This window comes from Sinomonas atrocyanea, assembly GCF_030812675.1.
Classification (GTDB): Bacteria; Actinomycetota; Actinomycetes; order Actinomycetales; family Micrococcaceae; genus Sinomonas; species Sinomonas atrocyanea_B.
On sequence record NZ_JAUSTE010000002.1, the window covers coordinates 337,180 to 449,640 of the forward strand.

General features: G+C 72.3%; 99 protein-coding genes, 1 tRNA gene, 1 rRNA gene and 2 pseudogenes (1 of these 103 only partly in view). 46 read left to right on the plus strand and 57 right to left on the minus strand.

All coding sequences use genetic code 11. From position 1 onward, the window contains the following. On the plus strand, positions 1 to 20 hold the 3' portion of the coding sequence (locus J2W20_RS05350; RefSeq protein ID WP_307005253.1) for a hypothetical protein. The gene continues 283 nt to the left of window position 1, outside the view; the window shows 20 of its 303 coding nt (coding positions 284-303); its start codon lies off the left edge, out of view; the stop codon is at positions 18 to 20. Between the two features lie 18 nt (positions 21 to 38). Here the strand turns inward: J2W20_RS05350 and J2W20_RS05355 are convergent, their stop codons facing one another. After that, positions 39 to 818 carry an isocitrate lyase/PEP mutase family protein gene (locus tag J2W20_RS05355; protein ID WP_307005255.1) on the minus strand — a complete coding sequence of 260 codons (780 nt, stop codon included), beginning with the start codon at positions 816 to 818 and terminating at the stop codon, positions 39 to 41. Between the two features lie 120 nt (positions 819 to 938). Between J2W20_RS05355 and J2W20_RS05360 the strand changes: the two genes are divergently transcribed. The 3 genes from J2W20_RS05360 to J2W20_RS05370 all read left to right on the plus strand — a co-directional run bounded on the left by J2W20_RS05360 (position 939) and on the right by J2W20_RS05370 (position 3,588). Next, positions 939 to 1,268, plus strand: a complete 330-nt coding sequence (locus tag J2W20_RS05360; protein ID WP_307005257.1) for a hypothetical protein — start codon at positions 939 to 941, stop codon at positions 1,266 to 1,268. 63 nt (positions 1,269 to 1,331) lie between these two features. Continuing rightward, positions 1,332 to 2,909: a succinic semialdehyde dehydrogenase gene (locus J2W20_RS05365; RefSeq protein WP_307005259.1), complete on the plus strand. Its 1,578-nt coding sequence runs from the start codon at positions 1,332 to 1,334 to the stop codon at positions 2,907 to 2,909. 31 nt (positions 2,910 to 2,940) lie between these two features. Next, a complete protein-coding gene (locus J2W20_RS05370; RefSeq protein ID WP_307005261.1) occupies positions 2,941 to 3,588 on the plus strand; it encodes a GntR family transcriptional regulator in 648 nt (215 codons plus the stop codon). 84 nt (positions 3,589 to 3,672) lie between these two features. On the opposite strand, the gene J2W20_RS05375 is transcribed toward J2W20_RS05370, so the two are convergent. The 5 genes and pseudogenes from J2W20_RS05375 to hxlB form a co-directional block, all read right to left on the minus strand. After that, positions 3,673 to 6,192, minus strand: a complete 2,520-nt coding sequence (locus tag J2W20_RS05375) for a GcvT family protein (RefSeq protein WP_307005263.1) — start codon at positions 6,190 to 6,192, stop codon at positions 3,673 to 3,675. A gap of 35 nt (positions 6,193 to 6,227) precedes the next feature. Beyond that, a pseudogene (gene purU, locus J2W20_RS05380) lies at positions 6,228 to 7,138 on the minus strand (formyltetrahydrofolate deformylase). A 150-nt stretch (positions 7,139 to 7,288) separates the two neighbouring features. Continuing rightward, positions 7,289 to 9,586: an FdhF/YdeP family oxidoreductase gene (locus J2W20_RS05385; protein ID WP_307005265.1), complete on the minus strand. Its 2,298-nt coding sequence runs from the start codon at positions 9,584 to 9,586 to the stop codon at positions 7,289 to 7,291. A gap of 65 nt (positions 9,587 to 9,651) precedes the next feature. Then, positions 9,652 to 10,275, minus strand: a complete 624-nt coding sequence (hxlA, locus tag J2W20_RS05390) for a 3-hexulose-6-phosphate synthase (protein ID WP_307005266.1) — start codon at positions 10,273 to 10,275, stop codon at positions 9,652 to 9,654. Between the two features lie 40 nt (positions 10,276 to 10,315). Next, positions 10,316 to 10,906: a 6-phospho-3-hexuloisomerase gene (hxlB, locus tag J2W20_RS05395; RefSeq protein WP_373457966.1), complete on the minus strand. Its 591-nt coding sequence runs from the start codon at positions 10,904 to 10,906 to the stop codon at positions 10,316 to 10,318. A gap of 144 nt (positions 10,907 to 11,050) precedes the next feature. On the opposite strand from hxlB, the gene J2W20_RS05400 reads away from it, so the two are divergent. The 4 genes from J2W20_RS05400 (at position 11,051) to J2W20_RS05415 (ending at position 15,109) form a co-directional block, all read left to right on the plus strand. Continuing rightward, positions 11,051 to 12,379, plus strand: coding sequence for a LuxR C-terminal-related transcriptional regulator (locus J2W20_RS05400; RefSeq protein WP_307005268.1), 1,329 nt, complete (start codon positions 11,051 to 11,053; stop codon positions 12,377 to 12,379). A gap of 88 nt (positions 12,380 to 12,467) precedes the next feature. Beyond that, a complete protein-coding gene (locus J2W20_RS05405) occupies positions 12,468 to 13,577 on the plus strand; it encodes an S-(hydroxymethyl)mycothiol dehydrogenase (protein WP_307005270.1) in 1,110 nt (369 codons plus the stop codon). Next, on the plus strand, positions 13,577 to 14,206 hold the full coding sequence (locus J2W20_RS05410) for an MBL fold metallo-hydrolase (protein ID WP_307005272.1): 630 nt from the start codon (positions 13,577 to 13,579) through the stop codon (positions 14,204 to 14,206). Before J2W20_RS05405 ends, J2W20_RS05410 begins: the two co-directional genes overlap by 1 nt. Before the next feature lie 75 nt (positions 14,207 to 14,281). Next, positions 14,282 to 15,109, plus strand: a complete 828-nt coding sequence (locus J2W20_RS05415) for an IclR family transcriptional regulator (protein WP_307005274.1) — start codon at positions 14,282 to 14,284, stop codon at positions 15,107 to 15,109. Positions 15,110 to 15,116: 7 nt separating this feature from the next. On the opposite strand, the gene J2W20_RS05420 is transcribed toward J2W20_RS05415, so the two are convergent. Genes J2W20_RS05420 through betA form a run of 5 tightly spaced genes read right to left on the minus strand, consistent with a single transcriptional unit; the run spans position 15,117 to position 22,479 of the window. Next, positions 15,117 to 16,646, minus strand: a complete 1,530-nt coding sequence (locus J2W20_RS05420; RefSeq protein WP_307005276.1) for an aldehyde dehydrogenase family protein — start codon at positions 16,644 to 16,646, stop codon at positions 15,117 to 15,119. After that, entirely contained in the window at positions 16,634 to 17,611 is a 978-nt protein-coding gene (locus J2W20_RS05425; RefSeq protein ID WP_307005278.1) for an ABC transporter substrate-binding protein, read from the minus strand. The genes J2W20_RS05420 and J2W20_RS05425 overlap by 13 nt, the downstream gene beginning before the upstream one ends. Before the next feature lie 13 nt (positions 17,612 to 17,624). Further along, the gene (locus J2W20_RS05430; protein WP_307005280.1) at positions 17,625 to 19,694 is read right to left on the minus strand and encodes an ABC transporter permease; all 2,070 of its coding nucleotides are present in this window, start codon (positions 19,692 to 19,694) and stop codon (positions 17,625 to 17,627) included. Further along, positions 19,691 to 20,803: a quaternary amine ABC transporter ATP-binding protein gene (locus tag J2W20_RS05435; RefSeq protein WP_307005282.1), complete on the minus strand. Its 1,113-nt coding sequence runs from the start codon at positions 20,801 to 20,803 to the stop codon at positions 19,691 to 19,693. The genes J2W20_RS05430 and J2W20_RS05435 overlap by 4 nt, the downstream gene beginning before the upstream one ends. After that, a complete protein-coding gene (betA, locus tag J2W20_RS05440; protein WP_307005284.1) occupies positions 20,800 to 22,479 on the minus strand; it encodes a choline dehydrogenase in 1,680 nt (559 codons plus the stop codon). Before betA ends, J2W20_RS05435 begins: the two co-directional genes overlap by 4 nt. Positions 22,480 to 23,003: 524 nt before the next feature. On the opposite strand from betA, the gene J2W20_RS05445 reads away from it, so the two are divergent. Together J2W20_RS05445 and J2W20_RS05450 are read left to right on the plus strand one after the other, a co-directional pair. After that, positions 23,004 to 23,339, plus strand: coding sequence for a hypothetical protein (locus J2W20_RS05445; RefSeq protein ID WP_307005286.1), 336 nt, complete (start codon positions 23,004 to 23,006; stop codon positions 23,337 to 23,339). 54 nt (positions 23,340 to 23,393) lie between these two features. Next, a complete protein-coding gene (locus J2W20_RS05450) occupies positions 23,394 to 24,215 on the plus strand; it encodes an SDR family oxidoreductase (RefSeq protein WP_307005288.1) in 822 nt (273 codons plus the stop codon). A gap of 52 nt (positions 24,216 to 24,267) precedes the next feature. Here the strand turns inward: J2W20_RS05450 and J2W20_RS05455 are convergent, their stop codons facing one another. The 8 genes from J2W20_RS05455 to J2W20_RS05490 form a co-directional block, all read right to left on the minus strand. Then, complete coding sequence (locus J2W20_RS05455) at positions 24,268 to 26,427, minus strand: Ig-like domain-containing protein (protein ID WP_307005290.1); 2,160 nt, start codon at positions 26,425 to 26,427, stop codon at positions 24,268 to 24,270. Then, positions 26,424 to 26,924, minus strand: coding sequence for a hypothetical protein (locus tag J2W20_RS05460; RefSeq protein ID WP_307005292.1), 501 nt, complete (start codon positions 26,922 to 26,924; stop codon positions 26,424 to 26,426). Before J2W20_RS05460 ends, J2W20_RS05455 begins: the two co-directional genes overlap by 4 nt. 1 nt (position 26,925) lies before the next feature. After that, positions 26,926 to 27,984: a hypothetical protein gene (locus J2W20_RS05465; protein WP_307005294.1), complete on the minus strand. Its 1,059-nt coding sequence runs from the start codon at positions 27,982 to 27,984 to the stop codon at positions 26,926 to 26,928. Positions 27,985 to 28,168: 184 nt separating this feature from the next. Next, on the minus strand, positions 28,169 to 28,618 hold the full coding sequence (locus tag J2W20_RS05470) for a hypothetical protein (protein WP_307005296.1): 450 nt from the start codon (positions 28,616 to 28,618) through the stop codon (positions 28,169 to 28,171). A gap of 352 nt (positions 28,619 to 28,970) precedes the next feature. Continuing rightward, positions 28,971 to 29,645, minus strand: coding sequence for a GntR family transcriptional regulator (locus J2W20_RS05475; RefSeq protein ID WP_307005298.1), 675 nt, complete (start codon positions 29,643 to 29,645; stop codon positions 28,971 to 28,973). 116 nt (positions 29,646 to 29,761) lie between these two features. Beyond that, positions 29,762 to 30,769 (minus strand): transketolase family protein, encoded by a 1,008-nt coding sequence (locus tag J2W20_RS05480; RefSeq protein ID WP_307005301.1) that lies wholly within the window; start codon positions 30,767 to 30,769, stop codon positions 29,762 to 29,764. Next, the gene (locus tag J2W20_RS05485; protein WP_307005303.1) at positions 30,766 to 31,716 is read right to left on the minus strand and encodes a transketolase; all 951 of its coding nucleotides are present in this window, start codon (positions 31,714 to 31,716) and stop codon (positions 30,766 to 30,768) included. Before J2W20_RS05485 ends, J2W20_RS05480 begins: the two co-directional genes overlap by 4 nt. A gap of 23 nt (positions 31,717 to 31,739) precedes the next feature. Beyond that, positions 31,740 to 33,080, minus strand: a complete 1,341-nt coding sequence (locus J2W20_RS05490) for an MFS transporter (protein ID WP_307005304.1) — start codon at positions 33,078 to 33,080, stop codon at positions 31,740 to 31,742. Between the two features lie 183 nt (positions 33,081 to 33,263). Between J2W20_RS05490 and J2W20_RS05495 the strand changes: the two genes are divergently transcribed. From J2W20_RS05495 to J2W20_RS05510, 4 genes are read left to right on the plus strand one after another with little or no spacing between them, the layout of a single operon-like run. After that, complete coding sequence (locus tag J2W20_RS05495) at positions 33,264 to 34,103, plus strand: sugar phosphate isomerase/epimerase family protein (protein WP_307005306.1); 840 nt, start codon at positions 33,264 to 33,266, stop codon at positions 34,101 to 34,103. 45 nt (positions 34,104 to 34,148) lie between these two features. Further along, entirely contained in the window at positions 34,149 to 34,922 is a 774-nt protein-coding gene (locus tag J2W20_RS05500) for an SDR family NAD(P)-dependent oxidoreductase (RefSeq protein WP_307005308.1), read from the plus strand. A gap of 34 nt (positions 34,923 to 34,956) precedes the next feature. After that, positions 34,957 to 36,720 carry a dihydroxyacetone kinase family protein gene (locus J2W20_RS05505; protein WP_307005311.1) on the plus strand — a complete coding sequence of 588 codons (1,764 nt, stop codon included), beginning with the start codon at positions 34,957 to 34,959 and terminating at the stop codon, positions 36,718 to 36,720. Further along, positions 36,717 to 37,211, plus strand: coding sequence for a ribose-5-phosphate isomerase (locus J2W20_RS05510; protein ID WP_307005313.1), 495 nt, complete (start codon positions 36,717 to 36,719; stop codon positions 37,209 to 37,211). Before J2W20_RS05505 ends, J2W20_RS05510 begins: the two co-directional genes overlap by 4 nt. 195 nt (positions 37,212 to 37,406) lie before the next feature. Here the strand turns inward: J2W20_RS05510 and J2W20_RS05515 are convergent, their stop codons facing one another. From J2W20_RS05515 to J2W20_RS05525, 3 genes are read right to left on the minus strand one after another with little or no spacing between them, the layout of a single operon-like run. Beyond that, entirely contained in the window at positions 37,407 to 38,462 is a 1,056-nt protein-coding gene (locus J2W20_RS05515) for an ABC transporter substrate-binding protein (RefSeq protein WP_307005315.1), read from the minus strand. A gap of 3 nt (positions 38,463 to 38,465) precedes the next feature. Beyond that, positions 38,466 to 39,359 carry an ABC transporter permease gene (locus J2W20_RS05520; RefSeq protein WP_307005456.1) on the minus strand — a complete coding sequence of 298 codons (894 nt, stop codon included), beginning with the start codon at positions 39,357 to 39,359 and terminating at the stop codon, positions 38,466 to 38,468. 5 nt (positions 39,360 to 39,364) lie between these two features. Next, on the minus strand, positions 39,365 to 40,195 hold the full coding sequence (locus J2W20_RS05525) for an ABC transporter ATP-binding protein (protein WP_307005317.1): 831 nt from the start codon (positions 40,193 to 40,195) through the stop codon (positions 39,365 to 39,367). 199 nt (positions 40,196 to 40,394) lie between these two features. Between J2W20_RS05525 and J2W20_RS05530 the strand changes: the two genes are divergently transcribed. The 3 genes from J2W20_RS05530 to J2W20_RS05540 are packed head-to-tail and all read left to right on the plus strand — an operon-like array spanning position 40,395 to position 42,795. Further along, positions 40,395 to 42,137, plus strand: a complete 1,743-nt coding sequence (locus J2W20_RS05530) for a sensor histidine kinase (protein WP_307005319.1) — start codon at positions 40,395 to 40,397, stop codon at positions 42,135 to 42,137. Then, positions 42,134 to 42,595, plus strand: coding sequence for a response regulator (locus J2W20_RS05535; protein ID WP_307005321.1), 462 nt, complete (start codon positions 42,134 to 42,136; stop codon positions 42,593 to 42,595). The genes J2W20_RS05530 and J2W20_RS05535 overlap by 4 nt, the downstream gene beginning before the upstream one ends. Beyond that, positions 42,592 to 42,795, plus strand: a complete 204-nt coding sequence (locus tag J2W20_RS05540; RefSeq protein WP_307005323.1) for a helix-turn-helix domain-containing protein — start codon at positions 42,592 to 42,594, stop codon at positions 42,793 to 42,795. The genes J2W20_RS05535 and J2W20_RS05540 overlap by 4 nt, the downstream gene beginning before the upstream one ends. A 6-nt stretch (positions 42,796 to 42,801) precedes the next feature. Here the strand turns inward: J2W20_RS05540 and J2W20_RS05545 are convergent, their stop codons facing one another. Next, positions 42,802 to 43,092, minus strand: a complete 291-nt coding sequence (locus J2W20_RS05545; RefSeq protein WP_307005325.1) for a hypothetical protein — start codon at positions 43,090 to 43,092, stop codon at positions 42,802 to 42,804. A 105-nt stretch (positions 43,093 to 43,197) separates the two neighbouring features. Here J2W20_RS05545 and J2W20_RS05550 point away from each other — a divergent pair, with 105 nt between their 5' ends. Then, entirely contained in the window at positions 43,198 to 44,067 is an 870-nt protein-coding gene (locus J2W20_RS05550; RefSeq protein WP_307005327.1) for a Rieske 2Fe-2S domain-containing protein, read from the plus strand. A gap of 13 nt (positions 44,068 to 44,080) precedes the next feature. Here the strand turns inward: J2W20_RS05550 and ku are convergent, their stop codons facing one another. Further along, complete coding sequence (gene ku, locus J2W20_RS05555; protein ID WP_307005329.1) at positions 44,081 to 45,010, minus strand: non-homologous end joining protein Ku; 930 nt, start codon at positions 45,008 to 45,010, stop codon at positions 44,081 to 44,083. Positions 45,011 to 45,161: 151 nt separating this feature from the next. Here ku and J2W20_RS05560 point away from each other — a divergent pair, with 151 nt between their 5' ends. The 10 genes from J2W20_RS05560 (at position 45,162) to J2W20_RS05605 (ending at position 57,300) form a co-directional block, all read left to right on the plus strand. Further along, complete coding sequence (locus J2W20_RS05560; protein WP_307005331.1) at positions 45,162 to 45,698, plus strand: flavodoxin domain-containing protein; 537 nt, start codon at positions 45,162 to 45,164, stop codon at positions 45,696 to 45,698. A gap of 150 nt (positions 45,699 to 45,848) precedes the next feature. Beyond that, a complete protein-coding gene (locus tag J2W20_RS05565; protein WP_307005333.1) occupies positions 45,849 to 48,488 on the plus strand; it encodes an ATP-dependent DNA ligase in 2,640 nt (879 codons plus the stop codon). 105 nt (positions 48,489 to 48,593) lie between these two features. Beyond that, positions 48,594 to 49,349 (plus strand): LamB/YcsF family protein, encoded by a 756-nt coding sequence (locus tag J2W20_RS05570; protein ID WP_307005335.1) that lies wholly within the window; start codon positions 48,594 to 48,596, stop codon positions 49,347 to 49,349. Further along, positions 49,346 to 51,064, plus strand: coding sequence for a 5-oxoprolinase subunit B/C family protein (locus tag J2W20_RS05575; protein WP_307005337.1), 1,719 nt, complete (start codon positions 49,346 to 49,348; stop codon positions 51,062 to 51,064). Before J2W20_RS05570 ends, J2W20_RS05575 begins: the two co-directional genes overlap by 4 nt. Then, positions 51,057 to 52,820, plus strand: a complete 1,764-nt coding sequence (locus J2W20_RS05580; protein WP_307005339.1) for an acetyl/propionyl/methylcrotonyl-CoA carboxylase subunit alpha — start codon at positions 51,057 to 51,059, stop codon at positions 52,818 to 52,820. The genes J2W20_RS05575 and J2W20_RS05580 overlap by 8 nt, the downstream gene beginning before the upstream one ends. 64 nt (positions 52,821 to 52,884) lie before the next feature. Beyond that, entirely contained in the window at positions 52,885 to 53,562 is a 678-nt protein-coding gene (locus J2W20_RS05585) for a GntR family transcriptional regulator (protein WP_307005341.1), read from the plus strand. Positions 53,563 to 53,862: 300 nt separating this feature from the next. Next, positions 53,863 to 54,600 carry a DUF969 domain-containing protein gene (locus J2W20_RS05590; RefSeq protein WP_307005343.1) on the plus strand — a complete coding sequence of 246 codons (738 nt, stop codon included), beginning with the start codon at positions 53,863 to 53,865 and terminating at the stop codon, positions 54,598 to 54,600. Then, positions 54,597 to 55,565 (plus strand): DUF979 domain-containing protein, encoded by a 969-nt coding sequence (locus J2W20_RS05595; protein ID WP_307005345.1) that lies wholly within the window; start codon positions 54,597 to 54,599, stop codon positions 55,563 to 55,565. The genes J2W20_RS05590 and J2W20_RS05595 overlap by 4 nt, the downstream gene beginning before the upstream one ends. 20 nt (positions 55,566 to 55,585) lie before the next feature. Further along, positions 55,586 to 56,650, plus strand: a complete 1,065-nt coding sequence (locus J2W20_RS05600; protein WP_307005347.1) for a DUF2891 family protein — start codon at positions 55,586 to 55,588, stop codon at positions 56,648 to 56,650. Between the two features lie 158 nt (positions 56,651 to 56,808). Beyond that, on the plus strand, positions 56,809 to 57,300 hold the full coding sequence (locus tag J2W20_RS05605) for a glutathione peroxidase (RefSeq protein ID WP_307005348.1): 492 nt from the start codon (positions 56,809 to 56,811) through the stop codon (positions 57,298 to 57,300). Positions 57,301 to 57,308: 8 nt separating this feature from the next. On the opposite strand, the gene J2W20_RS05610 is transcribed toward J2W20_RS05605, so the two are convergent. From J2W20_RS05610 to J2W20_RS05640, 7 genes are all read right to left on the minus strand, one after another. Then, a complete protein-coding gene (locus tag J2W20_RS05610) occupies positions 57,309 to 58,433 on the minus strand; it encodes a hypothetical protein (RefSeq protein WP_307005350.1) in 1,125 nt (374 codons plus the stop codon). A gap of 8 nt (positions 58,434 to 58,441) precedes the next feature. Next, positions 58,442 to 59,485 carry an NADPH:quinone reductase gene (locus J2W20_RS05615; protein WP_307005352.1) on the minus strand — a complete coding sequence of 348 codons (1,044 nt, stop codon included), beginning with the start codon at positions 59,483 to 59,485 and terminating at the stop codon, positions 58,442 to 58,444. 112 nt (positions 59,486 to 59,597) lie between these two features. Beyond that, entirely contained in the window at positions 59,598 to 61,139 is a 1,542-nt protein-coding gene (locus J2W20_RS05620; protein ID WP_307005354.1) for a UDP-N-acetylglucosamine 1-carboxyvinyltransferase, read from the minus strand. A gap of 117 nt (positions 61,140 to 61,256) precedes the next feature. Further along, complete coding sequence (locus J2W20_RS05625) at positions 61,257 to 61,664, minus strand: VOC family protein (protein ID WP_307005356.1); 408 nt, start codon at positions 61,662 to 61,664, stop codon at positions 61,257 to 61,259. 144 nt (positions 61,665 to 61,808) lie between these two features. Next, on the minus strand, positions 61,809 to 62,624 hold the full coding sequence (locus J2W20_RS05630) for an energy-coupling factor transporter transmembrane component T family protein (RefSeq protein WP_307005357.1): 816 nt from the start codon (positions 62,622 to 62,624) through the stop codon (positions 61,809 to 61,811). Further along, positions 62,621 to 64,153, minus strand: coding sequence for an ABC transporter ATP-binding protein (locus tag J2W20_RS05635; protein ID WP_307005359.1), 1,533 nt, complete (start codon positions 64,151 to 64,153; stop codon positions 62,621 to 62,623). The genes J2W20_RS05630 and J2W20_RS05635 overlap by 4 nt, the downstream gene beginning before the upstream one ends. Before the next feature lie 2 nt (positions 64,154 to 64,155). Further along, on the minus strand, positions 64,156 to 64,761 hold the full coding sequence (locus J2W20_RS05640; protein ID WP_307005360.1) for an ECF transporter S component: 606 nt from the start codon (positions 64,759 to 64,761) through the stop codon (positions 64,156 to 64,158). Positions 64,762 to 65,031: 270 nt separating this feature from the next. Here J2W20_RS05640 and J2W20_RS05645 point away from each other — a divergent pair, with 270 nt between their 5' ends. Further along, positions 65,032 to 65,292, plus strand: a complete 261-nt coding sequence (locus J2W20_RS05645; protein WP_307005362.1) for a DUF4235 domain-containing protein — start codon at positions 65,032 to 65,034, stop codon at positions 65,290 to 65,292. 404 nt (positions 65,293 to 65,696) lie between these two features. On the opposite strand, the gene mnhG is transcribed toward J2W20_RS05645, so the two are convergent. From mnhG to J2W20_RS05675, 6 genes are read right to left on the minus strand one after another with little or no spacing between them, the layout of a single operon-like run. Beyond that, positions 65,697 to 66,086 carry a monovalent cation/H(+) antiporter subunit G gene (gene mnhG / locus J2W20_RS05650; protein WP_307005364.1) on the minus strand — a complete coding sequence of 130 codons (390 nt, stop codon included), beginning with the start codon at positions 66,084 to 66,086 and terminating at the stop codon, positions 65,697 to 65,699. Next, complete coding sequence (locus tag J2W20_RS05655; RefSeq protein ID WP_307005458.1) at positions 66,083 to 66,349, minus strand: monovalent cation/H+ antiporter complex subunit F; 267 nt, start codon at positions 66,347 to 66,349, stop codon at positions 66,083 to 66,085. The genes mnhG and J2W20_RS05655 overlap by 4 nt, the downstream gene beginning before the upstream one ends. 17 nt (positions 66,350 to 66,366) lie before the next feature. After that, on the minus strand, positions 66,367 to 66,954 hold the full coding sequence (locus tag J2W20_RS05660; RefSeq protein ID WP_307005366.1) for a Na+/H+ antiporter subunit E: 588 nt from the start codon (positions 66,952 to 66,954) through the stop codon (positions 66,367 to 66,369). Then, positions 66,951 to 68,525: a Na+/H+ antiporter subunit D gene (locus tag J2W20_RS05665; RefSeq protein WP_307005368.1), complete on the minus strand. Its 1,575-nt coding sequence runs from the start codon at positions 68,523 to 68,525 to the stop codon at positions 66,951 to 66,953. Before J2W20_RS05665 ends, J2W20_RS05660 begins: the two co-directional genes overlap by 4 nt. After that, entirely contained in the window at positions 68,522 to 69,028 is a 507-nt protein-coding gene (locus tag J2W20_RS05670) for a Na(+)/H(+) antiporter subunit C (RefSeq protein WP_307005370.1), read from the minus strand. The genes J2W20_RS05665 and J2W20_RS05670 overlap by 4 nt, the downstream gene beginning before the upstream one ends. Next, positions 69,025 to 72,075, minus strand: a complete 3,051-nt coding sequence (locus J2W20_RS05675) for a Na+/H+ antiporter subunit A (protein WP_307005372.1) — start codon at positions 72,073 to 72,075, stop codon at positions 69,025 to 69,027. The genes J2W20_RS05670 and J2W20_RS05675 overlap by 4 nt, the downstream gene beginning before the upstream one ends. 116 nt (positions 72,076 to 72,191) lie before the next feature. Here J2W20_RS05675 and J2W20_RS05680 point away from each other — a divergent pair, with 116 nt between their 5' ends. From J2W20_RS05680 to J2W20_RS05695, 4 genes are all read left to right on the plus strand, one after another. Next, positions 72,192 to 73,571 carry an MFS transporter gene (locus J2W20_RS05680; protein WP_307005375.1) on the plus strand — a complete coding sequence of 460 codons (1,380 nt, stop codon included), beginning with the start codon at positions 72,192 to 72,194 and terminating at the stop codon, positions 73,569 to 73,571. Positions 73,572 to 73,891: 320 nt separating this feature from the next. After that, positions 73,892 to 74,374: a cation:proton antiporter regulatory subunit gene (locus J2W20_RS05685; protein WP_307005377.1), complete on the plus strand. Its 483-nt coding sequence runs from the start codon at positions 73,892 to 73,894 to the stop codon at positions 74,372 to 74,374. Between the two features lie 6 nt (positions 74,375 to 74,380). Beyond that, on the plus strand, positions 74,381 to 75,574 hold the full coding sequence (locus J2W20_RS05690; RefSeq protein ID WP_307005380.1) for a cation:proton antiporter: 1,194 nt from the start codon (positions 74,381 to 74,383) through the stop codon (positions 75,572 to 75,574). A 132-nt stretch (positions 75,575 to 75,706) separates the two neighbouring features. After that, positions 75,707 to 76,540, plus strand: coding sequence for an amino acid-binding protein (locus J2W20_RS05695; protein WP_307005382.1), 834 nt, complete (start codon positions 75,707 to 75,709; stop codon positions 76,538 to 76,540). Positions 76,541 to 76,595: 55 nt separating this feature from the next. On the opposite strand, the gene J2W20_RS05700 is transcribed toward J2W20_RS05695, so the two are convergent. The 4 genes from J2W20_RS05700 to J2W20_RS05715 form a co-directional block, all read right to left on the minus strand. Next, positions 76,596 to 77,258 carry a LutC/YkgG family protein gene (locus J2W20_RS05700; RefSeq protein ID WP_307005384.1) on the minus strand — a complete coding sequence of 221 codons (663 nt, stop codon included), beginning with the start codon at positions 77,256 to 77,258 and terminating at the stop codon, positions 76,596 to 76,598. Further along, the gene (locus J2W20_RS05705) at positions 77,255 to 78,781 is read right to left on the minus strand and encodes a lactate utilization protein B (protein WP_307005385.1); all 1,527 of its coding nucleotides are present in this window, start codon (positions 78,779 to 78,781) and stop codon (positions 77,255 to 77,257) included. The genes J2W20_RS05700 and J2W20_RS05705 overlap by 4 nt, the downstream gene beginning before the upstream one ends. Next, entirely contained in the window at positions 78,778 to 79,635 is an 858-nt protein-coding gene (locus J2W20_RS05710) for a (Fe-S)-binding protein (protein WP_307005387.1), read from the minus strand. The genes J2W20_RS05705 and J2W20_RS05710 overlap by 4 nt, the downstream gene beginning before the upstream one ends. Before the next feature lie 123 nt (positions 79,636 to 79,758). Further along, entirely contained in the window at positions 79,759 to 82,695 is a 2,937-nt protein-coding gene (locus tag J2W20_RS05715; protein WP_307005389.1) for an FAD-binding and (Fe-S)-binding domain-containing protein, read from the minus strand. A 160-nt stretch (positions 82,696 to 82,855) separates the two neighbouring features. Here J2W20_RS05715 and J2W20_RS05720 point away from each other — a divergent pair, with 160 nt between their 5' ends. Together J2W20_RS05720 and J2W20_RS05725 are read left to right on the plus strand one after the other, a co-directional pair. Then, a complete protein-coding gene (locus tag J2W20_RS05720) occupies positions 82,856 to 84,538 on the plus strand; it encodes an L-lactate permease (protein WP_307005391.1) in 1,683 nt (560 codons plus the stop codon). 102 nt (positions 84,539 to 84,640) lie between these two features. Next, positions 84,641 to 85,345: a FadR/GntR family transcriptional regulator gene (locus J2W20_RS05725; protein WP_307005392.1), complete on the plus strand. Its 705-nt coding sequence runs from the start codon at positions 84,641 to 84,643 to the stop codon at positions 85,343 to 85,345. A gap of 273 nt (positions 85,346 to 85,618) precedes the next feature. Here J2W20_RS05725 and dcd read toward each other — a convergent pair whose 3' ends face one another. After that, positions 85,619 to 86,194 (minus strand): dCTP deaminase, encoded by a 576-nt coding sequence (gene dcd / locus J2W20_RS05730; protein WP_307005394.1) that lies wholly within the window; start codon positions 86,192 to 86,194, stop codon positions 85,619 to 85,621. A 127-nt stretch (positions 86,195 to 86,321) separates the two neighbouring features. Here dcd and J2W20_RS05735 point away from each other — a divergent pair, with 127 nt between their 5' ends. Beyond that, entirely contained in the window at positions 86,322 to 87,992 is a 1,671-nt protein-coding gene (locus J2W20_RS05735) for a CAP domain-containing protein (protein WP_307005396.1), read from the plus strand. A 66-nt stretch (positions 87,993 to 88,058) separates the two neighbouring features. Here the strand turns inward: J2W20_RS05735 and J2W20_RS05740 are convergent, their stop codons facing one another. From J2W20_RS05740 to J2W20_RS05750, 3 genes are all read right to left on the minus strand, one after another. Then, complete coding sequence (locus J2W20_RS05740; RefSeq protein ID WP_307005398.1) at positions 88,059 to 88,490, minus strand: SRPBCC family protein; 432 nt, start codon at positions 88,488 to 88,490, stop codon at positions 88,059 to 88,061. A gap of 18 nt (positions 88,491 to 88,508) precedes the next feature. Continuing rightward, on the minus strand, positions 88,509 to 89,069 hold the full coding sequence (locus J2W20_RS05745) for a hypothetical protein (protein WP_307005399.1): 561 nt from the start codon (positions 89,067 to 89,069) through the stop codon (positions 88,509 to 88,511). A 94-nt stretch (positions 89,070 to 89,163) separates the two neighbouring features. Then, positions 89,164 to 90,417, minus strand: a complete 1,254-nt coding sequence (locus J2W20_RS05750; RefSeq protein ID WP_307005401.1) for an APC family permease — start codon at positions 90,415 to 90,417, stop codon at positions 89,164 to 89,166. Between the two features lie 71 nt (positions 90,418 to 90,488). Here J2W20_RS05750 and J2W20_RS05755 point away from each other — a divergent pair, with 71 nt between their 5' ends. Both J2W20_RS05755 and J2W20_RS05760 read left to right on the plus strand, forming a co-directional pair. Then, positions 90,489 to 91,478 (plus strand): GlxA family transcriptional regulator, encoded by a 990-nt coding sequence (locus J2W20_RS05755; protein ID WP_307005403.1) that lies wholly within the window; start codon positions 90,489 to 90,491, stop codon positions 91,476 to 91,478. A gap of 114 nt (positions 91,479 to 91,592) precedes the next feature. Continuing rightward, positions 91,593 to 91,663, plus strand: a tRNA-Gly gene (locus J2W20_RS05760). A gap of 81 nt (positions 91,664 to 91,744) precedes the next feature. On the opposite strand, the gene J2W20_RS05765 is transcribed toward J2W20_RS05760, so the two are convergent. Beyond that, positions 91,745 to 93,052 (minus strand): MFS transporter, encoded by a 1,308-nt coding sequence (locus J2W20_RS05765; protein WP_373457959.1) that lies wholly within the window; start codon positions 93,050 to 93,052, stop codon positions 91,745 to 91,747. Between the two features lie 138 nt (positions 93,053 to 93,190). On the opposite strand from J2W20_RS05765, the gene J2W20_RS05770 reads away from it, so the two are divergent. The 7 genes from J2W20_RS05770 to J2W20_RS05800 all read left to right on the plus strand — a co-directional run bounded on the left by J2W20_RS05770 (position 93,191) and on the right by J2W20_RS05800 (position 100,281). Continuing rightward, positions 93,191 to 94,054, plus strand: coding sequence for a LysR family transcriptional regulator (locus J2W20_RS05770; protein ID WP_307005405.1), 864 nt, complete (start codon positions 93,191 to 93,193; stop codon positions 94,052 to 94,054). Positions 94,055 to 94,111: 57 nt separating this feature from the next. Then, complete coding sequence (locus tag J2W20_RS05775; RefSeq protein ID WP_307005407.1) at positions 94,112 to 95,425, plus strand: MFS transporter; 1,314 nt, start codon at positions 94,112 to 94,114, stop codon at positions 95,423 to 95,425. Then, entirely contained in the window at positions 95,422 to 96,099 is a 678-nt protein-coding gene (locus J2W20_RS05780) for a FadR/GntR family transcriptional regulator (protein WP_307005409.1), read from the plus strand. Before J2W20_RS05775 ends, J2W20_RS05780 begins: the two co-directional genes overlap by 4 nt. Positions 96,100 to 96,160: 61 nt before the next feature. Then, positions 96,161 to 96,586: an aspartate 1-decarboxylase gene (panD, locus tag J2W20_RS05785; RefSeq protein ID WP_307005411.1), complete on the plus strand. Its 426-nt coding sequence runs from the start codon at positions 96,161 to 96,163 to the stop codon at positions 96,584 to 96,586. 86 nt (positions 96,587 to 96,672) lie between these two features. After that, a complete protein-coding gene (locus J2W20_RS05790) occupies positions 96,673 to 97,608 on the plus strand; it encodes an AEC family transporter (protein WP_307005412.1) in 936 nt (311 codons plus the stop codon). A gap of 24 nt (positions 97,609 to 97,632) precedes the next feature. Next, positions 97,633 to 99,258 (plus strand): helicase HerA-like domain-containing protein, encoded by a 1,626-nt coding sequence (locus tag J2W20_RS05795; protein WP_307005414.1) that lies wholly within the window; start codon positions 97,633 to 97,635, stop codon positions 99,256 to 99,258. A 33-nt stretch (positions 99,259 to 99,291) separates the two neighbouring features. Beyond that, positions 99,292 to 100,281 (plus strand): hypothetical protein, encoded by a 990-nt coding sequence (locus J2W20_RS05800; RefSeq protein ID WP_307005415.1) that lies wholly within the window; start codon positions 99,292 to 99,294, stop codon positions 100,279 to 100,281. A 113-nt stretch (positions 100,282 to 100,394) separates the two neighbouring features. Here J2W20_RS05800 and J2W20_RS05805 read toward each other — a convergent pair whose 3' ends face one another. The 3 genes from J2W20_RS05805 to J2W20_RS05815 form a co-directional block, all read right to left on the minus strand. Next, positions 100,395 to 102,473 (minus strand): NHL domain-containing thioredoxin family protein, encoded by a 2,079-nt coding sequence (locus J2W20_RS05805; protein WP_307005417.1) that lies wholly within the window; start codon positions 102,471 to 102,473, stop codon positions 100,395 to 100,397. A 122-nt stretch (positions 102,474 to 102,595) separates the two neighbouring features. Further along, on the minus strand, positions 102,596 to 104,782 hold the full coding sequence (locus J2W20_RS05810) for a cytochrome c oxidase assembly protein (protein ID WP_373457960.1): 2,187 nt from the start codon (positions 104,780 to 104,782) through the stop codon (positions 102,596 to 102,598). Between the two features lie 111 nt (positions 104,783 to 104,893). Beyond that, positions 104,894 to 105,178 (minus strand): HU family DNA-binding protein, encoded by a 285-nt coding sequence (locus tag J2W20_RS05815; RefSeq protein WP_066500613.1) that lies wholly within the window; start codon positions 105,176 to 105,178, stop codon positions 104,894 to 104,896. A gap of 290 nt (positions 105,179 to 105,468) precedes the next feature. On the opposite strand from J2W20_RS05815, the gene J2W20_RS05820 reads away from it, so the two are divergent. Beyond that, positions 105,469 to 106,386 (plus strand): phosphotransferase family protein, encoded by a 918-nt coding sequence (locus tag J2W20_RS05820; protein ID WP_307005419.1) that lies wholly within the window; start codon positions 105,469 to 105,471, stop codon positions 106,384 to 106,386. An 8-nt stretch (positions 106,387 to 106,394) separates the two neighbouring features. On the opposite strand, the gene J2W20_RS05825 is transcribed toward J2W20_RS05820, so the two are convergent. From J2W20_RS05825 to rrf, 8 genes and pseudogenes are all read right to left on the minus strand, one after another. Further along, positions 106,395 to 107,240, minus strand: coding sequence for an ABC transporter ATP-binding protein (locus J2W20_RS05825; protein WP_307005421.1), 846 nt, complete (start codon positions 107,238 to 107,240; stop codon positions 106,395 to 106,397). Further along, a complete protein-coding gene (locus tag J2W20_RS05830; RefSeq protein ID WP_307005423.1) occupies positions 107,230 to 108,003 on the minus strand; it encodes an ABC transporter permease in 774 nt (257 codons plus the stop codon). The genes J2W20_RS05825 and J2W20_RS05830 overlap by 11 nt, the downstream gene beginning before the upstream one ends. Beyond that, on the minus strand, positions 108,000 to 108,860 hold the full coding sequence (locus J2W20_RS05835) for an ABC transporter permease (protein ID WP_307005425.1): 861 nt from the start codon (positions 108,858 to 108,860) through the stop codon (positions 108,000 to 108,002). The genes J2W20_RS05830 and J2W20_RS05835 overlap by 4 nt, the downstream gene beginning before the upstream one ends. Beyond that, on the minus strand, positions 108,857 to 109,837 hold the full coding sequence (locus J2W20_RS05840) for an ABC transporter substrate-binding protein (RefSeq protein ID WP_307005427.1): 981 nt from the start codon (positions 109,835 to 109,837) through the stop codon (positions 108,857 to 108,859). Before J2W20_RS05840 ends, J2W20_RS05835 begins: the two co-directional genes overlap by 4 nt. Before the next feature lie 34 nt (positions 109,838 to 109,871). Then, the gene (locus tag J2W20_RS05845) at positions 109,872 to 110,858 is read right to left on the minus strand and encodes an ABC transporter substrate-binding protein (RefSeq protein WP_307005429.1); all 987 of its coding nucleotides are present in this window, start codon (positions 110,856 to 110,858) and stop codon (positions 109,872 to 109,874) included. Between the two features lie 97 nt (positions 110,859 to 110,955). Next, complete coding sequence (locus tag J2W20_RS05850) at positions 110,956 to 111,414, minus strand: hypothetical protein (protein WP_307005463.1); 459 nt, start codon at positions 111,412 to 111,414, stop codon at positions 110,956 to 110,958. Positions 111,415 to 111,802: 388 nt separating this feature from the next. Then, a pseudogene (locus J2W20_RS05855) lies at positions 111,803 to 112,075 on the minus strand (ATP-binding cassette domain-containing protein); the annotation flags it as partial. A gap of 82 nt (positions 112,076 to 112,157) precedes the next feature. Continuing rightward, positions 112,158 to 112,274 (minus strand): 5S ribosomal RNA (gene rrf / locus J2W20_RS05860). Positions 112,275 to 112,461 lie beyond the last annotated feature (187 nt).

Here is a 112,461-nt window from a genome sequence, read left to right on the forward strand (position 1 = left end):
ACGAGTGCCTCGAGGTCTGAGACCCGGCGGCCGCCGGGTCAGTTCAGGGCCGGCGTGTCCTCGGGGATGACGCCGGCGCCGTAGAGGTCGGCGGCAAGGTCACGGAGCGCCCGGAGTGCCACGCGCTGGGTGAAGGGCCCGTAGGAGATGCGCGCGACTCCGAGTTCCTGCATCTGGGCTGCGGGCAGCGCGCCGGGGGCGCCGATCACGGACAGCTTCCCTGCCCCCAGCCCCTCCACGAGCGGCTCGACGACGTCGCGGGTGAGGGCGCCCGGGACGAACACCAGGGCGGCACCGGCGTCGAGGAAGGCCCGTCCGCGCCGGACGGCGTCCTGGATGCTCTCCTCGACAGGACGGCCGCCGCCGCGCACGATCGCGTCCGTGCGGGCGTTCAGCTGGAACTCGATCCCCTCGTCCCGGGCCGCCGCGGTGATCGCCTGCACCCGGGCCACAGCCTCCTCGAACGGCCGGAGCCGGTCCTCGACGTTCGCGCCGACGACGCCGAGGCCGATCGCCCGGCGGATCGTCTCGGCCGGGTCCTCGTACCCATCGTCGAGGTCCGCCGTCACGGGAAGGTCCACGGCGTCGACGACCGCCTTGATGCCCGCAAGCGCCGTCTCCAGCGGCATCCCACCGTCGGGGTAGCCGTAGGAGGCCGCGATCGAGTGGCCGGCCGTCGCGATGGCCTTCGTCTCGGGGAGTGCGGCGACCGTGGCTGCACTGACGGCGTCCCAGACGTTGACGACGCGGAGGATCTCCGGCGCCTCGTGCAGCGCCTTGAGGGTCTGCGCGCGCTCTGCGGTGGTGTTCCCAGCCATGCTTCTTCTCCTTCTCGGGACCGATCTGCACCACCAGCCTCCGGCATGGACGGGGCCGGGCGCCAGCGGCGTCCCGCGGCGGGGGCGATACGCTCTAGGGAACGAAGGAGGCCCGAGACAGTGACCCGGCGATTCCACGGCTGGCGCCCCACGACGCGCCGCGGCCGGAACGCCCTGTTCTCCCTCGGCCTGATCGCGGTCTCCCCCGTCCTCGGCTTCGTGGCCGCCGAGGCCGCCGTCAGCGTGCTGGGCGTCCCCGGCCAGGACGCCGGCAGCTACCTCCTGTTCGGGATCGCGCTCACCACCGCCTTCGTCGCCGGCGCCCACTGGGTGGCCGTCCTCCTCGGCGAGCGCTCGGAGCTGGTCCTGATGCTCGCGGTGGCGCTGACGGCGGCGGCCATCGCCGCCTTCGTCTACATCCCGATCGCCGACTGGGGACCGCTCCTCTGACCGCCCGCGCAATAGTTACTGACCAGTAGCTATCGCGGGGGGCGCGGCGCTACCCTCGTATGCATGACCTCCCGGACGACGACGCCCGCCCCCTCCGCGCACCCCTCGCCTTCCGCCGGGGGCGCCCCGGCCTTCGCAGGCCTGGCCGCCCTCGCGACCGGCACCGGCCCCGCGCTCCAGGTGACCGCCCCGGCCGACGGCCGGCCGCTCGGCGCCGTGCGCCAGGCCTCCGGGGCCGAGATCGATGTGGCCGTGGCCCGCGCGCGCGCCGCGCAGAAGGCCTGGGCGAGGACGCCCGCGAAGGCGCGGGCCGCCGTCGTCCGCCGCTTCGCCTCGCTCGTGCTCGACCGGCGCGACGAGATCCTCGACGTCATCGAGGCCGAGACCGGGAAGGCCCGGCTCGCCGCGCTCGAGGAGGCCATGGACGCGTCCCGCACCGCGGCGTACTACGCGCACACGGCGCCGGGCCTGCTGCGCCCGCGCCGGCGCGGCGGCGCGTTCCCCGTGCTCACGCAGACCACCGAGCGCCGCCACCCCAAGGGCGTTGTCGGCGTCATCACCCCGTGGAACTACCCCTTCACGCTCCCGGCGAGCGACTCCGTTCCCGCCCTCCTCGCCGGCAACGCCGTGGTGATCAAGCCCGACGAGAAGACGCCGTTCAGCGCGCTGCTCGCCCTCTCGCTCCTGCGCGAGGCGGGGCTGCCGGAGGGTGTGGCCCAGGTGGTGGTGGGCGCGCGGGACGAGGCCGGGCCCGCGCTGGTCGAGGCCGCGGACTACATCATGTTCACCGGCTCCAGCGCGACCGGGCGGAAGGTCGCGGCGCGCTGCGGCGAGCGGCTCATCGGCTTCTCCGCCGAGCTGGGCGGGAAGAACCCCCTCATCGTCCTCGCCGACGCCGACGTCCCCGCGGCAGCCGCCGGCGCCGCCCGGGCGTGCTTCGCCAACGCGGGGCAGCTGTGCATCGGCCCCGAGCGGATCTACGTGCACGAGGCCGTCCGCGCACGGTTCACCGAGGCGTTCCTGGGCGAGGTCGGGCGGATGCGCGTGGCGGGCGGAGCCGGCTGGGACGCGGAGATGGGCTCGCTGATTTCGGATGCCCAGCTCGCGAAGGTGCGGGCGCACGTCGAGGACGCTGTGGCCCAGGGCGCCCGCATCCTGGCCGGCGGCGGCCCCCGGCCCGAGCTGGGGCCCTACTTCTTCGCCCCCACCGTGCTCGCCGACGTCCCGGAGACGGCCGCCCTGTGCCGGGAGGAGACCTTCGGCCCGGTCGTGGCGATCTACCCGGTGGCCTCGGAGGAGGAGGCGATCGCCCGGGCCAACAACAGCGAGTTGGGGCTCAACGCGAGCCTGTGGACCCGGGCGGCCCGGGGTGCGGAGCTCGGCGCGCGGCTCGAGGCCGGCACGGTCAACGTCAACGAGGGCTACGCCGCCTCGTGGGGCTCCCTCTCCGCACCGATGGGCGGGTGGAAGGCCTCGGGGGTGGGGAGGCGGCACGGGGCCGAGGGCCTGCTGAAGTACACCGAGGCGCAGACCGTCTCCGTGCAGCGGCTCCTGCGCTTCGCTCCCCTGCCCGGGATGGCCAACGAGCGGTACGCGGACCTGCTCACGGGCGCCGTGCGCGTGCTGAACCGCTTCCGCTGACCTGCTGGCCACAGTCTGATATATCTGGTACGTGGGAACTGCCAATGGCGCCGGCCGTACGCTGGCCGAGCACGCGTACGTGGAACTCCGGGAGCGCATCATCGACATGCGTCTCCCCCCGGGGTCCGCGCTGGACGAGGACGCACTCATGCGGGAGCTCGGCGTGGGCCGCACCCCCATGCGCGAGGCGGTCAAGCGGCTGGAGTCCGATCGCATGCTCACGGTCTATCCCCGACGCGGGACCATCATCTCCGAGGTGAACATCAAGGACCTGCGCGCCATCTCCGACGCGCGGCGGGTGCTCGAGGCCTTCGCCGCGCGCAAGGCCGCCGAGCACGTGACCGATGACGACCGCGCCCTTCTGGGGGCGTGCCTGGCCGAGCTCGCCCAGGAGGGCAGCGGTTCGAATCAGGAGGCGATGACGCTCGACGAGCGCATCCACCGGGCCATCTACGCGACCATGCGCAATTCGTACGTCGAGGCGACACTCATCCAGTACTTCAGCCTGTCCCAGAGGATGTGGAACTTCGTCCTGGCCGGCCTCGCGCCGATCGCGGGCAACGTCCACGAGCATGCCGAGCTCGTCCAGGCCATCATCGACGGCGACCCCGAGCGGGCGGCCAAGCTCGCCGAGGAGCACGTGACGCACTTCGAGGACCTGGTCCGCGCCGCGCTCTGAGCCGATTCAGCGGACGACGGCGGGACCCGCCTCGCCGGGGATGGTTCCGGTGAGGCGGGTCCCGCCTGTCGGTGCTGGGGGGGGTCAGGCGCGGATCTTGGCCATCTCCGGGTCGACGAGCGGCTCGGCCTGGACCGTGGCGGCGATCCGGGTGCCGAAGTAGTCGATCTCGACCGAGTCGCCGACCTCGACCTCGCCGGGCAGCCACGCGTAGGCCACGGGCTTGCGCACAGTGTGGCCGAACGCCGCACTCGTGATGTAGCCCGCGGCCGTGCCGCCCACATAGACGGGTTCCTTGCCCAGCACGAGGGAGGTGCCGTCGTCGACCGTGAGGCAGCGCAGGCGGCGCGCGGGCGCCGCGCCCGCGGCGGCCTCGAAGGCGGCCTTGCCCACGAACTCGCCCTTGGCGGGGCGGACGGCGAAGTCGAGGCCGGACTGCACGGGGTCATGCTCGGTGGTCATGTCCGTGCCCCACGAGCGGTAGCCCTTCTCCAGGCGCAGGCTGTTGAAGGCGCTGCGGCCGGCGGCGATCACGCCGAGCTGCCTGCCCGCGCCCCAGAGGGCGTCCCACAGCTTCTGGCCGTACTCGGCGGAGGTGTAGATCTCCCAGCCGAGCTCGCCGACGTAGGACAGGCGCATCATGCGCACGGGGATGCCCGCGATGGTGGTGGAGACGGCCCGGAAGTACTTGAGCCCCTCGTTGGTCAGGTCGGCCGGAGTGAGCGGCTGGACGAGGTCCCGGGCGCGCGGGCCCCACACGCCGACGCAGCACGTGCCGCCGGTGGTGTCGCGGACCTGGACCCACTCGGACGGGGATGCGGCGGTCTGGTCCGCGGCCTCGCGGGTGAGGTAGTCGAGGTCCTGGCCGCCGTTGGCGCCGACCTGGAAGAGGTCCTCGCTGATGCGGGCCACGGTGAGGTCGCTGCGGATCCCGCCGGCCTCGGTGAGCATGAGCGTGTAGGTGACGGAGCCGACGCTCTTGTTGATCTGCCCGGTCGTGAGGCGCTGGAGGAGGGCGAGCGCGCCGGGGCCGGAGACCTCGAGGCGCTTCAGTGCCGTCATGTCGTACATCGCGACGTTGGTCCGGGTGGCGTGCGCCTCGGCGGCGGCGATGGGCGAGTCGAACTGTGCGGACCAGTCGTCGCGGGCCGGGGCCTGCCACTCGGCCGGAAGAGTATCGAGGAGGCCGCGGTTGGCCTCGTACCACTGGGGGCGCTCCCAGCCGCCGGCCTCGAGGAAGAAGCCGCCGAGCTCACGCTGGCGCGCGTGGAACGGCGAGACGCGCAGCCCGCGCGGGGACTGGCGGGGCTCGAGCGGGTGCTTGATGTCGTAGACCTCGACGAAGCTCTGCTTGGAGGTCTCCAGCACGTACTCGTCCGTCAGCTGGATCTCCTCGAACCGGGCGACGTCGAGCTCGTGCAGGTCGGTGGCAGACTGGCCGTCGACGAGGAGTTCGGCGACCGCCTTGGCGACTCCGGCGGAGTGGGTGACCCAGACGGCCTCGGCGATGAAGAAGCCCCGCACCTCGGGGGACTCGCCCACGAGCGAGCCGCCGTCCGGGGTGAAGGAGAAGATCCCGTTGAAGGCGTCGGCGATGCCCACCCCCTCGAGGCCCGGGAGCAGCTGCTTGGTGGCCTTGAAGGCCCGCTCGAAGTCCTCCGGGGTGAACTCCAGGCGCGAGGGCATCGAGTGCTCGCCCATCTCCTTGCCCTCCACCGCCGGCAGCTCGTCGTAGCCGACGGCGATGGGGCGGTGGTCGTAGGAGCCGATGCCGAGGGACTCGCCGTGCTGGCGGAAGTACAGGCCCGCGTCCTGGTGGCGCAGGATCGGCAGCATGGCGCTGTTGCCGGTGCCGAGGACGTGGCTGCCGCCGAGGGCGACGCCGTCGGCCTGCTCGGCGAGCTCCCGCACGGGGGCGGTCCTGACGTACTGGTGCGCCATCGGCACGAGCGGGACGCGCATGCCGACGAGCTCGCCGAGGGCGGGGCCCCAGAACCCGGCGGCGGAGATGACGATGTCCGCGGGCACCACGTCGTCGCCCGCGCGGACGCGGGTGACGCGCCCGCCCGCGCGCTCGATGCCGGTGACCTGCACGCCGCCGACGAACTTCGCCCCGCGCTCCTGGGCCCGCTCGCGCAGGAGCTCGACGGCGAGCACCGACGAGGCCAGCCCGTCGCCGGGCAGGTGCAGGCCGCCCAGGACCACGTCCTCGTCGATGAGCGGGTGGAGGACCTTGGCCTCGGCCGGGTCCACGAGGCGTGCCTCGACTCCCCACGCGGTGGCCCAGCCGTGGCGGCGCTTGAGCTCGGCGAGCCGGCGCTCGCTCGTGGCGATCTCGAGGCCGCCGACGCGGTTGAAGGCCGCGAAGCCGGGACGCTTCAGGGCCGCGAGCTTGCGCCCCGTGTACGCCGCGAACTCGGTCATGGTCTTGGAGGAGTTGGTCTGGAAGACCAGGCCCGGGGCGTGGGAGGTCGACCCTCCGGTGAGGGGGATCGGGCCCTTGTCGAGGACGGTGACGTCAGTCCAGCCCCTGGCGGTGAGCTCGTCGGCGAGGTTGGCGCCGACGATCCCGGCTCCGATGATGACAACGCGTGGTGAAGGCATGGGAGGCTCCCTTGGAGTTCGTGGAAGGTCGGGGGTCAGGGGAAGACGATGGTGCGGTGGCCGCTGAGGAGGACCCTGTTCTCGGCGTGCCAGCGCACGGCGCGGGCCAGGGCGAGGGTCTCGGCGTCGCGGCCGACCGTGGCGAGCTCCTGCGGAGACAGGCGGTGGTCCACGCGGATGACCTCCTGCTCGATGATCGGGCCCTCGTCCAGGTCGGCGGTGACGTAGTGGGCGGTGGCACCGATGTGCTTGACGCCGCGCGCGTGGGCCTGATGGTAGGGCTTGGCGCCCTTGAAGCCGGGGAGGAAGGAGTGGTGGATGTTGATGGCGCGCCCCGTGAGCTGCCGGCAGAGGTCGTCGGAGAGGATCTGCATGTACCGGGCCAGCACCACGAGGTCCGCCGCGTACTCCTCGACGGCGCCGAGCAGCTCGGCCTCGGCCTGCTGCTTGGTCTCGGTGGTGACGGGGATGTGGACGAACGGCAGCCCCGCGGCCTCGGCCATCGGGCGCAGGTCGGGGTGGTTGGAGACGACGGCGACGAGCTCGGCCGCGAGGTTCCCGGCCTTCCACCGGTAGATGAGGTCGTGGAGGCAGTGGTCCAGCTTCGAGACCATCACGAGGACGCGCGGGGGTGCTGCCGGGTGGAAGGTGAAGTCCATCGCGAAGTGGGCCGCGGTGTCGGCGAATTCCTCGGCGAGGGCGTCGGCGTCGACTGCGCCCTCCGAGCTGAAGGCCGTGCGCAGGTAGAGGGAGCCGTCCTCGCCGTCGTCGAACTGCTGGTGCTCGGTGATTCGAAGCCCCGCTCCACCAGGAACCGGGAGACGGCGTGGACGATCCCGCTGCGCTGCGGGCACGAGAGCGTGAGGACGGCGGCGTGGCCACCGGCGCCCGGGGTGCGCGCGCCTGCGCCGGACTCGCTCGGACGGAGGAGGGATTCTGCAGTCATGGGTTTCCTTCCGGGGGGCCCGGGCGGCCGTTGGAGGCCTGCCGGGGTGGCGGCTGGGACGCCACCCCTGTTCATACAACTGATATATAACAAGCTAGTGGGGTTGCTCACACGAGGTCAAGAAGTTTTCGGCCCTGTCCGGAGCAAGACCTACCGGCGCCGCTCGAAGCGGACGGTGAGGGCCTTGTAGCCAGGGGTGTTGGACTCGCGGGCCACGAGGTCCTTGTGCACGAGGACGTTCGCCTCGGGGTAGTAGGCGGCCGCGCAGCCCCTGGCCGTCGGGTACCCGACGAGGCGGAAGGCCTCGGCATGGCGCTCGTCGCCGTTGAACACCGAGATGACGTCGACGAGCTCGCGGTCGGCCAAGCCGAGGGCCGCGAGGTCCTCAGGGTTCACGAGCACCACTTTGCGGGCGTTGGAGATGCCGCGGTAGCGGTCGTCGAGGCCGTAGATCGTGGTGTTGTACTGGTCGTGGGAGCGCAGGGTCTGGAGGATCAGGTGGCCGGCCGGAGGCGTGAGGTACTCCAGCGGGGACACCGTGAAGCGGGCCTTCCCGATGTCGGTCGCGAAGGTGCGGGTGTCCCGGGGCGGGGAGGGCAGCACGAAGCCGTCCCTCGTGCGCACGCGCCGGTTGTAGTCCTCGAACCCGGGGATGACGCGGGCGATGTGGTCGCGGATCAGGTCGTAGTCCTCGGCCATCGCGCGCCAGTCGACCGGGTGGTCCTCCCCGAGGGCCGCCTCCGCCATCCGGGCGACGATCACGGGCTCGGCGAGGAGGTGCTCGGAGACGGGCCGCAGCCGGCCCTGGCTGCGGTGCACGACCGACATGGAGTCCTCGATGGTGACGAACTGCCGGCCGCCCGCGTGCTTGTCGTCGACGTCCGTCCGGCCCAGCGTGGGCAGGATGAGGGAGGTGCGGCCGTGCGCGACGTGCGAGAGGTTCGGCTTCGTGGACACGTGGACGGTCAGCCCCGTGCGCTTCAGCCCGGCCTTCGTGTGCTCGGTGTCCGAGGCCGCGGAGAGGAAGTTCCCGCCCATCGAGACGAACACGTCCACCTCCCCGGCCTCCAGGGCGTGCTGGGTCTCCACCGACTCGTAGCCGTGCTTTCGGGGGAAGGGGATGCCGAACTCGGCCTCGAGGGCGGCGATGAAGGCCTCGGTGGGCTTCTCCCAGATCCCCATGGTCCGGTCGCCCTGGACGTTGGAGTGCCCGCGCACCGGGCAGGCGCCGGCCCCCGGTCTGCCGAAGTTCCCCTGGACCAGGAGCAGGTTGACGATCTCCTTGAGCGTGTCCACGGAGTGCCGCTGCTGTGTCAGCCCCAGCGCCCAGCACACGATCGTGGCCTTGGAGGCGATCATCATCTCCGCGACCGTCTCGATCTGGGCGCGGGAGAGCCCCGTGGCGCGCTCCGTCTCGGCCCAGTCGAGGGCGCGGCGCGCCTCGCGGTAGTCCGCGAACCCGGCCGTCTGCGCCTCGACGAAGAGGCGGTCGACGACGGAGCCCGGCTCGCGCTCCTCCCTCGCCAGCAGCAGGTGGCCCAGAGCCTGGAAGAGGGCCAGGTCTCCTCCGACCTTGATCTGGAGGAACTCGTCCGCGACCTTCTCGCCCCCGCCCACGATGCCCCCGAGCGCCTGCGGGTCCTTGAAGGCCATGAGGCCTGCCTCGGGCAGGGGGTTGACCGCGACGACCTTGCCGCCGTTCTTCCGGCATTCCACCAGGGCCGAGAGCATCCGCGGATGGTTCGTTCCCGGGTTCTGGCCCACCACGAGCACGAGCTCCGAGCGATGGATGTCCTCCAGGGAGACCGTGCCCTTCCCCACCCCGATCGTGGGGTTCAGGGCGAACCCCGAGGACTCGTGGCACATGTTCGAGCAGTCGGGCAGGTTGTTCGTCCCCAGGGACCTGGCGAAGAGCTGGTACAGGAACGCAGTCTCGTTCGCCGTGCGCCCCGAGGTGTAGAACACACAGCGCTCCGGCGTCGTCGCGCGCAGGTGCTCCCCGATCAGCTCGAACGCCTCCCCCCAGGAGATCGGCGAGTAGTGCGTCTCCCCGGGCCGGATCACCACGGGCTCGGTGATCCGGCCCCGGGACCCGAGCCAGAACTCGCTCCTGCCCTCGAGCTGGGCAATAGGGTGCGCGGCCCAGAAAGCCGGCGTGACTGTCCGCACGGTGGACTCCTCGGCGATGGCCTTCGCGCCGTTCTCGCAGAACTCCGCCGGCTTCCGCTTCCCGGTGATCGATTCCGGCCACGCACACCCCGGGCAGTCGAACCCGTCCCGCTGGTTGATCCGCAGCATCCCCCGCACCGTCCGCCCGACCCCGGCCTGCGCCAGGCCCCGCTCGAGCGCCACGGCGACCGCCTTCACCCCCGCCGCGGCCGTCTTCGGCGCATGCACCTCGAGGGCACCTTCGTCGATGTCGTGCGGGTCAGGAGTGGTGGTGAACAAGGAAACGGCCTTTCGGAGATGGCGGTCGTGCCGTCTGTGACGGCCCGGGGCGGGGCTGGGCCGCCTCAGATGATGGCGGCCTTGAGCTCGCGTGCTGCCTCGGCGGGGTCCGCCGCGCCGTAGATCGAGCCGCCGGCCACCGCCACGTCGGCACCCGCGCGCTGGACCGAGGCGATGGTTGCCGCGTTGACCCCGCCAGCCACCGAGAACGGCACGCGGGCCCTCTCCCCTGCGGTCAGGAGCACGCTGAGGTCGTAGCCGGGCTTGGCCTGCTCATCGAGGCCGGCGTGGAACTCGACATACTTCGCCCCGAGCTGGCGCGCCTCCTGCGCGCGGGCGACCTTGTCCTGGACGCCGATGAGGTCCACGACCACGCCCTTGTTGTGGGCGCGGGCCGCCTTGACGGCACCGGCGATCGTCGAGTCGTCAGCGCTGCCGAGCACGGACACAAGGTCCGCTCCGGCCCTGAAGGCGAGCTCAGCCTCGAGCTCGCCGGCGTCCATCGTCTTGAGGTCGGCGAAGACCACCTTCGTCGGGTGGGCCTCCTTGACCGCCGTGACGGCCGAGAGCCCGGCGTTCTTCACCAGTGGCGTGCCGAGCTCGATGATGTCCACGTGCTCCGCAACCTGCGCGGCCAGCTCGAGGGCCTCGTCGACGGTGAGTACGTCCATGGCGACCTGCAGCTTCATGATGTGTTCCTTTCGTGGTGGATTGTTCTGCTCGTGGGGGCTATTCGATGTTCGCGTGGCGGAGCCACAGTTCCTCGGCCGGGGTCCCGTCCACTTCCCAGAGGCTCTGGAAGAGGGCCTCGGTGGCCACGAGCAGCACCTGCTCGAAGAGGCTTCCCGAGTACTGGCGCGAGGCTTTGCCGCCGTGGTCGGCCTTGCGCGCGGCCGGGATGATCACGACGGCCTCGGCCCGGGCGGCGAGCGGCGATGCGCCGTCGGTCGTGAACGCCGCGATCCGGGCACCCACAGCCGCCGCCGTGCTCGCGGCCTTCACCACCCCGGACGTTGTGCCCGACCCCGAGGCCGCGATGAGCAGGTCGCCCGAGCGGATGGCCGGCGTCGTCGTGTCTCCAGCGACGTGGACGTCCAGGCCGAGGTGCATGAGGCGCATGGCGGCCATGCGGAGCACGAGGCCGCTCCGGCCCGCGCCGGCGAGGAAGATCCGGGGCGCGTCCGAGATCAGCTCGGCGACGGCGGCCAGCTCTCCGCGGTGCAGTTCGCCCACCGCCATGATGACCTCCCCGTGGATGAGGCCAAGGCTGCGGTGGACGCCGTCCGAGGTGACCCGGCGCTGCTGTGGAAGGGTCTCGATGCTCACAGATGCTCCTTTGCTGTCGGTGCCGCGCGGGTTGGGGAGGGGCTGCCTCAAGCATCTCCGCCGTCCGGAGGGGCGGGAACTGCCTTCTCGGGCGGTCGTGCCCACCCGTTCGGGTAGGGCAGCCTTTAGACTGCTGCGATGTCCACCACCATCGCGGCCGCGGTCGCGCGCGATCCTGCGCAGGAGGCCCTGGCACTCCTGGACTCCGCTGCTGCTCTCGCCGAGGCGCCCCTGCTGCGCATCGCCGAGATTCTCCGTGCTGCCCTCGCCCCGTATGTGCGGTGCTCTGCGCTCGTGATCTTCACGGAGGACTGCACCGGACGGCCGCAGAAGAAGGCCGGGGCCGAAGCCATCATCAGCCGCGTCACGCTCGACGAACTGGACGTGATCCGGTCCTCCCTGCCCAACCTCGCTCCGCGGTGGAGCGAGGAGAGGATCGCCGGCGCGGCCCGCCCTGTCCTCGCCGCGCGGTCGGCAACGAACGCGCTCCTTGTCCTGACCGATCCCCTCGCCGTGGCGGACTCACCGAAGGCCAGCGGTCGCCTGGACCCCGATACCGGGGCGGTGCTCGGCCGCCTCTGGCACCTCGCGGCGGTGCGCATCCGGGACAAAGTGGCCGAGGCGACGCCGTCCTACCTGAGGGAGTCCCGCGCGGTGTCCGCCGAGCGTTCGCGCCTCACGGCAGAGCTCACCGACGCGCACTCGACCACGCTCGAGACTGTCCTCGCCGCCCTGCGGTCCGCGCACCAGTCCGATGCGGCGGCACGACGAGCGGCCATCGACATCGCAGCGGCCGCGCTGGTGCGCCTCAGGGCGTCCGCTGACAGGACCGCGTCGCTCCTGGAGGAACCCGTGGTCACGGCGTTCGAACGCCTGCGGGCTGATCTGCGCCCTCTCGAACGGTTCAGTGGGATCTCCCTCCAGTTCGTCGAGCCGCCCGTCGACGGCCGGGCCCTCCCGGGGGAAGTCGCCCACGCCGCGCGCGCGATCGTGCGCGCGCTCGTGCTGGCCATGGTCGAGCAGGACGAGGTGCACCGCATCCGCATCCAGTGGGGCTGCGACGGCACGAACCTGCTCGTGGACATCCGGGACGACGGCCGGGGCGGCCTCTCAGTCGCAGAGGACGGCCTCCGGCGCATCGAGCAGCGGGTCCAGGCCCTCGACGGCCGACTGCGCCTCGAGGTGATGGAGGGCTGGGGGGCCGATGTATTCGTCTCGCTGCCCTTGGATCCGCCGTCATCTCGGGCGCCCAAGGGGCCGGGCGCGGAGTGTGAGCTGGGCGAGCGCGAGGAGGAGGTGCTCCGGCTCCTCGCCGGTGGCCTTCGCAACCGCGCCATCGCTGCCGAGCTGGGCCTGAGCGAGAACACCGTCAAGTTCCACCTGCGGAACCTGTTCCGCAAGCTGGGCGTCTCGTCGCGCGCGGAGGCCGTAGCCCGCGCCGCGCAGCCGCACGTCGGCCAAAGGTGATCTACGTCACAAATGTTGGCGGCACCCCGCGCCTGTATGGCCATCATGGCAGCAGCCTCACCCCCGACCCACTCCTTGGAGGTTCCCCATGACCAGTGCAGCCCACCGCCCCGACGTCCACGAGGTGAGGGGGGTCGTGGTGCGCTCGAAGGGTGCCGCGGCGGTGGTGGAGACGATCTTGGTCCCGGATCCGGGGCCGGGCGAGGCGCTCGTGGACGTGCTCACGTGCGGGGTGTGCCACACGGACCTGCACTACAAGCAGGGCGGGATCGGGGAGGACTACCCGTACCTGCTCGGGCACGAGTCCACCGCCGTGGTCTCCGCGGTCGGCCCGGACGTGACGGACCTCAAGCCCGGGGACCGGGTGATCCTGAACTGGCGGGCCGTGTGCGGGCAGTGCCGGGCCTGCGCCAAGGGCCAGCCGCAGTACTGCTTCGCGACCCACAACGCGACCCAGAAGATGACCCTGGCCGACGGGACCCCGCTCTCCCCGGCCCTGGGCATCGGCTCCTTCGCGGAGAAGACCCTCGTCGCCGCCGGGCAGTGCACGAAGATCGACGACGACGTCGACCCCGCCGCGGTCGGCCTGCTCGGCTGCGGCATCATGGCCGGCATCGGCGCCGCGATCAACACCGGCGAAGTCGCCCGCGGGGAGTCCGTGGCCGTGATCGGCTGCGGCGGGGTCGGCATCGCCGCGATCGCCGGGGCCAGCCTCGCCGGGGCGACGACGATCATCGCCGTCGACCTCGACCCGGCCAAGGTCGAGCTCGCCCAGACCCTCGGCGCCACCCACGGGGTCGTCTCGCGCGAGACCGACCCGGTCGAGGCCATCCGGGCCCTCACCGGCGGGCACGGTGCGGACGTGGTGATCGACGCCGTCGGCCGCCCCGAGACCTACAGGCAGGCCTTCTACGCCCGCGACCTCGCCGGCCGCGTGGTCCTCGTCGGCGTCCCCACCCCCGAGATGGCCCTCGAGCTGCCCCTGCTGGACGTCTTCGGCCGCGGCGGGTCGCTGAAGTCCTCCTGGTACGGCGACTGCCTGCCCTCCCGCGACTTCCCCATGCTCGTGGACCAGTTCAGGCTCGGCCGCCTGCCCCTGGACGCCTTCGTCACCGAGCGGATCGGCCTGGGCGACGTCGAGGCCGCGTTCGAGAAGATGCACCGCGGCGAGGTCCTCCGCTCGGTGGTCGAGCTCTGATGCCCGCCCGCATCGACCGCCTCGTCACCGCGGGCACGTTCAGCCTCGACGGGGGAACCTGGGAGGTGGAGAACAACGTCTGGATCGTCGGCGACGACACCGAGGCCATCGTCATCGATCCCGCCCACGACGCCGGCGCCGTCGCCGCCGCCGTAGGAGACCGCACCGTGACCGCGGTGCTGCTCACCCACGGCCACGACGACCACATCCGCCACGCCCGCGAGTTCGCCGACACGGTCGGGGCCCCCGTGCTCCTGCACCCGGCCGACCTCATGCTCTGGGACGCCCTCTACCCCGGCACCGTCCCCGACGCCGAGATCGCCCACGGGGAGGTCTTCACCGTGGCCGCGACCGAGCTGACCGCCCTGCACACCCCCGGCCACACCCCCGGCTCCGTGTGCTTCCACGCCCCCGCCCTGGCCACCGTGTTCACCGGGGACACCCTCTTCGCCGGCGGACCCGGCGCCACCGGCCGCTCGTACTCGGACTTCCCCACCATCATCGACTCCATCCGCACCCGCCTGCTGACCCTCCCGCCCGAGACCACCGTGGACACCGGCCACGGCGATTCCACCACCATCGCCGCCGAAGCCCCCCACCTCCAGGAATGGATCGACCGCGGCCACTGACCGCACACCTGCCCCAGGCCACGCTGGCCCGTGGGGCGCCCCATTCCGGAGCACAGGGTCTGGCACAATCAGCCCATGGGGAACCCATTGGTGTCCGACGACCCAGACGAGGCGCGTTCCGGCAACGGCGTGCAGGCCGTCGAACGGGTCGTCAGGGCCCTCGAGATCCTCGCCCAGGAGGGCAGCGCCGCGGTCGGCGACATGGCCGAGCGCATGGGCGTGCACAAGTCCACCGCCTCCCGCATCCTCGGTGCCCTCGAGACCCATGGCTTTGTGCAGCAGAGCAGCCGGCGCGGGAAGTACCAGCTCGGCGTCGGCCTCCTGCGCATCGCGAGCTCCATCCCGCGCCGCCTGAGCCTGGTCCACGCCGCGCGGCCCGTGCTCGAAGACCTCGCGCAGCAGTACGGCGAGACCGTGAACCTGGCCGTGCGCCGCGACATCTATGCGGTCAACGTGGACCAGGCGATGGGCTCGGCCAACCTTGCGAGCTTCGACTGGATCGGCAGCCTCACGCCCCTGCATTCGACCTCGAGCGGCAAGGTCTTCCTCGCGTACCTCCACGCGAGTGATCGGGAAGAACTGCTCCGGCGGGCCGAGCTGACGTCCTTCACGCCGCACACGCTCAGTCGGGCGGAGCTCATGAAGGAGCTTCCGGACATCGTGCGGCGGGGCTATGCCTCCACACGCGGGGAGCTGGAGGAAGGGCTCAACGCGATCGCGGCGCCCGTGTTCGGGCACATGGGGGATGTGATCGGGGCCGTGAGCCTCTCCGGGCCGGCCTTCCGCTTCGATCCCGCCACGGATCCGGGGATCGTGAAGGCGGTCATCAGGGCAGGCGAGGAGATCACCGAGCTCATGGGTGGTCCGGCCTCCCGGGATCGCTCCCAGGAGGCCGGACGCTGAGCTGTGCCTAGCGGCTCCCGCCGAACCATCCGCTGGGGGCGGGGCTGAGGTTCTGCCAGATATGCTTCGCCTCGCGGTACTCGTCCAGGCCGGCGCGACCGAGCTCCCGGCCGATGCCCGATTTGCCGAAGCCGCCCCACTCGGCCTGCGGGACATAGGGGTGGTAGTCGTTGATCCACACCGTCCCGTGCCTGAGGGCGCCCGCCACGCGCTGGGCCTTGGAGGCGTCGGAGGTCCAGACCGCTCCTGCCAGGCCGTACTCGGTGTCGTTGGCGATCGCGATGGCCTCGGCCTCGTCGCGGAACGTCTCCACCGTGAGCACGGGCCCGAAGGACTCCTCCCGGACCACGCTCATGCCCGCCCGGCAGCCGCCGAGCACCGTGGGCGGGTAGAAGAAGCCGTCCGCGAGGGGGCCCTCAGCCGGGATGTAGCCGCCGCACAGGAGCTCGGCGCCCTCGGCGATGCCCGCCTGGACGTAGGCGTGCACCTGTTCCCGGTGCTTGGCCGAGATGAGCGGCCCCGTCTCGGCATCCGGATCGAAGGGGCCCCCCATTCGGATCGTCCGCGCCCGCTCGACGACCTCGGCCACGAAGCGCTCCGCAATCGACTCCTCGACCACGAGCCGGGTCCCTGCCGAGCAGACCTGGCCGGAGTGCAGGAAGACGGCCGTCAGGGCATTGTCGACCGCGGAGGCCCAGTCCGCATCGGCGAAGACCACGTTCGGGTTCTTCCCGCCGAGCTCGAAGGCCACGCGCTTGACCGTCTGGGCGGCGGCCGCCATGATCGTCTGCCCGGTGGAGAGCCCCCCGGTGAGCGAGACGAGGTCCACCCTCGGGTCAGCGCTCAGTGGGCCTCCAACCGTGGACCCCCTGCCGGTGACGAGGTTCGCGACGCCTGCCGGCACACCGGCCTCGGCCAGCGTCTCCATGAGCAGGATCGACGTCGAGGGTGTCAGCTCGCTCGGCTTGAGGACGAATGAGTTGCCGGCGACGAGCGCGGGGGCCACCTTCCACGCGGCCTGCAGGAGCGGGTAGTTCCACGGCGCGATCAGGGCGCACACGCCGAGGGGCTCGTAGACCACGCGGCTGATCGCGTCGGGTCGCCCGGTGTCGATGACCCGGCCTACGTCGAGGCCCGCGACCTTGCCGTAGTAGCGGAAGCACGCCGCGATGTCGTCAATGTCGTACTCGGCCTCGACGAGGCGCTTGCCCGTGTCCAGCGCCTCGGCACGGGCGTAGCCGGCCTTGTCCCGCTCGAGGAGGTCCGCGACGCGGAGCATCACGGCCCCCCGCTCGATCTCCGTCATGCGCCTCCAGGGACCGGCATCGAACGCCGCCCGGGCGCTGGCAATCGCCCGCTCGGCGTCCTGCGCAGTCGAGGAGACGACGACCGCCACCTCCCGCCCGTCCGCAGGGCAGCACACGGTGGAGGTCGCGCCGTCGGCCGCCTGCTCCCAGGCGCCGTCGATATAGAGCCCCTTCACCGGTCCGGTGTCGGCCTGCTCCGTGGCCCCGGACAGGGTTGCTACTTGAGCCATGCCGCCACCTTGTCGGGGTTTGCGTCGATCCACTTCTGGGCGGCCGCGTCGGGGCTCATGTTGTCCTTCGCGATGTACCCGGCGACCGTGTTCTGGTCCTGGTTGGTCCAGTGGAAGTTCTTGACGAGGTTGTACGCCGGGCTGCCGGAGTTGGCGAACTTGGTGGAGACCACCTTGTTGAGGTCGTACTTGGGGTAGTCGCACGCCACCTTCGCCGCGTCGGCATCGCACCCGGGGGTGTAGGCCGGGAGGTTGACCTTCACGAGCGGCACCTCTGCCATGAACCACTGCGGCTCGTAGAAGTAGCCGATGAGCGGCGTGTGGTTCTGCTCGGCCTGGCGGAACGCCTGGATGAGCGCCGGCTCGGAGCCGGCGTAGACCACCTTGAAGTTCAGGCCGAGGTTCTTCACGAGCGCCTCGTCGTTGGTGACGTAGGAGGGGTCGCCGTCGAGCAGCTGGCCCTGGCCTCCCGACTCGGACGTCTTGAAGAGGTCGGCGTACTTGTTGAGGTTCTTGGAGTCGGTGATGTCCGGGTACTGCTTGGCCATCCATGGCGGCACGTACCAGCCGATCACCCCGGTGTTGCCGGTGGAGCCGGCATCGACAGCGGTCTTCTGCTGCTTGATGTACTTGTCGGTCAGATCCGGGTGGCCCCAGTTCTCGAGGACGGCGTCCACCTCACCGCTGCCGAAGCCCTGCCACGCGACCTCTTCCTTGAGGGTCTTGTAGTTGACGGTGCAGCCGAGCTTCTCCTTGGCGAGGGTGCCGACCACGTAGGCGTCCGCCTCGTAGCCGACCCAGGGGTTGACCGCGACGTTGAAGGCGCCGCACTTGGCACTCCCGCTCGCAGTGGACGAGGCGGCGGAGATGTCCCCGCCGCAGGCGGTGAGCCCGAGGAGGGCGGTGAGAAGGACGGCGCCGCTGGCTTTCTTCTTCAGCGCCGGGGAAATTCGGGTTTTCTTCATGGCACTTCCTTGATCAGGCGCGGCCCAGGCGGGCAGCGGCGTGCTGGGTGATGCGGTCGAGCATGACTCCGAGTGCGGTGATGGCGATGCCGGCTGCGAGGCCCTTGCCGAAGAGCTGGCTCTGGGAGAAGCCGGAGACGACGAGGTAGCCGAGCCCCCCGCCGCCGACGAGTCCGCCGACCACGACCATGGACAGGACGTAGAGCAGGCCCTGGTTGGCGGCGAGGACGACGGCGGCCCTGGACATGGGCAGCTGGACCTTGGCGACCATCTGCCATGGCGTGGTGCCCATCGACTCCGAGGCCTCGACGGTGACCGGCGACACGCCGCGGATGCCGTCCGCGACGAGCTTGGTGGCGATGGGCACGCCGTAGGCGACGGCGGCGACGATCGCGGTGAACCGGGTGGGGCCGAACAGGGCCAGGGCGGGAACGAGGTACACGAACGAGGGGATGGTCTGGAACGCGTCCAGCACCGGGCGCACGATCGAGTCGACGAGCCTGCTGCGTCCCATCAGGACGCCCACGATGACGGCGGCGATCACCACGAGGAAGGTCGCCACGAGCGTGGTCGCGAGGGTCTTCATGCTCTCGTTCCAGAGCCCGGTGCCGAGGATGACCGCCTCGCACACGAGGGTGGCGGCGCCTGCGCGCCGGCCGCCCAGGGCCAAGGCGATGCCGAGCAGCACGAGGGCCATGGCCCACCAGGGCGACTGTGCCAGGAGCGACTCGAGCGGGTTGACCAGGAGGGCCGTGACGGCCTCCTTGAGCCACTCGGTGAAGCCGGAGAACGTGTGGACGGTCCAGTCGGTGGCGGCCGAGATGGCCTGGGCGAGCGGGGCGCCGAGGTCCGGTGAGGCGGGGAACTTCGCCAGGGCGAGGTAGTTGTGCGAGAGCCAGATGGCGACCGCGGTGACGGCGGCGCCGATGATGACCACGGCGCGCCGGCCCTTGGGCCCGCGCAGGCCGGCGCTGCGGGAGCCGCGCTGGACGCGGGCTTCGATCCCCGAGCGCTCGGACGCTGCCGTCGTCGTGCGGTCGAGCATGATCGCCATGAGGACGATCGCGAGGCCCGAGACGAACGCGGAGCCGACGTCGAGGGACTGCAGCGACTGCAGGACCGGTTGGCCGAGCCCGGGACCGTTGATGAGCGCGGCGATGGTCGCCATGGACAGGGCAGCCATCGTGCACTGGTTGATGCCGACGACGATCGTGCGCCGCGCCATGGGCAGCTGCACCTTGGTCAGCGTCTGCCACGCGGTCCCGCCCATCGACGTGACCGCCTCGAGCGTGGTGGGCGAGACGTTCCGGATACCGTGCTCGGTGATGCGCACCAGCGGCGGGAGCGAATAGATGATCGTGGTGACGATCGCCGACGCGGGGCCGATCCCGAAGACGAGGGCCAGCGGCGCGAGGTAGGCGAACGAGGGTAGCGTCTGCGCGAGGTCAAGCAGCGGAGAGAGGACCGCCGAGACGCGGTGGCTGCGCGCCATCCAGATCCCCAGCGGGGGCCCCACCACCGCGCAGAGGCCGACGGCGACGAAGGTCACGATGAGCGTGTCGACGCTCTGCTGCCAGTAGCCGAAGAAACCGAACAGCAGCACGCACGCCGCCACGAGGATCATCGAGCGGACGCCCGCGAGCACGAACGCCAGCCAGGCCAGCAGGACCACGACCCCTAGCCACCCGACCTCGGGCACGGGCCGCAGCGCCGAGGGCTGGCTCAGGAGGTGCTGCAGGAACGCCACGGCGCCGTTGAGTCCGTCGGTGATGGGCTGCACCACCGAGGTGAAGAAGGGGGACTGGGTGCGCGCAGTGTCGAAGCTGTCGCGCAGCCCGTTGAGCCAGAGGTGGACGTCGGTCTTGTCCGCTCCCCCGAGTTCGAGGGTCTGGGTTCCCCGGAAGAGGCCCCACAGCACCAGCCACGCGACGGCCACGCCGGCCAGCAGCACCGGGCGCCAGCGGCGCCGGACGAAGGCGGCGGGTGATGTCGGCGGCCGGGTCGCCGGCTCCGAGCCGCGCTCGCGGGCTCCAGCGGGAGGTACGGCGGCGGTCTCCGCGCGGTCCGTCGCCACCGTGCTCATGCGGGGCCGCCCTTCTCGGCCGTCGCGGAGTCCTCCTCGGCCACGACCACGCGCAGGATGTCGTCGTCGTCGACCACGCCGAGGAAGCGCTCCCCGTCGTAGACCCGCACGGGCAGTGAGGACTGCAGGACCTGCCGGGCGGCGTCGCGCACCACGCAGTCCGACTGCATCACGGGCCCCTCGAGCGACTCGTCGGGCCGCGGGGGACGGACGACGTAGCGCAGCGTGAGCACGTGCGAGCGGGGCACGTCGGAGACGAAGTCCCGCACGTAGTCGTCCGCCGGGTGGGCCACGACCTCGGCCGGAGTGCCGATCTGGACGATCTCGCCGTCACGCATGATGAGGATGCGGTCGCCGAGCTTGAGCGCCTCCTGGAGGTCGTGGGTGATGAAGACCATCGTCTTCCCCACCTCCTCGTGCAGCCGGCACACCTCGTTCTGCATGTCCCGGCGGATCAGCGGATCCAGGGCAGAGAACGGCTCGTCGAACAGCAGCACCTGCGGGTCCACCGCCAGGGCCCGGGCCAGGCCGACACGCTGCTGCATGCCGCCCGAGAGCTGGTCGGGGAACGAGTTCTCGTAGCCGGAGAGGCCCACGAGGTCGACCATCTCCTGGGCCCGGGCAAGCCTCGCCGACTTGCCCTCGCCGCGGACCTCGAGGCCGTACGCCACGTTGTCGATCACCTTCCGGTGCGGGAGGAGGCCGAACTGCTGGAACACCATGGCCATGTGGTTGCGCCGCATGGAGCGCAGCTTGGCCTTGCTCGCGCAGGTGACGTCCTCGCCGTCGATGCTGACCCGTCCTGCGGTCGGCTCGATGAGCCGCGTCAGCAGCCGCACGAGGGTCGACTTGCCCGAGCCCGAGAGCCCCATGACCACGAAGACCTCGCCCGGCGCGACCTCGAAGGAGACGTCCTTGACGGCCGCGAGGCAGCCGGTCTTGCTCTGCAGCTCCTTCCGGCTCAGGTGCTCGTCGGGCGTGCCGATGATCTTGTCGGCCTTCGCGCCGAAGATCTTCCACAGGCCCTCGACCTTCAGGGCCGGCTCGTTGGAGTCCGCGAGGCGCGCCGCGCGGCGTGTAGTTTCGGGGTCCAGAGTCGGGGCGCTCATGATGCCTCCTCGAGTTGGCTGAGCGGGGTGTGGCGGTAGAAGGGTTCGGGTTGGGCGGCGAGCTCTCGGCCGAGGACGAGGTCTGCGGCCTTCTCGGCGAGCATCATCACGGGGGCGAAGATGTTGCCGTTGGTCACGTAGGGCATGGCGGAGGCGTCGGCGACGCGCAGCCCTTCGGTGCCGTGGACCTTCATGGTGTGGGGGTCGACGACGGCCATCGGGTCCGAGGCCGGGCCCATCTTCGCCGTGCACGAGGGGTGCAGGGCGGTCTCGGCGTCCCGGGCGACCCAGTCGAGGATCTCCTTCTCGGTCGTGACGGACGGCCCGGGAGAGATCTCCCCGCCGTTGAATGGCGCCATGGCCGGCTGGCGGAGGATCTCCCGGGAGACGTTGATGGCCTCGATCCATTCGCGGCGGTCGTTCTCGGTCGAGAGGTAGTTGAACAGGATCGAGGGGCGCGTCGACGGATCCGCGGAGCGGATCTTCAGGTGCCCGCGCACATCGGAGTACATGGGTCCGACGTGCACCTGGAAGCCGTGCTCGACCTCGGCCTTCTTCCCGTCGTAGCGCACTGCTACGGGGAGGAAGTGGTACATGAGATTCGGGTAGGCGACGTCGTCGTTCGAGCGCACGAACCCGCCGCCCTCGAAGTGGTTGGTCGCCGCCGGTCCCTTGCGCCCCAGCAGCCATTCCAGGCCGATGAAGGGCATGCGCCAGAGATCCAGCGAAGGCTGCTGGGAGACGGGCTGCAGGCACGCGTGCTGGATGTAGACCTCAAGGTGGTCCTGGAGGTTCTCCCCGACACCGGGGAGAGCGACGCGCGGCGCCACACCGACCGACCTGAGGTGCTGCGGATCGCCGATGCCGGCGAGCTGGAGCAGCTGCGGGGTGTTGAAGGCACCGCCGCAGAGGATGACCTCTCCTGCGCTCACCGTGTGGCTCTGGCCGCCGCGGCGGTAGCTGACCCCCGTGGCCCGCGTTCCCTGGAACTCGATGCCGGTCACGGTGGCCAGCGTCTTCACGGTGACGTTGGGCCTCCGCCGGGCGGGACGCAGATAGCCGCGGGATGCCGAATAGCGCTCACCCTTGTGCACGTTGCGGTCGAACGGTCCGAAGCCTTCCTGGCGGTACCCGTTCACGTCATCCGTACGCGGGTAGCCGGCCTGGACGGCGGCGTCGAAGAATGCCTGGAACAGTGGGTTGGTGGCAGGTCCCCGCTCGAGGATGAGGGGGCCCTCGTGGCCCCGGAAGGGGTCCTCGGGGGAAGCTGCGAGGGCGTTCTCCATGCGCTTGAAGTAGGGGAGGCAGTGGGCGAAGTCCCAGCTCTCCATGCCGGGGTCCGCGCCCCAGCGCTCGTAGTCCATCGGGTTCCCGCGCTGGAAGATCATCCCATTGATCGAGCTCGAGCCGCCCAGGACCTTGCCGCGGGCGTGCGCGACCCTGCGCCCGCCCATGAACGGCTCCGGGTCTGACTCGTAGCGCCAGTCGTAGAGCGGGTTCCCGCTGGGGAAGGTGAGGGCGGCGGGCATCTGGATGAAGAGGTCCCAAGGGTAGTCGCTGCGGCCGGCCTCGAGCACCAGCACCGTGCGGTCGCCGCCCGCGCTCAGCCGGTCGGCGAGGACGGACCCGGCGCTTCCGCCGCCGACGATCACGTAGTCATAGGTCGTGGCGGTCACGATGCGGGCCGTTCTGTGACCCCGGCCTTCACGGCTTCGGCTTTCTCCAGTGCAGTCGTCATGTCTTCTCCTGGGCGGTAGGCGGTGCAAAGACGGGGAAGTTCAGAGGCCGAGGCGAACCGGCCTCGCGGTAATTGCATAAGGTGCAACAGGCTTCGGCTGGCACAACAGTGGGGCACCCGCAAAGGGAGTGTCAAGCATTTTTCGAAGGGGTCAGAAGAATGTCACCGCGACGAAACATGGAGCCCCATTGGCCCATTGACCCCCGCCGGAGACGACCCGTAAGCTGAGCTGGTATATCAGTCGTATTTGGAAGCATCTACTTCATATGCTCGAGGGATCGCAGTTCAGACGTGGCCGTCAACCGTGAGCCCCGGCGGAAGGTTGGGCACGGCGATGGAGCGGACCCGTGCACCCAAGACGAAGAGCGGACGCGGCCAACGGGAGGACTGGCCCCGACGGGGCGGCAGCCCCCTCGGCGCCGGCCTTTGCGCAAGGGCCGCGCAGCAGTAACGTCACCGATCATGGGGCAGACGTCTCCCGGGTATCGCCGCGGTCCGACGCCGGGCCCGCGGCCGGGCTTCTCCGGCAGCGGCTTCGGCGCCGGGATCGTCGCGGGCGCCGCCGGCCTCTTCATCGTCTACGGAGCAATCCTCGCCGCCGCCGGCCCGCAGGGCGGCATCGGCAGCCTCGCGTTCCTGCCGGGGTTCCTCTACCTCGCCGGGGCGCTCGTCCTCGCCATCCGCAGGGGCCCGTACCGCAACCTCGGCGCCGGCCTCCTCGTGGGCCTGGGCGTGTGGCTGCTCCTCGGCGGGGAGGTCTGGCTCTCCATGCTCGCGCAGACCGGCGGGATCGCCTAAGATCCCCGCACGGACGGGGTTCCCAGAAAGCTACTCGTTGGTAACATAGATCACATGTACCGAGGAACCCGCCTGCGCGGCGCACGCATCCTGATCACTGGAGGAGCCTCCGGAATCGGCCGGCTCATGGCCCTTGAAGCGGCCCGGCGGGGCGCCGAGGTGGTGGTCTGGGACCTCTCGGACGACGGCGGCGCGGCGGTCGCCGCGGAGATCGTCGCCGCCGGGGGCCTCGCCAGTTCGTACGCCGTGGACGTCACGGACGCCGGGCGTGTGGCCGCCGCGGCCCGCGAGGCCGGGGACGTAGACGTCCTCGTCAACAACGCCGGCGTGGTGGCCGGCAAGCCCCTGCTCGAGGCGACCGAGGAATCCATCCGGCGTACGTTCGAGGTCAACACCCTCGCGCTCTACTGGGTCACCCGCGCGTTCCTGCCGGGCATGGTCGCCCGCCGGGGCGGCACCGTGGCGACCATCGCGAGCGCGGCCGGGCTGATCGGCGTCGCCCGCCAGACGGACTACTCCGCCTCCAAGTTCGCAGCCCTGGGCTTCACCGAGTCGCTGCGCGCCGAGCTGCGCGCCGAAGGGCACGGGGTCGGGACGCTCGTGGTCTGCCCGTACTACATCAACACCGGCATGTTCGCCGGCGTCGAGACCCGCTTCCCGCTGCTGCTGCCGATCCTCGAGGAGCAGGAGGTGGCACTGAAGGTCATCGACGGGATCGAGTCCGGCCGCGAACAGATCGTCCTGCCGCCGTTCGCCCGGCTCGTGCCGCTCATGCGGGCCCTTCCGACGCGGGCGTTCGACCGGATGGCCGACTTCTTCGGGATCAACCGGGGCATGGACCACTTCGTGGGGCGGCCCGCGCAGAAGGTGCGCTGAGCGCAACATGCCAGGGGCGCCGGGATGACATCCCGGCGCGCCAGCGCGCCTCTCAGAAGCCGGAGGACGACGAGTCCGTGAAAGGTTGGCTCGGCAACTGCACCGGGAACGTATCTGTTGCTGATTGAGCCTGATACGCGGGGGAGCCCGACGTGACGGATGTGCTCTGGGTACCGGCCTTGTAGGCTCCGAGTGTGATCGTCAGTGTCTTCTTGTCCGCTCCGAGTTGAACGCTCGAAGCACTGACACCGCTGCCCTTGAACTGGAGCGTGCCGGACGGCGTGTAGTGCGCCCCGAGGTACACGGTGCCGAAGTTGGCGGTGGTACAGCCGGTCGAGGCGAGGGTAAGGGTGTCCCCGGCGACGGCGGAGTTGGCGGCGATGTTCACGGCGAGGCCACCGCTGGTCAGCACCCACGGGCCGGTCACGCCGGTCCAGGAACTGCAGAACGAACTGGGGCTCATCGGCCCGTCGAACTTTATGACGACGGTGTCGCCGGCGTCCGCCGTCGCATTTGGCGTGGAGGAGCCTGGCTGAGGATCCAACGCCACGGAGACCACCTTCGGACCGAGGTGGGTGTTCGCGGAAGCCGAGGCAGTGTTGCCGTAGGCGTCGGTCGCGGTCGCCTTGAACGTTATGGTCCCGGAAGCGAGCCCGACCAGACTGGGCGACGCGGACCAACTGCCGGAGCCCGTTGCCGTTGCAGTCGTCGTGCGCGTCCCGTCGGTCGCTGTCACGATGACCGACGCGCCTGTCTCAGCAGTGCCCTGTAGGGATGTGGTGAAGGGCGAGCTGTAGGAGTTCCCAATCGATACGGGAGGATTGGTGAAGGCTGGGGTCGTGATGGTGGCCTTCTTTGTCCCGATGGCGGTGACAGGGGTTCCAGTGTTGCCGGCTCGGTCAGTTGCGGTGGCCGTGTAGGTCAGCTGGCCGTCGCCGAGTGAAGCCCAGTTGAGACCCGTGACCGACCAACTACCTGCGCTGTTTGCCGTCGCAGTTCCGGTTAGCGTGTGTGCTGGGCCAGCATCGGAGACGCCCAGGGAGATCGACGCGCCTGCTTCGGCTGTCCCGCTCACCGTTGCTGAGCTGATATTCGCTGACGTCACGGTGGACGGCGCGGTGATGGTCGTGCCTGTAGGCGCCGCCGTGTCCTTGGTCGAGGTGGCAGACGCTTTCGCACTCACGTTGCCCGCGAGATCCTGGGCGCTCGCGGTGAACGTCACGCTGCCGTCGGTCAAGCCGGAGAGGTTGAGGTTCGTCGCCGCCCAGGAACTGTTCGACTGGGCGATGGCCGTGGCCGGAGTCATGCTGTGCCCGGCGCCGTCGGACGCCGAAATTGTCACGGTGCTGCCCGCCTCGGCGGTCCCGGACACCGACACGTTGCCGCCCGCGCTGGCCGCGTTGATGTAGGTGGGCACCACAAGGCTCGGCGTGCCCGGCGCCTGAGTGTCGATCCTGATGGTGAGCGACTGGCTGAGCGAGGTATTCCCGGCCACGTCGGCCGCCGAGTAGGTGAGCCTGTGGGCGCCGTCGCCGGCCACCGACACGGAGGCGCTCGCGCCCGTGGCAGTGACAGGCTGGCCGGCGTCGAGCGCGTAGGTGACCGACGCGATGCCGCTGCCGCCCGCATTGTCCTGCGCGGCGAGCGTGACGACCACCGGGGTTGCGTTGTTATAGCCGGCACCGTTGGGAGTAGGCGAGAGCGAGGCCGAGACGGTCGGAGGCGTCGCGTCCGCGATCGCGGCTCCGCTCCGCGTACTCTCAGCCCCGGACCACTTCCCGAGCAGCGGGGTGACCGTGTAGTACCAGGTGCCGTCGGGGACGGCCGACTCGGTGCACGATCCGGTGGTCACGACGCCGGCGCAGCCGCCGGTGGCCGGGACGGGTGTGCCGCCGGTCGCGGCGCTGTACCGGCGCACGGTGTATCCGGACGCGGCGCGGCCACCCGCCGTCGTGCTCGATGTCCACGCGACGGCAAGGCTCGCCTGCCTGGCGCGCACCAAGGGGGTGGAGCCCAGCTGGAGGGTGTCCGCGACGACGAGGCCGTCCCGGGCGGTGGAGGCTGCCTGCCAGTAGGCGAAGGCGGCGGCGCCGCCGGTGATGACGAGCAGGAGCGCCGCGAAGGCGGCCCATCCGCGACGGAGGGTGCGCCTGAGTCGCGCGGTCGGGGTCAGGACGGACCGGCGGGTGGGACGGGTCTGGATGGCAGTCACTTGCGCACCTCGAGAGTCAGCGGGATGCGGAACGAGGCCCCTTGGCACCCCGGGTCGGAGGTCAGGTCCATCGCGACCGCGCCGGGCAGCACCACCGTCAGGCTCGCGTTGGCCGGGACGGTGGCGGTAGGGGCGAGCGGCGCCGCAGGGTTCTGGAAGGTGATGCCTGTGGTGACGCACTGCGGATGCGCGGCGTCTGCCGTGGCGGGGCCCGCGGAGGCCACGCTGTAGAGCTGCACCGCGTAGGGGTTCGGGTTGGTGACGCGGACGGCGGCATCCGCGACGCCTCCCGGGGCGATGGGCTGCTGCCCGGAGGCCGGCTGGGTGAGGGCCTCGGTGGTGAGGACCTGGAGCTGCCCCGCGGTCTGGGATCCGGATCCGCTTCCGGCCGTTCCCCAGTAGGCGGAGACCGCGGCGCCTCCCCCGAGGAGGAGCGCGGCGGCGGCTGCGGCCGCGGCAGCGGGCCTGGCGCCCTTGAGCTGCAGGAAGTTGACCATCTCAGTTCCCCCCGGATCCGGAGTACGCCAGCTGGAGGGTTGCGCCCTTGCAGCCGTCCTGGTTGGCGGCGGTATCGAGCATGGTGATCTTCGGCCACTGGCTGGTGGGCACCCCGAGCGAAGCGAGGGAGGCGGTTCCACCCGCGGGGACCGTCTGCGGATAGGGGCCGCTGTACTGGACGACGGCGAAGTCCACCACGCTGCAGGCCAGCCCCTTGGCCACCGCGTCCGAGGACCTCGTGACCCCGGCCAGAGTCACTGACAGGTTCGTCACGGCCAGCGGCTGGTTGTTCGGATTGCTGACGCTCAGGGCCACGGGCACGGTCACCCCAGGGGCGACGCCGGGCGCGACCGTGCCCGCGATGGTGAACGCCTTGGGGCTGCTGATGACGGCGAGCTGCACGTTCGCCGACGCGGACCTCGTGGCTCCGGTCGCATCCTGGCCCGAGGCGCCGATGGTGAGCGTCGCCGTGGCCGCCTTTGCGGCGGGGTCCACGGTGAGCTGGAGGGCCGACGCCGAGCCCGTGGTGCTGGCCGGCGCGAACGATGCCGTGACGCCCGGGGGCAGCCCGGAGAGGGTGAAGGCGACCGGCCCGGTGAGGCTGGTACGCGTGAGGCTGAGGTCATAGACGCCATTCGAGCCGGCCGCGAGCGAGAGCGAAGCAGGCATGCTGGTGAGCGAGAGAGACCCGGAGAGGGGGTAGTTGACGGTCAGCCCCGCCGTGGCGGACGCTGTGGTCTTCCCCGAGGTGCCCACGATCTGGAGGGACGCGGCCCCAGCGGGAGTGGACGAGGTGGTCGCGACGGTGAGGGTCGACGTCGTCGTCAAGCCGGAGCTGAGCCTGACGCTCGACGGCGCAAACCCGGCAGTCGCTGCGGCTGGCAGCGAGCCTGCCGTCAGCGCCACGGTGCCCTCGAATCCGTTCTGCGACGAGACCGTAATCGTGAACGATGCCGCGGTCCCACGGACCACCGACTGGCTGGCCGGCGAGACCTGGATGGTGAAGCCAGGCTTGACTGCCTGGCCTGCGGCGAGCAGCGCGCCGGCCGGCAGAGCCACGCCGAGCAGGCTGATCACCGCGATGCCTAATGCTCTTCCGATGCCCCGTGGCCCACCCGCCACGAGCTTCCCCAGTCCCCGCACCCTCTGTCCCCTCTGTCCGGCAATGCCGGCTGTCCGTCCACGATCGGAGCAGCGTCGGGTGGGTCTGGGCCATGCCCGTTCCCACCCGACGCTCTGCCGGCTACTGGCTCGCGACGCTGACCGTGATGGTGGCGCTCTTGCACGCGTCCTGGTTGGCGGCGTCGTCGAGGAAGGTCAGCGTGCCCGTGCCGACCTGCGCGGACTTATGCGCCGCAACGTTGGTATTGGAGGTCACCGCCGTCACCGTGAACCACGAAGGGAGGCAGTTCGCATCGCTCGTGGTGACGTTGGCCGTGAGCGCACCGACGACCGTGCTCGAGTCATTCGCATTGTCCGCGGTGTAGGTCACTGCCGTCGACTGGCCCGGCGCAAGACCAGCCGCGAACGAAGAGTGCAGGCTCACGGTGCCGCCGCCCGCCGACGCCGCGGCGTTGCCGGAACCCGTGCCGGTGGTGGTCCAGTACGCGATGGCTGCAGTGCCGCCGACGCCGACGAGGCCCGCGGTGACCGCGGCGATGGCGGCCTTGCGCTTGAGAGACAGCTTGCTCATGGGAATGCTCCTTCGTGATGGGAAAACAGCGCGATACGAGCGGCGAATGCCGAATGCCCCCACTGTTCAGACACTTCGCGGACCCGGATCTATTGATCCCCTGGAGCCCGATGGGAAGACCTTTTCAGGCCGTCTAGGAGCGTGAAAATACGTAGTTGTACCTGTTCTTTTGACCCACAGAACTTCTGAGTACTTGGATTCCTACGCAGCAGTAGACGCCCAGAAGCCGGGCGTGCAGCCGCTGCGAGTCGTGGGCCAGCAGGGCCGTGACATCACCGACCGCGTAGGTAGTCCGACAGGAACGCCCGGCGTCCACCGTGGGACGCCGGGCGTGACCGGGAGTAGAAGCGGCCTAGGAGACTTTCGTGACGTCGCTGACCAGGTTGTCCGACGCGGAGTCCATGTGGGCGAGGATGGTCTCGCGGGCCGTCGCGGCGTCCCCGGACTCGACCGCATCCACGATGGCCCGGTGCCGGTCCACGCTCATGTTGCTCGTGGCCCGCTCGAGCCCGGCGAACATGATGGACATCCGGATGGATCCCTCGAGGGACTGCCACTGGTGCAGGAGGGTCTCGTTCCCGGAGAGCCGGCACAGGAGGCGGTGGAAGTCCAGGTCCGCCTCGATCCTGTCCTCGAGGGACTGCCCCGCCGCCTCGTCCATGCGCTCGAGCGCCTCCCGGAGCTCGCCCACGGCCTTTGCCCGCCGCGGCTGCTCGATGAGGGTGCGGGCTGCGAGGGACTCGAGGGCCCCGCGCACCGCGAAGATGTCCCGGATCTCCTTCGCGTCGAGGTGCCGCACGCTGAGCCGCCCGCGGGGGCCGGCCGAGGCCAGGCCCTCCTGCTCGAGCTGCCTCAGGGCCTCGCGGAGCGTCCCGCGGCTGATGCCGAGCATCTCCGACAGCTCGGTCTCCACGAGGTGCTGTCCCTGCGCGAGCTCCCCGGAGGTGATGGCGCGGCGCAGCGCGGCGAGCGCCTGTTCGCGCAGGCTCCGCTTCTCGAGCCCCAGCAGGGATGCTGCAACGGCCATGGGTTCCTCCCCTTGTGTCGACTGTCACCCGACAGTCGTTGACACTCATGATAGGGCGAGCGCGGACCCAGAGGCCCGCGCCCGCCCGTGATTTCGGCGTCCGGCTCAGCCGAGGCTCAGCCGAGTTCGGACAGGACCTTCGCGACGATCCGGTCCACGCTGAGGCCGTACTTGGTGTGCAGCGTGGGCAGGGCGCCGGCGTCGAGGAACTCGTCCGGGAGCCCGACCGGGACCACGCGCCGGGCCTGGCCGGCGCGGACGAGCGCCGAGGCGACGGTCTCGAACAGGCCGCCCACCACGGTGTGGTTCTCGAGCGTGACCGCGAGCCGGTCCCCCGCCAGCTCGGCGAGGACGGTGGCCTCGTCGAAGGGCTTGAGCGTCGGGGTGTGCACGACGGCGACGTCCACCTTGTGCTTCTCGAGCTCGGCGGCCGCCTGGAGCGCCCGCATGGTCATGAGCCCGGAGGAGACGAAGACGACGTCGTTGCCTCCGCGCAGGACCTTGGCCCTGCCGAGCTCGAACTCGTAGTCGTACTCGTCCAGGACGGTGGGCACCTTCCCGCGCAGGAGGCGCAGGTAGGTGGGACCGTCCGCGGCCGCGAGCTGCGGGACGGCGGCCGCGATGTCCACCGAGTCGCAGGGGTCCACGATCGTCAGGTTGGGCATGCCGCGGAAGATCGCCACGTCCTCGGTGGCCTGGTGCGAGGGCCCGTACCCGGTGGTCAGGCCCGGCAGCCCGCCGACGATGTTGACGTTCAGGTTCGGCTCGGCGATGTCGAGGCAGATGAAGTCGTACGCGCGCCGGGCCGCGAAGACCGAGTACGTCGAGGCGAAGGGCACGAGCCCGGCCTCGGCCATACCCGCCGCCGCCCCGAAGAGCAGCTGCTCCGCCATGCCCATCTGGAAGAAGCGCTCCGGGTGGGCCTCGGCGAAGATGTGCATGTCCGTGTACTTGCCCAGGTCCGCCGTGAGCCCCACGATCCGCGGATCGGCCTCGGCCGCCGCGGCGAGCGCGTGCCCGAACGGAGCCGGCGCCGTCTTCTGGCCCGGGTCGGCGAACGAGGCGATCATCGCCGAGGTCTTCAGCTTCGGGGCTGCGCCCGCTGCCACTGCTGCCGTGCTCATGCCGTCTCCTCCTGGCCCTCGCCCCGCCCGGCTGCCGCCTGCGTGGCAGCGTCCTGCCGGGCCGCCCAGCCAGCCTCGAGCTGCTCGTTGCAGATCGCCCACTCGTGCTCCTCGATGCGCATGAAGTGCGCCTTCTCCCGCTGCTCGAGCAGCGGCACGCCCCGCCCCACCTTCGTGTCGCAGAGCACGACGGCGGGTGCCCCCTCGCCGTCGTCCGTCACCGCGGAGCCCGATCCGGCGGAATCGAACGCCTCCAGGAGCGCGCCGACGTCGTTGCCGTCCACGCGGAACACGCGCCAGCCGCACGCCGCCCACTTGTCGGCGACCGGTTCGGTGCGGAGCACGCCGGCGGTCGCGCCGTCGGCCTGGAGCGCGTTGATGTCCACGACGGCGGTGAGTCGGCCGAGGCGGTGGTGCGCGGCGCCCATCGCGGCCTCCCAGGTGGAGCCCTCGTCGAGCTCGCCGTCGGAGAGGAAGTTGACCACCCGGGCGGCGTTGCCGCGGTAGCGCAGTCCGAGGGCGAGGCCCACGGCGACCGTGAGCCCGTGCCCGAGCGAGCCGCCGGAGATCTCCATGCCCGGGGTGTAGGTGGACATGCCGGACATCGGCAGGCGGGAGCCGTCCGAGCCGTACGTCTCGAGCTCCTCGACCGGGATGGTCCCGGCCTCGGCGAGGGCCGCGTAGAGCCCGATCGCGTAGTGGCCGGTGGAGAGGAGGAACCGGTCGCGGTCCTCCCACTCGGGATCCTCGGGGCGGAAGCGGAGCTGGTCCGTGTAGACGGTGGCCAGGATGTCCGCGGCGCCGAGGGCCTGGCCCACGTAGCTCTGGCCCTGGACCTCGCCCATGAAGAGGGCGTGGCGGCGGATCCGGTGCGCGGCGGCCTCCACGGCGGCGCGGCGCTCGGCCAGCCCGGCGGGGGTGGGCGTTTCCAGTGTCGATGAGGTCATCGGAGTCGTCTTCCTCGGTTCCTTCAGTGGGTGTTCGCCGGCGCGGGGGTCTGGGCCGAGGCCAGCTCGGCGGCCTCGCGCTCGCGGCGGCCCCAGGTCTCGCGGGTCACGAGGGCTGCCCAGAGGCCGATCGCGCCGTAGGCGCTGAAGAGCAGGGCGGGGCCGATCCAGCCGAGGCTGACGAACAGCAGGGTGGTGATGAACGGCGTGAAGCCGGAGACCATGGCCGAGATCTGGTACGCGAGCGAGGCTCCGGAAGAGCGGGTCTTGGCCTGGAACAGCTCGGGGAACCAGGCGCCCTGGGCGCCGGCGAGGGAGTTCTGGCACACGGCGTAGGCGATCACGATGGTGGCCACGATGAACAGGAACATACCGGTGTTGACCAGCAGGAACATCGGCACACCGAACACCACGGCGAACGCGCAGGAGACGATGTACACCGGCCGGCGGCCCACCCTGTCGGTCAGGGCGCCCCACTTCCAGGTGGCGATGATGCCGATGGCGGAGGCGATGCACAGCGCGATGAGCGTCTGGTTCTTGTCCGCGAGCTTGGTCGAGTTGATGTAGGAGATCATGTAGGTGATCGACACGGCGTAGCCGGCCGTCTCCGCGATGCGCAGGCCGATGCCCCGCACGATGTTGCGCCAGTCCTCGCGGATCACCTGGCTGATGGGGGACTTGGCGATCTCGCCGCGGTCCCTGACGTCCTCGAAGACAGGCGACTCCGGGACCTTGGAGCGGATGATGAGGCCCACGATCACGAGGGCGAGGCTCGCCAGGAATGGGATGCGCCATGCCCACTCATCGCCGAGGTGGACGCTGAAGAGGAACACGAGGTTGGCCAGCAGCAGGCCCACGGGGAACCCGGCCTGGACGATGCCCGTCACCGCGCCCTTGCGCCGCCACGGGGCGTGCTCGTAGCTCATGAGGATCGCCCCGCCCCACTCGGCCCCGAACGCGAGGCCCTGGATGATGCGGACGGCGACGAGCAGCACGGGGGCGAGGATGCCCACCGCGGCGTAGGTGGGCAGCAGGCCGATCGCGAAGGTCGCGAGCCCCATGATGATGAGCGAGGTGACCAGGACCGGCTTGCGGCCGAGGCGGTCGCCGAGGTGGCCGCCGATGATGCCGCCGAGCGGGCGGGCCGCGAACCCGACGCCGAGGGTGGCGAACGAGGCCAGGGTGCCCGTGACCGGATCGGCGCCGGGGAAGAAGGCGTGGTTGAAGTAGAGGGCTGCCGCGGTGCCGAAGCCGATGAAGTCGTAGGTCTCGATGACGGCCCCGACGGCAGAGCCGACGGCGACGCGCCTGGCGTCCTTGGTGCCGTGGACCGGGCCGCGCATGGCCAGAGCCTCGTTGCTCATTGCGTTCCTTCCGAAAGTGGGGGTCTCTCGCTGCCGCCGTCTATGTTGACAGTCGACATGATATGCCAGTGTGCTGCGCGTCACCCTTAACTGTCAACAGTCGACTTTCAAGGTTGACTGTCGACACTTCCGCCGCCTACCGTGGTTGACGTCACACCACCGCTCCACCTTGGAGGCACCCCGATGTTCCACGACCGACTCGGCTGCTCGTCGATCAGCTTCCGGCACCTGCCCCTTCCCGAGGCCCTGGCCACCATCTCCGGCCTCGGCTTCGAGGAGATCGACCTCGGCGCCCTCCCCGGCGTGTGCGACCACGTCCCCTTCGAGCTCACCGAGGCGGACATCGCGGCCGTGGCGACCCGCGTCGAGGGCTCGGGCCTGCGCGTCCGTTCCGTCAACGGGGACATCGGCGACCTCAACTCCACGCCCGACGGCGCCGGGCTGGCCTCGCGGGCGGCGCACCTCGACCGGCTGCTCGCCCTGACATCCACCGTCGGGGCGAAGGCCCTGGTGCTCCCCTGCGGCGCGCTGAGCCCCGAGCCGGTGCGGAGCCTCGGCGAGGACCTCGACCTCGTAGCCCACCAGCTCGCGGTGGCCGCCGAGCGCGCGGCGGCGTTCGGCGTCGAGCTGTGGACCGAATCCCTCCACTACTACCGCCTGTGCGGGACCCTCGACCGTGCCCTCGCCCTCGCCGACCGGCTCGTGGGCTCCCGGGTGCGGCACGTCGTCGACCTCTCCCACGTCGTCGCCTCGGGGAGCCGGCCGGAGGAGGCGATCGGGGCGCTGGGGGCCCGCGCGGGCGCCCAGGGCATCGCCCACGTCCACCTCCGCGACGCCGTGCCGGGGAACATCAACCTCAGCATCGGCAACGGCTCGGTCGACTTCGCCGGCGCCCTCACCGCCCTGCGCGGCGTGGGCTTCGACGGGCACTTCTCGCTCGAGCTCGAGGCGCACGACCTCACCCACGACGAGCGCCCCGCGGCGGCCGCCAAGGCCGCGAGCTTCATCACCGACCTCATCTGACCTCTCCCCTGCCAGACCTCACCGAAGAGACAAGAAGGAACCACCATGAGCAGCATCCAGCGCACCGCCATCCTCACCGGCGCCACCTCCGAGAAGGGCATCGGCCTCGCCACCGCCCGCCGCTACGCCCGCGAGGGCTGGGGCGTGGTCATCCTGGACCTCGACGGCGAGAAGTCCGCGAAGACCGCCCAGGACATCGCCAACGAGTTCAACGTCCCCGCCTTCGGGCACGAGGTCGACGTGGCGGACGAAGCCTCGGTCGCCGCCGCCGCCGGCGCCGTGGCCGCGGAGGTCGCCGCGGGCCGCCTGCCCGTGGTCGGCGCACTCGCCAACATCGCCGGCATCACCTCTCCCGTGCCGTTCCTCGAGACCGACCTCGCCCTGTGGAACAAGGTCATGGCGGTCAACGCCACCGGCACCTACCTCGTCACCAAGGCGTTCCTGCCGGCCATGATCGAGGCCGGCTGGGGCCGGATCGTGAACATGTCCTCCGTCTCCGCCCAGCGCGGCGGCGGCGTGTTCGGCCGTGTCCCCTACTCCGCCGCCAAGGCCGCCATCCTCGGCTTCACCAAGGCCCTCGCCCGCGAGATCGCCCCCACCGGGATCACCGTCAACGCCATCACCCCCGGCGCCGTGGACACCAACATCCGCGTGGGCAGCACCGACGAGCAGGAGGCCGCGATCGCCCGCGACATCCCGCTCGGCCGCACCGCCTCGACCGAGGAGATCGCCTCGGTGATCACCTGGCTCTCCTCCGACGGCGCCTCCTACCTCACCGGCACCACGGTGGACATCAACGGCGGCAGCCACATCCACTGACGTTCCGCTCAGCCACCGGTCCCAGGAGACTTCCATGACGCGCATCGCCAACGATCCCGCGGACTTCGCCGACGAGGCCCTCGCCGGCTTCTGCGACGTGCACGCGGGCCTCGTCCGCCAGGTGCCCGGCGGAGCGGTCCGCCGGCGCCGCCCGGCCCAGCCCAAGGTCGCCGTCCTCGTGGGCGGCGGCTCGGGGCACTACCCCGCCTTCGCCGGACTGATCGGCGCTGGCTTCGCCGACGGTGCCGTAGTGGGCAACATCTTCACCTCGCCCTCCACACAGCAGGCCTGCACCGTGGCCCGCGCGGCCGAGTCCGGCGCCGGCGTCGTCTTCACCTACGGCAACTACGCCGGGGACGTGATGAACTTCGGCCTCGCCTCCGAGCGCCTCGCCGCCGAGGGGATCCGGGCCGAGAACGTGCTCGTGACGGACGACGTCGCCTCCGCGCCCGCCGCCGAGGCCGGGCGCCGCCGCGGGATCGCCGGCGACTTCGTGGTCTTCAAGGCCATGGGCGCCGCCGCCGAGGCCGGATGCGACCTCGACGAGGTGGTGCGGATCGGCCGCAGGGCCAACGAGCGCACCCGCACCCTCGGCACCGCCTTCTCGGGGTGCACCTTCCCGGGCGCCGACGCTCCCCTGTTCAGCCTCCCCGAGGGACACATGGGCCTCGGGCTCGGGATCCACGGCGAGCCCGGGCTGCGGGACGTCCCGCTGCCCCCGGCCGCCGAGCTCGGCCGCGCGCTCGTGGAGGGCGTCCTCGCCCAGGCGCCCGCGGATGCCGAGGAGGTTGGGGCCGGCGGCGCCGGGGCGCGCATCGCCGTGATCCTCAACGGGCTCGGCTCGACCAAGCACGAGGAACTCTTCGTGCTGTGGGGCACTGTCGCGCCGCTCCTGCGCGAGGCGGGCTACGAGATCGTGGCGCCCGAGGTCGGCGAGCTCGTCACGAGCCTGGACATGGCCGGCGTCTCGCTGACCGTGACGTGGCTCGACGACGAGCTCGAGGAGCTCTGGCTCACCCCCGCCGAGACCCCGGCCTTCCGCCGCGGGTCCGTCGCCGCCGCCTCCGCCGTGGAGTCCGCGGACGACGCCGGCGGGCCGGCCGCCGCTGCCGAGGCACCGCCGTCGTCCGAGGCCTCGCGCGGGTACGCCGGAGCGGTCGTCGCAGCCCTCGAGTCCGCCTCCGGCCGGCTCGCCGAGCTCGAGGCCCAGCTGGGCGCGATGGACGCGGTCGCGGGCGACGGCGACCACGGGCGCGGCATGGTCCGCGGCGTCGGCGCCGCAGTGGCCGCGGCCAAGGAGGCCCTGGCCGGCGGCCGCGGTGCCGGATCAGTCCTCGCCGCGGGCGGAGACGCGTGGGCCGACCGCGCCGGCGGGACCTCCGGGGTCCTGTGGGGCGCGGGCCTGCGCGCGTGGGGCGAGGCCCTCGGGGACCTCGAGGCGCCGGACGCCGCGGGAGTCGCCGCCGGGATCTCGGCCTTCGCCGCGCGCATCGCCGCGCTCGGGGGCGCCCGGCCCGGCGACAAGACGCTCGTCGACGCCCTGGTGCCGTTCGACGAGGAGCTGCGCGGCGCCGTCGTGCGCGGGGACAGCCTCGCCGCCGCGTGGGAGCGCGCGTGCCGGGCGGCCGAGTCCGCCGCCACCGCGACCGCTGCCCTGACCCCGCGCAAGGGCCGCGCGCGTCCCCTCGCCGAGAAGAGCGTGGGCACCCCGGATCCCGGCGCGACGTCCCTGGCCGCGGTGTTCGCCGCGCTCGGGCCGGCCATCGTTTCAGCAACCCCTCAGGAGGTGACCGCATGAGCGGCCAGACCACGGAACCCGCCGCAGGCGGCCTGCGAATCGTCATCGGCTCGGACGAGGCCGGGGTGGACTACAAGGAAGCCCTGCTCAAGGACCTCGAGGCCGACGGCCGGGTGGCCGAGGTGATCGACATCGGCGTGCACCGGGCGGCCGAGGACTTCACCCGCCCCTACCCCTACGTGGGGCTCAAGGCCGGGCAGCTGATCAGCGAGGGCGCGGCGGACCGGGCGCTGCTGTTCTGCGGGACCGGCCTCGGCGTGGCCATCGCCGCGAACAAGGTCCTCGGGATCCGGGCCGCCACGGCGCACGATTCCTTCTCGGTGGAGCGTTCGGTCCTGTCCAACAACTGCCAGGTCCTCACGATGGGCCAGCGCGTGGTGGGGCTCGAGCTCGCCCGGCGCCTCGCACGGGAGTGGATCGGCTACACCTTCGACCCGGACTCCGCCTCCGCCGCCAAGGTCCAGGTGCTCAGCGACTACGAGGGCTGCTGACCGCCCGAGGCGAGTGGCGCCGTCGTGCGCCCCACCCCCTGTCCACTCCCCCAGCCCTCCCCCGCGTCCCCGCCACCACCCCGTCTTAAGGTCATGTTCTGGGGGCCACATCATGTGACTCCCAGAACATGACCCCCAGAAGGTGACTTACAGGAGGTGACCCCCAGGAGGTGACCCCCAGGAGGGGGGGGCGGGCTAGGGGGACGGGACCTTGCTCACGAAGTCCGTCGTGTAGGTCTTGGACAGGTCGATGGAGCCGCCCTTGCCCTTGACGTTGCTCGAGTAGCTGTCGAGGATCCGGAGCACGTTCTTGGCGCCGTCGGGATCCATGACGCCGTCCTTGGTGAACATCGCCTTGGTGTCAGCGATGGACTTCTCGTACAGGTCCGCCCCGGCGTTCGCGTACTCCTTGGGCATCTTCGCGGCGATCTCCGCGGCGCTGTGGCCGTTGATGTAGCGCAGGGCCCCGACGAACGCGTTCGCGACCTTCTGCACCGTCTTCGGGTTCTTCTGCACGAAGTCGCAGGACATGTACACGGAGGCCGCCGGGTAGAGGCCGCCGAGCGCAGCCTTGGTGCCCTCCTCAGTGCGCATGTCCACCATGACCTTGCCCTTGCCGGTCGTGACGAGCTGGGCGATGGTCGGGTCCGTGGTCATGCCGGCATCGATGCCGCCGTTGTCCATGGCCGCGATGAACGTCTGGCCGGCGCCGACCTTGGCCGGGGTGTAGGACTTGACGCCTGCCTGGCCCGCGAGCGCCTGGGTCAGGAAGTCGGTCGAGGACCCGAGCGAGGTGATGCCGAGGTTCTTGCCCTCGAAGTCCTTGGGGGTCTTGATCGAGGCCGCCTTGGAGGAGGCCACGACCTCGGCCTCGCCGGGGATGTTGGCCAGCTGCACCACGGAGGTGATGCACTGGTTCTTCGCCGCGAGGTCGACCGTGTGGTCGTAGAACCCGACCACGGCCTGGGCGTTGCCCGTGAGCAGCGAGTTCTCGGCGGTGGCGCCGGACTGCTCGCCCAGGAGGTTGACCTTCACACCCTCCTTCTCGAAGTAGCCCAGGCCCTCGGTGAGCTTGGCCGGGAGGTAGATGACCTTCTCGAGGCCGCCCACGATGATGTTGACCTCGGGTGTCTCCTGCGCGTCCGCGGCGGCGGCACGCGAGTCGCGGCACCCGCTGAGGCCGGCAGCGAGCCCGAGCGCGAGCAGCGCCGCCCCCGCCTGGGCGATCCGGCGCGTGGTGGTGGTCTTCATGTCTCAGATTCCTTCCGTGTGGGCCTGGGCCTGCGAGGGCCGCCAGGTGAGGAGCTTGTTCTCGAGCGCGGTGATGAGGGACTCGGCGAGCAGGGCCACGACGGTGACGATGATCATGCCGGCGTAGATGCCTGCCGAGTCGAAGGTGCCCTGGGCGTTGGCGATGAGCATGCCCATGCCGTGCTTGGCACCGGCGTACTCGCCGACGATCGCGCCGATGAGCGCGAACCCGAACGCCGTGTGGAGCGAGGAGAGGATCCAGGTGGTGGCGCTGGGGAGCACGATCGAGGTGAGGATCTTGCGCTTGCTGGCGCCGAGGATGCGGGCGTTGTCGACCACGTTGCCATCCACCTCGCGGGCGCCGGTGAAGGCGTTGAAGAAGACCGCGAAGAAGACGAGGACCACGACCGTGGCGACCTTGGAGCTGATGCCGAACCCGAACCAGATGATGAACAGGGCCGCGAGGACGATGCGCGGGACGGCGTTGGCGGCCTTGATGAAGGGCGAGAACACCCGGGCCATGTAGCGGCTGCGGCCGAGGAGCACGCCGAGGACGATGCCGGCCACGGTGCCGATCGCGAAGCCGACCGTCGCCTCCAGCACCGTGTAGCCGACGTTCTCCCAGACGGAACCGAACTGGGTCCCGGCAGTGAACCACTGGACGAGCCGGCCCCAGATGAGGGAGGGCTTGGAGTAGAAGAACTCGTCGATGACGAACGTCGCGGTGAGCTCCCAGGACCCGAGCCAGATGGCCACGATGAGGGCGCGCAGGCCCCAGACGCGCAGCGCGTCGGCGCGCTGCGCCCTCCGGGCGGTGGTGAGGAGGGCTGCCTCCTTCTCGGCGCTCAGCAGCCCGTCGGCGCGGGCCCCGGACTGGGCGGTGGGCAGGGTGGTCATGGTGCTCACTTCTCTCCTCGGGCAGGGACCGGGTTGCCGGCGGCGGCGCGGGCGAGCTCGACCTCTTCGCGCAGGCTCTCCCACACGCGGCGGTACAGGTCGAGGAAGTCCTCGGTGAGGCGGACCTCCTCGACGTTGCGGGGGCGGGGCAGGTCGACCCGGAAGTCGGCCTTGATGGTGGCCGGGCTGGCGGTCATGACGACGACGCGGTCCGCGAGCGCGATGGCCTCCTCGAGGTCGTGGGTGACGAACACGACCGCGGCGTCGCTCTCGCCCCACAGCCGCAGGAGCTCCTGCTGCATGAGCTGGCGGGTCTGGACGTCGAGGGCGCTGAAGGGCTCGTCCATGAGCATGATCTCGGGCTCGTTGACGAGGGTCTGGGCCAGGGCCACGCGCTTGCGCATGCCGCCAGAGAGCTGGTGCGGGTAGTACGACTCGAACTTGCCCAGCCCCACGCGCTCGACCCACTCGCGGGCCTGTGCCCGGGCCGCGGACTTCGGGGCGCCGCGGTACTCCGGGCCGGAGGCGACGTTGTCCAGCACGGTCTTCCACGGCAGGGTCGCGTCCGCCTGGAACATGTACCCGATGCCGTTCGGGATGCCCGTGACGCGCTGGCCGCGCACGAACGTCTCGCCCTCCGAGGCGGGTGCGAGGCCCGAGATGAGCGAGAGGGTGGTGGACTTCCCGCACCCGGTCGGGCCGACGACGGCGACGAACTCGCCGGGTGCGATGGAGAGGGTCACGTCCCGGATGGCGGTGTGGATGCCGCCTCCGTTCTTGGGGAACCTCTTGGTGGCGGCCCTCAATTCGATGAGGGGCGCCGCGGGGGCAGTCATGGGGACTCCTTCGTCTCTGCGCTGCGGTACCGGGCGGCACTGTGCCGCCGGTCACGTGGTGTGCCACAGACGCTACGAAGCCGTGCGAGGTGGCGTCTCGCTTTGCCGCATAGGGTTCGAAGAACTCGTTCTTCCCCTTCTGCGCATTGTGCTCACCGTCCGGTGGCACGCGCCGGGCTGAGTCCCTACTGTGTCCGTTGTGCACGCAACGGACACGGTGGTCCCCGTTCCCGGCGACCGCCGGGCCCCCGGGCGCCGCGGGCTCGCCTTCTCGACCCGCATGATGGCGCTCCAACTGGGCGTCGTCGTGCTCGTCGTGGTGCTCACCGCGGGCATCTACGGGTGGCTGTCCTACCAGCGGCTCGTCGCCGAGATCGGCTCGAAGGCGCTCGCCGTGGCACAGAGCGTCGCGGTCGAGGACGCCGTGCAGGACTCGCTCGCCGCTGCAGCGGCGGCCGGGACCACGCCGTCGAACGCCGCGCTGCGCGCGGGGGCGGTGCAGGGGCTCGCCGAGGCCCTCCGGGACCGCACCGACTCCCTGTTCGTGGTCATCACCGACCGGCGCGGGAAGCGCTGGTCCCACCCCGACCCGGCCAGGCTCGGCGAGACCGTCTCCACGAGCCCGGAGGAGGCCCTCGCCGGCCGCGAAGTGACGATGCTCGAGACGGGCACGCTCGGCCCGTCGGTCCGGGCAAAGGTCCCCGTGTGGGCCCCGGACGGCCGCACGGTGGTGGGCGAGGTCAGCGTCGGATTCTCCACCGATGACGTCACCGAGGCCCTCGCCGGCGCGATCCCGCCGATCCTCGCCGTGGCCGCGCTCGCCGTCGTCACCGGCGGGACCGGCACCGCGCTGCTGAGCCGGCGGCTGAGCTCCGACACCCTCGGCCTCGAGCCCGCGGAGGTCGGCGAGCTCGTCCAGGACCAGGCCGTGGTGCTCTACGGGGTCAGCGAAGGCGTCATCGGGGTCGGTGAGGACGGCCGGGTCACCATCTGCAACGACCGGGCCCGGCGGCTGCTCGGCCTCACCGACCCCTCCGGGCGCACCCTCGCGGACCTCGGGCTCCCGCCGCGCGTCCTCGCGCTGCTGGACGCCGCGGACGACGCCGGGCGGCCGGGTGTGCAGGTCGTGGTCGGCGGGTCGGTGCTCATCGTCACCGCCAAGCGGGTCACGCGCGGCCGGCGGAAGCTCGGCTGGGTCGTGGTGGTCCGCGACCGCACCGACGTCGAGGCGCTGAGCCGGCAGCTCGATGCCGTGGGGGCGCTCTCGACGGCGCTGCGCGCCCAGCGGCACGAGTTCGCCAACCGGCTGCACGCGATCTCCGGCTTCCTGCGGATCGGGCGGCATGCCGAGGCCACCGAGTACCTCGACGAGGCGCTCGGGGCCGGGCCGCTCAAGTACCCGGTGGACTTCGCCGGCACGCTCGAGGACCCGTTCCTGCAGGCGTTCCTCGGGGCGAAGGCCATGCGCTCGGCAGAGATGGGCGTGCCGCTGCGGCTCGGCGGCTCGACCCTCATCGAGGGCACGGTCTCCGACCCGCAGGATGTCACGACCGTCCTCGGAAACCTCGTGGACAACGCGGTCACCGCCGCGGTCCGGGGCACGGGCGGGGAGCGGTGGGCCGAGGTCGAGCTGCTCAGCGACGGGCCCACCCTGTACGTGACCGTCGCCGACTCCGGAGACGGGCTGGCCGGCGCGGACGCCGAGAAGCTGTTCGCCGAGGGGTACTCGTCGGGCTCCGTGGCGGCCCCGCGGGCCGGCAGGGGCGAGGGCTTCGGCCTCTCCCTGTCCCGGCAGATCGCCCGGAGCCTGGGCGGCGACCTGTGGGTCCTCTCCCCCGGCGCCGAGGGCGGGCCTGGCGCGGTCTTCTGCGCGCGGCTGCCCGGGGTCCTCGACGCGGGCGCTGGCGCCTCGGCGGGCGGCCTTGCCGAGGAGGACGTATGAGCGAGGACCTCCGCGTCCTGATCGTCGACGACGACTTCCGCGTGGCCAGGCTCCACGCCGAATACGTCGGCGCCGCGCCGGGCTTCGCGGCCCTCGACCCCGTGGGCACCGGTGCCGCCGCCATCGACGCCGCCCGCGCGTTCAGCCCGGACCTCGTGCTCGTGGACGTGTACCTGCCCGACGCGGACGGGATCGACATCCTCCCCGACCTCGACGTGGACGCGTTCGTGCTCAGCGCCGCCTCGGACGCGGCCTCGATCGCCCGCGCCTTCCGGCGCGGCGCGCTCGGCTACTCATCAAGCCGTTCACCCAGAAGCAGCTCGCCGAACGCCTACGCGGCTACTCGCGCTACCGGCGCGTGCTCGAGTCCACTCCCGACCTCACCCAGGACACCGTGGACCGGGCCCGGCGGCACCTCCTGCCAGCCACGGTCCAGCTCACCAAGTCGCGGTCCGTGACCGAGGCCGCGGTGCTGGACGCGCTCGCCGCCGCTGCGGCGGCCCTGACGGCGGTGGACGTCGCGGCGAGGGTCGGCATCTCGCGCGCGACCGCGCAGCGGCACCTCTCGGTGCTCGTGGATGAGGGCGTGGTGGAGATAGGGCTCCGCTACGGCAGCACCGGCCGCCCGGAGCACCGGTACAGCGCGCGCCGGGAGTGACGGGCCCTAGTCCTCCTGGCCGTGGAAGGGCGGATCATCGCTCGCGTCGCTGTTCAGGTCGGCGTCGGGGACATCGAAGCCCGCCATGGCCTTGTCGATGTCCGAGTTGTCGCGCGGGACGTTGTCCTTCTGGGCCCGGATGCCGTGCGCCTGCTCGCGGATGAGCTGCTCCTCCTCGCTGAAGCGGATGTCATTCGCCTGGTCGCCGGAGTCGCGGGGCTCGAGGTCCGGGTTGCCGGTCTTGTAGTCGTTCTCGTTGAGGTTGGCGGTCCGGTCGATGTCTGGGTTCTCTGTCATGCCGCACCTGTACCCCGCCGCGGAGGAGGCCAATCGGGCCTGCGTCAGCCGCGCGCACGCGGGTAGGACTGACCTTGTCCCTGCCCCGCGGCCAAGGAGAACACGATGAATCTGTTGGACGACGCCGTCAGCCGGCTCGAGCGCCTGGAATTCCTCGACCGGGTGGCCGAGCCCGTGCGGAAGGCGGCCCACGCGCTGGTCCGTCCCCGCGCGGTCCGCAACGCGCTCAGCGGCATCCCGACCGGCCACCCGCTGCACGCGGTCCTCACCGACGTGCCGATCGGGGCCTGGAGCATGGCCGCCCTGCTCGACGTGAAGGGTGTGCTCGGCGGGGACGGCGGCCGCAGCTCCGATGCCGCGGCCGACCTCCTCGTCGCCGCCGGGCTCGCCGCGGCCGTGCCCACCGCCGCCGCCGGCCTGAACGACTGGTCGGACACCTACGGGCCCACCGAGCGGGTAGGCCTGGTCCACGCCGCGGCGAACACCGCCGCACTCGGGCTCTACGCCGCCTCCCTCGCCGCCCGCCGCGCAGGACGCCGCCCCGCCGGCCGCGCCCTCGCCCTCGCAGGCCTCGGCGTGCTGACGGTGGGCGGGTACCTCGGCGGCCACCTGACCTACTCGAAGGGCGTCAAGGTCAGCCATACCGCCTACCACGAGGGTCCGCTCGACTGGGAGGACGTCCTCGGCGAGGACGAGCTCGAGGGAGGGGCGCCGAAAGTGGTCCAGCTCGGCGAGATCCCCCTGCTCGTGATGCGCGACGGCGGGCGGATCGTCGCGCTCGACAACGTCTGCACCCACGCTGGCGGCCCCCTGAACGAGGGGACATTCGAGGGCGGCTGCGTCACGTGCCCGTGGCACGGGAGCCAGTTCCGCCTCGCCGACGGCGCCCCGGTCCTCGGTCCGGCGAGCGCGCCCCAGCCGAGCTACGAGACCCGCGTCCGGGACGGCCGCATCCAGGTCCGCGCCAAGAGGTAGTTCCTCGCGGCGCTCAGCCGGTCTTGCGGGTGCGCCGCTTCGGCGGCGCCTTCTCCTCCTGAGGTGCCCCCTCGGCGTCGTCCGCCTTCTTGGCGCGGCTGCGGGTGCCGGCGGAGGACTTGGCGCCCGAGGACTCCTTCGCGCCGCCGGCGGCCTTGCGGCGGCTCTCGACGCTGCGCCGCAGGGCCTCCATGAGGTCCAGGACCTCGGCGCCCTCGCCCTCCTCGGCCGGGGCGCCGAACGTCTCCTCGGTGTCCACGGCGTCCCCCTTGGCGAGCTTGGCCTCCACCAGCTGGGTCAGCTGGGTCTGGTACTCGTCGGTGAACTGCTCGGGCTCGAAGTCGGAGGAGAGGCTCTCCACGAGGGAGGAGGACATCTTCAGCTCCTTGTCCGAGATCTTCACCTCGGTGTCCTCGAGGACGGGGAACGCCGCCTCCCGCACCTCGTCCGGCCACAGGAGCGCCTGCAGGACCATGACGTCCCCGCGCACCCGCAGTGCCCCCAGCCGGGACTTCTGCCGCAGCGCGAACTTCACCACGGCGGTCAGCTCGGTCTGCTCGAGCGTGCGCCGCAGCAGCTGGTACGGCTTCACGCCGACCTTCTCCGGCTCGAGGTAGTAGCTCTTCTCGAAGTACATCGGGTCGATCTGCTCGTCCGGGACGAACTCGACCACCTCGATCTCCCGGCTGCGCTCCACGGGCAGGGACTTCAGGTCCTCGTCGGTGAGGACCACCGTGCGGCCGCCCTCCTCGTAGGCCTTGTCGATGTCCGCGTACTCGACGACCTCCCCGCACACCTCGCAGCGGCGCTGGTAGCGGATGCGGCCGCGGTCCTTATCGTGGACCTGGTGCAGCCTGAGGTCGTGGTCCTCGGTGGCGCTGTACACCTTCACGGGCACGCTGACCAGGCCGAAGCTGATGGCACCCTTCCAGATAGACCGCATGAGCCCAGTGAACCGCACATTCCACACGATGGATAGGTCCTCGGTCCCCGCGCCGCGCCCGGAACGGGCCCTTGTCCCCTTGGCGGCCGGGCCCGCAGCGCAGCACCGTGGGAGGAGCCGGCGCCTGCCGCCGCCCGCCCAAGGAGGAGCCGTGAACGTCCTCATCGCCTATGCGAGCAAGCACGGGGCCACGAAGGGGATCGCCGAGCGCATCGGCTCGACGCTCACCGCCGAGGGGTTCCCCGTCACCGTCAGACCGGTCGAGGAGGTCGACGACGTGACGCACTTCGACGCCGTCGTCCTCGGCAGCGCCGCCTACGCCCTCCACTGGATGCATGCCGCGACCGCCTTCGCGAAGCGGCACCACCGGGACCTGGCCGACCGGCCCGTCTGGCTCTTCGCGAGCGGCCCCCTCGGCGAGGAGAAGGAGGACGCGGAGGGCCGCGACGTCCGGGAGAAGAGCGAGCCGCGCGAGTTCGAGAAGTTCGCCGACGAGCTTAATGTCAGGGGCGACCACGTGTTCTTCGGGAAGTGGGACCCCGGGTCCGAGCCTGTGGGCCTCATGGAGAAGATCATGGAGCACCTGCCCGGGCATCCCCGCGAGGCGCTGCCGGCCGGCGACTTCCGCGACTGGGACGAGGTCGAGGCCTGGGCGCACGGCATCGCCGAAGAGCTGCGGGCGGGGTAGGTCTGGGCCGGCGCCGGAGGCTGGGGCCGGCGCCGCTCGGGGGATCGCGCCGCCATGCGCCGATGGCCGACGCCGGTTCGACGGGCGGCCGGACGGGTAGATCCACGGGGACATCTTCCCCCGGACCGGGGCGCATGGGAGGTTAGCCGCATGGCAGCGCAGCGCGAGACCGTCGAGATCGAGGGCCGCAGGCTCAGCCTGTCCAACCTGGACAAAATCATGTACCCCGAGTCCGGGACCACCAAGGGTGACGTCATCGAGTACTACCGGACGGTCGGCCCCGTCATGATCCCGGCGGTCCGGGACCGGCCCGCCACCCGGAAGCGGTGGGTCCACGGCGTGGGCACCGCGGACGAGCCGGGCGAGGTGTTCTTCCAGAAGAATCTGGACGACCGGTCCACGCCCGAGTGGGTCCGCCGGGTCACGCTCCACCACCGCCGCTCGACCAACACCTACCCCCTCGTCAACGACCTCCCCACCCTCATCTGGCTCGCCCAGATCGCGGCGCTCGAGATCCACGTGCCGCAGTGGCGCGCCGTCGAAGAGGACACCATGATCAACCCGGACCGGCTCGTGATCGACCTCGACCCCGGCCCCGGCGCGGGGCTGCCCGAGTGCGTCGAGGTCGCGCACCTGGTCAAGCCGATCTTCGACGACCTGGGGCTCGTCTCGGTGCCCGTCACGTCCGGGTCCAAGGGCATCCACCTCTACGCGAAGCTCGACGGCAGCCAGGAGTGGGAAGCCGTCTCCGCCGTGGCCCGCGAGCTCGCGAAGTCCCTCGAGGCAGACCACCCGGACCTCGTGGTCGCGGACCAGAAGAAGACCCTCCGCGGGGGCCGGGTGCTCGTGGACTGGAGCCAGAACAGCGGGCAGAAGACCACGATCGCCCCCTACTCGCTGCGCGGCCGCGTCCAGCCCATGGTCGCCGCCCCGCGGACCTGGGAGGAGATCGGCTCCCCCGATCTGGCACACGTGCGCTACGACGAGATGGCCGGGCGCCTCGAGACGTACGGGGACCTGTTCGCGCCGCTGCACCCGCCGGCCCTGGCCGGGAAGCACGACGCCGGCCGCTCGTCCCGCCCGCGTTCCCGCGCCTCGGCCGCGGCGCGCTCGGGTTCCCCCTCCTCCGGCGAGGCGGACGACGGCGGCCGCCGACCGCCGTCGTCCGCCGACCGGCTCACCGAGTACCGGGCCAAGCGGGATGCCGCGAAGACCCCCGAGCCCGTCCCGCTCGAGGCGCCCACGCCCGGCGCCGGGGACGCCTTCGTGATCCACGAGCACCACGCGCGGCGGCTGCACTGGGACCTGCGGCTCGAGCACGAGGGGGTGCTGGCCTCGTTCGCGATCCCCAAGGGCATCCCGACCAGCACCGGGAAGAACCACCTCGCCGTGCACACCGAGGACCACCCGCTTGAGTACCTCACGTTCTCCGGCAGCATCCCCCAGGGCGAGTACGGCGCCGGGGAGATGTACGTCTGGGACACCGGCACGTACGAGGTCGAGAAGTGGCGCGAGGACGAGATCATCGTGATCCTGCACGGGCGCGAGGGCGGTGGCCTCGAGGCGGTGGCCGAGGCGCTGGGGCAGGCGGCCGACGGGAATCCGGCGGGCGAAGGCGGCTCAGCGCCCGAGGGCATCCGGCTCGCGCTCATCCGCACCGAGAAGGGGTCCGCCGGGAAGGAGAACTGGCTCGCGCACCTCATGAAGGACCAGGCCAAGGGGCACTGGCGGCGCGGCACCCACGCCGAGGCCGAGGCGCAGAACGCCGAGGCCGAGGCGCAGAACGCCGAGATCGGGGCGCACGACGCCGAAGTCGGGGCGCCGGTGACGTCCGGCCCGCCTCCGTCCCCGATGCTCGCCCAGTCGGGCACGGCCGGGCTCGTGCGGGAGGGCGACTGGGCGTTCGAGATGAAGTGGGACGGGATCCGCGCGATCGTGGACACCCGCGCGGGCGCCACCCGGCTGATCAGCCGCAACGGGATCGACCAGACCCTCACGTACCCCGAGCTCGCCGACCTCGCGGAGCTCGGGCCCGCCGTGCTCGACGGCGAGATCATCGCCCAGGCCCCGGGCGGCCGCCCGGACTTCGGGCTCCTGCAGCAGCGCATGAACCTCAGCCGCCCGGCCGACGTCGAGCGCGCCCGGCGCGCGGTGCCCGTGCGGATCGTGCTGTTCGACCTGCTCGAGTACGAGGGGCGCGACCTCACCGGCCTGCCGTTCCGCGAGCGCCGGGCGGCCCTCGAGCTCCTCGCCGAGGGCGGGCTGCCGGCGAGCGCCCAGCTCTCCCCGGTCTTCGAGGGCAGCATCGACGACGTCCTCGAGGCCTCCGCGGAGCACGGGCTCGAGGGCGTCATCGCCAAGCGCCCCTCGGCCCGCTACGAGGCCGGCCGGCGCTCCGGGGCCTGGGTGAAGATCAAGCACGAGAGGACCCAGGAGGTCGTGGTGGCGGGCTGGCGGGAGGGCAAGGGCGGCCGCGCGGGGACCGTCGGCTCGCTCCTGCTCGGCATCCCGGATGACGACGGCGTGCTGCGGTACGCGGGCCGGGTCGGCTCGGGCTTCACGGACCGCATGCTCGCCGAGGTCTCGTCCCGGCTGCGCCCCCTCGAGCGCAAGACCCCGCCGCTGGAGGACGTGCCCCGGGAGGACACCCGCGACGCGCACTGGGTCACGCCCAAGCTTGTGGCCGAGGTCCGGTACGGGGAGCGCACGAGCGGCGGCCGGCTGCGGCACCCGGTGTGGCGGGGCTGGCGGCCGGACAAGGCCGCGACGGACGTGGTGCTCGAGGGGTGAGCGCCCCCTGAGGAGCTCCTCAAGGGCAGCGGGAAGAAAGATTGTTGAACAATCCGTCCGATTGATGCATGCTTGGATCACCACCTCGTGAGACGGAGATCACCCATGGCAAGCATCGACCTCAACAGCGACGTCGGCGAGTCCTACGGCAACTGGACGTTCGGCGACGACGCCGCGATCTTCGAGAGCGTCTCGAGCGCCAACGTCGCGTGCGGCTTCCACGCCGGCGACCCGAGCGGCATCCGGGCCACGTGCGAGGCGGCGGCCGCGGCCGGAGTCGTGATCGGCGCGCACCCGGCGTACCGCGACCTCGCGGGGTTCGGCCGGCGCTTCATCGACGTGACCCCGCGCGAGCTCATCGACGACGTCATCTACCAGATCGGCGCGCTCCAGGGCCTGGCCCGCTCGGCCGGCACCGAGGTCCGCTACGTCAAGCCGCACGGCGCGCTCTACAACACGATCGTGCACCACGAGACCCAGGCGAAGGCGGTCGCGAAGGCCGTCGCCGAGGTGGCCCCGACCCTGCCGCTGCTCGTCCTGCCGAACTCGGAGATCCAGCGCGCGGCCGAGGCCGCGGGCCTGCGCACCGTCACCGAGGCGTTCGCCGACCGCGCCTACACCCCCGAGGGCACCCTGGTCTCCCGGCGCGAGCCGGGCTCGGTGCTGCACGACCTCGACGGGATCGTCGAGCACGTGCTGCGCATCCTCGACGGCAAGGTCCAGGCCATCGACGGCAGCATCGTCCGCATCGCGGCGGACAGCATCTGCGTCCACGGGGACACCCCGGGCGCGGTCGCCATGGCCGCCCGCGTCCGGGCAGCGGTGGCCGAGGCCGGCGTCGGGATCGCGAGCTTCGCGTGACCGCCCGCGCGGCCGCAGTCCAGAGCCCGGTCCTCGGCCTCCGCCCCGCTGGCGACCGCGCCGTCCTCGTCGAGCTGCGCACCCTCGGCGCCGTCCTGGCCCTGACCTCCAAGCTTGCCGCGGCCCAGCACGCCGGCGACCTCGCCGTGGTCGACGTGGTGGCCGCCGCGACCACGGTCCTCATCGTCGCGGAGTCCCCCGACGCCGTGAGCCGCGCCGCCGCGTACGTCCGCGCGCTCCGCCTCGAGGACGCCGGGCGCGCGCCCGGCCGGCTCGTGCAGGTTGAGACCGTCTACGACGGCGCCGACCTCGACGAGGCCGCGCGGCTCACCGGGCTCTCGCCGGAGGCGCTCGTGGCCGCGCACAGCGGCGCGGTGTGGGACGCCGCGTTCGGCGGCTTCGCCCCCGGGTTCGCCTACCTGACGCACGACGGCGCCCCGTCCGTCCCGCGGCGCTCCTCGCCGCGCACAGTGGTCCCCGCCGGATCCGTGGCCCTCGCCGGCACCTACTCGGCCGTCTACCCTGGCGAGTCCCCGGGCGGCTGGCAGCTGATCGGACGCACCGACGCCGTGATGTGGGACCTCTCCCGCGAGGATCCCGCGCTCGTGGCGCCCGGAGACCGCGTGCAGTTCGTGCCCGTCCGGGCATCGGCCTCCCTTGCGGCTCCCGCGCCCGGAGCGGCCCCCGTCACATGTGGAGCTGAGCACGGTACTGACGCCCCGCACCGTGCTCAGGCCACAATTTCCGCCGGGGGCGAGGCGACGACGCGCGCGGAGGCGGGGCTCGTCGTCGTGCGCGCGGGGCTGCAGACCACGGTGCAGGACGCGGGAAGGCCCGGGCGGGCGTCGCTCGGCGTCAGCCCCGCGGGGGCGCTCGACCGGGGCGCGCTGCGCCGGGCCAACCGCATGGCCGGCAACACCCCGGACGCCCCAGCCCTCGAGGCGCTCCTCGGCGGGCTCGAGCTGCGCGCCGAACAGGACCAGGTGCTCGCAGTGACCGGCGCCCGCGTCCCGCTGCGGATCATGCCGCCCGATGACGCGCAGGGAGATGACCCCTCACGGGGGAGGGAGGCGCCGTTGGACGCGCCCTTCGCGCTGCTGGCCGGGGAGACCCTCGCCGTCGGCGCGCCGACCCGCGGACTGCGCACCTATCTGGCGGTGCGCGGCGGACTCGCCGCCGAGCGCGTGCTCGGCAGCGCCTCGACAGACACGCTCTCCGGGATCGGCCCGGCCCCCCTCGCCGACGGGGACGCCCTCGCCGTGGCCCCCACCCGCGGCGCGCACGTCGTCGGGCTCCCGGAGATCCCCCCGCCGCTGCCGGACCCCGCCGTGCCCACCGAGCTGCGCGTTCTCCCCGGACCGCGGCAGGACTGGTTCACCGACGCGTCGGCGCAGGCCTTCTTCGAGCAGGAGTGGACCGTCACCGCGCAGTCGAACCGCGTCGGCGTCCGGCTGGACGGCGCCCCGCTCGAGCGCGCCAAGGACGGCGAGCTCACGAGCGAGGGCACCGCGCGCGGCGCCATCCAGGTCCCTGCGAGCGGCCTGCCTGTCCTGTTCCTGGCCGACGCCCCGGTGACCGGCGGGTACCCGGTGATCGGCGTCGTCGTGAGCGCAGACCTCGACCTCGCGGCCCAGCTGCCGCCCGGCGCCGCGGTGCGCTTCGTTCCGGCGCCCGGCGCCGCCCCCACGACCCCCGAAGGAAATGCCCATGCGTAAGGTCCTCATCGCCAACCGCGGCGAGATCGCCGTCCGGATCGCCAGGGCGTGCGACGACGCCGGGCTGGCCAGCGTCGCCGTCTACGCCGACCAGGACGCGGCCGCCCTGCACGTCGAGGCGTGCACCGAGGCCTACGCGCTCGGCGGCACCGCGCCGGCCGAGACGTACCTCGACGCCGAGAAGCTCCTCGCCGTCGCGGCGCGCTCGGGCGCCGACGCCGTGCACCCCGGCTACGGGTTCCTCTCCGAGAACGCGGGCTTCGCCCAGGCCGTCCTCGACGCCGGCCTGACCTGGATCGGCCCCTCCCCCGCGACCATCCGGCTCCTCGGGGACAAGGTCAGCGCCCGCGAGGTGGCCGTGCGCGCCGGCGCGCCGCTGGCCCCGGGCAGCGACGGGCCCGTCGAGAGCGCCGACGAGGTGCGCGCCTTCGCCGCCGAGCACGGCCTGCCGGTGGCGATCAAGGCCGCGTTCGGCGGCGGCGGGCGCGGCCTCAAGGTCGCCCGCGCTCTGGAGGAGATCGAGGAGGCCTTCGACTCGGCCGTGCGCGAGTCCCGCGCCGCGTTCGGGCGCGAGGAGTGCTTCGTCGAGAAGTTCCTCGACCGCCCCCGGCACGTCGAGGCCCAGGTCCTCGCGGACACGCACGGCAACGTGATCGTGGTCGGCACGCGCGACTGCTCGCTCCAGCGCCGCCACCAGAAGCTCGTCGAGGAGGCCCCCGCGCCGTTCCTGACCCCCGGGCAGCGCGAGCGCATCCACTCCTCGGCGAAGGCGATCTGCCGCGAGGCCGGCTACGTCGGCGCGGGCACGGTCGAGTACCTCCTCGACAGCCAGGGCACCATCAGCTTCCTCGAGGTGAACACGCGCCTGCAGGTCGAGCACCCCATCACCGAGGAGACCTCCGGGATCGACCTCGTCGCGGCGCAGCTCGCGGTGGCCGACGGACAGGTGCTGCCCACCCTCGAGGACCCCGAGCCGCGCGGCCACTCGATCGAGTTCCGCATCAACGCCGAGGACCCGGGCCGCGGCTTCCTCCCCGCCCCGGGCACCATCGACCGCTTCGCCCCGCCCACGGGCCCCGGCATCCGGGTGGACGCCGGCGTCCGGGACGGCTTCACGGTGCCCGGCCAGTTCGACTCGCTCCTGGCCAAGCTCGTGGTCACCGGCGCGGACCGGCAGCAGGCGCTGCGCCGGGCCCGCCGCGCTCTGCGCGAGTTCGAGATCCGCGGCCTCCCCACGGTGCTGCCCTTCGACCGGGCCGTCGTGGACTCCCCCGCCTTCGCCGCCGAGGACGGCACGTTCGGCGTCTACACGACGTGGATCGAGTCCGAGTTCGCCGAGGAGCTCGCGGCCAGCGGCGAGTTCACCGTCCCGCCCGCGCACGACGCCGGCCGCCGCACCTTCGCGATCGACCTCGACGGCCGCCGCATGACCCTCGGCCTGCCCGAGTCGCTGCTCGCCGGGCTCGCGGCCGGTGCCGGGGCCGCCGTCGTGGCGGGCTCCGGGGCGGCAGGCTCCGCGCACGACGCCGGTGCCCCCTCCGCGGCGAACCTCACCGCCGCGATGGGCGGCACGGTGGTCAAGTGGCTCGTCGAGCCCGGCACCGAGGTCGAGGCCGGCGACGGCGTGGTGGTGCTCGAGGCCATGAAGATGGAGACCACGGTGCAGGCCCACCGGGCCGGGACGGTCGGCGAGCGGGCCGTGGCGGCGGGCGACGCCGTCGTGCCCGGGACCGTCCTGACCACGATCGGCGGCTGAGCGGCGTCGGGCCCGCGGCAGAGCGCGGCCGAAACCCGGCCCCGGGCGCGGATAGGCTGGCAGCATGACGTCCGAGGGGGTCCTGCAGAGCCTGCGCCGCGCCGCGGGGAACACGAAGCACGCCGAGACGAGCTCGTGGGTCGCCGCGCAGCTGCGCCAGGCGATCGCCGACGGCCGCCTCGCCCCCGGCGCCAAGCTCGCCGAGGAGGAGCTGCGGGAGGCCCTGGGGGTCTCCCGCAACACCCTGCGAGAGGCCTTCGCGACCCTGACCACCGAGCGGGTCGTGACGCGCATCCCCAACCGGGGCGTGTTCGTCTCGCACCCCACGGCGGAGGACATCCGGGAGATCTACCGGGTCCGGCGGCTCGTCGAGCCCGGGGCCCTGCTGTGGTCGCCGGCGCAGCCCACGGACGGGCTGGCCGGCGTCGTCCGCACCGCCCGGGCCGCGGCTGCGGTCGGGGACGTGCCGGCCATGGCCGGCGCGAACCAGGAGTTCCACCGGGGCATCGTCGCGAGGGCCGGCAGCGAGCGGCTGAGTGCGCTCATGGAGCAGGTCCTGGCCGAGATGCGCCTCGTGTTCGCCACGATGGGCGCCGACCCGCGCTTCCATGAGCCGTACGTCGAGGAGAACGCCAAGATCCTCGGCCTCCTCGAGGCGGGCCGGAACGCGGCGGCGGCGGAGGCCATGGCTCAGTACCTCGACCGGGCCGAGCACCAGCTCCTCGAGGCAATCGCCAGCTGAACGCCCCTCCCCCTCCTCCCCTCCCATCTGGGAGTCACCTCCTGGGAGTCACATCCCGGGGTGCGCCCGGTCTGGGAGTCACCTCCCGTGGGCGACCCACAAGAGGTGACCTCCAGAAGGTGGCCCTCAGGAGGCGCCCCTCAGAAGGTGGCCCTCAGAAGGCGCCCCCCAGAAGGATTGTTCAACAAACCCCTTGATTGATTGTTGAACAACCCGATATGCTCTAGCTCACAGCGCCGCGGCGCGCACTCACCGGGGCCTTGTCGAAGGGCTCGTGCACTCCCACCGGAATGGACCATCATGCTTGTACTCATCGGGGTACTCCTGGTCATCGTTGGCTTTGCCATCCGAATGAACCCCCTCGTCGTCGTCACCGTGTCGGGCATCGTCACGGCGCTCCTCGGCGGCCTCAACCCCCTCCAGATCCTGGACGCCTTCGGCTCCGGCTTCGCCAGCAGCCGCTCGGTGACGATCTTCGCGGCAGTGCTGCCCGTGATCGGCATCATCGAGTACTCCGGCCTCCAGGAGCAGGCCAAGAACCTCATCGGCAAGCTCGCCAAGCTCACCGCGGGCCGCGTGCTCCTCGCCTACCTCGCGATCCGCCAGCTCACCGCCGCGGTGGGCCTGACCACCGTGGGCGGCCACGCGCAGACCGTGCGCCCGCTCGTGTTCCCCATGGCCGAGGGCGCGGCGATGCGCCGCTACGGCCACGTGCCGGAGAAGGTCAAGGAGAAGATCAAGGGCCACTCGGCCGCCGCGGACAACGTGGGCGTGTTCTTCGGCGAGGACGTCTTCGTCGCGGTCGGCTCGATCCTGCTCATCACCACCTTCGTCGACACCACCTACCACCTGCACCTCGAGCCGCTCCAGCTCGCCCTCTGGGCCATCCCGACGGCGATCGCGGCCTTCCTCATCCACGGCTTCCGGCTGCTGCGCCTCGACCGGGCGCTCGACCGCGAGTACGCCGGCACCACCGGCGACGACGCGGACAGCACCTCCGCCGTCGACGCCACCACCGAGCTGGGAGACGCCAAGTGATCAACGTCGAAGCCGTCTACTGGCTCATCGGGGCCCTCTTCATCGCGTGGGCATCGCTGATCGCCCGGGACGAGAACCATCCACACCGCGTGGGCGCCTCGTCCTTCTGGGGCCTGCTCGGCCTCTGCTTCTTCTACGGCACGTGGGTCACCGCCGGCACTGCCCCGGCGTGGGTCCTCGGCGTGGCTGTCCTGGTCCTCGTGGCCCTCGCCGCCACCGGGCGCCTCAAGCACGGCCGGGCCCAGACCTCCAGCCCGGCCGAGCGGGTGCAGTCCGCCGCGAAGTTCGGCAATCGGCTCTTCATCCCGGCCCTCGCCATCCCGGTCGTGACGGTCATCCTCGTCCTCGCGGCGCCCGTCCTGACCGTCGGCAAGACGCCGATCCTGGACCCCAAGAACACGACGCTCGTGGCACTGGCCATCGGCGCGATCGTGGCGGCCGTCCTCGCCGTCGTGCTTCTGAAGCCGAAGAACAAGCTGAACCCGATCATCGAGAGCCGCCGCATCCTCGAGTCGATCGGCTGGGCCGCGCTCCTGCCGCAGATGCTCTCCACCCTCGGCATCCTCTTCACCAAGGCCGGCGTGGGCACCGCCGTCGGCACGCTCGCGACAGCCGTGATGCCCAAGGGCTCGCTCATCGCCGGCGTGATCGTCTACTGCCTCGGCATGTTCATCTTCACCATCCTGATGGGCAACGGCTTCGCGGCGTTCCCGATCATGACGGCCGCGATCGGCTGGCCGGTCCTCGTCCAGCAGTTCCACGGCAACCCGGCGATCGTCTTCGCGATCGGCATGCTCGCGGGCTTCTGCGGGACCCTGTGCACCCCGATGGCCGCCAACTTCAACCTCGTCCCCTCCGCGCTGCTCGAGATGAAGAACAAGTACGGCGTGATCACCGCCCAGGTCGGGACCGCGATCCCGCTGCTCGTGGTCAACACCGCCCTCATGTACTTCCTCGCGTTCTAGGCGCACCCCGAAAGGACCCCATGGACCACGAGCCCTTCCCCTCGGCCACGTTCCCCGACGCTGCACGGCGGTGCGCCGAGATCGTCCTGGACAACCTGGGCCGCCCCTACCCGTACGCGGCGCACCATGTGCGGCGCTCGGCCGAGGACACCGCCATGCCGCACGAGCTGCACCCGGCGTTCGGCACGTCCTTCGACTGGCACTCGTGCGTGCACATGCACTGGCTCGGGGTGAGCGTGCTGGACTCCGGCGCGCTCCCCGAGGAGACCGCCGCCGAGCTCCGCGCCGCCCTCGGCGAGAACCTCACCGCGGAGAAGCTCGCGGTCGAGGCCGCCTACCTGGCTGCGAACCCCTCGTGGGAGCGGCCGTACGGGTGGGCGTGGCTCGTGCGCCTCGCCGCGGCCTGCTCCGGCTCGGACGACGCCGGGCTGCGCGGCTGGGGCGAGAACCTCGCCGGCTGCGTGGACACGGTCGCGGAGCTCGCCACCGCGTGGCTCGGCACCGCCGAGTACCCCGTCCGGCACGGCCTCCACACGAACTCCGCGTTCGGCCTCGCGTGGATGGTCGACGCCTTCCGGTCGCTGGGCCGCGCCGACGCGGCCCGGGCCTGCGAGGCCGCCGCCCGCCGCTGGTTCGCCGACGACGCCGGCTGGGCCACCGAATGGGAGCTGTCCGGACAGGACTTCCTCTCCGCGGGACTGTCCGAGGCGGACCTCATGGCCCGCGTCCTGGCCCCCGGGGAGTTCGCCGCGTGGCTGGGCTGGTTCCTCCCCGACCTCGGCGCCGGCTCGCGCATGCTCGCGCCCGTCGGAGTGGCCGACGAGACCGACGGCTACATGGTCCACCTGCACGGCCTGAACCTGAGCCGGGCGGGGCAGCTCGCCCGCATCGTCGCAGCCCTCCGGGACGCGCACGACGCCGCGGGCTCGCCGGAGCCGGTGCTCGCCGCCGCGGTGCAGCCCCTCTTCGCCGCGGGGCTCAGGGGGCTGGACAGCGGGGACTTCATGTCCACCCACTGGCTCGCGAGCTTCGCCTGGGACGCGGCCGAGTCGATCGAGGCGCTCGGAGAGCACGAGCCCGCCTGACTTGCTGCTGTGCCGTGCGGCGCCTGCGCGCGTCCGCAGGGACGGCCGGCGCCGCGTGGTCGCGGCGGCGGGGCTCCTCGTGCTCGTTGTCCGCCGCCGGTCCGGGTGAACCCGGACGCGCGGATGTTCGTTCTCCCCACGGGAGAGGGAGGATGAGGATGGGACTGGACGGCATCGAGGTCACCCTGCTGGACGGGAGGACCACGACGTTCGGCGAGTGGGCGGGCAAGGTCCGGCTCGTGGTCAACGTGGCGAGCCGGTGCGGGCTCGCCCCGCAGTACGAGCAGCTCGAGGAGCTCCAGCGGCGGTACGGCGCCCGCGGCTTCACGGTGCTCGGCGTGCCGAGCAACCAGTTCCTGCAGGAGTACCGGGACGCGGACAGGATCGCGGCGTACTGCTCGGCCACGTGGGGCGTGACCTTCCCGATGCTGGCCACGGCCTGGGTGAACGGCCGCGGCCAGCACCCGCTCTACCGCGAGCTGACCAAGGCGCCGGACGCCGCCGGACGCGCCGGCCGGGTGCGGTGGAACTTCGAGAAGTTCCTCGTGCTCCCCGACGGCACGGTGCACCGCTTCCGCCCGCAGACCCGGCCCGACGACCCGGCCGTCGTGGCCCTGATCGAGGGCGCGCTGGCCGGGACCGTGGCCTGAGCCGGAGCTCACTTCGGCTGGCGCGGCTGTCCCGGCTTGGGGCGCCGAGGCGGTATCGGCTGTGACGGCCATCTCCGGGGGCCGGTCCACATGGCCGGCGGAGCGTCGAGCTCCCGGCACAGCGCGAGCGCCGTGCGGTCGTAGTTCTGCCGCCATCCCACGAAGTGCGGCCACGCGTCCTCGTCGGTCTCGGTCACGGGATAGCCGACCGAGCGGAGGGACTCGGCGGCGCGGGCGAAGTCGTCGAACGTGATCGAGATCGGCGTCGGATCGACGGAGATCTCGGCGAGGTCGGGGACGGTCAGCTTCATGGCCCTCGCCATGTCGGCGAGGGTCTCGAAGCCCATGCGGAGCATGAGCCGCGCGGTGATCTTCGGGTCTGCGCCGGGTGCGAGGGCGAGGTGGAGGGCGGCGGCATCCATCACGGCGATCAGGGACGTGAGCCAGTGGGAGTAGGTCCTCGGCGACCGCAGGCGGAGCAGTCCGGTGTAGGTGGTGTGCGATTCGGCGACCTCGGCGGTCCACCGTTCCCACCGCACGAAGAGGTCGCCCAGGACGGGTCCGGAGTCGCCCCCGCCCGTGCCCCAGTGGGTGCGCACAAGGATCTCGGGCCCCCAGGCGGGGGTCCCCGCCCGGGCGACGAGGAGGGTGACCTCGGTCTCGCGCCGGTTGAAGGCGGCGTAGACGGTCGGCAGGTAGCCGACCTGGAGGCCGATCACCGCGATGCCCGCGAAGCCGGCGAGATAGGCGGCGAACTGGCCGCCCCCGCCGTGCGGGACCGCGAAGCCGAGGGTGAAGAGGGAAGACCCGGCATCCTCGAGAGCAGCGCCGAGGTCGTCGGTGTCCGGCAGCATCACGAGGGCGAAGCCGAGCACGAGCAGCGCCATCCAGACGGCCAGCCGCGCGACTAGGGTCAGCGGGGACTGCCAGCCGAGGATCCGGTCGCGCCGGCGGTAGGACCTCACGCCGCGGAGTGCCAGCAGGAAGGCCCTGTCGAGCAGGGCGTCGAGCGCCCCGGTCACCCACGAGTCGACGCGCCTCGGAACCACCAGCGCTCCGACGATGCTCATCGACGTCCCGACAATCAGGCAGACGCCCGCCGCGAACCCTGCCCAGACCAGCGCGTCGTGCACGGGGCGTCCTAGCCGATGTCGAGGAGGACCTTGCCCACGGCACCGGCTTCGACGGCGTCGTGCGCGGCGGCGGTCTCCGCGAGGGGGAACCGCGTGAGCGGCAGTCCGTGCTCCTCGCCGACCCGCAGCGCACCGTCGGCGAGGGCGGCGCCGACGGCGGCGACGGCGTCGTGCTTCTGCCCCTCCGAGACGGTGTAGGTGAGGATGAACTGCAGGCGCGCGTTCTTGCCCATGGCACCGCGGACGGGGACCGAGACGGCCTCGTCCCCCGTGCCGGCGTAGATGGCGACGGTGCCGCCGAGGGCGAGGGCATCGAGGTCCGCGGCGATGTTCGCGGCGGCGTTGACGTCCACGATCACGTCCGCGCCGCCGGGGGCCACGCGCCGCACCTCGGCGGCGACGTCCTGCTCGCGGTAGTTGAGGACGACGCCGGCCCCCGCCGCCCGGGCGAGCGCCGCCTTCTCGTCGCTGCTCACCGTGGCGACGACCTGGGCCCCGGCCCAGCGCGCGAGCTGGATCGCGGCGTGGCCGACGGCCCCCGCGCCGCCGGTGACGAGGACCGTCCTGCCCGCGAGGGCGCCGGGGGCGAGCCGGGAGGGGCCGTGCTCGCTCGCCGTGAGCGCGCGGTGGGCGGTGAGGGCAGGGATGCCGAGGCAGGCGCCCGTCTCGAAGGACTCGGCGTCCGGCAGCGGCTGGGCGTGCGCGGCGGGGACGTTGACGTACTCCTGCGCGGTGCCCTCGGCGCCGCCGTAGGCGACGTCCCAGAGCCAGACCCGCTGCCCCGGTTCGAGGTCCGAGACGCCCGGCCCGACGGCGTCGACCGTCCCCGCCGCGTCCTGGCCCGGCACGTGCCAGCCGTCGAGGGCGCCGGGGTACGTGCCGCCTGCGCGCGCCTTCCAGTCGGTCGGGTTCACCCCGGCGAGGGCGATCCGCACGCGGATCTGGCCCTCGCCGGGCTCGGTGAGCTCGCGCTCGCGCAGGGTCAGGACGGAGGAGGGGCCGGTCGCGTTGTACTGGACCGCGCGGTAGGTGGTGCTGTCGTTCTCAGCCATGGGCCCATCCTGCCCCATGCCCCGGCGGCACCCCACCCCCCAGCCGTCTGGAGGTCACCTCCTGAAGGTCACCTCCTGAAGGTCACCTCCTGAAGGTCAGACGGGGGCGGGGTCAGTCCTGGAAGTACTCGATCTTGGCGCCGATCGAGTTGAGCCGCTCGGCGAGGTCCTGGTAGCCGCGCTCGATCACATAGATGTTGCGCAGCTCGCTCGTGCCGCGGGCGGCGAGCATGGCCAGGAGGATGCAGGCCGCGGGCCGCAGTGCGGGCGGGCAGCCGACCTCGGCGGCGCGCCACTTGGTCGGGCCGTTGACGTAGATGCGGTGCGGGTCGAGCAGCTGGACGTGGGCGCCGAGCCGGTTGAGCTCCGTGAGGTAGATGGCCCGGTTCTCGTAGACCCAGTCGTGGATCATCGTCTGGCCTGTCGCGTTCGCGGCGATGACCGCGAAGAACGGCAGGTTGTCGATGTTCAGGCCCGGGAACGGCATGGGGTGGATCTTGTCCGTCGGCGCGTGGAGCGTGGACGGCAGCACGGTCACGTCCACGAGGCGGGTGTGGCCGTTGCGGGCCGTGTACTCCCCGGAGACTGCGAGCTTCTGGCCCATCGAGGCGAGGGTCGCGAGCTCGATCTCCATGAACTCGATCGGGACGCGGCGCACGGTGACCTCGGAGTTGGTCACGATCGCGGCGGTGATCAGGCTCATCGCCTCGATCGGGTCCTCGCTGGGCCAGTAGTCGATGTCCGCGTCGATGCGCGCCCTGCCGCGGATCCGCAGGGTGGTGGTGCCGACGCCGTCGATCGTGACCCCGAGCGCCTGCAGGTAGAAGCACAGGTCCTGGACCATGTAGTTCGGGCTGGCGTTGCGGATCACGGTCACGCCCTCGCGGTGGGCAGCGGCCATGATGGCGTTCTCGGTGACGGTGTCGCCGCGCTCGGTGAGCACGAAGGTGCGGTCGGCGCGGTCGGCCTCGGGGGCGCGGACCGTGTAGAAGCCGGCGGTGGCCTCGACGGCGAGTCCGAACTCGCGCAGGGCCTGCATGTGCGGCTCGACGGTGCGGGTGCCGAGGTCGCAGCCGCCCGCGTACGGCAGCCGGTACTCGCTGCGCTCGTCGAGGAGGGGGCCGAGGAGCATGATGACGCTGCGGGTGCGCCGCGCGGCCTCGACGTCCATCCCGTCGAGGTTGAGGGCGGCGGGGCGGCGGATCAGGAGGTCGCGGGCCTGCTCGCCGTCCTCGCTGGGGAGCCACGTGCACTCGACGCCGATCGAGGTCAGGACCTCGACGATCCGGTTGACCTCCTCGATCCGGGCGAGGTTGCGCAGGGTGGTGGTGCCGCGGTTGATGAGGGAGGCGCACAGGAGGGCCACGCCCGCGTTCTTGGACGTGTTGACGTCCACGGCGCCGGAGAGCCGGTGCCCGCCCTCGACCCGCAGGTGGGTCATCTTGGGGGCGCCGATGTTGACGATCCGCTGGCCGAGGATGTCCTCGATCCGCTGGATCATCTTCAGGCTGAGGTTCTGCTTGCCCTGCTCCATGCGCGCCACGGCGCTCTGGCTGGTACCCAGTTCGGAAGCGAGCTGTCCCTGGGTCCAGCCCCGGTGGGAGCGGACCTCGCGCAGGAGGACGCCGACGGTTTCAGCAGTCTGTTGTGCCATGCCGTCGAAAATATCACAGCTGCTATACGCAGGAGCAAATCGATACCCAAACGCCGCATTTCAGAGGTCTAGGCCGGCAGGGGACATCGTTCCGTGATATATCGGCGTGTCGCGCCTTCAGGGATGCCCGGCTCCCGCGGCCGCTCGGGTGACGACCGAGAGCACGTTACCCGCCGGGTCCGTGAACCAAGCGATTCCCATGCCGCTGTCCGGATCGCGCAGCACGCCCCGCCCGTCCACGGGCATCTCGGGGGTGCTCGGGTAGTGCTCGAGGTGCAGTCCGAGCCCCTCGATCTCGGCGATCGCCGCGTCCAGGTCCGCGACCTCGAAGTTGAGCACGGTGAAGGTCGCAGGGACGTGGTCCGGCTTGGGGTAGGCGAACACGGTCTGGCCGCCGGGGACGGTGACGAGCAGGCCGCCCATCTGGTCGGCCACGTCGAAGCCGAGGGTGCCGCCATAGAAGGCGCGGGCCTTCTCGACGTCGTCGACGCTGAAGCTCGAGAACGAGGCGGTGGGCTGGAACATCGTGGGCTCCTTGGAAGTGGTGCCGGCTCCTCCCCCGGCCACGATCCCACGTTCGGCTCGCGGCGCGCCAGAGCGCACGACGGCGTCTCCCGCACAGGGTGACCGGCGCGCCCGGGCGTGGACCCGCCGTCGTGCGCCGGAGCGCTAGCCCCAGACCACGTTCCACGTGCCCAGCACCACGGCGGCAGCCACGGCCAGCGCCGCGATGCCCGCCCCGGCGGCCAGCACCCACGCGTCGAGGCGGGAGAAGCTCGACTCGCGGGCCCAGGTGCGCGGGGCCGGGCGCCCGTCCACGGTGCCGCCGAACCCGCGGGCCTCCATTGCGACCGCGAGCCGGGTGGCCCGCCGGATCGCCTGCACGAGGAGGGCGAAGGCCTGGCCGAGGAAGGCCCGGGCCCGGGCCACGGGGCTGTGCCCGCTGCCGACCCCGCGGGCGCGCCGCGCGAGGCCCAGGGTGCGCCACTCGTCCACGAGCAGGCCCACGAGGCGCATCCCGGCCAGGGCCCCGAGGACGAACCGGCTCGGGAGGCGCAGCTTCTGGGCGAGGCCGTCGGCGAGGTCCGTGGGGTCGGTGGAGAACAGGAGGAACACCCCGGGCAGGGCGATCGCGAGCCCGCGGAGCCCGATGGCCACCCCGGCCAGGACCGAGTGCTCGGTCATCACCACCGGCCCGAGCTGGACCCAGACCGGTCCGGTCTTGGCGCCGAGGAGCGCCGTCGAGTAGGCCGCGAGGGCCGCCGCGACCACAAGCGGCCACGTGCGCTTCGCGAGGGTCCCCGGGCGCACGCCGAGCAGGGGCACGAGGGCGAGCTCGCACGCGAGCGCCACGGACGCGGAGACGGGGTCCACGCTGAACAGCAGCGCCACCGTGATGCACATCCCGGCGGCGAGCTTCGCGACCGGGTTGGCGCGGGCGAGCACGGAGTTGGCGACCTCGGGGGTGAGGATGTCAGCGCTCATGCCGCCGCCCCCACGGGTGCCGCGCGGCCGCCGTCCACCCGGTACACGGAGTCGGAGAGGGCCGTGGTGAAGTCCTCGTCGTGGGTCACGGCGAGCAGCGAGGTGCCTTGGGCGAGGAGCTCGGCGAGCAGCCGCACGAGCTCGGCCCAGGTGAGGGCGTCCTGGCCGAAGGTGGGCTCGTCGAGCATGAGGATGCGCGGTGAGGTGGCGAGCATGGTCGCGACCGAGAGGCGCCGCTTCTCCCCGCCGGAGAGCGTGAAGGGGTTGGCGCCCGCGAGCCTGCCGAGGCGGAGCCGCTCGAGGAGGGGGTCGACGGCGGCCCGCACCTCGGCCTCGCCCAGCCGCGCCACGCGGCGGGGCCCGAACTCGAGCTCGTCGATCACCCGCGGGGTGAGGAACTGGTGCTCGGGCTCCTGGAAGACGCTGCCGATCCGGGTGACGAGCTCGCTCGAGCGCCACCGGTGGGGACTCGGGCCCGCTGTGCCCGCGAGCGCCGGGAGCGCCTCGAGCCGGCCGCCCGCGGCGGGGAGCAGGCCGGCGAGGGTCAGCGCGAGCGTGGACTTCCCGGCGCCGTTGGGCCCGGTCACGCTCACCGACTCGCCCGCGCGCAGGGCCAGGTCGATGCCGGTCACCACGGGCGGGGCCTTCCGCACGCGGCCGACGGCGAGGCCCTCCCCGACGAGGAGCGGCTCGCCCTGCGCTCCTCCCGGTCCGGGCCGGGAACGCAGCGGCCGGGCGGGGGCGTCCCCGGTGAGTGGGTGCCAGCCCGGGACCCACACGCCCGAGGCGGCCAGCCGGCGTCGTGCGTCCGCATCGGCGAGCACGGCGTCCGGGGAGCCGTCGGCGAGGAGTCCACCGGCGGCGTCGAGCACTACGACCCGGTCCACGAGGCCGGCCCACACCGCGACCCGGTGCTCGACCACCACGAGGGTGGCGCCGGTGCGGTCGAGGCTGCGGCGCACGGCCTCGCGGACCTCCTCGACGCCGGCCGGGTCGAGGTTGGCGGTGGGCTCGTCGAGGAGCACGAGGCCGGGCTCCATCGCGAGGATTCCCGCGAGGGCGAGGCGCTGCTTCTGCCCGCCGGAGAGGGAGGAGGTCGGGTGGTCCAGGGGCACGGCGAGGCCCACGTCGTCGAGGGCGCGGTGCACCCGGGGCCAGATCTCCTCCCGGGGCACGGCGAGGTTCTCGCAGCCGAAGGCGACCTCGTCGCCCACCCGGGCCATGGCGATCTGCCCGTCGGGGTCCTGGAGCACGAGTCCGGCGCGGCCGCGCGCGAGCGGGGCGGGGACGCCGTCGACCGTGAGGGCGCCGAGCTCCTCGCCCTCCTCCGCCGCGCCGAGTACGCCCGCGAGCGCATGCAGGAGGGTTGACTTGCCGGCCCCGGAGGCGCCGAGGAGCAGGACCCGTTCCCCGGGCGCGATCGTCAGGTCCAGGTCCTTGACGGCGAAGGCCTTCCGGCCCGCGTGCCGCCAGCCCCAGCCGCTGGCGGCAACGCCCGCGGGCCCCCGCCCCGTGCCTCCGTGCGCCATGCTCAGACGTCCGCGGCGCGGCCCGCGGCGAACGCCGAGAGGGCCCCCGTCCTGGCCAGCCCGCGCACGGCGAGCCAGCTGAGCAGGCCCGCGATCACCGCGCCGGAGAGGACCGCGAGGACCGTGTACACGGCCTGCCAGGCGAACTCCCACTCGGGGAAGTAGATGATCACCTCGGAGACGCCGAGCGCGAGGCCCGAGAGGGCGCCGGCCAGCAGCGCGACGCCGAGGTTCCAGCGGCGGTAGCGGAAGGCAGCGAACGCCACCTCGGCGCCGGCGCCCTGGACCAGGCCGGAGAGCAGCACGGCGAGGCCGAACTGCGAGCCCAGCAGCGCCTCGACCACGGCCGCGAGGATCTCGCAGAACAGCGCCGCCCCGGGCTTGCGGATGATCAGGCCGCCGAGCACGCCGGCGATCACCCAGCCGCCCGCGTAGATCCCGCCGAGCGGTGCGAACGCCGCCGTGGCGGCCTGCACGCCGACATAGCCCTGGTCCCAGAGCCAGAAGATGACGCCGCACGCCACCGAGACGACCGCGGCCACGACGATGTCGACGACCCGCCAGCTGTAGGTGGCCTTGGCGGATGCGTTGCGGGTGGTTCCAGACATTGGTTGTCCTCCTGTGCCTCAGGAGGGGAGGGCAGCCGCGGCTGCCTTGAGAACTCGACTCCCTTCGCCGGTACTAGCCGGAGCAGGTTCGAGGGTCTGCGGTGTCCCGCACTCTCAGCGCCCTGTGCTCCCGCCCGGCTGCCGTGCCGGTCCGGGGGCGACGCTCCCCTGTCGTTTGTGTGCCCAGTCTACGGGGTCCGGGGCGCGCTGCGCCCGCCGCGGCGGCCCGAACTGCGGGCGGCCGGACCTGCGCACGTTAGGCTGGCCACCATGAGCATCCTCATCAAGCTCCTCGGGACCGCCATCAGCATCGGCGCCGGCATCGTGGCAACGAAGCTCGTCGATTTCGCCTGGGAGAAGAGCACCGGGAACGCGCCGCCCAAGGACGCGACCAACCTCGAGGAGAGCCTGCGGGACACGCTCGTGTTCGCCCTCGTCTCCGCCGGGGTGGGCGCCGTGATCCAGACCCTCACCCAGCGCTACACGCAGCGCGCCATCGCCAACTTCAAGAAGACCCCCGAGCTCACCTGAGCCCCAGGCCCCTTCTGGGGGTCACCTCCTGGGAGTCAGGTCCTGGGAGTCACCTCCTGGGAGTCAGGTCCTGAGGTCACTCCCGGGCGTGGGTCCGACCGGCCTTCGCCGCCGCTCTCCGGCGTGTCGCCCGGAACAGCGGCGTGTCGCGGCCATGCCTTCTGAAAGCCGGTCGGTTTCCGCGGCCGGCGGCGAGGCCGCCAGAAGGCGAGGGACCCGCACGACGCCGGCACTCGCCGTCGTGGGCCAAGCCCGCCTGCCGCTGTGCGCGCCGTCAGTGCCCGCGAACGCCCGGAGGCCACCGGCTGCAACCCGCTGGGGTGATCCCCAGAAGGTGACCCCCAGAGCACGACCCCCAAGAGGTGACCCCCAGGAGGTGACTCTTAGACGGGGCCAGGCGGGGGCTAGGGGGTGGCGTCGTCGGTGCCGTGCTCCCGCTCCACCCGGGCCACGACGTCCTCGAGCTCGTCGACGGAGAGGTCCGACCGGTCGTAGTGCTTGGTCCGGTAGCCGGCCCGCCCGACCATGTGCGCCGAGACGGGCGCGGTGAGCAGCTGGAAGATCCACGCGACGGCGAGCAGCGGCACGAGGGACCATGCCCGCCACTGCAGCCCCACGGCCGTGAGCAGCAGGAGGGACCCGAGCACCTGCGGCTTGGTCGCGGCGTGCATACGGGTAAGCAGGTCGGGGAAGCGGAGGAGCCCGATCGCCGCCCCGAGGGACAGGGCCGATCCGAGGACCATGAGCACGGCGGCGACCCAGGTCAGGACGGTGTCGAAGACGTCGGGGCTCATGGGCGCTTCCTCTCCTGCACGAAGCGGGCCACGGTGACCGAGCCGATGAAGCCGATCAGGGTGATGCCCGCGACGAGGGCGAGGTGGTTCGTGTGCCGGTTGGCGGCCATGTCGAGCAGCAGCGCGCTGGCCACCACCACGAGGAGCACGTCCGCCGCGAGGACGCGGTCCAGGAGCGCAGGGCCCTTGATCATCCGCAGGATCGCACCGAACCCCGCGAGGGACAGCAGGACGCTGCAGATGACGAGCACCCCGGGCATGATCTGCGCGGCGGCCCCGGTCATCGCAGGCCCCCCTCGCCCTTCTCGGCGGAGAGCATGCGGTCCAGGTGTGCCTCCTCGTTCACGAGTGCGAGTTCCTCCTTGGTGCCCATGATGCGGATGAGCTCGGCCTCCGCGGCGAGCACCTCGCGGCGCACGCGCTCGGCGCCGGCCGCGTCCTCGACGTTCACGTAGTGCACGTAGAGGGTGGCGTTGGCACGGTCGACGTCGACCACGAGCGAGCCCGGCACGAGGGAGATGACGTGGCCGGTGGCGGTGACCATCAGGTCCGCGTGGCTGCGCAGCGGCACGGCAACCACGGCGCTGCGTACCCGCGGGCCCTTCGCGACCGCGAGCCAGAGCAGCTGCGCGCTGGCCACGATGATCTGCCCCACGAACACGAACGCGTACCGCGCGGCGTGCAGCACGTTGAACCGGCCGCTCAGCTCCACCGGCGGCAGGTAGAACAGGCGCGTCACGACGAGCGCCACGATCACGCCGAACAGCAGGTTCCCCGGCGAGAAGTCCTGCCACAGGGCCCCCCACACGATCACGAGCCAGGCGAGCAGGGGCAGCTCGGTGCGCAGCGAGGTCCTGGTCCGGCTCATCGGCGGCCTCCCGGAGTTGTCTGGGCGTGGGCGGCCGCGGCGGCGTCGGTGCCGAGGACGGCGGAGATGTAGCCGGTGCGGTCCAGCATCTCCTGCGCGGCCTGGGCGCTGAGCCGGAACAGCGGGCCGGCGAAGACGGTGAGGGCGAGGCCGACGACGACGAGCGCCGCCGTCGCGCCGACCATCGACTTCGGCAGGGCGTTGGCCGCGGCGGGGGCGAGGAGGGCGCGGTCGGGCGTCTCGGCGTCCTCGGGCCGGCGCCAGAAGGCGCGGCTCCACACCCGGGCCATGGCCAGGAGCGTCAGCAGGCTCACCACCACGCCTGCGGCCACGAGCACGAGCGCGAGGGGCGTGCCCTGCGCCACGCCGGCCTGCAGGAGCCCCAGCTTGCCGAGGAACCCGGACAGGGGCGGGATGCCGGAGAGGTTCATGGCGGGCAGGAAGTACAGCAGGGCCAGCAGGGGCGAGAGCTTCGCGAGGCCTCCGAGCCGGTCGATCGAGGACGAGCCGGCCCGGCGCTCCACGAGCCCGGCCACGAGGAACAGCGAGGTCTGCACCGTGATGTGGTGCACCACGTAGTACACCGCGGCGGCGAGTCCCAGGACCGAGCTCAGGGCCGCGCCGAACACCATGTAGCCGATGTGGCTGACGAGGGTGAAGGACAGCAGCCTCTTGATGTCGGTCTGGGCGATCGCGCCGAGGATGCCCACCACCATGGTGGCCAGGGCCACGACCATGAGCGGGGCGTTGAGCGAGTCCCCGGGGAACAGCAGCGTCTCGGTGCGGATGATCGCGTACACGCCGACCTTGGTCAGCAGGCCCGCGAACACCGCCGTCACGGGCGCCGGTGCGGTCGGATAGGAGTCCGGCAGCCAGAAGGACAGCGGGAACACGGCAGCCTTGATCCCGAACGCCACGAGCAGCATCGCGTGCAGGAGCGTCTGGGTCCCCGGGTCGAGCTGGCCGAGCTTGACCGCCAGGTCGGCCATGTTCACCGTGCCCGTGGCGGCGTAGACCATGGCGATCGCGATGAGGAACAGCAGCGAGGACACGACGCTGACCACCACATAGGTGACGCCCGCGCGGATCCGGGGCCCGGTGCCGCCGAGGGTCATGAGCACGTAGCTGGCCGTCAGCAGGATCTCGAACCCGACGTAGAGGTTGAACAGGTCGCCGGCGAGGAACGCGTTGGAGACCCCGGCGACGAGGATCATGTAGCTGGGGTGGAAGACCGAGATGGGCCCGTCCTTGTCCCCGTCCGCCATGCCCTGCCCGGTCGCGTAGACGAGCACGGCGAGGCTCACCGTCGTCGAGATGACCAGCATGAGCGAGGAGAACTGGTCCACCACCATGGTGATGCCGAACGGGGGCGCCCACCCGCCGATGGTCACGGCGGCGGTGCCCCCGTCCCACACGGAGGCGAGGAGCACGCACTCGAGCGCGAGCGTGAGGGCGAGGACGGAGATCGTCACGGTGCGCTGGGCGCGCTCCTGGCGCAGGAGCACGAAGGCGAGGGCGGCCCCGAAGATGGGGAGGACGACGGCGAGCGGCGCCAGGCTGGCGATGTTCACTCTCGCTCCGCCTCCTTCCGTTGTGCGGCGTGAGACCGGGGATCGGGCGCGGCGAGGGCAGCCTGGTCGGCGGCGGCCGCGGCCTCGGGGCTGGGGAACTCGGACGGGTCGTCGGGGACGTCTGCGTCGTCCTCCGCGTCCCAGCTGGGCTGGGAGGCGACGCGGCGGTCCTCGAGGTCGTCCGCGACGACGTCAGCGCGGCCCAGCTGCCACGTCCGGTAGACGAGCGCGAGCAGGAACGCGGTCACCGCGAACGAGATGACGATCGAGGTGAGGATGAGGGCCTGCGGGAGCGGGTCGTTGTACGAGGCAGGGGCGGTGCCCTTGGTGATCAGCGGGGCGAGGCCCGCGCCGCCGCCGGTGGCCAGCAGCAGGACGTTGGCGCCGTTGGTCAGCAGCATGAGCCCCAGGAGCACCCGGGTGAGCGAGCGCTCGAGCAGTAGGTAGATGCCGGTCGCGAAGAGGAGCCCCGCGAGGAGGGCCAGGGTGAGGTTGACGGTCATCGGGCCGCCTCCTCGCGCTCGCCCCGGACCCGGCGGGCCTCGGCCTTCCCGGCGGCCTCGATCTGCTCGTCGATGCCGGAGCCGAGGCTGCGCAGCACATCGATCACGAGCCCCACGACCACGAGGTACACGCCCACGTCGAAGATCGTGGAGGTCACGAACTTCACGTCGCCGAAGCCGGGGAGCCAGATCTCGAGGATGGCGCTCTGGAAGACCTCCGCCCCGGCCGCGAGCGGCACCGCGGCGGAGAGCGCCGCCGTGGCCAGGCCGATCCCGAGCACCGAGCCCGGGCTGGCGGGCGCGGCCTCGTGCAGCTCGAAGCGGCCGCCGGCGAGGTACCGGACGGTGAGCGCGAGCCCGGCGACGAGGCCGCCGGCGAACCCGCCGCCGGGGAAGTTGTGCCCGGCCAGGAGCAGGTAGACGGAGAACACGATCATCGAGTGGAAGAGGAGTCGGGTGACGACCTCGAAGATGATGGAGCGGCGCTCGGGCGCGAGGGTGCGCCCGGCCACGAGCCACGGGTCGCGCTCCACGGTGGCGAACGTGCGGGCCACGGCGAGCTCGGCCGCTCCGCGGGACCGCGCCTCGACGCCGCGCACGCGGCCGATGCTGCCCGTGGGCACGTCCGCGGTGGCCCTGAGGGCCCGTCCCCGGTGGCGGATGAAGATCAGGCTCGCGATCCCGGTCGCGGCGAGGGCCAGGACCGAGATCTCCCCGAACGTGTCCCAGGCCCGCAGGTCGACGAGCGTCACGTTGACGATGTTGAGCCCGCCGCCGCCGCTGTAGGCCAGATCCGGGAACTTCAGCGAGATCGGCTCGGCGACACGCGCGCCCATGGCCACGAGGCCCACGAGCACCATGGCGGTGCCGAACGCGGCGGCGATGGCGATGCGCACCGCGCGGTACCGCCCGCCCGTGCGGTCCCGCAGCTGCGGGGGCAGGCTGCGCAGGCCCAGGACGAACGCGACGAGCACGATCGTCTCGACGAGCAGCTGCGTCACGGCCAGGTCCGGGGCACCCTGGAGCGCGAAGATGAGCGAGATCCCGTACCCGGTGATCGAGACCATGAGGACCGCGAGGAAGCGCTTGTTGGCCCGCACCGCGGCGAGGGCGCCGACGGCGATCGCGGCCGCGACCACGGGGATGAGCGGCGAGCCGGGGTCCACGAGCGTGACCCGCTCCGGCGGGGGCAGCGGCACCCCGCCGGCCAGGAGGACCGCGAGCGGCACGGCGGCGGCCACGCCGAGGATCACGGCGAGGTAGAAGAACAGGGAGCCGCGCTGGGTCCGGCCCGTGACCCAGATGGCGGCCTGGTCGATCCCCCCGATGAGGGCCCGGTAGCCGCGCTCGGCGTCCACCCGAACGCTCGCGCGGGACTGGGCGCGGCCCACCGCCCCGCGCGCCGCGAACAGGGCTGCCCCGAGGATCCACCCCGCCGCCGAGAGGGCCAGGGGCAGGCCTACGCCGTGCCACGCGGCGAGGTGGGGGAGCTGCCCGGGCGAGGCGCCGGCGTCGAGCGCGGCGGCGGCGCCTGCGGCCACCGAGGCAGCGTACGGGCCGGCCCACGCGTCCACCGGCGCGGGCCACAGGCCGTACACGAGGCCGGCGAGCGCGAGGAGCGCCGGGGAGAGCACGAACAGGGGCGTGATCGGGGTGAAGGGGGTGTCCGCCACCCCCGGCTTGCGGGCGAAGGCGCCCCACACGAACCGTGCGCTGTAGGCCACGGTCAGCGCCGAGCCCACGGCGAAGCCGACGAGCAGGACGGCCCCCCAGGCGGCCGGCAGCGGGCTGTGGGCGAAGGCCTCGAAGATGGCCTCCTTGGCCACGAATCCGCCGAACAGCGGCAGCCCCGCCATCGACGCGGCGGCCAGCGTCCCCGCCACGGCGAGGGCGCGGGAGCGGCGGAACACGCCCGAGAGGCGGCGCAGGTCTCGGGTGCCGGTCTGGTGGTCGATGATGCCGACCACCAGGAACAGGGCGGCCTTGAACAGCGCATGGGCCACGACCATCGCGAGCCCGGCCAGCGCGGCCTCGGGGGCGCCGAGGCCCACGACCGCGATCATGAACCCGAGCTGGCTCACCGTGCCGAACGCGAGGATGAGCTTGATGTCGTGCTGGCGCAGCGAACGGTACCCGCCCAGCAGCATGGTCGCCAGGCCGAAGCCGAGGACCACCGGCTGCCAGTACGGGGTCGCGGCGAGGGCCGGCGCGAGACGGGCCACGAGGTACACGCCGGCCTTGACCATCGCCGCGGCGTGCAGGTAGGCCGAGACGGGCGTCGGGGCGGCCATCGCGGCGGGCAGCCAGAAGTGGAACGGCACGAGGGCCGACTTGCTCAGCGCGCCCGCGAGGGTGAGCACCGCGCCCACCGCGACGGGCACGGCCGTGGTCGGGTCGGCCACGAGGGCGGGCGCCCTCTCGAGCAGCGCCGAGACGCGGTAGGTGCCGGCCGCCTCGCCCAGGAGGATGAAGCCCACGAGCATCGCCAGGCCGCCGGCGGTCGTGACCACGAGGGCCTGCAGGGCCGAGCGGCGGGCCGAGAGGCGCACGTTCGCGTAGCCGATGAGGAGGTAGGAGAGGACCGTGGTCAGCTCCCAGAAGACGAACAGGGCGATGAGGTCGTCCGCAGTGACGAGGCCGAACATGGCCCCCGCGAACGCGAGCATCTGGCCGCCGAAGCCGCCCAGGCCGGCGTCGTCGCGCTTGAAGTAGCGGGCGCAGTAGAGCAGGACGAGCGCGCCGACCCCGAGCACGAGCAGGCACAGCACCCACGCGAGCGGGTCGAGCCGGAAGGCCGCCTGGACGCCGAGGGTGGGGATGAAGTCCCAGGACTCCACGATCCCGCGCGCGGGGGACGCCGCGGAGGCGCCGTGCGCGGCGGCGGCGACCGGGCCGGCGTCGTACGCCGCTGGCCCCTGGAAGGCGAGCCAGACGAGCGAGCCGGCCGGGACCGCCGCGAGGAGGAAGAACGCCGCCCGCCCCATCCGCCGGAAGATCCACGGCGCGCCAGCCGCCACTGTGAAGTGCAGGGCGAGGACTGGCAGCACAGGGACTCCGCTCGGTTGAAGGTTCAATTGTCAGACGTTGGGTGTGGCGGCACATGAGTTGGGTTCGGAGCGGCCAGTCTATCAATCGCGCCGAACCCGGCCGCTAGAGTTCAGGTATGCAGGCGTCCGGCGTCTCCGAACTCGAACGGCACACCACCCCCCTGCGGCGGGGGCAGGTCCTGGCCTGGGCGGCATGGGACTGGGGGTCGGCGGCCTTCAACGCCGTCATGACCACCTTCGTCTTCACCGTCTACCTCACCTCCAAGGCCTTCGGCGGCGAGGACCACGGCTCCGCGGTGCTGGGCGCATGCCTGGGCGTCGCCGGGCTCGGCATCGCGCTGCTCGCCCCCGTCTCCGGGCAGCGCTCCGACGCGGGCGGGCGCCGCAAGCTCTGGCTCGGCGTCCACACAGGCGTGGTCGCGCTCCTGACCGGGCTGTGCTTCTTCGCGTTCCCGCGGCCCGAGTTCCTCCTGTACGGCGCGGCCCTCATCGCCGCGGGCCACGTCTTCAGCGAGCTCGCCGGCGTGAACTACAACGCGATGCTCGAGCAGATCGCGAGCCCCGCGACGATCGGCCGCGTCTCGGGGATCGGCTGGTCCGCCGGGTACTTCGGCGGGATCGTGGCGCTCCTGGCCGTGCTGGCGCTGTTCGTCCAGCCCGCCTTCCACTGGTTCGGCGCGTCCACCGTGGACTCGCTCAACATCCGGCTCGTGGCCGTCTTCTCGATGCTGTGGATCATCGCGTTCTCGCTGCCGGTCATGTTCGCCGTCCCCGAGGTCCCGCAGCGCCCGGCCGCCCGCCTCGGGTTCTTCGCCTCCTACGGGCTGCTGTGGCGGCGGATCCGGGCCATCTGGGCCACGAGCCCGCACACGATCTACTTCCTGGCCGCCTCCGCGGTGTTCCGCGACGGGCTCGCCGCGGTCTTCACGTTCGGCGGAGTCATCGCCGCCGGCACGTTCGGGTTCTCCCTCTCCCAGGTGATCTTCTTCGCGATCTTCGGAAACGTGGTCGCCGCGGCCGGGGCCCTGCTCGGCGGCGTGCTCGACGACGTGGTGGGGCCCAAGCGCGTGATCACGGGCTCCCTCGTGGGCCTGCTCGTGGCGGCCGGGGCGATCCTCGTGCTCGGCAACGGGGCCTATGCGGTGGGCGGGTTCACGTGGACCGGGCCGCTGACCTTCTGGATCTTCGGGCTGTTCCTGTGCCTGTTCGTGGGGCCGGCGCAGGCCTCTGCTCGGGCGTACTTAGCGCGCCTGGCACCCGACGGCGAGGCCGGCGAACTGTTCGGCCTCTACGCCACGACCGGCCGGGCCGTGAGCTTCCTCGCACCCACCCTCTTCAGCCTGTGCATCACGATCGCCACGCCCCTCGTCCCCGCGGGGCAGGCCCAGCGCTGGGGCATCGCGGGCATCATGGTGGTCCTCCTCGCGGGGCTGCTCGTGCTCCTGCCGGTCCGGCCGCCCGCGCGCGTGGCCACCGCGGTGGTGCCGGAGGCCTGACGGCCGCGCCCCCACACCGCGCACGACGCCGGCCGCTCGCCCTGGCTGCCCCCGCATCCAGGACCGTCCGTGGCAGAAGTGCACTTCTCGCCCCATAGTCCACCGGAAGCGCACTGCACGGCGAGAAGTGCACTTCCGGCGCTCGGTCCAGTGATCGGAGGTTCACCTCTCGCCCAGAAGTCCACGGACCGTGCACTTCTGGGCGGAAACGGCACTGCCGCCCCGGTGCTGTACCCGGACCCGCCCGGCAGCCCCACCGTCCCCGGTGCTGTACCCGACGCCGCCCGCTCCCCGCACCACCCGCCCACTAGAGTTGACCCATGAACGTTGACGAGACCGACCTCCCCGGGTTCGGGGTCCGCAAGGACTTCATGACCCAGTCGGGCCGCCGGCTCGGAGTTGTCACGCACCGCGACGGCGGGACGGAACTCATCGTCTCCGCGTGGGACGACCCGGACACGTGCCAGGCGAGCATCCCCCTCACGGCCGACGAGGCCACCACCCTCGGCAACCTGCTCGGCGGCCAGCGGATCGTCATGCAGCTCACCGAGGAGCACCGCGAGGTCCCGGGCATCTCCACCCGCCAGTTCCACGTCGCGGCCGAGTCCCCCTACCGCGACCTGCCCATGGGCGAGGCCGCCGTCCGCACCCGCACCAACGTCTCGATCGTGGCGATCATGCGCGAGGGCGAGGTGCTCGCGGCGCCGGGGCCCGACGTCGTGCTCCGCACCGGCGACCTCATCGTGGCCGTCGGCACCGAAGAGGGCCTCGACCGGGCCGCGCAGATCCTCCGCAACGGCTGAGCCGCGATGGAGCCCATCGCACTGACGCTGATCGAGCTGGGGGCGGTCGTCTTCGCCTTGGGACTGCTGGCGCGCCTCGCCGGCCGGGTCGGCATGTCGCCGATCCCCTTCTACCTCGTGGGCGGCCTCGTGTTCGGGGCCGGCGGGCTCATCGATCTGGGCGGCGTGCGCGAGTTCGCCCACCTGTCCGGCGAGATCGGCGTCATCCTGCTGCTGCTCATGCTCGGGCTGGAATATACGGCACAGGAGCTCGTCACGGGGCTGAAGACGTCGTGGCAGGCCGGCGTGATGGACCTCGTGCTGAGCTCGCTGCCCGGCGCAGGGGTCGCCCTGCTGCTCGGGTGGGGCGGCGTCGGCGCCCTGGTCATGGGCGGAGTCACGTACATCTCGTCCTCGGGGATCGCCGCGAAGGTCATCACGGACCTGGGCCGGCTCGGCAACCGCGAGACGCCCACGATTCTGGCGATCCTCGTCATCGAGGACCTCGCCATGGCCATCTACCTGCCGATCCTCACCGCGACCCTCGCCGGCGTCAGCTTCCTCGGCGGGCTGCAGACCGTGGGCATCTCCCTCGTCGTCGTGACCGTGGTCCTCATGGTCGCGCTGCGGCACGGGCACCACGTCTCCAAGGCCGTCCACAGCGAGAACTCGGAGGTCTTCCTCCTCAATGTCCTCGGCCTCGCGCTCCTCGTGGCCGGCCTGGCCTCGGCGATGCAGGTCTCCGCGGCCGTGGGCGCGTTCATGCTCGGCATCGCGATCTCGGGCACGACGGCGCATCTCGCCTCCCGGCTGCTGGAGCCCCTCCGCGACCTCTTCGCGGCGATCTTCTTCGTGGCCTTCGGCCTGAACACCGATCCGACCACCATCCCGCCCGTGCTCGGCTGGGCGCTCCTGCTGGCGCTGGCCACCGCGGCGACCAAGGTCGTGACCGGCTGGTGGGCGGCGGCGCGGGCCGGGGTGGCCGTGCCGGGCCGGGCGCGCGCCGGCGCGGCGCTGATCGCCCGCGGCGAGTTCTCGATCGTCATCGCGGGCCTCGCGGTCACCGCCGGCGCGGTCAACAGCGAGCTCGCCGCGCTCGCGACCGCCTACGTGCTCCTCATGGCGGTCCTCGGCCCCCTCGCGGCCCGCTTCGTCGAGCCGGCCGTCAAGGCGGTCCGCCGCCCGGGCGCCCGCAAGGCCGCAGCCGAGGCGTCCTCCTGAGCGCGCCCACCGGTCGCGCGCACGACGTCGGCCACTCGCCCGGGCGGGGCCGCCCACCCGCGGCGGCCACCCGGCGCTGGACTTAAACGCCCCCGCAACCGCGGCGAAACACCGCCCGCGTTGGATGGGGGCATGAGCATCTTCACGCACACGCCCCCTCCGTCCGAGCTGGCCTGCGACGTGTGCGGCCGGTACCCGGAGCCGACCAAGCTGAGGCTCATGCTCGCGAGCGTCGCGGCCACGCTGCCGATCGAGCTCGGGGCCAATGCGCTCCTGGTCGGCACGCATTGGCCGCTCGCCGTGCAGGTGGTGCTGCTGGCGGTGGTCTCGACCGCGCTCGTCATCTGGGTCGCGGAGCCCGGCGTGCGGCGGCTGTTCCGGTCCTGGCTGCACGCCCCGGCACTGCGGCGGCGGCGCGCGCTCGACGTAGCGCCCGCCCTGTGGCGCGCCCGGGCCACACTGGCGGACACCCCCGGGGCGCTCGAGCACCTCACGCACGCCCTGGCCGGGCTCGGGGCGAACATCCTCTCGATCCAGGCCCAGCCGGTGCGCGGCGGGGTGGTCGACGAGCTCGTCCTCTCGGCTCCCGGCGGACTGACCGAGGCCGACCTCCTGGACGCGCTCACCGACGGCGGCGGTGCGGGGCCGCGGGTCTGGCCCACCACCCCGCTCGCGCTGGCCGACGCGCCCACCCGGGCGCTCTCGCTCGCCGCGCAGGTCGCGGCCGCGCCCGCCGAGCTGCCGTACGCCGCCGCGGAGCTCCTCGCGGCCCAGCGCATCCCGGCCGAGCGCGTGGTGCCCGACGCGTGGCACGCCGCCCGGACCGTGCTCAAGGTGCCGACGCCGTGGGACGCGCCGCTCGTCCTCATCCGGCCGGGCGTGCCGTTCACGCCGGCCGAGGAGGCGCGGGCGGCCCAGCTCGCCGAGCTGGCCGAGGTCGTGGAGCGGCGGCGCGCGGCCCCCTGAGCGCGAGTTCACCCCGCGGGACCGCGAAGTCGGGCCTAGGAGCGCGAGGTCATCCCTAGCGGACGATCAGCACGTCCAGCGTCCGAGGCCCGTGGACACCCTCGACGCGCTCGAGCTCGATATCGCTCGTGGCGCTCGGGCCGGAGATGAGCGTGAGCGGGCGCGTGATGTCGAGCCGCGCGAAGCCTTCCGGGACAATCCCCACGATCGTCTCCACGGGCACCACGCACACGTGGTGGTCGGGCACGAGCGAGATCGCGCGGCGCCCCTGGTCGGCGGACCCGTCCAGCACAATCGTCCCGGTCTCGGCGATGCTCACCGCCGACCCCGTCACCACGGCCTCGATGGCATCGAGACGGTCGACGCCGAGCGGCTCCTCGCGCGAGTCGGTGGCCCTGCGCTCGGCGAGGCTCGGGTGGAGCCAGTTCGCCGGGAGCCCGGCGGGCGCGACGAAGGTCTTGCCCTCGAGCCGGGTCCTGATGGCCTCGGCCAACCCGGTCGCCTCCACGACCTCGACGCGGGCCTTGTAGTCCTCGAGTCGGTCGACGAGGAGGGCGACGAATTCACCCTCGGTGAGCCCCGACGTCGTGCGGTAGCCCGCCCCGTGTGCGGGAATCCCGACCTCGTGCCCACCCGGAGTGACGCGCTCCCCCGGGGTGCCCTCGGTGGTGCCGAGGGCTGCGTGGATCCTGGCGAGGATGTCGTCGCGGGCGCTCACTTGCCCTCCCCTTCCTTGATGCCCTGTGGGTCAGTCGAGTTCTTCTCGCGCTTGGCCCACTGGGCCCGGAAGGACTCCGCGGGCGGGGCCGGGATGTCGCGGCTCTGCGTCCAGCCGGCGCCGAGGCCGGGCAGCTTCGAGATCACCCCGTCACGGCCCGCAGCGGCCTTGCCGAGCGGGAGCCCGCGCTCGAGCAGGCCCATGCGCGCGCCGTCGGACATCGCCCAGGACGCGCCGGACATGGCGAGGTCGAACTGCGAGGGCAGGCGCCGCGCGCCCGGCCTCGAGCGCCGGGCCTCGACGTCCTCGCCGCGCAGGTGCACGAGGATCTCGGGGATGTTGATCTTCACCGGGCACGCGTCGAAGCACGCGCCGCACAGCGAGGAGGCGTAGGGCAGGGACTTGTTCTCCTCGGCCTCGACGCCGGTGAGCAGCGGCGAGAGGATCGCCCCGATGGGCCCCGGGTAGGTGGACCCGTAGGCGTGGCCGCCGGCCCGCTCGTAGACGGGGCACACATTCATGCAGGCCGAGCAGCGGATGCAGTGCAGGGCGGAGCGTCCATGCTGGTCGGCGAGCGCCCGGGTGCGGCCGTTGTCGAGCAGCACCACGTGCACGTCCTTGGGTCCGTCGCCGGGCGTCGAACCGGTCCACAGGGAGGTGTACGGATTCATGCGCTCCCCGGTCGAGGAGCGCGGGAGCAGCTGCATGAACACCCCCAGGTCCTCGGCCCGCGGGAGGACCTTCTCGATGCCCATGACGGTGATGAGCGTCTCGGGCAGGGTCAGGCACATGCGCCCGTTGCCCTCGGACTCGACCACGCCGAGGGTGCCGGTCTCGGCGATGCCGAAGTTTGCTCCGGAGATGGCCACCTTCGCGGAGAGGAACTTGCGGCGCAGGTGCTCACGGGCGGCCATGGCGAGCAGGCGCGGCTCGTCCGTCAGGGCCGGGTCCACGCCGGGCATCTCGCGCAGGAAGATGTCGCGGATCTCGGTGCGGTTGCGGTGGATCGCGGGGACCAGGATGTGCGAGGGCTTGTCGTGGCCGAGCTGGACGATGAGCTCGGCGAGGTCCGTCTCGAAGGCCGCGATGCCGCGCTCCTCGAGATACTCGTTGAGCCCGATCTCCTGGGTGGCCATGGACTTGACCTTGACCACCTCGCTCGTGCCGGTGGCGCGCACGAGGTCCTCGACGATCCGGTTGGCGTCGGCCGCGTCGCGGGCCCAGTGGACCGTGCCGCCGCGCGCGGTGAACTGCTCCTCGAACTGGGCCAGCAGCTCGGGCAGGCGCTCCATCGCCTCCGCCTTGATCGCCGACCCGGCCTCCCGCAGCTCCTCCCAGTCGGGCAGCTCGGAGACCACGCGCAGGCGCTTGTCCCGGATGGTGTGGGTCGCGTGGCGCAGGTTCGCGCGCAGCTGGCCGTTCTGCAGCTCCCGCCGCGCGTAGCTCGGGAACGGCTCGGTCTCGGAGATGTTCCCGAAGCCGCGGGGCGGCAGGGCGGGCATGCCGAGGGACACCGTGCTCATCGCGCACCTCCGGGGGTCCCGGCGAGGGCGAGCTCGCCGTCGATCGTGAGCGGCCTCTCGCGGGTGGAGGCGAGCACCTCGGCGAGGTGGACGGTCCGCACGGGGCGGCCCGACGGCGAGGTGCGGCCCTCACGGTGGAGGCCGCCCCCGATGTGCATGAGGCAGGAGGCGTCGCCGCCCGCGCACGCGCCGGCGCCGGTGCCGCAGATGTTCGCGACCTTGTCCGCGAGCATGGCCGAGGAGACGTCCGCGTTCTTGATCGAGAAGGTGCCACCGAAGCCGCAGCACTGCTCGGCCTCGGGGAGGTCCACGACCTCGAGGCCCTCGACCGAGGCCAGGAGCGAGCGCTGGCGGTCGCCGAGGTGGAGCAGGCGCATGCCGTGGCACGAGGGGTGGTAGGTGATGGTGCCCGGCAGGTAGGAGCCGAGCTGGGCGGCGGCATCGGTCACGCCGAGGACGTCGGTGAGGAGCTGGGCGAGCTCGTAGGTGCGGGCGCCGACGGCGTCGGCCCGGGCGGCGAGCGTGCTGTCGGCGCCCTTGGTCCCGTGCTCGACGGCCCAGCCCGCGACCAGCGAGTGCTGGTGCTTGACGGAGGCGACGCACGAGCCGGACGGCGCGACGGCCACCTCGTACTCCCCGGCGTCGAAGCCGGCCTCGAAGGTGCGGACGTGGTTGGCGACGACGGGCAGGGCCTCGGGGAAGTAGCCCGAGTTGACGTGCATCTGGCCGCAGCAGGCCTGGCCGGCGGGGAACACGACCTCGTGGCCCAACCGCTCCAAGACCTCCACCGTGGCCTGGGCGACCCGCGGGTACATCGCGTCGACGATGCAGGTCGCGAAGAGCGCGATTCTCATGGGTGTCCTCTCCCGGCCGGGCCACCGCCCGACCATGTGGTCTGACCATACTATAGGACGTGCGGCGGGTCACACCACACTATGACGAGGCGGCCTCCGCCCACAGGGACGGGCACCGGAGGATCAGGGCCGCGTCGCCTCGGCGAGGAGCTCGAGGATGTGCCGGTAGGGGCGCGCAGTGGCCCGGGTCAGCCCGATCTCGCACGTGCGGTTGCTGGAGGCGTACTCGGCGAACCTGCCGCCCCTGGCGCGCTCGGCCTCCTCGATGCCGCCGGCCTCCGGCGCGGTAGCGGAGGCGGTGAGCTCGGGGTGCAGGAGCCCGCGGTCGCCGGCGAACGCGCAGCACCCGGCCTCGGCCGGCGTGAAGACCTCGTCCGCGACGTGGGCGGCGATGGCCGCCAGCTGCGGCGTGGTTCCGGCGATCGTGCCCGAGCAGGTCGGGTGCAGCGCCACGGACGGGATCCGGCGGCGCACGGCCAGGCGCGGCAGCAGGTCCGTGGCGAACTCGACCGCGTCCACGACCCTCAGCGCCGCTCCTCCGGACTCCGCCGCCGAGCGCAGCATCACGGCGAGGCCCTCGGCGCACGAGGAGGCGTCCACGACGATCGGCAGGCGCCCGCCCTCGCTCGCCGCCACGAGCGCGGGGACCACGACCGAGCGCATGTGCTCCCAGCCGGCGGTCATGCCCTTGGACTTCCACGGCGTGCCGCAGCACATCGACCCGAGCCCCTCGGGGGTCCGCAGGCGCACGCCGGCGCGGTCGCACACGTCGAGGAACGCCCCGGTCGCGCCGCCCGGGTGGCCGCCGGGCTCGGGACCGAACATCGTGCCGATGCACGCGGCGAACAGCACGGCCTCGGCGGCATCGTCCCGCCGCCGGGGACGCGGGGAGCCGCCGGCCGGGAGACCGCCGTCATACGCGGGGACCCCGTCCCCGAGGAGCCTCCGCGCGAGCGCGGCGGCCCCCTCGACCGGAGCGGACGGCAGCGCCTTGGCGACGCTCAGGGCGGCCCCGCCCACGCGCGAGGCGGCCCCCCAGCCGCGGGCGGCGGCGTGCCAGGCCGCGGACTCGGCGGGCCCCGCCGCGTCGGCGCGGAGCCGGCGGACGAGGTCGCCGGTGTTGATGCCCACGGGGCAGGCCGTGCCGCACATGCCGTCCACGGCGCACGTGGAGACGCCGGAGTAGTCGTAGCCGTCCATGATCTGGCGGGCGAGCTCGTGGTTGCCCTCGGCGCGGGCCTGCTCGGCGTCCCGGCGAAGCGTGATGCGCTGGCGCGGGGTGAGGGTGAGCGAGCGGGACGGGCACACGGGCTCGCAGTAGCCGCACTCGACGCAGCGGTCCACTTCCTCCTCGACCGTCGGGGTGACCTTGAGGTGGTCCAGGTAGGAGCGGGGGTCGTCGGAGAGGACGGCGCCGGGGTTGAGGACGCCGCGCGGGTCCGCCAGGCGCTTGATCTCCTGCATGACCTCGTACAGCTCGTCGCCGTACTGCCGGCGCACGTACGGGGCCATGATGCGGCCGGTCCCGTGCTCGGCCTTGAGCGTCCCGCCGGCGCCGAGCACGAGGTCCACGAGGTCCTCGGTGAAGTCCTCGTAGCGGCGGGTGTCCCCGGTGCCGAAGTCCTCGTTGAGCATGAAGTGCAGGTTGCCGTCCTTCGCGTGGCCGAAGATCACCGGGTCCGCGTAGCCGTGCTGGGCCAGGAGGCCGGCGAGGTCGCGGGAGGCGGAAGCAAGCGACGGGACGGGGACCGCGATGTCCTCGAGCAGCTGGCTCGTGCCGGACGGGCGCGCGCTCGCCACCGTCGAGTACAGCCCCTTGCGGACCTTCCACAGGGCCGCGCGCTCGCGCGGGTCCCGCGTCATGGCGACGGGGCGGGCGAGGCCGAGCCCCGCGAACAGCGCATCCGCGGACGCGGCCCGGTCCGCGAGCTCCTCGGCGGTGCCCGCGGTGAACTCGACGAGCAGGGCGGCCGGGTCGGGGAGGTCGAGGGCGCGGATCTGCTCGGGGCAGTCGGGCAGGCGTGCCGAGACCCGCAGCGAGACGGCGTCCATGAGCTCGGCCGTGTCCGCGCCGGCGGCGACGAGCTCGGGCACCGCCGCCGCGGCGGCGCTCACGCCGGGGAACACGAGCAGGCCCGCGGCGACGTGCGGCTTCACCTCGACCGTGGCGAACACCGCCTCGGCCACGAACGCAAGCGTCCCCTCGGACCCGATGACCAGGTGTACGAAGATCTCGAGCGGGTCCTCGAAGTCGAGGAAGGCGTTGAGGCCGTAGCCCATCGTGTTCTTCATCGAGAACTGGTGCCGGATGCGGGCCACCGAGTCCGGCGAGGCGAGGATGCGCCGCCGCAGCCGGAGGAGCCCCTCGTGCAGCTCGGGCTCGCGGGCGGCGAAGACGGACGACGCCGCGGGGTCGCCGGAGTCGATGACCGTCCCGGAGGGCAGCACGAATGTCATCGACTCGAGCGTCCGGTAGGTGTTGGCCTCGGTGCCGCAGTGCATGCCCGAGGAGTTGTTGGCCACGACGCCGCCCACCGTGCACGCGATCTCGCTCGCCGGGTCCGGCCCGAGGGCGCGGCGGTGGCGGGCCAGGCGGGCATTGACGGCGCGGACGGTCGCGCCGGGCTGGACCCGGACCCGGGCGCCGCCGTCGAGGACCTCGATGCCGCCGAAGTTCCGGCGGGTGTCGGCGAGGACCCCCGCGGTGAGGGCCTGGCCGGACAGGCTCGTCCCGCCCGAGCGGAACGTCACGGACGTGGCGTGCCGGGCCGCGGCGGCGAGGAGCCCGGCCACCTCGGCGGCGGTGCGCGGCGCGGCGGCCACGCTCGGGACGAGGAGATAGTGCGAGGCGTCGTGGGCCTTCGCGTGCAGGTCGAGCGGGCGCGTCGTGACGGCGTCGGGGCCGAGGAGCTCCGCGAGCTCGTCGGCGAGCGCGCGCGAGCGGTCCCCGGACCCGGGCCCTGTCCCGGGACCCGTGCCGGGGGCCGCGGCTCCTGCAGTACCCCGGCGCGCGGTGCCGGCGGCGGGGCGGGGGCGGGAGCCCGCCGTCGTTCGCGTCATCATAGGAGTCCTCCCGAGCGTGTGGTCCGACCATAGGACCACATCTGTGCCCCTTGTCACAACCCCGCGAGTGTGTGCTAGCTTACGTGGTCGGACCACGACGGTCTGACCACATCGGCGCCGGGGCCTTCCCGGGCCGCCACGCCCGCAGGGAGCCCGCATGACCTTCACCCCCGTGACCGATCCGGTGGCCGGCAGCGTCGCCGTGTCCGCCCTGATCGGCCTCATCCCCCTCGTGACCTTCTTCGTGCTGCTCGCAGTGGTGCGGACCAAGGCGCACGTGGCCGGCGCGTTCGCGCTGCTCGCCGCGCTCGTCGTCGCCGTCGCGGCGTACCGGATGCCCGCGGGCCTCGCCGGGCTCGCCGCGAGCCAGGGCGCCGTGTTCGGCGCGTTCCCCGTCTTCTGGATCGTGCTCATGGCGGTATGGCTGTACCAGGTCACGGTCGTCTCCGGCCGGTTCGAGGACCTGCGCCGCATCTTCGACCGGATCGGCGGCGGCGACGTGCGCATCCAGGCCGTCCTCATCGCGTTCTGCTTCGGCGGACTCATGGAGGCCCTCGCGGGCTTCGGCGCCCCGGTAGCGATCACCGCCACGATGCTCATGGCGATCGGCATCAAGCCCCTCCGCGCCGCGGCCACCGTGCTCGTCGCCAACACCGCGCCCGTCGCCTTCGGCGCGATCGCCATCCCGATCACCACCGCCGGCAGCCTCACGGGCATCCCGGCCGCGCACATCGGTGCCATCGTGGGCCGCCAGACCCCGCTGCTGGCCTTCGCCGTGCCGCTGCTCCTGCTGCTGATCGTGGACGGCTGGCGCGGCCTGCGCGACGCCTGGGCCCCGGCCCTCGTCACCGGCGCCACGTTCGGCCTCGCCCAGTTCCTCTGCTCCAACTACTTCTCCTACGAGCTCACCGACGTCGTCGCGTCCCTCGTCGGCCTCGGCGTCGCCATCCTTTTCCTGCGGGTGTGGAAGCCCCGCGGCGCGGAGGCGGCCCGACTCCGTCTCGGCGGGGGCGTGCCGGCCATCGCCGGCCCCGGCGCCACCGAGAAGGCGCTCTCCGCGCCCCGCGTGTGGCTCGCCCTCTTCCCGTACCTGCTGGTCGTGGTGGTCTTCGGTGCCGCGAACCTGTGGCGGCTCGGCGTGGACCTCCCCAAGGCGCTCGCGTCCACGAACATCGCTGTCCCGTGGCCCGTGCTCCACAGCGCCGTGGTGGGCGCGGACGGCAAGCCGCTCTCCTCCACCGTCTACAGCTTCCAGTGGCTCTCGAGCCCCGGCACCCTCCTGTTCCTGTGCGGGCTCATCGTCGCGGTGGTCTACTCGCTGAACGACGGCGGCGGCCGCTACCGCGTGACGGTCGCCGGCGCGCTGGGCGAGCTGTGGCGGACCCTCGTGAAGATGCGGTTCGCGGCCCTGACGATCATGCTGGTCCTCGCCCTCGCCTACGTCATGAACCTCTCCGGCCAAACGGTCGCGATCGGCACGTGGCTCGCCGGCACCGGCGCCGCGTTCGCCTTCCTCTCCCCCATCCTCGGCTGGATCGGCACCGCCGTGACCGGCTCGGACACCTCCTCCAACGCCCTCTTCGCGAAGCTCCAGCAGACCGCCGGCCATGCCGCCGGCATCAACCCGGACCTGCTCGTGGCCGCGAACACCGCCGGCGGCGTGGTGGGCAAGCTCATCAGCCCGCAGAACCTCGCGATCGCCGCGACCTCGGTGGGGATGGACGGCCAGGAGTCCACGATCCTGCGCAAGGTGCTGTGGTGGAGCCTCGGCCTGCTGCTCGTGCTGTGCACGCTCGTGTTCCTCCAGTCCACCCCGGTGCTCGGGTGGATGCTCCCGTAGCCTGCCGTCCACGGCGGCGAGCCCCCGCTCCGGTGCCCGACGCGCCGGAGGCGGGGGCCGGCGTCGTCCGTCCCGGCCTCCCGCGTGCGGCAAGATGGATCCATGTCTGAATCCGCCACCGGCCGCGCGCACGACGCCGTGCTGCGCCACATCGAGGACAGCCTCCGCGCGGGCGAGCTCAAGCTCGGCGATCGGCTGCCCGGCGAACGCGCCCTCGCGGAGCAGTTCGGCATCTCACGGGCGTCCGTGCGGGACGCGATCCGCTCCCTCGAGGTCATGGGCGTGGTCCGCTCAGCGACCGGGTCCGGGCCCAATTCCGGCACGATCGTCGTCTCGGACCCCTCCTCCGCGCTGGGGGTGGCGCTGCGGATGCACGTGGCCAGCCACCACCTGCCGGTCAAGGACGTGGTCCAGGCCCGCATCATGATGGAGACGTGGTCGCTCGAGCACGCTGCCTCCGCCCCGTGGAGCCCCGAGCAGCTCGACGATGCCCGGCGCCTCCTCGAGGCGATGGACGACGACGCGCTGCCGTCCCAGGTCTTCACCCTCCTCGACTCCCAGTTCCACGTGGCCCTGAGCGCCCTCGCCGGGAACGTCGTGGTGAGCACCATGATGGAGTCGATGCGCGAGGCCATCCGCGGCTACATCGACGACGCCGTGGAGCGCCGCGGCGGCTGGGACGAGGCCGTGGACACGCTGCGCGAGCAGCACCGGGGGATCTTCGAGGCCGTCGAGGCGCGCGACGGCGAGCGCTCGGCCCGGCTGGTGCGCGAGCACATCGAGTGGTTCTACGCCCAGGCCCTCTGACCCTGACGCCCGCGGTCGGGCGCCGGGCGCGGGGGCGGGGCGGATCTCGCGGCCCGATCCCAGAGTGACCCGGATCTCGAGGCCCGATCTCGTGGGCCCGGTCGGCGAGAAGTGCACTTCTCGCCGACAAGCGCGCGTACGGCGAACTGGTGGGCGAAAAGTGCACTTCTGCACGGGCCTTCACGCGGGGCCGCCCGCGGGCGCCGCGCCGCGAGGCCGAGCCAGACCAGCGCCCCGGGCGCCGGGCGCCGGCGCTGAACCAAGGCAGGGGCGCTAGATCCGCGTCCGGTGGAAGTTGAGGTAGCTGCGCGAGGCGGTAGGCCCGCGCTGGCCCTGGTACCGGTTGCCGTAGTCGCCGGAGCCGTAGGGGTGCTCGGCGGCCGAGGAGAGCCGGAAGAAGCACAGCTGGCCGATCTTCATCCCGGGCCAGAGCTTGATCGGCAGGGTCGCGACGTTGGAGAGCTCGAGCGTCACGTGCCCGGAGAACCCGGGGTCGATGAACCCGGCGGTCGAGTGCGTCAGGAGCCCGAGGCGCCCGAGCGAGGACTTGCCCTCGAGCCGGGCGGCGATGTCCTCGGGCAGCGTCACCGTCTCGTAGGTGGAGCCGAGCACGAACTCGCCCGGGTGGAGGATGAACGCCTCGTCGGAGTCCACCTCGACCAGGCGCGTGAGCTCGGGCTGCTCCTGGGACGGGTCGATGTGCGCGTACTTGTGGTTATCGAAGAGCCGGAAGAACCGGTCGATCCGCACGTCCACGCTCGAGGGCTGGACCATCACGGGCTCATAGGGGTCGAGCCGGATGCGGTCGGCGTCGATTTCGGCACGGATGTCGCGGTCTGAAAGCAGCACGCCTCCAAAAGTACCGCAGAGGCTGCTCCTTCCCGCTGCGGGAGCCATTGCCGCCCTGAGACTGCTGAGGCTAGGGTGACCCTCGGGATTGGTGGGATTCTGCGCCCGCCACGGGGAGGAACAACTCATGCGACGCTTCGTCATGGCCGTCGCCGTGCTGGCCGCAGCGGCAGCCGCCGCGCTCGCACCCGCCGCCGCACCGCCGTCGCCCGTCGCCGCGACGCACGACGCCGGCCCCGCACCGGCCGCCTCGCCCTCCCCCGGCGCCGTCACGTCCGACAGCCTCGACGTGCGCCTGGGCACGGCGGGCGCCCCCGCCCAGGCGGCCCCGCCGCCGGTCGCCTCGATCGGCCCGGCCACGGGCCCGGCCGGACTCGACCCGTCCGTGACCTCGGTGAACCCCCTCGCGGCGCCCATGGGCGACACGTCCAACCTGGTCCGCGACAGCAACGCGTCCCAGGTCCTCGCCGTCTTCAACGCGATCAACGCCTGGCGGGCCCAGAACGGCCTCAAGCCCGTCCGCTACCACCTGAGCATCCAGGGGCTGGCCCAGGAGTGGAGCGACAGCATCGCCAGCCGGGAGGTGATCGAGCACCGGGCGAGCTTCTGGACCGACCCGCGCGCCCTGAACCCGGACAACGGCGCGGGCGAGGTCATCGCGGTGCGCTGGGACCGGGACGCGGCGCAGCTCGTGGAGTGGTGGAAGAACTCGCCGGCGCACAACGCGATCCTGCTCGACCCGCGGATGAGCGTGGTGGGCATCGGCATCACGTTCACCAACGGCACGTACCCGGCCACGCCGAACCGGTACGCGATGTGGGGCGTGGTGGACTTCTTCGGCTACACGACGCTGCCGGCCGGGACCACGGCGGCTCCGGGCGGCTCGAACGGCGGAACCCCGACGCCCATCCCGACGCCCACTCCCACCCCGACGCCCACTCCGGGCCCCACGACCCCGGCGCCCGCCCCCGTGAACCCGCCGCCCGGCGGGTCGGTGACCCCCGGCGGAGCCGAACTGTGCGCCGCCCCTGGCCGCTTCCAGCCCACCACGCAGGACACCTCCCGTGCCTCGCTGCACAGCGCGGCGGACGTCGTGGCGCTGAACCCGTCCGGGTCGATCGTCGCCTACCCGGCCGCGGCGGGGAAGCTGGGCACCGTGCCGACCACCCTCGGCACCGGGTTCGGCGGCGCCACCTCGGTGCAGAGCGTGGACTGGGACCGCGACGGCATCCTGGACCTCCTGGTCCAGTGGGGCGACGGGCGCCTGGTCCTCTACCCCGGCCTCGCCGGCGGGTCGTACGGGGCACCGGTGACCCTCGGCCAGTCCGGCTGGAACACGATGACCCTTGCGACGGGGCTGTGGTGCGCGGCCAACCGGCTCCCCCAGATCCTGGCCCTGGACCCCTCGGGCAGCCTGTACCTCTACCCGAACCGCGGGACCGGGGACATCCACGAGCGGGCGCTGCTCGCCACCGGGGTCCCCGCCGGGCGCCTCGCGGTCCTCGACGCGAGCGGCGACGGGCTCGAGGACCTCGTGGTGCAGCGCTCGGACGGCGCGCTCGTGCTGTACCGCTCGCTCGGGCAGGAGCAACTCGTGAACGAGGCGCGCCCCGTGGTCGCGACCACGGCGGCCACGACTGGCCCGCTCCGGGTGCTGCGTGGCCTCGACGGCGCCGGGAGCGTGGGGATCGCGGCCCTGCGCACCGATGGGTCGCTCGCCTACTGGCCCGTCGCGAACGGCCAGTTCGGAGCCCCGCGGGTGCTCGCCACCGGCTGGTCCGGGCTGCGTCTGGGCTGACGCACGACGCCGCCCGCTCGCCTCGCGGAGGGCGCGCCGCCGCCCGGGGCGGTCGTCTCGTGCGGACTACCGCTCGAGCGCCGTCTTGAGGTTCTCCAGCTGGGCGACCTCGTGGTCCATCGTCTTCTGCACCATGGCACCCATGAGCTTGAGGAACCCGGTGGGCTCGAAGGAGAGGGCGAAGGAGACCTTGGTTCCGCCGGGCTCCGGGGTCAGGAGGAATACGCCGTGCGGCCGGGCGGGCCCGGCGATGACGTGGAAGCGGAGCACCTCGCCGGGGCGCGCCTCGGTGATCTCGTAGTCGCCGTCGATCTCGCGGCCGCCGGGACCGGCCATCCGCTGCGCGTACACCGCGCCCTCGCCGGCCGCGGGGCCGGAGGTGTGGGCCACGGACCGGACGCCGGGGCGCCACGTCGTGTTGTTCAGGCCGTCGGCCAGGAACGCGTACACGTCCTCCGGGGTGCGCCGGATCAGGACGGAATATTCGGCCGCTGCCATGGCCGAACGCTAGGCCGGTCAGCTGGGATTCGGCTGGGAGCCCGGAGCGGCGTCCTGGACTCCGGGGCCGAGCTCCTCGCGCAGCTCGGCGCGGCGCCGGGGGGACATGAACGCCGCGCGCATGTGGTCGTTGGTGAGAACGTCCGCGACGCCGATCATGAGCACCGCGAAGACGATCTGCTCCACCACCATCCAGTACGGGTACAGGCCCGGGATCGTGGCCACGACGAGCGAGACGACGGGGAAGATCTGGCTGAACAGGCGCAGCCGCTGGTAGCCCCAGTAGTAGCCCTGGCGGGCGCGCCAGGCGAAGAAGAACAGCGTCAGGGTCATCAGGAGCACCACGATGCCGCGGAACCATGCCGCGAACCCGACGTCCGTGCCGCCGGCCTGGAGCGCCACGGCGATCGCCACGGCAGCGAGCCCGACGGCGACCTCGGCGAGCAGGATCCAGTAGACCCACTGGAACGCCCGCTGGGTCTTGGGGTGCTCGAGCTCGTGGCGGTCCACGATGAAGTGGCCGTGGCGGCCGCCGAAGGTCCTGTCGATGTCGACGCCGAGGATGCGCAGTTCAGGCATGGCATCAACGCTAGCGGCGCGGACTGTGCGCACGCTGGGCCGGCGCTCGTCCGTTCGGCCGATTCCCGCGAGGTCACCCCGCCTGACCGCGAGGTCACCCCTTCCGCGCCGCGCCCCGCCGCCGCACATTCCACAGGGCCGCGCCGACACCGAGCGCCGCGGGCCACGCGAGGTACCACCCGCAGGTTGCCGCGATCGCCGCGACGGCGACGAGCCCCGCGGCCGCGACGGCCCGCTGCCCGCGTCCGGGCAGGAGCCGGAGGGCCGCGGCGAGCCCGGCCACGTACACGGAGACGATCGCGGCGGTCACCAGCCGGACGAGCACCCCGGTGGTGTCCGTTCCGGCCCCGAGGACCACGAGCCCCGCCGTGCTCAGGGCTGTCACGGCCACCAGCGCGTTCCGCCCTCGCCCGAACCAGGCCGGCAGCGACCCCGTCTGCCCGAGGGAGCGGCCCAGCTCGGCGGCGCCGGTCGCGTAGCTCGTCAGGGTGCCGAGCGTGAGCACGACGGCGAGCACGGCCGTGAGCGCCTCGCCCACCGGGCCCAGGGCGAACCCGAGCAGTGCTGCGAGGGGGGCATCGCCGCCGGCGGCGTCCCCGAGTGCGAGCACGGACACGGCCGCGAGTGCGAGGTAGAGGATGCCGACCAGGGCCAGGGCAAGCGCCGTCACCACGCCGAGGTCACGCTCGGGGTTCCGGAACTGGCCGCCGAGGTAGCTCATGGCCTCCCAGCCGGCGAAGGCCCAGACGATCAGGGCCGCGGACGGCGCGACGGCGCCCCACCCGTGGGCCGCGAACGGCTCGAGCCGGCTCGCGTCGGCCCGCGTGAGGCCGGCCGCGATGGCGAGGACCATGACCGTGAGGATCGTGCCAGCGAGGACCAGCTGGAGCGTCGAGGACGTGCGCACCCCGGCCCAGACCGCCCCGAGCACCGCGGCGGCGAGGCCGCCGGCCGCGGCCAGGGCGGCCCAGCGCGGCGCGCCCAGGGCGTGCGCCGCGTACTGCCCGGCGAACAGGGCGGAGGCGGGGATCCCGAACGGGATTGTGAGGTAGAACCACCAGCCCGACGCGGTGGCCCAGTAGTCGCCGAAGGCGCGCCGGACGTAGGTCGACACTCCCCCGGCGTCGGGCATCCTCCGCCCGAGTGAGGCGAAGGTCCAGGCGATGGGCCCCGAGGCCAGCACGAGCCCCGCCCAGGAGAGCAGGCTCGCCGGTCCCGCCTCCCGGTAGGACAGCGCGGGGAGGGCGATCACGCCGGTCCCCAGGACTGCTCCGAGGTAGTAGGCGAGACCCCGGGCCCGGCCGAGGGTTCCGGGTGCGGCGGTGCGGACTGCGGCGTCGGCGCTCATGCACACCACGCTAGGAATCCGGGCCGCGGCGCACGAGTGCGAGCCGTGCCGCGCAGCGCTAGATTTGTGCCATGGCACCGATCCCAGCGTCGCCAGCCGCCCACCGTGTGGGCCTTGTGCTGACGGACAACCTGCCGATCTTCGAGCTCGCGGTGCCGTGCGAGGTGTTCGGCATCGCCCGTCCGGACCTCCACGACCCGTGGTACGAGCTCACCATGGTGCGCGGCGAGCCCGGCGAGATCGCGGCGGCGGGCGGCCTCGCGCCGTCGTCCGCCGAGCCCCTCGCGGAGCTGCGGGAGATGGACACGATCGTGGTCCCGGCCTGCGAGCGCAGCCTCCAAGTGGACCGCGCCGCGCAGGAGCCGCTGCTGGCCGAGCTCCGTGCGGCGGCCGGGCGCGGGGCGAGGATCGCGTCGCTGTGCTCGGGGGCGTACCTGCTGGCCCAGGCCGGGCTCCTCGATGGGCGGGACGCGACGACCCACTGGATGAACTGGGAGGACTTCGAGGCGTCCTTCCCGCGGGTCAGGCTCCGGCGGGACGTGCTCCTCACCGCGGACGCCGGCGTCTACACGAGCGCGGGCACGGCCGCCGGCATCGAGCTGTGCCTGCAGCTCGTGCGCGAGGACTTCGGGGACGCCGTCGCGGCGAGCGTGGCGCGGCGCATGGTCGTGGCGGAGCGGCGCGGTGCGGCCCAGTCCGAGTACCTCGAGTCGGTCGCGCGGCCGCTGGCCGCGGACCCCCTCCGCCATGCCATGGACTGGGCCGAGAAGAACCTGCACGCCCCGATCGGACCGGACGCGATGGCCCGCCGCGCGCGGATGAGCCGCCGCACCCTGTACCGGCGGTTCGAGGCGGCCGCCGGCACGTCGCCGTCGCAGTGGCTGCTCGAGCGGCGGATCGACTCGGCGCGGCGGCTACTGGAGGAGACCGACCTGCCCATCGAGCGGGTCGCGGAGCGCGCCGGGGTCGGTTCCGCGGCCAACCTGCGCGCGCACTTCGCGCGGATCGTGGGGATGTCGCCCTCCGCCTACCGCGAGGCGCGGCGCCGCGGGGCCGGCTGAGGCGTCCGACCGCAGCGCGCTCCGGGGGCCGCCCGGCCCGCAGCGCGCCGCCGGGAACGGTGCGCAGACCACCCGTGCGCGTGTTGTAAGCTGGGTGAAGCCCTTCGGGGCCACGCGGCCGTAGCTCAATGGCAGAGCGCTCGCTTCCCAAGCCAGATACGCGGGTTCGATTCCCGTCGGCCGCTCTCTTCCGCCCCCGGTCCACTGGACCGGGGGCTTTTCTGTGCCCCCCCCGGCGGCGGGGCCCGCCCGGAAGGCGGACCCGCTCACCCTGCTGGGTGCCTCCGGAGCCAGAGCGCGAGGCCGAGCGCGGCCAGGGCCGGCACCGTGCCCGAGACGAGCATCGCGAGGTGGGCCCCGAGGCCCTCGGCGAGGCCGCCGAGGAGCGGGCCGCCGAGGGCCTGGCCGCCGATGAGCACCATGGTGTACAGGCTCATGACCCGCCCGCGGATGCCCACGTTGGCGCTCGTCTGGACCATCTGGTTGGCCGAAGTCAGGAAGGTCAGGGCGCAGAACCCCGAGACCGCGACGAGCGCGCAGAACAGCGGCAGCGAGGGGGCGAACGCCGCCACGGCGAGCATCGCGCCGTACAGCCCCGCGCCGCCCACCACGGTGCGCAGCCGCAGCTGCAGGCGCCGGGCCGAGGCGATCGCGCCGGTGAGCGCCCCGACCGCCACCATGGTGTTGAGCAGCCCGTAGCCGCTCGCGCCGACGCCGAAGACGTGGTCGGCGAAGGCCGCGAGCAGCACCGGCAGGCTCATCGCGAAGAGGGAGACGACGCCGGCCATGACCCACGGCCAGCGGATCGTGGGCTTGCGCCACGCGTAGCCCACGGCCTCGCGCAGCATGCCGCGGGCAGCCGGGGTGGGCGGGGCCACCACGAGCCTGTCCTTGCGCAGGAGCGAGAGCATGACGGCGGTGCCGCAGCACGCGAACGCGTTGACCACGAACGCCCAGCCGCCGCCCACGGCGGTCAGGAGCCAGCCGGCCACCGCCGGGCCGATGAGCGCGCCGAGCTGGAAGTTGGTGGAGTTCACGCTGATGGCGTTGCGGAGGTACTTCGGGCCCACGAGCTCGTTGACGAATACCTGGCGCGCGGGCTGGTCCACCACGGTCACGAGGCCGAGCACGAGGGCGATGCCGTAGACGTGCCACACGGCCAGGGCTCCAGTGAGCGAGAGCGTGCCGAGCGCCGCGGCGCACGTGGCGGCCCCGAGGGCGCAGATCTGCAGGAGCCGGCGTTTGGAGAACCGGTCGGCGACGAGGCCGCCCCAGGGCCCGAGCAGGAGCACGGGCGCGAACTGCAACGCGACAGTGACGCCCACGGCCGCGACCGAGCCCGAGAGCTGGAGGACGAGCCAGTCCTGGGCGATGCGCTGCATCCACAGCGCCACGACGGCCACGAAGTGCGCGGCCGCGAACATCCGGAAGTTGGGGACGCTGAGGGAGATGAAGGTGTGCCGCCACGGCAGGCGCTCCGCGGCCACGGCGAGGGGCCCGGTGGGCGGGAAGGCGACGCGCGAGGGGTGGGGCTCCGAGCTGGCTGAGGGCAGGGCTGGGCTGGGCGAGGTCACGGAAGAGTCCTGGTTTCGGTCGGGAGGGCCGGTGTCGATCGACTCCCTTCACCGTAGACTCGCGGCGAACGATTGTGGAAGGCTATTTCCCCTCTAACTGCTATTGCGTTGCGCAATGCGGCGGCGCAGGATGGCCGCATGGCCGCCCCCACCTTCGACCCCGCCCACCTGCGCAGCTTCCTCGCGGTCGCCGAGCATCTCAGCTTCACGCTGGCCGCGGAGCGCCTCGGCCTCGCCCAGCCCACCGTCAGCCAGCACGTGGCCAAGCTCGAGAAGGCCGCCGGCCGGATGCTCCTGGTCCGCGACACCCACGGCGTCCGGCTCACGGACAACGGAGACGCGATGGCCGGCTTCGCCCGCGCGATCCTCGCGGCGCACGACGACGCGGCGCGCTACTTCCGCGGCGAGGCCATGCGCGGGCGCCTGCGCTTCGGCACGGCGGACGACCTCGCGATCACGGGCCTGCCGAAGATCCTGCGCGAGTTCCGCCGCGCCTACCCGCAGCTCAACCTCGAGCTCACGGTGAGCCAGAGCGACGATCTCTACCGCCGCCTCAAGGCCGGCCAGCTGGACCTCGTGTTCATCAAGTGGGTCGCCGGCGCCCAGGACGGCACGGTGGTGCGGCACGACTCGTTCTCCTGGGTCGGCGTCGAGCAGACGGCGCTCGATCCCGCCGGTCCGGTGCCCCTCGTCGTCTACCCGGCGCCGAGCCTGTCCCGCAGCCTGGCGATCCAGGCGCTCGAGGCGAGCGGGCGGACCTGGAAGGTCACGTGCAGCACGAAGCAGATCGCCGGGGTGCTGGCCGCCATCCGGGCCGGCCTCGGCGTCGGCGTCATGCCCACCACCCTCGTGCCGGACGACCTCGCGGTCATCACCCACCGGTTCGACCTGCCGCCGGTCGGGGACGTGGACTTCACCCTCATCCGCAATCCGCTCGCGAACTCGGCGGCGGCGGACGCCCTCACGGACGCCATCCTCGGCCGCGTGCTGAGCCGCAGCTGAGGGGACGCCAGGCGGCCCAAGTGGCGAGGACAAACATCAGACGTCTACCCTTTGATCATGCCGCCCGAGACCGAGACCCTCACGCCTGCCCCCGCCCACGACGTCCTCGACGAGTCCCTTGCCCCCGAGCTCGACGCCCGCGTCCTGGAGGATCCGCCGTCCGGACCGGGGCGCGGCCGCACCGCCCTCCTCGCGGTCGCGGCCGTGGTGCTCATCGGGCTCAACCTGCGCGCCGGGATCGCGAGCGCGTCCTCGCTGTACCACGATCTCAAGCTGTTCCTGGGCTACGGACCGCTCGTCGCAGCGGCGCTGCCGGCCATCCCCGTCGCATGCTTCGCGATCGCGGGCGGCGCCACCGCGTGGCTCACCGCGCGGCTCGGACTCGAGCGGGCGATCGGGCTCGCCCTCGTGCTGCTCACGGCGGGCCTCGCGCTGCGGTCCGTCCCCGCCGAGGGCATGCTGCTCGCGGGCACGGTGGTGAGCATGAGCGGCCTGGCGGTCTGCAACGTCGCGATGCCCTCCTTCATCCGCGAGCACTACGCGCACCGCACGTCCGGCATGACGGCGGCCTACACGGTGACGATGTCCCTCGGCGCGACGACCGCCTCCGCGGTGGCGGTGCCGGTCGCGGCGTCGCTCGGCTCCCCCACGCTCGGGCTGGGCGTGTGGGCGGCGCTGGCCGCCCTCGCCCTCGCGGCGTTCGCCCCGCTCGCCCTGCGATCGCGCCGCCGGGCCGTTGCGGATCCCGCCCATCATGTCTCGCCGTGGTCCCTCCTGCGCACCCGGCGGGGCGTGCTCGTCACGGCGCTGTTCGGCGTGCAGGCCCTCCTCGTCTACACGATCATGGGCTGGCTGCCCTCGATCCTCGTCTCCCGCGGCATGGACCCCGCCATGGGCGGGCTCATGCTGGGGCTGCTCCAGCTTGTGAGCATGGGCGCCGTGGCCGGAGTGCTCGCCCTGGCCGCCCGTCCCGGGCTGCTGCGCCCCGCCTTCCTGCTCACGGCGTCGGCGGCCCTGCTCGGCGCCGTCACCCTCGTCGCATTCCCGGGCTGGAGCATCCTCGTTCCGGTGGTGCTCATGGGGCTCGGCTTCGGGGTCTTCCCCCTGGTCATGGTGGTCATCAGCCGCAGCGGAAGCACCGCCTCGGAGACCACCGCGCTCTCGACCCTGGCGCAGTCGCTCGGCTACCTCGTCGCCACCGTGGGCCCGTTCGGCATCGGGCTCCTCCACGACGCGATCGGCGACTGGACGGTGCCGCTGTGCGCAGTGGTGGGGATCGCCGTCGTCCAGCTCGTGCTCTCCTACCGGCTCGGCGCGGAGCCGGGCGCCCCGCGGCGCGTCCTCTCGGCCCCCGCGGGCGGCCGCGCATGAGCGCCGCGCCCTCGAGGCGGCCGCCGCTGGCCCAGGAGATCACCGAGGAGCTCCGGCGGGAGATCGCCTCGGGCCGCTGGGCGGTGGGGTCCCGGATCCCGCCCGAGCCGCAGCTCATCGACCGGCTCGGCGTCTCGCGCGGCACGCTCCGCGAAGCCGTCAAGGCGCTCGCCCACGCCGGCCTGCTCGAGGTCCGCCGCGGCGACGGCACCTACGTCCGCTCCACGAGCGAGATGGCCGGCACCGCCCGCCGGGCCTATCGCGAGTACGGCGAGGAACAGGTCTTCGAGGTCCGCTTCGCCCTGGACGCGCAGGCCGCGCGCCTGGCCGCCCGCGCCGCGGACGACGACGACCTCGCCGCCCTCCGCGCGCTGCTCGCCCGCCGCCGGGTGGCCTGGGCGGAGGGAGACGCCGAAGGCTGGATCGCCGCCGACTGGGACTTCCACCTCAAGGTCGCCGAGGCCTCGGGCAACCCGCTCCTGCACGAGCTGTACGGCACCTTCGGCGACGTCTTCCACGGCGTGAAGATGAAGCAGCGGCTCCGGGACGGATTCGACGCGTGCCGCGCGGCGGGCCACGAGGACCTCGTGCGCGCGATCGCCGCGCGGGACGAGGACACCGCGGCCGCGACCGTCCTGGACAACCTCCGCTACTGCACCACGTGGATGCACTGACCCGCCATGCAGTGACCCGCCCCACAGTGCGGCCGGGCCGCACGGAGTAGAATCAATCGCGATGAACCGCACACTGTTCAAGTCCAAGATCCACCGCGCCACGGTCACGCACGCTGACCTCCACTATGTGGGCTCGGTGACGATCGACCTCGACCTGCTCGAGGCCGCGGACATCCTGCCGGGCGAGCTCGTCTCCATCGTGGACATCACCAACGGCGCGCGCCTCGAGACCTACACGATCGCGGGCGAGCGCGGCTCCGGGGTCATCGGCATCAATGGCGCGGCGGCGCACCTCATCCACGAGGGCGACCTGGTCATCCTCATCACCTACGCCTCGATGAGCGACGCCGAGGCGCGCGAGTTCGTGCCGACCGTGGTGCACGTCGACGCGGACAACCGCATCGTCGAGCTCGGCACCGACCCCGCCGAGGGCCACGGCCCCGGGATGCTGCGGCCGCCGTTCGCCATCCAGGCGCACCTGAACTAGTTCACGGGCACCGCGCGGAGCGGGCGCTAGGCTGAGGGCGTGCCCCATGGAAACCGATTGCCATCCCCGTGCCATCGGGGGCGCCCATGGTAGGCGTCCTCGAGGGGTTCGCCGTCGTCTGGGCGATCATCGGCGTCGGCTGGTTCTGCGCCCGCCGCGGGATCCTGGGTGAGGGCGCTCAGGCGGTCCTGAGCCGGCTGTCCTTCTTCGTCGCAAGCCCGGCGCTCCTCCTCGAGACGCTCGCGCACTCCGACCTGCGGGCCGTCTTCTCCACGCACCTGCTCGTCATCGCGGTCAGCTCGACCGCGATCGGTGTCGTCTCCCTCGTCGTGTTCAGGTGGCTGCGGGGACGCAGCACGCCGGAGGCCCTCATCGCCTCCATGAGCGCCTCCGTGGCGAACTCGGGCAATCTGGGCATCCCCATCTCGGTGTTCGTCCTCGGCGACGCGAGCTTCGTGGCGCCCCTGCTGATCTTCCAGCTGGCCCTGTTCACGCCGTCGTACCTCCTGGTCCTCGACGGCACGACGGCGACCGCGAAGCCGGGGCTGGCGCGCGCGGCCCAGTTCGTGCTCCCGATCGTGACGAACCCCAACATCATCGGATCCATGATCGGGCTCGTGCTGGCCGCGACCCACTGGACGCCGCCCGAGCTCATCATGCAGCCGATCCACCTCATCGGAGGGGCCGCGATCCCGGCCATGCTCATGGCCTTCGGCATCTCGCTGCACGGGTCGCGGCCGCTGCGGGCGGACGACGGCCGGCGGCTCGACACGGCCCTCGCCTCGGTGCTCAAGGTCGTGGTGCACCCGTTCATCGCCTTCGCGTTCGCACGCTTCGCCCTCGGCCTGGGCGGCCACGAGCTGTTCGCCGCCGTCGTCACCGCGGCCCTCCCCACCGCCCAGAACGTCTACATCGCGGCGCAGCGGTACCGGCACGGGATCGTCGTGGCCAAGGACACCGTGCTCATCACCACCGTCGTCGCGGTCCCCGCGATGGCCGTCATGGCAGCCCTCCTCTCCTGACCGCCGAACGTCTAGGCTTCACGCATGGCTGAGACGAGTGGGGCGAAGACCAGCACAGCGAAGAGCACCGAGGAGAAGGTGGCGGCCCTCCAGAAGGGCTACACGTTCGAGGGCGCCACGATCGCCCTCGGCGCCGCCATCGTGGACGGCGAGGTGCGGCCCGAGGCCCAGGTCGCCCTCCCGCTGGGCATGATGAACCGCCACGGGCTCGTGGCCGGCGCCACCGGCACCGGGAAGACGGTCACGCTGCACATGATGGCGGAGCAGCTCTCCTCCGCGGGGGTGCCCGTGTTCCTCGCGGACATCAAGGGCGACCTCTCGGGCCTCGCCGCCCCCGGCGCTGGCGGGGAGAAGCTGCTCGCCCGGACCCGGGGCATCGGGCAGGAGTGGGAGGCGGCGTCGTTCCCCGTCGAGTACCTCGCCCTCGGCGGCGACGGCGCCGGGGTGCCGGTGCGCGCCACCGTGACCTCGTTCGGGCCGATCCTGCTCTCCCGCGTCATGGAGCTGAACGAGACGCAGGAGTCGAGCCTCACGCTCATCTTCCACTTCGCCGACCAGCACCAGCTCGAACTCGTGGACCTCAAGGATCTCCGCGCCGTCATCCAGTTCCTGACCTCGGACGAGGGCAAGGACGAGCTCGAGAACCTCGGCGGGCTCTCCAAGGCCACGGCCGGGGTGATCCTGCGCGAGCTCGTGGGACTCGAGGCAGCGGGCCTGGAGAAGTTCTTCGGCGAGCCGGAGTTCGACACCGCCGAGCTCCTCCGCACAGCCCCGGACGGCCGGGGCGTCATCACCTGCCTCGAGCTGCCGAGCCTGCAGGGCAGGCCGGTCCTGTTCTCGACGTTCCTCATGTGGCTGCTCGCGGACCTCTTCCACGACCTGCCCGAGATGGGCGATGTGGACAAGCCCAAGCTCGTGTTCTTCCTCGACGAGGCCCACCTGCTCTTCAACGGCGCCACCAAGGCGTTCCTGGACGCGATCACCCAGACGGTGCGCCTCATCCGCTCCAAGGGCGTGGGCATCTTCTTCGTCACGCAGACACCCAAGGACGTCCCGGCGGACGTGCTCGGCCAGCTCGCGAACCGGGTCCAGCACGCCCTGCGGGCCTTCACTCCCGATGACGCGAAGGCGCTCAAGGCCACGGTGTCCACCTTCCCCGTGAGCGACTACGACCTCGAGGAGGTCCTGACGTCCGCGGGCATCGGCGAGGCCGTGGTCACCGTCATGAACGAGAACGGGGCGCCCACGCCGGTGGCCCTGACCCGCATGCGCGCCCCCGGCTCGGTCGTGGGCCCGGCCGACGCCGCCCTCGTCGCCGCCACGGTGCAGGCGTCGCCCCTCCTGCCGAGGTACGGGACCGCCGTCGACGGCGTCTCCGCCTACGAGAAGCTCCAGCAGCAGGAGGCCGCCGCATCCGCCGCACCGGTGCCCGGGCCGGCCCAGCCGCCCCCGCCGCTCCCCTCGCCGCGCCTCGAGCCGCCCGCTCCGTCGCGGAGGGACGACGGCGGCGGGGTCGCCGACGAGGTGATGGGCGCCCTGGGCGGCGCCCTCGGCAGCGGCCTGCGCTCGATGATCCGCTCCGCCGGCACGCAGCTCGGACGGGACCTCATGCGCAGCGTCTTCGGCACTGCACCCCGGCGCCGCCGCTGAGGGGTCCCACCCGCCCGTTGGTAGGGTGTAGCGATGCAGACCAGCCCCGCTCTCCTCCGGACCGCCGCCGCCTGGCTGCTGGCCCTCGTGCTGGCCATCGTCGCCTCGGTCGTGGCGGTCACCCTCGTCAAGAACACGGTTGCCGGGCCCGCAGAGCCGGTGCGCGCGTACATCGATGCCCTCCGGGACGGCGACGGCGGCTCCGCCCTCGGGCTCCTGCACGCGAAGGTCCCGTCCGGGAGTGCCGCCGTGCTCAGCGGCGGCCCGCTCAAGGACTCCATGAGCCGGGTCAAGGACATCGCCTACGAGACGGCCTCGGCCGACGGCGACCGCGCGGCCGTCACGGTGCACTACACGGTGGAGGGCCAGGCGCACGAGACCCGGTTCTCGATCGAGCGCACGGGCACCGACTGGCTCTTCTTCCCCCGCTGGTCCATCGCCCCGGGCACCCTGCCCACCATCGACGCCACGGTCGTGAACTCGACCCGGGCCACCCTCAACGGCGCCACGGTCAACATGCCGGGGGGCCACAACACGTTCCCCGTGTTCTTCCCGGGCTCCTACGTGGGCTCCCTCTCCGGGCAGCAGTTCGAGGCCGACCCGCGCTCGGTCGTCGTGACCTCGCCCGGCACCAGCACGCCGCTCAACCTCGCCACCAAGGCAACGCCCCAGCTCGTCTCGGCCATCGGCGCCAAGATCCACGGCTACCTCGACGACTGCGCCAAGACCGCGACCCAGCAGCAGCGGCTCCAGCCCGCCTGCCCCTTCTCCCTGGCGACCAACACCAGCATCAAGGACGGCACCATCGCGTGGTCGGTGTCCGCCTATCCCCAGGTCTCGGTCGAGCCGTACCAGGGACGCTGGACCCTCGCACCGCTCAAGGGCAGGGCGCACCTGAACGCCACGGCGATCGACCTCTTCACCGGAGCAGCCTCGCCCCTGTCTGCGGACGTGGACTTCGACTTCGGAGCGCGGCTGGATGTCTCGGACAGCGCGATCACAGTGACCCCGCAGCTCAAGTAGCGCGCCTGACCCGGCCCGCGCCGGCCTCCGCAGCAGATCGAGGGGCCGCCGGACGCACGACGGCGGGCCGGTCACCGTGAGGCGACCGGCCCGCCGTCGTGCGCGGGGAGACGTCAGTCGAGGCCGCGGAGGTCCAGGGTCAGGTCCGAGTCGGCGCCGTCCCGCAGCACGACGGGGATCCCCCAGTCCTGCTGGTACAGGTGGCAGGCGGCGTGGTCCGGGATCTCCTCGCCGGGAGCGCCGTCGCAGGCGGCGGCCCGGGCGGTGATGTGCAGGACGCCCTCGGCCACCTCGGGGTTGAGCTCGAGTGTGCGTGCGAGGCCCTGGGCAGTGCCGCCGCCGCCGAGGAGCAGTTCGGCGGGGGTCGAGGAGACCTTGAGCTGGGTCGGGTCGCCCCAGCGGTCGTCGAGCTTCTGGCCGGTGGGGGCGGCGAAGCGCACCGTGAGCGCGAGCGGGCCGGCGGCCACGGGGGTCTTCGGGCGCTGGGTCTGGCGCTCGCCCTCGTCGACCTGCTGGGCGTCCTTCGGGATCGGCAGGAGGACCAGTTCGTGCCGGTTCGTCTCGGTGACCAGGAGCAGCGCCTCGCCGTCGGCGGGGGTGACCACCACGACGTCGGCCGGCTCGGCGAGCCCGCGCGCGAGGGTCGTCACTGCGCCCACGCCGTCCGCGTCCTCCCCGCTCCTGCCGGAGGGGTCGTACCGGCGCACGGCGCCGTTGTAGGTGTCGGCCACGGCGACGGAGCCGTCGGGGAGCACCGCGACGCCGAGGGGATGCTGGAGGCGTGCCGTGTCCGCCGCGCCGTCGCGGAAGCCGAAGTCGAACAGGCCGCGCCCCACCGCCGTCTCGACGGTCACCGTGGGCTGGCCGTTGCCGCCCGCGTCGCCGAGGCGCAGGCGGCGCAGCGCGGAGGTCTCCGAGTCGGCGACCCACAGGTCCCCCGACGGGTCCACGGCCAGGCCGGAGGGCTGGGCGAACCAGGCCTGGGGGGCCGGGCCGTCGAGCAGGCCCTCGAGGCCGGACCCGGCGAGGATCGCCACGGCGCCGGTGAGCGGGTCGAACGTGAAGATCTGGTGCGTGCCGGCCATCGCGACGACGACCTTCTGCAGCTTCTCGCTCCAGACCACGTCCCACGGGGAGGAGAGGGAGACGTTGGTGCCGTGGCCGAGGTAGCCGATGTCCTCGATGTCGCCGGCGTAGACGTCGTGGGGCGCGCCGCCGGCTCCATCGGCCGCGCGGGCTTCCGCGTCGGGGCCGGCCTTGGCCCATGTGCCCGCGCCGTCGCCGTTGACCCGGGCGGGCCCGGCGTCCAGGAGCCGCTGGACCCCGTTGCCGGCGAGGGTCTGCACGTGGCCGGAGCTGAGGGTCACGCCGCGGAGGCGGTGGTTGACGGTGTCGGCGACGACGGCCTCGTACCCGGTCTGCCACGCGACCGAGGCCGGCAGGACGGCGACGCCCTGCGGCTCGTTGAACTGCGCGGCCTCGGCCTGCCCGTCGAGGTACCCCTTCGTGCCGGAGCCGATCACGCGCTCCACGGTCTCGAGGTCGGGACGGAGCTCGACGAGGCGGTGGTGGCCGGTGTCGACCACGAGGTAGTTGCCGTTCTCGAGGGGAACGGTCTGGCCGGGGAACCGCAGGGTGCCGGCGGTGGGCTCGGGCGCCACATAGGGGCCGTCGCCGCGGTGCAGCGTGCCCTTGGCCTCGTGCTCGGCGACGAGCTCCTCGATGAGCACGCCCAAGCCGCCGGCGTGGCCCTCGCCGGAGAGGTGGGCGACGATGTAGCCCTCGGGATCGACCACCACGAGCGTGGGCCACGCACGGGCGGTGTAGGCCTGCCACGTGAGGAGGTCGGGGTCGTCGAGGACGGGGTGGTGGATGTCGTAGCGCTCCACGGCGGCGGCGAGGGCAACCGGGTCCGCCTCATGCTCGAACTTGGGCGAGTGGACGCCCACGGTGACCAGGACGTCCCGGTACTTCTCCTCGAGCGGGCGGAGCTCGTCGAGGACGTGGAGGCAGTTGATGCAGCAGAACGTCCAGAAGTCGAGGAGCACGATCTTCCCGCGCAGGGCGGCGAGGTCGAGGTCCCTGCCCCCGGTGTTGAGCCAGGCGCGGCCGCCGAGCTCGCTGGCCCGGACCTTGCGGGAGGTCCGCAGGGCGTCCGCGCTGCGCTGTTCCTCGGTGGATTCTGCGGTCACTGGCTCTCCTTCTTGCGGCACATCGTCTCGGGCGCGGCAATGCGATGCGCGCCCTTGGGGTTCAACCCCATTATCCCGGGCATTCTTCCGCGCATGACGCCGTGTGTCCGCGCGGGGGCGACCTAGCGGCCCTGGGCCTCGTCGCGCTCCTGCAGTTTGGTGAACATGGCGTTGTACGCGTCGAGGTCGGCATCGTGGTTCCGGTCGGCGGCGCGGTCGCTGCGGCGGGTCTCGCGGGCGTCGGACCTGGACCACATGACGGCCACGCCGATCGCCACGACCAGGGTCGGGATCTCCCCGATCCCCCAGGCGACGCCGCCGCCGGTCTGCTGGTCGACGATCGCCGAGGCGCCCCACGGGCGGCCGAGATTGCCGAAGAAACTGGGCTCGAGCAGGACGTTCGAGCCCATGAGCGTCACGCCGAAGAACGCGTGGAAGGCCATGGTGGCGAGCAGCAGCACGAGCCGCATCGGGTAGGGGAAGCGCCGCGGGAGCGGGTCGGAGCCGATCATGGTCAGCACGAAGATGTACCCGGTCAGCGTGAAGTGCAGGTTCATGAGCTCGTGGCCCACGTGGTCGCGCATCGCGTACCCGAACAGGTCCGAGTAGTAGAAGAGGATGATCGAACCGGCGAAGTTGGCGGCCGCGAACAGCGGGTTCGTGACGAGCTGGGACCACTTCGAGTGCACGAAAACGAGCAGCCACTCGCGCAGCCCGCGGCTGCCGTCGCGCCGCGGCGTGAGCGCCTTGAGCGCGAGGGTCACGGGCGAGCCGAGCACGAGGAAGATCGGCGCGACCATCATGAGCATCATGTGGTCCACCATGTGTGCGGAGAACAGCACGCGCCCGTACACCGCGGGCGGGCCGCTCGTGATGTACGTGAGCACCATCAGGCCGGCGAACCAGGACAGCGCCCGCGCCCAGTGCCAGGAGTCGCCGCGCCGGGCCACCTTGAGCATGCCGAGCGCGTAGGCGACCGCCCCGAACACCGCCACGGCGATCCAGAGCCAGTCTGCGCGCCACTCGGTCAGCCACCGCGAGGCCGTGAGCTCGGGCGGGAGCTCGTAGCCGGTGAGGATGAACGCGGGCGACGCGTCGGGGGCGAACGTGGTCGGCTCGGGCGGGGCGGAGCGGGACAGCGCCACGGCGAGGCCTGAGACCGCGCCCATGACGACGGCCTCGACCCCGACCAGCTGCCACAGCACGCGCCGGGCGGAGGCGCCGCGGCCCAGCTGCGGGATGACCCACTGGCGGTGCATGAACCCGATGCCGCCGAGCACCACGGCGAGGGTGGCCTTGGCGAGGATGAGCTGGCCGTAGGCGGACGTGACCAGGTCGCCGAGGTTCGGCAGCCGGATGAGCGCGTTGATGACGCCGGAGGCCACCACGAGCAGGAAGGCGAAGAGCGCGAGCGCGGAGAAGCGCCGCAGGGTCGCCTCGGTCGCGTCGGCCGCGCGCACGACGCCGCGTCCCCGGCTCCCGCCGGCCGCGGCACCGGCGCGGTCCCCGCCGTCGGGCCCTCCGGCGAGGGTGCGGCCCAGCAGGGCCAGGACGGCGATGCCGCCGACCCACAGGGTCGCGCCGACCAGGTGCAGGAAGAGCGAGTTGACGGCGCCCTCGTGGTCGCTCGAGCTCGCGGAGTGGCCGATCAGCGCCATGGGGACGAGGCCGATCACGGCGAGGATGCCGGTGAGGGCGAGCCCGGTCAGCGAGCGGACGGCGAACAGGAGCGTGGCGACCACGGCGGCGATGATCACGGTGACCAGCCAGGCGCGGCCCACGTCGAGGTTGGTCATGAAGTACACGAGCTGGTTCGTGTAGTCCGAGCCGCCGGAGAGGGGCTGCCCCACGAGGTCCGAGTGGGTGAGCACCAGCACCGCGATGGCGCTGAGGGTCCAGGCCACGGCGCCGCCGGTGGCCGCGCGCAGGGCGCGGGAGAAGGCGGGGTGCTCCTCGGCGCCGGGATCCCCCGGCGAGCCGGCGACGGGACGGGCGTCGGCGGTCGCCCCGTGGGAGCGCTGGGGTCGGGCGGTGTGCGGCAGGATCCCGACGGCGAACGTGATGCCCCCGATCACCAGGGCGAGGGAGAGGTTGAGCACCGTCTTGGCGACGGGCAGCCCCCACCGCACGAGGGCCCCGGGGTCGAGGACCTGGCGGGCCGCGGCGGCCCCGGAGAACGTGAGGCCGGCCACGACGGCGGCGACGGCGACGGCCAGCGCCGCGATCGACCACCCCCGTCCCAGGCCCCCGAGACCCGTGGGTGCGGGGTTGGCGGCGGGCGGACGGGCAGGCGGGGCAGAACGTGGCACCACACCATTGTCCCCTACCCCGCTGGGCTCCCGCGGGGAGGGGCAGACGCCGGGAGGGGGCAGCGGCGGGATGCCGCTGCCCCCTCCCGGGGTGGTCTTGGGGCGAAGTGCCTACTTGCCAGAGGCAGCGGCCTTCAGCTTGGAGCCGGCCGTCAGCTTGACGCTGTGCCCAGCCGGGATCTCGATCGCGGCGCCGGTCTGCGGGTTGCGGCCGGTGCGGGCGGCACGCTCGGTGCGCTCGACGGCGAGCCAGCCGGGGATGCTGACCTTCTCACCTTTGGAAACGGAGGTCTCGAAGACCTCGAACAGTGCGTCGAGCACACCGTTGACTGCAGCCTGGCTGAGGCTGGTCTTGCCGGCGACCTCTGCAACCAGCTCGCTACGGTTCTTAGCCATGTGTCCTCCTGGACGTCTTGGTTATCCACGTCAGCCCTCAGCCTGTTCGCCGGGGGCTGCTGTTACGGCAACTTACCAGTTAACCCGGGCAGGGCCAGCAGATTCCCGCGTGTTTCCGGGCATTTTGGCCCGTTTTGGGATCCGGCGGAGCCCAATCGGGCAGATCTGGGGGCGTTACTCCCAGTTGGCGGTCCGGCGACGCCGCCTCCCGCGTGAATGCTGGGCTGGGCGTGGTGCGCGGGCCGGCACCGCGCCGTGCCCACCGCCCGGCCGGCCGCTACCGTGGAGGCGTGCCCGATGCGACTCCCCTGACCCCGGCCCAGCGCGCCCTCGTCGATGCCTGGTTCCCGGGCTGGGCCTTCGAGGAGGACCTGTCCTGGGGGCTGCAGGGCATCGCGGTGCTCCGCCTTGCGACGGCGGCGGGCCCCGTGGTGGTCAAGGCCTCCGCGACGCAGCACCACCTGGTGCGGGAGGCCCGCGCCCACCGGCAGATGACCGGGCCGCTGCTGGCCCTGGAGCCGCCCCGTGCCGCGCGTCTGCTCCACGCGGACACCCGGGCCGGCGTGGTTGCCGCCACGTGGCTGCCGGGGAGCCTCGTCGCGGGCGGCCCGCACGAGCGCTCGCCCGAGGTGTTTCGGCAGGCCGGCGAGCTCCTGGCCCGGGTGCATGTGCCCAGGGAGCAGACCACGGGCTACGACGCCGCCGTCCTGAACAAGGTCGGCGACTTCCTCGCCCGCGCGTCCGGCCTCGCCCCGCCGGACCACCTGCGCGCGGCCGGCCGCCTCGCCGCCGCGCACCGCGCCGCACCGCGCTGGCTGTCCGCCACGCACGGCGACTACAGCCCTCGGAACTGGGTGCTCGACGGCGACCCCTCTTCGGGCGCCCTCCTGCGCGTCATCGACTGGGGCCGGTCCGGCTACCGGCCCTGGGTCACCGATCTCGTCCGCCTCGAGCACCAGTGGTTCCAGCCGGCCGTGGGCCCGGATTCCGGCTCCGGCGGAGACGCCGGGACGCACGACGGCGGTGGGCTGCGGGCGGCGTTCTACGCCGGCTACGGACGTGACCCGGCCGAGGAGCCCGACTCGTGGCGGCTGGACAACCTCCTGCAGGCGCTCGGCACCATCGTGTGGTCCCGCGAGGTCGGCGACGCCGCGTTCGAGGAGGAGGGGCGGCGCATGCTTGCCCGGGTCATCGACTGGTTCGCCTGACCGGCCGCTCAGACGGCGGCCGGCCGGTGCCCCTGCTTGGCGAGCTGGATCTGCTCGTACACGTGGTGGCGCAGCTCGGTGAAGCGCGGCAGGGCGCGCGTCTCAAGCTGGTCCCGCTCGGCCGGCAGGTCGATCACGAGGTCCTCCTGCACCACCGTAGGCGAGGAGGAGAGGATGATGACGCGCTGGCCGAGGTAGACGGACTCGTCGATGTCGTGTGTGACGAACAGGACCGTGACGCCGAGGTCCTTCCAGATCCGGCGGATGAGGTCCTCGAGGTCCGCGCGGGTCTGGGCATCCACGGCAGCGAACGGCTCGTCCATGAGCAGCACCTCGGGCTGGTAGGCCACGGCGCGGGCGATCGCCACGCGCTGCTGCATGCCGCCCGAGAGCTGCCAGGGGTAGGAGCGGGGAACGTGCGCGAGCCCCACGGCCTCGAGCGCCTGGGCCACGAGCTTCTCGCGCTCCGCCTTGGGCACGCCGGCGTTCTTGAGCGGGAGCTCCACGTTGTCCCTCACGCGCAGCCACGGGAAGAGCGAGCGGCCGTACTCCTGGAACACCACGGCCATCTTCTTGGGCGGCCCGGTGACCTTCTTCCCGTCGAGGATCACGTCGCCCTCAGTGGTGCCGAGGAGCCCGGCGATGCACTTGAGCAGAGTGGTCTTGCCGGACCCGGACGGGCCCACGATGCACGCGAGCTCGTTGTGGCCCAGGTCGAAGGTGAGGTCCCGGACGGCCTCGATGGCGCCGGCGTCGGTGTGGTAGACCTTCTTGACCCCGCGGACGGAGAGGAGGGCCTCGCCGTCGGGGAGGGTGCGGCCGCGGGGGATGGTCGGGGACTGGTCAGGCTGCATTCTCTACCTCTTTGAGGCCGTTGTACCAGCGGAGCACGATCCGCTGGATCCACTGGAAGATGAGGGACATGGCGACCCCGATGAGGCCGAGCACCACGATGCCGGACCACATCTCGGGGATCGCGAACGACCGCTGGAACTGCACGATCGCGAAGCCGAGGCCGGACGAGGACGCGAACATCTCGGAGATGACCATGAGGATCAGGCCGATCGAGAGGCACTGGCGCACGCCGGCGAAGATCTGCGGGGCCGCCGAGGGCAGGATCTGGTACCTGACCCGGGCCAGCCCGGTGATCCCGTACGAGCGGGTGGTCTCGTTCTGCACCGGGTCGATGGCGCGCACGCCCTCGATGGTGTTGAGCAGGACCGGCCACACGCACCCGGAGACGATGACGGCGACCTTCATCGAGTCGTTGATGCCCACCAGGAGCATCAGCACGGGCACGAGGACGGGCGGCGGGATGGCGCGGAAGAACTCGAACACGGGCTCGGTGAGCGCCCTGAGCACCGGGCTGAGTCCCACGAGGAGGCCGAGCACGATGCCGAGGACGATCGCGACGGCGAGCCCGGAGAGGAGCCGCAGGATGCTCGGCAGCACGTCGGAGACGAGCCGGTCCCCGAACCAGGTGGCCGGGAACTTCTCGATCAGGGTGGCCGGGGTCGGGACGAAGAAGTTCGGGGCCCCGGACGTCGCGGCCCACCACAGGGCGACGAGCAGGACCGGGAGCCCGATCCCGTAGAGCAGGGTCTTGAGGGCCTTCATGCCGCGACCTCCCCGCGGATCGAGGGATGCCAGGACAGGACCCGCCGCTCGACCCAGCGGGCGGCGAGGTTGACCACGACGCCGAGCAGGCCCGTGGCGAGGATGAGGGCGTACATGCCGGAGATCGCGCCTCCGGACTGCGCGAGCGCGATCTCCCGGCCGAGGCCGGGCGAGCCGATGACGAGCTCGGCGGTGATCGCGAGGATCAGGGCCACCGAGGCCGCCAGGCGGACGCCGGTCATGAGGTACGGCAGCACGGTGGGGAACACGACGTCCCGCACGCGCTGCCACCAGGAGAAGCCGTAGCTCTTCGCCGTGTTCATCGCGACGGCGTCCACGTCCGCGACCCCGTAGAGCACCTGGATGAGGACCTGCCAGAAGCTCGCGTAGACCACGAGCATGAGCGTGGACTCCATCTTGATCCCGAACAGGAGCACGGCAAGGGGGATGAGCCCGACGGACGGGATGGGGCGGAGGAACTCGATGGTCGAGTTGGTGGCGCGCCGCAGGAACGTGGACATCCCGATCAGGAGGCCGAGGGCGGTCGCGAGCACGACGGCGATGGCGAGCCCGAGTGCCCACGCGGACATCGTGTCGCCCACCGCCTTCCAGAACAGGGCCAGGCCGAGGTCCTGCGCGAGGGACGCGAGCACCTCCGAGGCCGGGGGGAGGTACTGCGCCTGGACGATCCCGAGCGCGGGAGCGAGCTCCCACACCCCGAGGAAGGCGAGGATGCCCACGAAGCCGAGGACCGGCGTCGTCCATCCTGCGCGCCGCCCCGGGCGCCCCTTCGAGCGCACGGAGGCGCTCCGGGAGGCGCGCACGGAGCGGCGTGCGGCGGTCGTCTGCGTGCTCATCGCGGCAGCAGCTCGTCGAGGTTCACGGGCTTGCTGAGCGTGCCGTACTTCTGCGCGGAGTCTCCGAGCTTCTGCACGGCCGCCCGGTCGAACGCGCTGCGGTACAGCGGCAGGTTCATGGTGGCCCGGGTCGCGGCATCGATCTTCGTGTAGGTCCCCACGATGTCCCTGACCTCCTGCGGGTGGGCCTGGGCATACTCGAGCGACTTGTTCATGGCCCGGGTGAACTTGGCGACCAGCTCCGGCTTGTTCTTGGCGGTGTCGCCGCTCGTGAAGTAGCCGCCGATGTCCAGCTTCGGATCGAACTCGACGAAGTTGTTGCTCAGCACCCGGTCGCCCGCCTTGACGCCCGCCGTGCGGAACGGGTCGAGGATCCACGCGGCATCGACCACGCCCTTGTCCAGGGCCGCCTGGGCGTCCGGGAAGGCAACCTCGACGAACTGCACCGTCGAGGGGTCGCCGCCGGCCTTCTCGATCACCGACTTGATGGTCGTGTCCCCGATGTTGGCGAGGTTGTTGACCGAGACCTTCTTGCCGGCGAGGTCCTTCGCCGTCGTGATCGGGGAGTCGCCTTTGACGAGGACCGCGCCGAATTCCTTCGCGGGGTCCCCGGTCGACGACGCGCCGTCCGCGACGAAGCGCATGTCCAGCCCCTTGTCGCGGGCGACCATGACCGAGATGAGGTTCGAGAACGCGAAGTCGTAGCTGCCGGACTGGACGCCCGGCACGATCGCGGAGCCGCCGGTGGCGGTCTGGATGTCCAGGTCGAGGCCCTCGTCGGCGAAGAAGCCCTTCGACTTGCCGAGCCAGATCGGGGCCGTGTCGACGATCGGGATGACACCGACGGTGATCTTCTGCGCCTGGCCCCCGCCAGCCGCGGCCGCCTGGGTGCCTCCGCTGGGCGAGCCGGAGCCGCACGCGGCCAGGGTGAGGATGGTCAGCGCTGCGGCAGCTGCCGTCGCGACGCGCTTGATCATGGTGTGTGCCTTTCAGGACCCGGGTGCGAGCCGGTCACTTGACGAGGATCGAGTCGACCGAGGGCTGCTTCGACACGAACTTGTACTTGAGCATGAGGTTGCCCAGGTCGGTGAGCTGCTGCTCGCGCAGGTCGGCGGACATCTGCTCCATGTTCAGCTTCTGGGCTGCGGCGGGGTCGATCTTGAGGAACGTGCCGGCGGCCGCCTTGAAGCCCTGCTGGTCCTTCTGGACGGCGTCGAGCGTGGTCTGCATGGCCTTCTGGAACTTCTGGACCGTCTCCGGGTTGGACTTCGCGAAGTTGCCGGAGGTGAAGGTCACCATGGTGGGCAGCCCGGGGATGGTGACCTGGTAGGGGTAGCCGAGGAGACGGTAGTCGGGGTTGCTGAGCATCTTGGTCATGAACGGCTCCGGCACCCACGCGGCGTCGATGTTGCCGCGGTCCAGCTGCGCCTGGGCGTCCGGGAACGCGACCTCGCTGAACTTGATCGCCTTCGGGTCGGCGCCCTCCTTGGCCGCGGACTCCATGATGGTCAGGTCGCCCTGGGTGTTCACGGCGTTCACGGACACGGTCTTGCCGGCGAGGTCCTTCCACGTCTTGATCGGGGAGTCCTTCTTGACCACGACGCTCTCGATGTCGTTGCCGCTCGCGATCGAGTTGGAGAAGCCGGTGACGATCTTCATGTCGAGGCCCTTGTCCGTCGCGACGAGCACGGAGAGCGGGTTCCCGACAGCGAAGTCCATGCTGCCGGACGAGACGGCCGGGAGCATGGCGGCCCCGCCCTGCCCCGTCTGGAACTGCACGTCGAGGCCCTGCTTGGCGAAGTAGCCCTTGTCGATGCCGTACTGCACGGCGGACGAGGGCGCGATGCTCAGCACGCCGACGGTGACCTTGGTGAGCGAGCCGGAGGCGCCCTGCTGGGCGCCTCCGCCGCTGCCCGACGGCGACCCCGCGCCGCATCCGGTCAGTGCGACGGCGACGACGGCCGCTCCGGCGAGTGCCCTGGAAAGAGTCTTGAACATGACGTCTGCTCCTCGGCGCGGGGCGTCGAGTCCACGTCGACTCGGATGTGATGCACCCCACGTTCTGTATGCACCATATCTTCAACGATTGAACTAATCAACTATTGAATTGTGGGCCATCTTGTGGGTGCGGGTGCTGCGGCCAGGCGGCGGCATCCCGGCGTCGGAACCCGACGACGGCGGCGGCGACGAGCAGTGCTGCGCTCGCTGCCGCGATGCCCACGCTGGGCCAGTCGAGGCCGTTCACGAGGGGGTCGTGCCCCGAGTAGTGGTAGAACGGCAAGTACTTCTGGAGGGGCTTGAGCCAGTCGACGATCCCGCCGAGGCCGCTGACGGCGCAGGCGAGGACGACGGCCGCCACCTGGAGCCCCCGGCTCAGCCCCGGCCGGCCGGTGGCGGCGAACAGGGCCAGGCCGAAGGCGCCGAACACCAGGCCGAGGAGTCCCAGGTACGCCATGGCGGCGAACACGCGCCCGCGGGGAGGTCCAGGCCCGTCCAGGCCCCCCTCCCATACCAGCGACGCCCCCATCACCACCACGAGCACGTTCGTCAGCATGGTTCCCTCCCGAGTAGTAGGCCAGGAACGTCTCGTCGAGCTCCGCCTCGGCGCACTCGAAGTCCACGACCGCGCGGCTGCTGACCCTCTTGAGCAGGGCGTCCAGGGCGGACTGCGGGGCGCTGCAGGTCATCGTCGACCCGCGGACCGAGAGGTTCCGCACCCCGGGGATGCCCTCGAACTCCTCCGCCAGAACCCCGTCAGCGAACGAGGCTCGCACGTGGTGCAGCGACTTCCCGCTGAGGTCGGCGAGCCGCTCCACCGCGACCAGCCGGCCTTCCCGCACGACGCCGATGCGCTCGGCGACGCGCTGGACGTCGCCGAGGATGTGGGAGGAGAGGAGGACGGCGCCGCCTCCCCGGGTGTGCTCGCGCAGCAGCGCGTGGAACTCCCGCTGGACGAGGGGGTCGAGCCCGCTCGTCGGCTCGTCGAGGACGAGGAGGTGCGGCTCGGACATGAGCGCGAGGACCACGGCCAGCTTCCGGCGGTTGCCGCGCGAGAGGGTGCGGACGCGCCGCGAGAGGTCGAGTCCGAGCCTCTCGGCCACAGCCTGCGCCCGGGGCCGGTCGGCCCGGCCCCGGAGATGGCCGAGGTAGTCGATGTGCTCTAGCCCAGTGAGCCGCGGACAGAGGGCAGGCTCCCCCGGGACATACCCGCCCACGCGGGGGGGGGTGGGTGGTCTGGTGTGTTTAAGTGCGGGAGCCCCCCAACCTGGTGGTTGGGGGGCTCGACCGTGTGGTGTTGTCCGGCGGTGTCCTACTCTCCCACACCCTGGCGGGTGCAGTACCATCGGCGCTGTGGGTCTTAGCTTCCGGGTTCGGGATGGGTCCGGGCGTTTCCCCCACGCTATGGCCGCCGTAACCCTTGTACCCGTCCCTGCCCCGGGGTGGGGGTGGGTGGGTGGTCTGTGGTCACGGGTGTTTTCCGTGGATGCTATTCGGTTGTGGTGGTCTTCCCCGGGGTTTGTTGTCTGGGGACCGTATGGTGGACGCGGAGCATTGGGTGGTCTCGGCCACGCCCCCGGTGGGGGTGTGGTGTGTTGAGGTT

What these genes read in the sequence shown, in the direction of transcription:
- J2W20_RS05355 (WP_307005255.1), bottom strand. Translation starts at nt 818, where the DNA reads ATGGCTGGGAACACCACCGCAGAGCGCGCGCAGACCCTCAAGGCGCTG.
- J2W20_RS05365 (WP_307005259.1), top strand. Translation starts at nt 1,332, where the DNA reads ATGACCTCCCGGACGACGACGCCCGCCCCCTCCGCGCACCCCTCGCCT.
- J2W20_RS05375 (WP_307005263.1), bottom strand. Translation starts at nt 6,192, where the DNA reads ATGCCTTCACCACGCGTTGTCATCATCGGAGCCGGGATCGTCGGCGCC.
- hxlA (WP_307005266.1), bottom strand. Translation starts at nt 10,275, where the DNA reads ATGAAGCTGCAGGTCGCCATGGACGTACTCACCGTCGACGAGGCCCTC.
- J2W20_RS05400 (WP_307005268.1), top strand. Translation starts at nt 11,051, where the DNA reads ATGTCCACCACCATCGCGGCCGCGGTCGCGCGCGATCCTGCGCAGGAG.
- J2W20_RS05405 (WP_307005270.1), top strand. Translation starts at nt 12,468, where the DNA reads ATGACCAGTGCAGCCCACCGCCCCGACGTCCACGAGGTGAGGGGGGTC.
- J2W20_RS05410 (WP_307005272.1), top strand. Translation starts at nt 13,577, where the DNA reads ATGCCCGCCCGCATCGACCGCCTCGTCACCGCGGGCACGTTCAGCCTC.
- J2W20_RS05415 (WP_307005274.1), top strand. Translation starts at nt 14,282, where the DNA reads ATGGGGAACCCATTGGTGTCCGACGACCCAGACGAGGCGCGTTCCGGC.
- J2W20_RS05420 (WP_307005276.1), bottom strand. Translation starts at nt 16,646, where the DNA reads ATGGCTCAAGTAGCAACCCTGTCCGGGGCCACGGAGCAGGCCGACACC.
- J2W20_RS05425 (WP_307005278.1), bottom strand. Translation starts at nt 17,611, where the DNA reads ATGAAGAAAACCCGAATTTCCCCGGCGCTGAAGAAGAAAGCCAGCGGC.
- J2W20_RS05430 (WP_307005280.1), bottom strand. Translation starts at nt 19,694, where the DNA reads ATGAGCACGGTGGCGACGGACCGCGCGGAGACCGCCGCCGTACCTCCC.
- J2W20_RS05435 (WP_307005282.1), bottom strand. Translation starts at nt 20,803, where the DNA reads ATGAGCGCCCCGACTCTGGACCCCGAAACTACACGCCGCGCGGCGCGC.
- J2W20_RS05445 (WP_307005286.1), top strand. Translation starts at nt 23,004, where the DNA reads ATGGGGCAGACGTCTCCCGGGTATCGCCGCGGTCCGACGCCGGGCCCG.
- J2W20_RS05450 (WP_307005288.1), top strand. Translation starts at nt 23,394, where the DNA reads ATGTACCGAGGAACCCGCCTGCGCGGCGCACGCATCCTGATCACTGGA.
- J2W20_RS05460 (WP_307005292.1), bottom strand. Translation starts at nt 26,924, where the DNA reads ATGGTCAACTTCCTGCAGCTCAAGGGCGCCAGGCCCGCTGCCGCGGCC.
- J2W20_RS05470 (WP_307005296.1), bottom strand. Translation starts at nt 28,618, where the DNA reads ATGAGCAAGCTGTCTCTCAAGCGCAAGGCCGCCATCGCCGCGGTCACC.
- J2W20_RS05475 (WP_307005298.1), bottom strand. Translation starts at nt 29,645, where the DNA reads ATGGCCGTTGCAGCATCCCTGCTGGGGCTCGAGAAGCGGAGCCTGCGC.
- J2W20_RS05480 (WP_307005301.1), bottom strand. Translation starts at nt 30,769, where the DNA reads ATGAGCACGGCAGCAGTGGCAGCGGGCGCAGCCCCGAAGCTGAAGACC.
- J2W20_RS05485 (WP_307005303.1), bottom strand. Translation starts at nt 31,716, where the DNA reads ATGACCTCATCGACACTGGAAACGCCCACCCCCGCCGGGCTGGCCGAG.
- J2W20_RS05490 (WP_307005304.1), bottom strand. Translation starts at nt 33,080, where the DNA reads ATGAGCAACGAGGCTCTGGCCATGCGCGGCCCGGTCCACGGCACCAAG.
- J2W20_RS05495 (WP_307005306.1), top strand. Translation starts at nt 33,264, where the DNA reads ATGTTCCACGACCGACTCGGCTGCTCGTCGATCAGCTTCCGGCACCTG.
- J2W20_RS05500 (WP_307005308.1), top strand. Translation starts at nt 34,149, where the DNA reads ATGAGCAGCATCCAGCGCACCGCCATCCTCACCGGCGCCACCTCCGAG.
- J2W20_RS05505 (WP_307005311.1), top strand. Translation starts at nt 34,957, where the DNA reads ATGACGCGCATCGCCAACGATCCCGCGGACTTCGCCGACGAGGCCCTC.
- J2W20_RS05510 (WP_307005313.1), top strand. Translation starts at nt 36,717, where the DNA reads ATGAGCGGCCAGACCACGGAACCCGCCGCAGGCGGCCTGCGAATCGTC.
- J2W20_RS05515 (WP_307005315.1), bottom strand. Translation starts at nt 38,462, where the DNA reads ATGAAGACCACCACCACGCGCCGGATCGCCCAGGCGGGGGCGGCGCTG.
- J2W20_RS05520 (WP_307005456.1), bottom strand. Translation starts at nt 39,359, where the DNA reads ATGACCACCCTGCCCACCGCCCAGTCCGGGGCCCGCGCCGACGGGCTG.
- J2W20_RS05525 (WP_307005317.1), bottom strand. Translation starts at nt 40,195, where the DNA reads ATGACTGCCCCCGCGGCGCCCCTCATCGAATTGAGGGCCGCCACCAAG.
- J2W20_RS05535 (WP_307005321.1), top strand. Translation starts at nt 42,134, where the DNA reads ATGAGCGAGGACCTCCGCGTCCTGATCGTCGACGACGACTTCCGCGTG.
- J2W20_RS05545 (WP_307005325.1), bottom strand. Translation starts at nt 43,092, where the DNA reads ATGACAGAGAACCCAGACATCGACCGGACCGCCAACCTCAACGAGAAC.
- J2W20_RS05550 (WP_307005327.1), top strand. Translation starts at nt 43,198, where the DNA reads ATGAATCTGTTGGACGACGCCGTCAGCCGGCTCGAGCGCCTGGAATTC.
- ku (WP_307005329.1), bottom strand. Translation starts at nt 45,010, where the DNA reads ATGCGGTCTATCTGGAAGGGTGCCATCAGCTTCGGCCTGGTCAGCGTG.
- J2W20_RS05565 (WP_307005333.1), top strand. Translation starts at nt 45,849, where the DNA reads ATGGCAGCGCAGCGCGAGACCGTCGAGATCGAGGGCCGCAGGCTCAGC.
- J2W20_RS05570 (WP_307005335.1), top strand. Translation starts at nt 48,594, where the DNA reads ATGGCAAGCATCGACCTCAACAGCGACGTCGGCGAGTCCTACGGCAAC.
- J2W20_RS05580 (WP_307005339.1), top strand. Translation starts at nt 51,057, where the DNA reads ATGCGTAAGGTCCTCATCGCCAACCGCGGCGAGATCGCCGTCCGGATC.
- J2W20_RS05585 (WP_307005341.1), top strand. Translation starts at nt 52,885, where the DNA reads ATGACGTCCGAGGGGGTCCTGCAGAGCCTGCGCCGCGCCGCGGGGAAC.
- J2W20_RS05590 (WP_307005343.1), top strand. Translation starts at nt 53,863, where the DNA reads ATGCTTGTACTCATCGGGGTACTCCTGGTCATCGTTGGCTTTGCCATC.
- J2W20_RS05600 (WP_307005347.1), top strand. Translation starts at nt 55,586, where the DNA reads ATGGACCACGAGCCCTTCCCCTCGGCCACGTTCCCCGACGCTGCACGG.
- J2W20_RS05605 (WP_307005348.1), top strand. Translation starts at nt 56,809, where the DNA reads ATGGGACTGGACGGCATCGAGGTCACCCTGCTGGACGGGAGGACCACG.
- J2W20_RS05615 (WP_307005352.1), bottom strand. Translation starts at nt 59,485, where the DNA reads ATGGCTGAGAACGACAGCACCACCTACCGCGCGGTCCAGTACAACGCG.
- J2W20_RS05620 (WP_307005354.1), bottom strand. Translation starts at nt 61,139, where the DNA reads ATGGCACAACAGACTGCTGAAACCGTCGGCGTCCTCCTGCGCGAGGTC.
- J2W20_RS05625 (WP_307005356.1), bottom strand. Translation starts at nt 61,664, where the DNA reads ATGTTCCAGCCCACCGCCTCGTTCTCGAGCTTCAGCGTCGACGACGTC.
- J2W20_RS05630 (WP_307005357.1), bottom strand. Translation starts at nt 62,624, where the DNA reads ATGAGCGCTGACATCCTCACCCCCGAGGTCGCCAACTCCGTGCTCGCC.
- J2W20_RS05635 (WP_307005359.1), bottom strand. Translation starts at nt 64,153, where the DNA reads ATGGCGCACGGAGGCACGGGGCGGGGGCCCGCGGGCGTTGCCGCCAGC.
- J2W20_RS05640 (WP_307005360.1), bottom strand. Translation starts at nt 64,761, where the DNA reads ATGTCTGGAACCACCCGCAACGCATCCGCCAAGGCCACCTACAGCTGG.
- J2W20_RS05645 (WP_307005362.1), top strand. Translation starts at nt 65,032, where the DNA reads ATGAGCATCCTCATCAAGCTCCTCGGGACCGCCATCAGCATCGGCGCC.
- mnhG (WP_307005364.1), bottom strand. Translation starts at nt 66,086, where the DNA reads ATGAGCCCCGACGTCTTCGACACCGTCCTGACCTGGGTCGCCGCCGTG.
- J2W20_RS05660 (WP_307005366.1), bottom strand. Translation starts at nt 66,954, where the DNA reads ATGAGCCGGACCAGGACCTCGCTGCGCACCGAGCTGCCCCTGCTCGCC.
- J2W20_RS05670 (WP_307005370.1), bottom strand. Translation starts at nt 69,028, where the DNA reads ATGACCGTCAACCTCACCCTGGCCCTCCTCGCGGGGCTCCTCTTCGCG.
- J2W20_RS05680 (WP_307005375.1), top strand. Translation starts at nt 72,192, where the DNA reads ATGCAGGCGTCCGGCGTCTCCGAACTCGAACGGCACACCACCCCCCTG.
- J2W20_RS05685 (WP_307005377.1), top strand. Translation starts at nt 73,892, where the DNA reads ATGAACGTTGACGAGACCGACCTCCCCGGGTTCGGGGTCCGCAAGGAC.
- J2W20_RS05690 (WP_307005380.1), top strand. Translation starts at nt 74,381, where the DNA reads ATGGAGCCCATCGCACTGACGCTGATCGAGCTGGGGGCGGTCGTCTTC.
- J2W20_RS05695 (WP_307005382.1), top strand. Translation starts at nt 75,707, where the DNA reads ATGAGCATCTTCACGCACACGCCCCCTCCGTCCGAGCTGGCCTGCGAC.
- J2W20_RS05705 (WP_307005385.1), bottom strand. Translation starts at nt 78,781, where the DNA reads ATGAGCACGGTGTCCCTCGGCATGCCCGCCCTGCCGCCCCGCGGCTTC.
- J2W20_RS05710 (WP_307005387.1), bottom strand. Translation starts at nt 79,635, where the DNA reads ATGAGAATCGCGCTCTTCGCGACCTGCATCGTCGACGCGATGTACCCG.
- J2W20_RS05715 (WP_307005389.1), bottom strand. Translation starts at nt 82,695, where the DNA reads ATGACGCGAACGACGGCGGGCTCCCGCCCCCGCCCCGCCGCCGGCACC.
- J2W20_RS05720 (WP_307005391.1), top strand. Translation starts at nt 82,856, where the DNA reads ATGACCTTCACCCCCGTGACCGATCCGGTGGCCGGCAGCGTCGCCGTG.
- J2W20_RS05725 (WP_307005392.1), top strand. Translation starts at nt 84,641, where the DNA reads ATGTCTGAATCCGCCACCGGCCGCGCGCACGACGCCGTGCTGCGCCAC.
- J2W20_RS05735 (WP_307005396.1), top strand. Translation starts at nt 86,322, where the DNA reads ATGCGACGCTTCGTCATGGCCGTCGCCGTGCTGGCCGCAGCGGCAGCC.
- J2W20_RS05740 (WP_307005398.1), bottom strand. Translation starts at nt 88,490, where the DNA reads ATGGCAGCGGCCGAATATTCCGTCCTGATCCGGCGCACCCCGGAGGAC.
- J2W20_RS05745 (WP_307005399.1), bottom strand. Translation starts at nt 89,069, where the DNA reads ATGCCTGAACTGCGCATCCTCGGCGTCGACATCGACAGGACCTTCGGC.
- J2W20_RS05750 (WP_307005401.1), bottom strand. Translation starts at nt 90,417, where the DNA reads ATGAGCGCCGACGCCGCAGTCCGCACCGCCGCACCCGGAACCCTCGGC.
- J2W20_RS05755 (WP_307005403.1), top strand. Translation starts at nt 90,489, where the DNA reads ATGGCACCGATCCCAGCGTCGCCAGCCGCCCACCGTGTGGGCCTTGTG.
- J2W20_RS05770 (WP_307005405.1), top strand. Translation starts at nt 93,191, where the DNA reads ATGGCCGCCCCCACCTTCGACCCCGCCCACCTGCGCAGCTTCCTCGCG.
- J2W20_RS05775 (WP_307005407.1), top strand. Translation starts at nt 94,112, where the DNA reads ATGCCGCCCGAGACCGAGACCCTCACGCCTGCCCCCGCCCACGACGTC.
- J2W20_RS05780 (WP_307005409.1), top strand. Translation starts at nt 95,422, where the DNA reads ATGAGCGCCGCGCCCTCGAGGCGGCCGCCGCTGGCCCAGGAGATCACC.
- panD (WP_307005411.1), top strand. Translation starts at nt 96,161, where the DNA reads ATGAACCGCACACTGTTCAAGTCCAAGATCCACCGCGCCACGGTCACG.
- J2W20_RS05790 (WP_307005412.1), top strand. Translation starts at nt 96,673, where the DNA reads ATGGTAGGCGTCCTCGAGGGGTTCGCCGTCGTCTGGGCGATCATCGGC.
- J2W20_RS05795 (WP_307005414.1), top strand. Translation starts at nt 97,633, where the DNA reads ATGGCTGAGACGAGTGGGGCGAAGACCAGCACAGCGAAGAGCACCGAG.
- J2W20_RS05800 (WP_307005415.1), top strand. Translation starts at nt 99,292, where the DNA reads ATGCAGACCAGCCCCGCTCTCCTCCGGACCGCCGCCGCCTGGCTGCTG.
- J2W20_RS05815 (WP_066500613.1), bottom strand. Translation starts at nt 105,178, where the DNA reads ATGGCTAAGAACCGTAGCGAGCTGGTTGCAGAGGTCGCCGGCAAGACC.
- J2W20_RS05825 (WP_307005421.1), bottom strand. Translation starts at nt 107,240, where the DNA reads ATGCAGCCTGACCAGTCCCCGACCATCCCCCGCGGCCGCACCCTCCCC.
- J2W20_RS05830 (WP_307005423.1), bottom strand. Translation starts at nt 108,003, where the DNA reads ATGAAGGCCCTCAAGACCCTGCTCTACGGGATCGGGCTCCCGGTCCTG.
- J2W20_RS05835 (WP_307005425.1), bottom strand. Translation starts at nt 108,860, where the DNA reads ATGAGCACGCAGACGACCGCCGCACGCCGCTCCGTGCGCGCCTCCCGG.
- J2W20_RS05840 (WP_307005427.1), bottom strand. Translation starts at nt 109,837, where the DNA reads ATGATCAAGCGCGTCGCGACGGCAGCTGCCGCAGCGCTGACCATCCTC.
- J2W20_RS05845 (WP_307005429.1), bottom strand. Translation starts at nt 110,858, where the DNA reads ATGTTCAAGACTCTTTCCAGGGCACTCGCCGGAGCGGCCGTCGTCGCC.
- J2W20_RS05850 (WP_307005463.1), bottom strand. Translation starts at nt 111,414, where the DNA reads ATGCTGACGAACGTGCTCGTGGTGGTGATGGGGGCGTCGCTGGTATGG.